Annotated in this window: 115 protein-coding genes, 2 tRNA genes and 1 pseudogene (1 of these 118 only partly in view); 74 read left to right on the forward strand and 44 right to left on the reverse strand. The window is 71.9% G+C overall.

Annotated elements, in window-relative coordinates; translation table 11 throughout:
* Window positions 1-600, forward strand: a pseudogene (locus ACFVSL_RS08180) (carboxypeptidase regulatory-like domain-containing protein); the annotation flags it as partial.
* A 48-nt stretch (window positions 601-648) separates the two neighbouring features.
* Here ACFVSL_RS08180 and ACFVSL_RS08185 read toward each other — a convergent pair.
* Complete coding sequence (locus ACFVSL_RS08185; protein ID WP_386940052.1) at window positions 649-1,077, reverse strand: DUF1761 domain-containing protein; 429 nt, start codon at window positions 1,075-1,077, stop codon at window positions 649-651.
* A gap of 109 nt (window positions 1,078-1,186) precedes the next feature.
* Here ACFVSL_RS08185 and ACFVSL_RS08190 point away from each other — a divergent pair, with 109 nt between their 5' ends.
* The 3 genes from ACFVSL_RS08190 to ACFVSL_RS08200 all read left to right on the forward strand — a co-directional run bounded on the left by ACFVSL_RS08190 (window position 1,187) and on the right by ACFVSL_RS08200 (window position 4,140).
* Complete coding sequence (locus ACFVSL_RS08190) at window positions 1,187-2,116, forward strand: DnaJ domain-containing protein (RefSeq protein WP_386940054.1); 930 nt, start codon at window positions 1,187-1,189, stop codon at window positions 2,114-2,116.
* 88 nt (window positions 2,117-2,204) lie between these two features.
* Window positions 2,205-3,503, forward strand: coding sequence for a M18 family aminopeptidase (locus ACFVSL_RS08195; RefSeq protein WP_386940056.1), 1,299 nt, complete (start codon window positions 2,205-2,207; stop codon window positions 3,501-3,503).
* 124 nt (window positions 3,504-3,627) lie between these two features.
* Window positions 3,628-4,140, forward strand: coding sequence for a rhodanese-like domain-containing protein (locus ACFVSL_RS08200; RefSeq protein ID WP_386940058.1), 513 nt, complete (start codon window positions 3,628-3,630; stop codon window positions 4,138-4,140).
* A 60-nt stretch (window positions 4,141-4,200) separates the two neighbouring features.
* On the opposite strand, the gene ACFVSL_RS08205 is transcribed toward ACFVSL_RS08200, so the two are convergent.
* From ACFVSL_RS08205 to ACFVSL_RS08215, 3 genes are all read right to left on the reverse strand, one after another.
* Complete coding sequence (locus ACFVSL_RS08205; protein WP_386940059.1) at window positions 4,201-5,091, reverse strand: sulfurtransferase; 891 nt, start codon at window positions 5,089-5,091, stop codon at window positions 4,201-4,203.
* 119 nt (window positions 5,092-5,210) lie between these two features.
* On the reverse strand, window positions 5,211-5,408 hold the full coding sequence (locus ACFVSL_RS08210; protein ID WP_386940060.1) for a hypothetical protein: 198 nt from the start codon (window positions 5,406-5,408) through the stop codon (window positions 5,211-5,213).
* Between the two features lie 63 nt (window positions 5,409-5,471).
* A complete protein-coding gene (locus tag ACFVSL_RS08215) occupies window positions 5,472-6,866 on the reverse strand; it encodes an L-serine ammonia-lyase (RefSeq protein WP_386940062.1) in 1,395 nt (464 codons plus the stop codon).
* A 135-nt stretch (window positions 6,867-7,001) separates the two neighbouring features.
* On the opposite strand from ACFVSL_RS08215, the gene ACFVSL_RS08220 reads away from it, so the two are divergent.
* Window positions 7,002-8,048 carry a GNAT family N-acetyltransferase gene (locus ACFVSL_RS08220; protein ID WP_386940064.1) on the forward strand — a complete coding sequence of 349 codons (1,047 nt, stop codon included), beginning with the start codon at window positions 7,002-7,004 and terminating at the stop codon, window positions 8,046-8,048.
* Window positions 8,049-8,055: 7 nt separating this feature from the next.
* Here the strand turns inward: ACFVSL_RS08220 and ACFVSL_RS08225 are convergent, their stop codons facing one another.
* The 3 genes from ACFVSL_RS08225 to ACFVSL_RS08235 all read right to left on the reverse strand — a co-directional run bounded on the left by ACFVSL_RS08225 (window position 8,056) and on the right by ACFVSL_RS08235 (window position 10,512).
* The gene (locus ACFVSL_RS08225) at window positions 8,056-8,487 is read right to left on the reverse strand and encodes a GNAT family N-acetyltransferase (RefSeq protein WP_386940065.1); all 432 of its coding nucleotides are present in this window, start codon (window positions 8,485-8,487) and stop codon (window positions 8,056-8,058) included.
* A gap of 124 nt (window positions 8,488-8,611) precedes the next feature.
* Entirely contained in the window at window positions 8,612-9,220 is a 609-nt protein-coding gene (locus tag ACFVSL_RS08230) for a CoA-binding protein (RefSeq protein ID WP_386940067.1), read from the reverse strand.
* Window positions 9,217-10,512, reverse strand: a complete 1,296-nt coding sequence (locus ACFVSL_RS08235) for an O-acetylhomoserine aminocarboxypropyltransferase/cysteine synthase family protein (RefSeq protein WP_386940069.1) — start codon at window positions 10,510-10,512, stop codon at window positions 9,217-9,219. Before ACFVSL_RS08235 ends, ACFVSL_RS08230 begins: the two co-directional genes overlap by 4 nt.
* A 139-nt stretch (window positions 10,513-10,651) precedes the next feature.
* Between ACFVSL_RS08235 and pnuC the strand changes: the two genes are divergently transcribed.
* From pnuC to ACFVSL_RS08270, 7 genes are all read left to right on the forward strand, one after another.
* Window positions 10,652-11,266, forward strand: a complete 615-nt coding sequence (gene pnuC / locus ACFVSL_RS08240) for a nicotinamide riboside transporter PnuC (RefSeq protein WP_386940071.1) — start codon at window positions 10,652-10,654, stop codon at window positions 11,264-11,266.
* The gene (locus tag ACFVSL_RS08245; protein ID WP_386940073.1) at window positions 11,259-12,392 is read left to right on the forward strand and encodes an AAA family ATPase; all 1,134 of its coding nucleotides are present in this window, start codon (window positions 11,259-11,261) and stop codon (window positions 12,390-12,392) included. The genes pnuC and ACFVSL_RS08245 overlap by 8 nt, the downstream gene beginning before the upstream one ends.
* The gene (locus ACFVSL_RS08250) at window positions 12,389-12,685 is read left to right on the forward strand and encodes an antibiotic biosynthesis monooxygenase family protein (RefSeq protein WP_386940075.1); all 297 of its coding nucleotides are present in this window, start codon (window positions 12,389-12,391) and stop codon (window positions 12,683-12,685) included. The genes ACFVSL_RS08245 and ACFVSL_RS08250 overlap by 4 nt, the downstream gene beginning before the upstream one ends.
* A gap of 101 nt (window positions 12,686-12,786) precedes the next feature.
* Window positions 12,787-13,116, forward strand: coding sequence for a DMT family transporter (locus tag ACFVSL_RS08255; protein WP_386940076.1), 330 nt, complete (start codon window positions 12,787-12,789; stop codon window positions 13,114-13,116).
* A 91-nt stretch (window positions 13,117-13,207) separates the two neighbouring features.
* Window positions 13,208-13,639, forward strand: coding sequence for a hypothetical protein (locus ACFVSL_RS08260; RefSeq protein ID WP_386940078.1), 432 nt, complete (start codon window positions 13,208-13,210; stop codon window positions 13,637-13,639).
* Window positions 13,633-13,860, forward strand: a complete 228-nt coding sequence (locus ACFVSL_RS08265) for a helix-turn-helix transcriptional regulator (protein ID WP_386940080.1) — start codon at window positions 13,633-13,635, stop codon at window positions 13,858-13,860. The genes ACFVSL_RS08260 and ACFVSL_RS08265 overlap by 7 nt, the downstream gene beginning before the upstream one ends.
* Complete coding sequence (locus tag ACFVSL_RS08270) at window positions 13,857-14,843, forward strand: NAD(P)-dependent alcohol dehydrogenase (RefSeq protein WP_386940081.1); 987 nt, start codon at window positions 13,857-13,859, stop codon at window positions 14,841-14,843. Before ACFVSL_RS08265 ends, ACFVSL_RS08270 begins: the two co-directional genes overlap by 4 nt.
* A 51-nt stretch (window positions 14,844-14,894) precedes the next feature.
* On the opposite strand, the gene ACFVSL_RS08275 is transcribed toward ACFVSL_RS08270, so the two are convergent.
* Together ACFVSL_RS08275 and ACFVSL_RS08280 are read right to left on the reverse strand one after the other, a co-directional pair.
* Complete coding sequence (locus ACFVSL_RS08275) at window positions 14,895-15,272, reverse strand: hypothetical protein (protein WP_386940082.1); 378 nt, start codon at window positions 15,270-15,272, stop codon at window positions 14,895-14,897.
* Between the two features lie 3 nt (window positions 15,273-15,275).
* Window positions 15,276-16,286: an NAD(P)-dependent alcohol dehydrogenase gene (locus ACFVSL_RS08280; RefSeq protein ID WP_386940084.1), complete on the reverse strand. Its 1,011-nt coding sequence runs from the start codon at window positions 16,284-16,286 to the stop codon at window positions 15,276-15,278.
* Window positions 16,287-16,376: 90 nt separating this feature from the next.
* Between ACFVSL_RS08280 and ACFVSL_RS08285 the strand changes: the two genes are divergently transcribed.
* A complete protein-coding gene (locus tag ACFVSL_RS08285; protein ID WP_386940086.1) occupies window positions 16,377-17,042 on the forward strand; it encodes a TetR/AcrR family transcriptional regulator in 666 nt (221 codons plus the stop codon).
* Window positions 17,043-17,058: 16 nt separating this feature from the next.
* Here the strand turns inward: ACFVSL_RS08285 and ACFVSL_RS08290 are convergent, their stop codons facing one another.
* Window positions 17,059-18,624: a dolichyl-phosphate-mannose--protein mannosyltransferase gene (locus tag ACFVSL_RS08290; RefSeq protein WP_386940088.1), complete on the reverse strand. Its 1,566-nt coding sequence runs from the start codon at window positions 18,622-18,624 to the stop codon at window positions 17,059-17,061.
* Window positions 18,625-18,653: 29 nt separating this feature from the next.
* Here ACFVSL_RS08290 and rsmI point away from each other — a divergent pair, with 29 nt between their 5' ends.
* From rsmI to ACFVSL_RS08325, 7 genes are all read left to right on the forward strand, one after another.
* Entirely contained in the window at window positions 18,654-19,484 is an 831-nt protein-coding gene (rsmI, locus tag ACFVSL_RS08295; protein ID WP_386940090.1) for a 16S rRNA (cytidine(1402)-2'-O)-methyltransferase, read from the forward strand.
* 123 nt (window positions 19,485-19,607) lie between these two features.
* Window positions 19,608-20,744 (forward strand): NADP-dependent oxidoreductase, encoded by a 1,137-nt coding sequence (locus tag ACFVSL_RS08300; RefSeq protein WP_386940091.1) that lies wholly within the window; start codon window positions 19,608-19,610, stop codon window positions 20,742-20,744.
* 96 nt (window positions 20,745-20,840) lie between these two features.
* Window positions 20,841-22,400, forward strand: a complete 1,560-nt coding sequence (gene metG / locus ACFVSL_RS08305) for a methionine--tRNA ligase (RefSeq protein WP_386940093.1) — start codon at window positions 20,841-20,843, stop codon at window positions 22,398-22,400.
* Window positions 22,401-22,403: 3 nt separating this feature from the next.
* Window positions 22,404-23,315: a TatD family hydrolase gene (locus tag ACFVSL_RS08310; RefSeq protein WP_386940094.1), complete on the forward strand. Its 912-nt coding sequence runs from the start codon at window positions 22,404-22,406 to the stop codon at window positions 23,313-23,315.
* Entirely contained in the window at window positions 23,312-24,196 is an 885-nt protein-coding gene (rsmA, locus tag ACFVSL_RS08315; RefSeq protein ID WP_386940096.1) for a 16S rRNA (adenine(1518)-N(6)/adenine(1519)-N(6))-dimethyltransferase RsmA, read from the forward strand. The genes ACFVSL_RS08310 and rsmA overlap by 4 nt, the downstream gene beginning before the upstream one ends.
* Before the next feature lie 193 nt (window positions 24,197-24,389).
* Window positions 24,390-24,938, forward strand: a complete 549-nt coding sequence (locus ACFVSL_RS08320; RefSeq protein WP_386940098.1) for a hypothetical protein — start codon at window positions 24,390-24,392, stop codon at window positions 24,936-24,938.
* A gap of 38 nt (window positions 24,939-24,976) precedes the next feature.
* On the forward strand, window positions 24,977-25,909 hold the full coding sequence (locus ACFVSL_RS08325; protein WP_386940100.1) for a 4-(cytidine 5'-diphospho)-2-C-methyl-D-erythritol kinase: 933 nt from the start codon (window positions 24,977-24,979) through the stop codon (window positions 25,907-25,909).
* 54 nt (window positions 25,910-25,963) lie between these two features.
* On the opposite strand, the gene ACFVSL_RS08330 is transcribed toward ACFVSL_RS08325, so the two are convergent.
* Complete coding sequence (locus ACFVSL_RS08330; RefSeq protein ID WP_386940102.1) at window positions 25,964-26,638, reverse strand: TetR/AcrR family transcriptional regulator; 675 nt, start codon at window positions 26,636-26,638, stop codon at window positions 25,964-25,966.
* A gap of 68 nt (window positions 26,639-26,706) precedes the next feature.
* Here ACFVSL_RS08330 and ACFVSL_RS08335 point away from each other — a divergent pair, with 68 nt between their 5' ends.
* From ACFVSL_RS08335 to ACFVSL_RS08355, 5 genes are all read left to right on the forward strand, one after another.
* Entirely contained in the window at window positions 26,707-27,633 is a 927-nt protein-coding gene (locus tag ACFVSL_RS08335) for an SDR family oxidoreductase (protein WP_386940104.1), read from the forward strand.
* Window positions 27,611-29,488: an ABC-F family ATP-binding cassette domain-containing protein gene (locus tag ACFVSL_RS08340; RefSeq protein WP_386940105.1), complete on the forward strand. Its 1,878-nt coding sequence runs from the start codon at window positions 27,611-27,613 to the stop codon at window positions 29,486-29,488. The genes ACFVSL_RS08335 and ACFVSL_RS08340 overlap by 23 nt, the downstream gene beginning before the upstream one ends.
* Before the next feature lie 182 nt (window positions 29,489-29,670).
* Complete coding sequence (locus ACFVSL_RS08345; protein ID WP_386940107.1) at window positions 29,671-30,573, forward strand: MetQ/NlpA family ABC transporter substrate-binding protein; 903 nt, start codon at window positions 29,671-29,673, stop codon at window positions 30,571-30,573.
* Window positions 30,574-30,675: 102 nt separating this feature from the next.
* On the forward strand, window positions 30,676-31,704 hold the full coding sequence (locus ACFVSL_RS08350) for a methionine ABC transporter ATP-binding protein (protein WP_386940109.1): 1,029 nt from the start codon (window positions 30,676-30,678) through the stop codon (window positions 31,702-31,704).
* A complete protein-coding gene (locus ACFVSL_RS08355; RefSeq protein ID WP_386940111.1) occupies window positions 31,704-32,363 on the forward strand; it encodes a methionine ABC transporter permease in 660 nt (219 codons plus the stop codon). Before ACFVSL_RS08350 ends, ACFVSL_RS08355 begins: the two co-directional genes overlap by 1 nt.
* Before the next feature lie 52 nt (window positions 32,364-32,415).
* Here ACFVSL_RS08355 and aztD read toward each other — a convergent pair whose 3' ends face one another.
* Complete coding sequence (gene aztD, locus ACFVSL_RS08360) at window positions 32,416-33,654, reverse strand: zinc metallochaperone AztD (RefSeq protein WP_386940113.1); 1,239 nt, start codon at window positions 33,652-33,654, stop codon at window positions 32,416-32,418.
* 104 nt (window positions 33,655-33,758) lie between these two features.
* On the reverse strand, window positions 33,759-34,262 hold the full coding sequence (locus ACFVSL_RS08365; RefSeq protein ID WP_386940115.1) for a MarR family winged helix-turn-helix transcriptional regulator: 504 nt from the start codon (window positions 34,260-34,262) through the stop codon (window positions 33,759-33,761).
* 73 nt (window positions 34,263-34,335) lie between these two features.
* Between ACFVSL_RS08365 and ACFVSL_RS08370 the strand changes: the two genes are divergently transcribed.
* The 5 genes from ACFVSL_RS08370 to ACFVSL_RS08390 all read left to right on the forward strand — a co-directional run bounded on the left by ACFVSL_RS08370 (window position 34,336) and on the right by ACFVSL_RS08390 (window position 39,210).
* A tRNA-Gln gene (locus tag ACFVSL_RS08370) sits at window positions 34,336-34,407 on the forward strand.
* Between the two features lie 43 nt (window positions 34,408-34,450).
* Window positions 34,451-35,890: a bifunctional UDP-N-acetylglucosamine diphosphorylase/glucosamine-1-phosphate N-acetyltransferase GlmU gene (gene glmU / locus ACFVSL_RS08375; RefSeq protein ID WP_386940117.1), complete on the forward strand. Its 1,440-nt coding sequence runs from the start codon at window positions 34,451-34,453 to the stop codon at window positions 35,888-35,890.
* A gap of 14 nt (window positions 35,891-35,904) precedes the next feature.
* Window positions 35,905-36,939 carry a ribose-phosphate diphosphokinase gene (locus ACFVSL_RS08380; protein ID WP_386940118.1) on the forward strand — a complete coding sequence of 345 codons (1,035 nt, stop codon included), beginning with the start codon at window positions 35,905-35,907 and terminating at the stop codon, window positions 36,937-36,939.
* Between the two features lie 8 nt (window positions 36,940-36,947).
* The gene (locus tag ACFVSL_RS08385) at window positions 36,948-38,648 is read left to right on the forward strand and encodes a long-chain-fatty-acid--CoA ligase (RefSeq protein WP_386940120.1); all 1,701 of its coding nucleotides are present in this window, start codon (window positions 36,948-36,950) and stop codon (window positions 38,646-38,648) included.
* A gap of 13 nt (window positions 38,649-38,661) precedes the next feature.
* On the forward strand, window positions 38,662-39,210 hold the full coding sequence (locus tag ACFVSL_RS08390) for a hypothetical protein (RefSeq protein ID WP_386940122.1): 549 nt from the start codon (window positions 38,662-38,664) through the stop codon (window positions 39,208-39,210).
* Between the two features lie 14 nt (window positions 39,211-39,224).
* Here the strand turns inward: ACFVSL_RS08390 and ACFVSL_RS08395 are convergent, their stop codons facing one another.
* Complete coding sequence (locus ACFVSL_RS08395) at window positions 39,225-39,578, reverse strand: VOC family protein (RefSeq protein WP_386940124.1); 354 nt, start codon at window positions 39,576-39,578, stop codon at window positions 39,225-39,227.
* Window positions 39,579-39,795: 217 nt separating this feature from the next.
* Between ACFVSL_RS08395 and ACFVSL_RS08400 the strand changes: the two genes are divergently transcribed.
* Window positions 39,796-40,956 carry a DUF998 domain-containing protein gene (locus ACFVSL_RS08400; protein WP_386940126.1) on the forward strand — a complete coding sequence of 387 codons (1,161 nt, stop codon included), beginning with the start codon at window positions 39,796-39,798 and terminating at the stop codon, window positions 40,954-40,956.
* 20 nt (window positions 40,957-40,976) lie between these two features.
* Here the strand turns inward: ACFVSL_RS08400 and ACFVSL_RS08405 are convergent, their stop codons facing one another.
* The 4 genes from ACFVSL_RS08405 to gndA all read right to left on the reverse strand — a co-directional run bounded on the left by ACFVSL_RS08405 (window position 40,977) and on the right by gndA (window position 43,591).
* Window positions 40,977-41,339, reverse strand: a complete 363-nt coding sequence (locus ACFVSL_RS08405) for a hypothetical protein (RefSeq protein WP_386940128.1) — start codon at window positions 41,337-41,339, stop codon at window positions 40,977-40,979.
* Complete coding sequence (locus ACFVSL_RS08410) at window positions 41,336-41,677, reverse strand: DUF202 domain-containing protein (protein ID WP_386940130.1); 342 nt, start codon at window positions 41,675-41,677, stop codon at window positions 41,336-41,338. Before ACFVSL_RS08410 ends, ACFVSL_RS08405 begins: the two co-directional genes overlap by 4 nt.
* A 3-nt stretch (window positions 41,678-41,680) precedes the next feature.
* Window positions 41,681-42,034, reverse strand: coding sequence for a YidH family protein (locus tag ACFVSL_RS08415; protein WP_157424687.1), 354 nt, complete (start codon window positions 42,032-42,034; stop codon window positions 41,681-41,683).
* A gap of 102 nt (window positions 42,035-42,136) precedes the next feature.
* The gene (gndA, locus tag ACFVSL_RS08420; protein WP_386940132.1) at window positions 42,137-43,591 is read right to left on the reverse strand and encodes an NADP-dependent phosphogluconate dehydrogenase; all 1,455 of its coding nucleotides are present in this window, start codon (window positions 43,589-43,591) and stop codon (window positions 42,137-42,139) included.
* A gap of 193 nt (window positions 43,592-43,784) precedes the next feature.
* Between gndA and ACFVSL_RS08425 the strand changes: the two genes are divergently transcribed.
* The 3 genes from ACFVSL_RS08425 to pth all read left to right on the forward strand — a co-directional run bounded on the left by ACFVSL_RS08425 (window position 43,785) and on the right by pth (window position 45,970).
* Complete coding sequence (locus ACFVSL_RS08425; protein WP_386940134.1) at window positions 43,785-44,306, forward strand: gluconokinase; 522 nt, start codon at window positions 43,785-43,787, stop codon at window positions 44,304-44,306.
* Window positions 44,307-44,538: 232 nt separating this feature from the next.
* Window positions 44,539-45,171: a 50S ribosomal protein L25/general stress protein Ctc gene (locus ACFVSL_RS08430; RefSeq protein ID WP_386940136.1), complete on the forward strand. Its 633-nt coding sequence runs from the start codon at window positions 44,539-44,541 to the stop codon at window positions 45,169-45,171.
* Between the two features lie 217 nt (window positions 45,172-45,388).
* Window positions 45,389-45,970 carry an aminoacyl-tRNA hydrolase gene (gene pth / locus ACFVSL_RS08435; RefSeq protein WP_386940138.1) on the forward strand — a complete coding sequence of 194 codons (582 nt, stop codon included), beginning with the start codon at window positions 45,389-45,391 and terminating at the stop codon, window positions 45,968-45,970.
* 22 nt (window positions 45,971-45,992) lie between these two features.
* Here pth and ACFVSL_RS08440 read toward each other — a convergent pair whose 3' ends face one another.
* On the reverse strand, window positions 45,993-46,706 hold the full coding sequence (locus ACFVSL_RS08440) for an RNase H family protein (RefSeq protein WP_386940142.1): 714 nt from the start codon (window positions 46,704-46,706) through the stop codon (window positions 45,993-45,995).
* Window positions 46,707-46,823: 117 nt separating this feature from the next.
* Here ACFVSL_RS08440 and mfd point away from each other — a divergent pair, with 117 nt between their 5' ends.
* Window positions 46,824-50,507 (forward strand): transcription-repair coupling factor, encoded by a 3,684-nt coding sequence (gene mfd, locus ACFVSL_RS08445; RefSeq protein ID WP_386940144.1) that lies wholly within the window; start codon window positions 46,824-46,826, stop codon window positions 50,505-50,507.
* A gap of 16 nt (window positions 50,508-50,523) precedes the next feature.
* Here the strand turns inward: mfd and ACFVSL_RS08450 are convergent, their stop codons facing one another.
* Together ACFVSL_RS08450 and ACFVSL_RS08455 are read right to left on the reverse strand one after the other, a co-directional pair.
* Window positions 50,524-50,850, reverse strand: a complete 327-nt coding sequence (locus ACFVSL_RS08450) for a hypothetical protein (protein ID WP_386940146.1) — start codon at window positions 50,848-50,850, stop codon at window positions 50,524-50,526.
* A 19-nt stretch (window positions 50,851-50,869) separates the two neighbouring features.
* A complete protein-coding gene (locus ACFVSL_RS08455) occupies window positions 50,870-52,069 on the reverse strand; it encodes a Na+/H+ antiporter NhaA (protein WP_386940148.1) in 1,200 nt (399 codons plus the stop codon).
* Between the two features lie 186 nt (window positions 52,070-52,255).
* Here ACFVSL_RS08455 and ACFVSL_RS08460 point away from each other — a divergent pair, with 186 nt between their 5' ends.
* Together ACFVSL_RS08460 and ACFVSL_RS08465 are read left to right on the forward strand one after the other, a co-directional pair.
* Entirely contained in the window at window positions 52,256-52,903 is a 648-nt protein-coding gene (locus tag ACFVSL_RS08460) for a LysE family transporter (protein ID WP_386940150.1), read from the forward strand.
* A gap of 49 nt (window positions 52,904-52,952) precedes the next feature.
* Complete coding sequence (locus ACFVSL_RS08465) at window positions 52,953-53,648, forward strand: MazG family protein (RefSeq protein ID WP_386940152.1); 696 nt, start codon at window positions 52,953-52,955, stop codon at window positions 53,646-53,648.
* 69 nt (window positions 53,649-53,717) lie between these two features.
* Here ACFVSL_RS08465 and ACFVSL_RS08470 read toward each other — a convergent pair whose 3' ends face one another.
* Both ACFVSL_RS08470 and ACFVSL_RS08475 read right to left on the reverse strand, forming a co-directional pair.
* Window positions 53,718-54,809 (reverse strand): ABC transporter permease, encoded by a 1,092-nt coding sequence (locus ACFVSL_RS08470; RefSeq protein ID WP_386940154.1) that lies wholly within the window; start codon window positions 54,807-54,809, stop codon window positions 53,718-53,720.
* Window positions 54,806-55,726, reverse strand: coding sequence for an ABC transporter ATP-binding protein (locus ACFVSL_RS08475; RefSeq protein WP_386940156.1), 921 nt, complete (start codon window positions 55,724-55,726; stop codon window positions 54,806-54,808). The genes ACFVSL_RS08470 and ACFVSL_RS08475 overlap by 4 nt, the downstream gene beginning before the upstream one ends.
* Before the next feature lie 51 nt (window positions 55,727-55,777).
* On the opposite strand from ACFVSL_RS08475, the gene hisS reads away from it, so the two are divergent.
* The 8 genes from hisS to ACFVSL_RS08515 all read left to right on the forward strand — a co-directional run bounded on the left by hisS (window position 55,778) and on the right by ACFVSL_RS08515 (window position 63,265).
* Window positions 55,778-57,046, forward strand: a complete 1,269-nt coding sequence (gene hisS / locus ACFVSL_RS08480; protein ID WP_386940158.1) for a histidine--tRNA ligase — start codon at window positions 55,778-55,780, stop codon at window positions 57,044-57,046.
* 113 nt (window positions 57,047-57,159) lie between these two features.
* Window positions 57,160-58,440, forward strand: a complete 1,281-nt coding sequence (gene eno, locus ACFVSL_RS08485; RefSeq protein WP_386940160.1) for a phosphopyruvate hydratase — start codon at window positions 57,160-57,162, stop codon at window positions 58,438-58,440.
* Between the two features lie 78 nt (window positions 58,441-58,518).
* Window positions 58,519-59,334, forward strand: a complete 816-nt coding sequence (locus ACFVSL_RS08490) for a septum formation initiator family protein (RefSeq protein WP_386940161.1) — start codon at window positions 58,519-58,521, stop codon at window positions 59,332-59,334.
* A complete protein-coding gene (locus ACFVSL_RS08495; RefSeq protein WP_386940162.1) occupies window positions 59,331-59,852 on the forward strand; it encodes a DUF501 domain-containing protein in 522 nt (173 codons plus the stop codon). Before ACFVSL_RS08490 ends, ACFVSL_RS08495 begins: the two co-directional genes overlap by 4 nt.
* Window positions 59,849-61,135 carry a S8 family serine peptidase gene (locus ACFVSL_RS08500; protein WP_386940163.1) on the forward strand — a complete coding sequence of 429 codons (1,287 nt, stop codon included), beginning with the start codon at window positions 59,849-59,851 and terminating at the stop codon, window positions 61,133-61,135. The genes ACFVSL_RS08495 and ACFVSL_RS08500 overlap by 4 nt, the downstream gene beginning before the upstream one ends.
* 47 nt (window positions 61,136-61,182) lie before the next feature.
* The gene (locus ACFVSL_RS08505; RefSeq protein ID WP_386940165.1) at window positions 61,183-62,589 is read left to right on the forward strand and encodes an NAD(P)/FAD-dependent oxidoreductase; all 1,407 of its coding nucleotides are present in this window, start codon (window positions 61,183-61,185) and stop codon (window positions 62,587-62,589) included.
* A 73-nt stretch (window positions 62,590-62,662) separates the two neighbouring features.
* Window positions 62,663-62,736, forward strand: a tRNA-Leu gene (locus tag ACFVSL_RS08510).
* Window positions 62,737-62,872: 136 nt separating this feature from the next.
* A complete protein-coding gene (locus ACFVSL_RS08515) occupies window positions 62,873-63,265 on the forward strand; it encodes an SHOCT domain-containing protein (protein ID WP_386940166.1) in 393 nt (130 codons plus the stop codon).
* Between the two features lie 87 nt (window positions 63,266-63,352).
* Here ACFVSL_RS08515 and ACFVSL_RS08520 read toward each other — a convergent pair whose 3' ends face one another.
* Window positions 63,353-64,279: a Ppx/GppA phosphatase family protein gene (locus ACFVSL_RS08520; protein WP_386940168.1), complete on the reverse strand. Its 927-nt coding sequence runs from the start codon at window positions 64,277-64,279 to the stop codon at window positions 63,353-63,355.
* A 109-nt stretch (window positions 64,280-64,388) separates the two neighbouring features.
* Here ACFVSL_RS08520 and ACFVSL_RS08525 point away from each other — a divergent pair, with 109 nt between their 5' ends.
* Genes ACFVSL_RS08525 through ACFVSL_RS08540 form a run of 4 tightly spaced genes read left to right on the forward strand, consistent with a single transcriptional unit; the run spans window position 64,389 to window position 68,831 of the window.
* Window positions 64,389-64,985: a TetR/AcrR family transcriptional regulator gene (locus ACFVSL_RS08525; RefSeq protein ID WP_386940170.1), complete on the forward strand. Its 597-nt coding sequence runs from the start codon at window positions 64,389-64,391 to the stop codon at window positions 64,983-64,985.
* Window positions 64,982-66,256, forward strand: coding sequence for an MFS transporter (locus ACFVSL_RS08530; RefSeq protein ID WP_386940171.1), 1,275 nt, complete (start codon window positions 64,982-64,984; stop codon window positions 66,254-66,256). The genes ACFVSL_RS08525 and ACFVSL_RS08530 overlap by 4 nt, the downstream gene beginning before the upstream one ends.
* A 5-nt stretch (window positions 66,257-66,261) precedes the next feature.
* Entirely contained in the window at window positions 66,262-67,506 is a 1,245-nt protein-coding gene (locus tag ACFVSL_RS08535; RefSeq protein ID WP_386941128.1) for an alanine racemase, read from the forward strand.
* A complete protein-coding gene (locus ACFVSL_RS08540; protein ID WP_386940173.1) occupies window positions 67,503-68,831 on the forward strand; it encodes a D-arabinono-1,4-lactone oxidase in 1,329 nt (442 codons plus the stop codon). Before ACFVSL_RS08535 ends, ACFVSL_RS08540 begins: the two co-directional genes overlap by 4 nt.
* 53 nt (window positions 68,832-68,884) lie before the next feature.
* On the opposite strand, the gene ACFVSL_RS08545 is transcribed toward ACFVSL_RS08540, so the two are convergent.
* The 4 genes from ACFVSL_RS08545 to ACFVSL_RS08560 all read right to left on the reverse strand — a co-directional run bounded on the left by ACFVSL_RS08545 (window position 68,885) and on the right by ACFVSL_RS08560 (window position 72,006).
* Window positions 68,885-69,736: a trypsin-like serine protease gene (locus tag ACFVSL_RS08545; protein WP_386940175.1), complete on the reverse strand. Its 852-nt coding sequence runs from the start codon at window positions 69,734-69,736 to the stop codon at window positions 68,885-68,887.
* 85 nt (window positions 69,737-69,821) lie between these two features.
* Window positions 69,822-70,556 carry an ABC transporter permease gene (locus tag ACFVSL_RS08550; RefSeq protein WP_386940177.1) on the reverse strand — a complete coding sequence of 245 codons (735 nt, stop codon included), beginning with the start codon at window positions 70,554-70,556 and terminating at the stop codon, window positions 69,822-69,824.
* On the reverse strand, window positions 70,553-71,344 hold the full coding sequence (locus tag ACFVSL_RS08555; protein WP_386940179.1) for an ABC transporter ATP-binding protein: 792 nt from the start codon (window positions 71,342-71,344) through the stop codon (window positions 70,553-70,555). The genes ACFVSL_RS08550 and ACFVSL_RS08555 overlap by 4 nt, the downstream gene beginning before the upstream one ends.
* Before the next feature lie 32 nt (window positions 71,345-71,376).
* The gene (locus ACFVSL_RS08560; RefSeq protein ID WP_386940181.1) at window positions 71,377-72,006 is read right to left on the reverse strand and encodes a TetR family transcriptional regulator; all 630 of its coding nucleotides are present in this window, start codon (window positions 72,004-72,006) and stop codon (window positions 71,377-71,379) included.
* 131 nt (window positions 72,007-72,137) lie between these two features.
* Here ACFVSL_RS08560 and ACFVSL_RS08565 point away from each other — a divergent pair, with 131 nt between their 5' ends.
* Window positions 72,138-72,704 (forward strand): LemA family protein, encoded by a 567-nt coding sequence (locus ACFVSL_RS08565; RefSeq protein ID WP_386940183.1) that lies wholly within the window; start codon window positions 72,138-72,140, stop codon window positions 72,702-72,704.
* 9 nt (window positions 72,705-72,713) lie between these two features.
* Entirely contained in the window at window positions 72,714-73,589 is an 876-nt protein-coding gene (locus ACFVSL_RS08570) for a M48 family metalloprotease (protein WP_386940184.1), read from the forward strand.
* 33 nt (window positions 73,590-73,622) lie between these two features.
* Here the strand turns inward: ACFVSL_RS08570 and ACFVSL_RS08575 are convergent, their stop codons facing one another.
* On the reverse strand, window positions 73,623-74,831 hold the full coding sequence (locus tag ACFVSL_RS08575) for a winged helix-turn-helix domain-containing protein (protein ID WP_386940186.1): 1,209 nt from the start codon (window positions 74,829-74,831) through the stop codon (window positions 73,623-73,625).
* A gap of 105 nt (window positions 74,832-74,936) precedes the next feature.
* On the opposite strand from ACFVSL_RS08575, the gene ACFVSL_RS08580 reads away from it, so the two are divergent.
* On the forward strand, window positions 74,937-76,172 hold the full coding sequence (locus tag ACFVSL_RS08580) for an AI-2E family transporter (protein ID WP_386940188.1): 1,236 nt from the start codon (window positions 74,937-74,939) through the stop codon (window positions 76,170-76,172).
* The gene (ilvA, locus tag ACFVSL_RS08585) at window positions 76,169-77,416 is read left to right on the forward strand and encodes a threonine ammonia-lyase (RefSeq protein ID WP_386940190.1); all 1,248 of its coding nucleotides are present in this window, start codon (window positions 76,169-76,171) and stop codon (window positions 77,414-77,416) included. Before ACFVSL_RS08580 ends, ilvA begins: the two co-directional genes overlap by 4 nt.
* Before the next feature lie 176 nt (window positions 77,417-77,592).
* Here ilvA and greA read toward each other — a convergent pair whose 3' ends face one another.
* Entirely contained in the window at window positions 77,593-78,084 is a 492-nt protein-coding gene (gene greA, locus ACFVSL_RS08590; RefSeq protein ID WP_386940191.1) for a transcription elongation factor GreA, read from the reverse strand.
* 78 nt (window positions 78,085-78,162) lie between these two features.
* Window positions 78,163-78,585, reverse strand: a complete 423-nt coding sequence (locus ACFVSL_RS08595) for a DUF4307 domain-containing protein (protein WP_386940193.1) — start codon at window positions 78,583-78,585, stop codon at window positions 78,163-78,165.
* A gap of 68 nt (window positions 78,586-78,653) precedes the next feature.
* On the opposite strand from ACFVSL_RS08595, the gene ACFVSL_RS08600 reads away from it, so the two are divergent.
* Window positions 78,654-78,977 carry a hypothetical protein gene (locus tag ACFVSL_RS08600; RefSeq protein ID WP_386940195.1) on the forward strand — a complete coding sequence of 108 codons (324 nt, stop codon included), beginning with the start codon at window positions 78,654-78,656 and terminating at the stop codon, window positions 78,975-78,977.
* A 4-nt stretch (window positions 78,978-78,981) separates the two neighbouring features.
* Here ACFVSL_RS08600 and ACFVSL_RS08605 read toward each other — a convergent pair whose 3' ends face one another.
* Window positions 78,982-79,785, reverse strand: a complete 804-nt coding sequence (locus ACFVSL_RS08605) for a hemolysin III family protein (RefSeq protein ID WP_386940197.1) — start codon at window positions 79,783-79,785, stop codon at window positions 78,982-78,984.
* 74 nt (window positions 79,786-79,859) lie between these two features.
* On the opposite strand from ACFVSL_RS08605, the gene ACFVSL_RS08610 reads away from it, so the two are divergent.
* From ACFVSL_RS08610 to ACFVSL_RS08630, 5 genes are all read left to right on the forward strand, one after another.
* Complete coding sequence (locus ACFVSL_RS08610; RefSeq protein ID WP_386940199.1) at window positions 79,860-80,645, forward strand: isoprenyl transferase; 786 nt, start codon at window positions 79,860-79,862, stop codon at window positions 80,643-80,645.
* 80 nt (window positions 80,646-80,725) lie between these two features.
* Window positions 80,726-81,844, forward strand: a complete 1,119-nt coding sequence (locus tag ACFVSL_RS08615) for an aminotransferase class V-fold PLP-dependent enzyme (RefSeq protein ID WP_386940201.1) — start codon at window positions 80,726-80,728, stop codon at window positions 81,842-81,844.
* Between the two features lie 200 nt (window positions 81,845-82,044).
* On the forward strand, window positions 82,045-83,448 hold the full coding sequence (locus ACFVSL_RS08620) for a PhoH family protein (RefSeq protein WP_386940203.1): 1,404 nt from the start codon (window positions 82,045-82,047) through the stop codon (window positions 83,446-83,448).
* A 102-nt stretch (window positions 83,449-83,550) separates the two neighbouring features.
* On the forward strand, window positions 83,551-83,952 hold the full coding sequence (locus tag ACFVSL_RS08625) for a nuclear transport factor 2 family protein (protein ID WP_386940205.1): 402 nt from the start codon (window positions 83,551-83,553) through the stop codon (window positions 83,950-83,952).
* Window positions 83,949-84,587, forward strand: coding sequence for an HAD family hydrolase (locus ACFVSL_RS08630; RefSeq protein WP_386940206.1), 639 nt, complete (start codon window positions 83,949-83,951; stop codon window positions 84,585-84,587). The genes ACFVSL_RS08625 and ACFVSL_RS08630 overlap by 4 nt, the downstream gene beginning before the upstream one ends.
* Window positions 84,588-84,670: 83 nt before the next feature.
* On the opposite strand, the gene ACFVSL_RS08635 is transcribed toward ACFVSL_RS08630, so the two are convergent.
* The 5 genes from ACFVSL_RS08635 to xseA are packed head-to-tail and all read right to left on the reverse strand — an operon-like array spanning window position 84,671 to window position 89,005.
* Window positions 84,671-86,086, reverse strand: a complete 1,416-nt coding sequence (locus tag ACFVSL_RS08635; RefSeq protein ID WP_386940208.1) for a class II fumarate hydratase — start codon at window positions 86,084-86,086, stop codon at window positions 84,671-84,673.
* A 60-nt stretch (window positions 86,087-86,146) separates the two neighbouring features.
* Window positions 86,147-86,821 (reverse strand): carbonic anhydrase, encoded by a 675-nt coding sequence (locus ACFVSL_RS08640; RefSeq protein ID WP_386940210.1) that lies wholly within the window; start codon window positions 86,819-86,821, stop codon window positions 86,147-86,149.
* Between the two features lie 24 nt (window positions 86,822-86,845).
* Complete coding sequence (locus ACFVSL_RS08645; protein ID WP_386940212.1) at window positions 86,846-87,487, reverse strand: DUF4245 domain-containing protein; 642 nt, start codon at window positions 87,485-87,487, stop codon at window positions 86,846-86,848.
* The gene (locus tag ACFVSL_RS08650; protein ID WP_386940214.1) at window positions 87,487-87,735 is read right to left on the reverse strand and encodes an exodeoxyribonuclease VII small subunit; all 249 of its coding nucleotides are present in this window, start codon (window positions 87,733-87,735) and stop codon (window positions 87,487-87,489) included. Before ACFVSL_RS08650 ends, ACFVSL_RS08645 begins: the two co-directional genes overlap by 1 nt.
* A 10-nt stretch (window positions 87,736-87,745) precedes the next feature.
* The gene (gene xseA / locus ACFVSL_RS08655) at window positions 87,746-89,005 is read right to left on the reverse strand and encodes an exodeoxyribonuclease VII large subunit (RefSeq protein ID WP_386940216.1); all 1,260 of its coding nucleotides are present in this window, start codon (window positions 89,003-89,005) and stop codon (window positions 87,746-87,748) included.
* Window positions 89,006-89,093: 88 nt separating this feature from the next.
* On the opposite strand from xseA, the gene ACFVSL_RS08660 reads away from it, so the two are divergent.
* Window positions 89,094-90,137 (forward strand): 4-hydroxy-3-methylbut-2-enyl diphosphate reductase, encoded by a 1,044-nt coding sequence (locus ACFVSL_RS08660; protein WP_386941129.1) that lies wholly within the window; start codon window positions 89,094-89,096, stop codon window positions 90,135-90,137.
* 9 nt (window positions 90,138-90,146) lie between these two features.
* Here the strand turns inward: ACFVSL_RS08660 and ACFVSL_RS08665 are convergent, their stop codons facing one another.
* A complete protein-coding gene (locus ACFVSL_RS08665; RefSeq protein ID WP_386940217.1) occupies window positions 90,147-91,298 on the reverse strand; it encodes a low temperature requirement protein A in 1,152 nt (383 codons plus the stop codon).
* A gap of 93 nt (window positions 91,299-91,391) precedes the next feature.
* Here ACFVSL_RS08665 and ACFVSL_RS08670 point away from each other — a divergent pair, with 93 nt between their 5' ends.
* From ACFVSL_RS08670 to ACFVSL_RS08680, 3 genes are read left to right on the forward strand one after another with little or no spacing between them, the layout of a single operon-like run.
* Window positions 91,392-92,081 (forward strand): TetR/AcrR family transcriptional regulator, encoded by a 690-nt coding sequence (locus ACFVSL_RS08670; RefSeq protein WP_386940219.1) that lies wholly within the window; start codon window positions 91,392-91,394, stop codon window positions 92,079-92,081.
* On the forward strand, window positions 92,075-93,811 hold the full coding sequence (locus ACFVSL_RS08675; protein WP_386940220.1) for an ABC transporter ATP-binding protein: 1,737 nt from the start codon (window positions 92,075-92,077) through the stop codon (window positions 93,809-93,811). Before ACFVSL_RS08670 ends, ACFVSL_RS08675 begins: the two co-directional genes overlap by 7 nt.
* Window positions 93,808-95,826 carry an ABC transporter ATP-binding protein gene (locus ACFVSL_RS08680; protein ID WP_386940222.1) on the forward strand — a complete coding sequence of 673 codons (2,019 nt, stop codon included), beginning with the start codon at window positions 93,808-93,810 and terminating at the stop codon, window positions 95,824-95,826. Before ACFVSL_RS08675 ends, ACFVSL_RS08680 begins: the two co-directional genes overlap by 4 nt.
* A gap of 32 nt (window positions 95,827-95,858) precedes the next feature.
* On the opposite strand, the gene ACFVSL_RS08685 is transcribed toward ACFVSL_RS08680, so the two are convergent.
* Window positions 95,859-96,524, reverse strand: a complete 666-nt coding sequence (locus ACFVSL_RS08685; protein WP_386940223.1) for a DUF6264 family protein — start codon at window positions 96,522-96,524, stop codon at window positions 95,859-95,861.
* Between the two features lie 12 nt (window positions 96,525-96,536).
* Window positions 96,537-97,571, reverse strand: coding sequence for a class II fructose-bisphosphate aldolase (fbaA, locus tag ACFVSL_RS08690; protein WP_386940224.1), 1,035 nt, complete (start codon window positions 97,569-97,571; stop codon window positions 96,537-96,539).
* Window positions 97,572-97,900: 329 nt separating this feature from the next.
* Here fbaA and ACFVSL_RS08695 point away from each other — a divergent pair, with 329 nt between their 5' ends.
* Complete coding sequence (locus tag ACFVSL_RS08695) at window positions 97,901-98,917, forward strand: fructose-bisphosphatase class II (RefSeq protein ID WP_386940226.1); 1,017 nt, start codon at window positions 97,901-97,903, stop codon at window positions 98,915-98,917.
* Window positions 98,918-99,092: 175 nt separating this feature from the next.
* Window positions 99,093-100,094, forward strand: coding sequence for a class II fructose-bisphosphatase (gene glpX, locus ACFVSL_RS08700; protein WP_386940228.1), 1,002 nt, complete (start codon window positions 99,093-99,095; stop codon window positions 100,092-100,094).
* Window positions 100,095-100,183: 89 nt separating this feature from the next.
* Here the strand turns inward: glpX and rmuC are convergent, their stop codons facing one another.
* Together rmuC and ACFVSL_RS08710 are read right to left on the reverse strand one after the other, a co-directional pair.
* Complete coding sequence (gene rmuC, locus ACFVSL_RS08705) at window positions 100,184-101,809, reverse strand: DNA recombination protein RmuC (protein ID WP_386940230.1); 1,626 nt, start codon at window positions 101,807-101,809, stop codon at window positions 100,184-100,186.
* 56 nt (window positions 101,810-101,865) lie between these two features.
* Entirely contained in the window at window positions 101,866-102,483 is a 618-nt protein-coding gene (locus ACFVSL_RS08710; protein ID WP_386940232.1) for a 3'-5' exonuclease, read from the reverse strand.
* A gap of 145 nt (window positions 102,484-102,628) precedes the next feature.
* On the opposite strand from ACFVSL_RS08710, the gene ACFVSL_RS08715 reads away from it, so the two are divergent.
* Window positions 102,629-103,414: a class I SAM-dependent methyltransferase gene (locus tag ACFVSL_RS08715; protein ID WP_386940233.1), complete on the forward strand. Its 786-nt coding sequence runs from the start codon at window positions 102,629-102,631 to the stop codon at window positions 103,412-103,414.
* Window positions 103,415-103,430: 16 nt separating this feature from the next.
* Here the strand turns inward: ACFVSL_RS08715 and ACFVSL_RS08720 are convergent, their stop codons facing one another.
* The gene (locus ACFVSL_RS08720; RefSeq protein ID WP_386940234.1) at window positions 103,431-104,105 is read right to left on the reverse strand and encodes a hypothetical protein; all 675 of its coding nucleotides are present in this window, start codon (window positions 104,103-104,105) and stop codon (window positions 103,431-103,433) included.
* 110 nt (window positions 104,106-104,215) lie between these two features.
* Here ACFVSL_RS08720 and ychF point away from each other — a divergent pair, with 110 nt between their 5' ends.
* From ychF to ACFVSL_RS08750, 6 genes are all read left to right on the forward strand, one after another.
* The gene (gene ychF, locus ACFVSL_RS08725; RefSeq protein WP_386940235.1) at window positions 104,216-105,289 is read left to right on the forward strand and encodes a redox-regulated ATPase YchF; all 1,074 of its coding nucleotides are present in this window, start codon (window positions 104,216-104,218) and stop codon (window positions 105,287-105,289) included.
* 7 nt (window positions 105,290-105,296) lie between these two features.
* Window positions 105,297-105,965, forward strand: a complete 669-nt coding sequence (locus ACFVSL_RS08730) for a helix-turn-helix domain-containing protein (protein ID WP_386940237.1) — start codon at window positions 105,297-105,299, stop codon at window positions 105,963-105,965.
* A gap of 81 nt (window positions 105,966-106,046) precedes the next feature.
* Window positions 106,047-106,577 carry a VOC family protein gene (locus tag ACFVSL_RS08735; protein WP_386940238.1) on the forward strand — a complete coding sequence of 177 codons (531 nt, stop codon included), beginning with the start codon at window positions 106,047-106,049 and terminating at the stop codon, window positions 106,575-106,577.
* A gap of 36 nt (window positions 106,578-106,613) precedes the next feature.
* A complete protein-coding gene (locus tag ACFVSL_RS08740) occupies window positions 106,614-106,946 on the forward strand; it encodes a hypothetical protein (protein ID WP_386940240.1) in 333 nt (110 codons plus the stop codon).
* 19 nt (window positions 106,947-106,965) lie between these two features.
* The gene (locus tag ACFVSL_RS08745; protein WP_386940241.1) at window positions 106,966-107,202 is read left to right on the forward strand and encodes a hypothetical protein; all 237 of its coding nucleotides are present in this window, start codon (window positions 106,966-106,968) and stop codon (window positions 107,200-107,202) included.
* Window positions 107,199-107,441 (forward strand): hypothetical protein, encoded by a 243-nt coding sequence (locus ACFVSL_RS08750; RefSeq protein ID WP_386940242.1) that lies wholly within the window; start codon window positions 107,199-107,201, stop codon window positions 107,439-107,441. Before ACFVSL_RS08745 ends, ACFVSL_RS08750 begins: the two co-directional genes overlap by 4 nt.
* Before the next feature lie 108 nt (window positions 107,442-107,549).
* Here ACFVSL_RS08750 and ACFVSL_RS08755 read toward each other — a convergent pair whose 3' ends face one another.
* Entirely contained in the window at window positions 107,550-108,113 is a 564-nt protein-coding gene (locus ACFVSL_RS08755; RefSeq protein WP_386940244.1) for an ArsR/SmtB family transcription factor, read from the reverse strand.
* 67 nt (window positions 108,114-108,180) lie between these two features.
* Between ACFVSL_RS08755 and ACFVSL_RS08760 the strand changes: the two genes are divergently transcribed.
* Window positions 108,181-108,750 (forward strand): dienelactone hydrolase family protein, encoded by a 570-nt coding sequence (locus ACFVSL_RS08760; protein WP_386940246.1) that lies wholly within the window; start codon window positions 108,181-108,183, stop codon window positions 108,748-108,750.
* A 23-nt stretch (window positions 108,751-108,773) separates the two neighbouring features.
* Window positions 108,774-109,190: the 5' portion of a GNAT family N-acetyltransferase gene (locus tag ACFVSL_RS08765; protein WP_386940247.1), read on the forward strand. The gene runs 132 nt beyond the window's last position; 417 of the gene's 549 nt are visible here — the first part of the coding sequence; its start codon is at window positions 108,774-108,776; the stop codon falls past the right edge of the window.

The raw sequence follows: 109,190 nt of genomic DNA on the forward strand, positions 1-109,190 counted from the left end.
GGCAAGGCGATCACCGTCGCGGTGAAGGGCACGCTGTCGGGCTACGCCACCGTGTCGAAGACCTCGGCGGCGACGGCGAAGGTCGCGACGACCGCGACGCCGACGATCTCGGGCACGGCGGCGGTCGGGTCGACCCTGACGGCGAAGACCGGCACGTGGACGACGGGCACCGCGTTCACCTACCAGTGGTACGCGTCGGGCACTGCGATCACGGGTGCGACGGCGTCGACCTTCACGCTCACGAGCGCGCAGGCCGGCAAGGCGATCACCGTCGCGGTGAAGGGCACGCTGTCGGGCTACGCCACCGTGTCGAAGACCTCGGCGGCGACGGCGAAGGTCGCGACGACCGCAACGCCGACGATCTCGGGCACCGTCAAGGTCGGCTCGATGCTCACGGCGAAGCCCGGCACGTGGACGACCGGAACGACGTTCACCTACCAGTGGTACGCCTCGGGCACCGCGATCACCGGGGCGACGGCGTCGACCTTCACCCCGACGACGACGCAGAAGGGCAAGACGCTCACCGTGAAGGTGACCGGCGCGCTGAGCGGGTACCCCACCATCGCCAGGACGTCGGCCGCGACGGTGCCGGTCGCCTGACCCCGCACGAGGGCCGCCGCTCGCGCGTCGGCCCTCGTCGGTACCCGGCTAGACGGTTCCGGCCGGCGGCCAGACGCCGATGATGAGCGCCATCACGATGACGGTCACGAGCTCGTGCGCGATGTTGAGGATGGTGAGGCCCGCGGGGCGGCCCTCGAAGGCGTCGTGCGTGATGAAGCGGGCGGCCGTGAACCCGGCCCAGAGCATCAGCCCCGTCATCATCGTGACGCCGAGGTAGCTGCCGCCGAGCGTCGTCCAGGCGATCTGCGCGGCGATCGCGAGCACCCAGGCCGAGATGAAGCTCACGATGAGCGTGGTGAGGATCGGGCCGACGGCTCCGCGGTCGCCCGAGTCGTCGACCTTGGCGACCCGCATCCAATAGTTGCCGAAGACCTTCGGGGTGTACCAGATCGATCCGACGAGCATCGTCGAGAGCGTCGCGACGACCACCGCCCAGTAGTTGACCTCCACGAGCATCGCGGCCTCCCGGCGCTTGTGCGGCCCGGCGGGCCGGAATGCTCCGCAGTCTAGACCCGGGGCGCAGCGCGCCGGGGTATTGTCGTGGTCGCAGATCGAAAGCGAGCCCATGCCCGACTCCCCGCTCTCCGACTCACCGTACGAGGTGCTCGGCGTCGCAGCCGACGCGGATGCCACGGAGCTCCGCGCGGCCTACCGGCGCGCGCTGCGCGTGGCCCACCCCGACACCGGCGGCGACCCGGCCCGCTTCCACGCGGTGCAGCGCGCATGGGCGCTCGTCGGGACGCCCTCGGCGCGGGCGGCGTTCGACCGCGGCTCGGGCGGCGTCGCCGCACCGACGCGGGCGACGTGGGCACCCGCGGCGCCCCGGCCGCGGCGGGACTCGCGGCCGCTCGCCCGATCGCACGGCCACCCCGGCGGCCTCTCCCGCGAGCGGTACCTCGGGCTCATCCGCGAGTGGGTCGGGCGCGGCGTGCCGCTGGCCGATCCGTACGACCCGGCACTCGTCCGCAGCGCGCCCCGGGACATCCGGCACGTGCTCGCCGATGCGCTCGCCGAGGAGTCGACCGCGCGTTCGCTGTCGACGCTCGGCATCGCGTACACGATCTGGCACGACCTCGCGACCGACGCCGCTGGGCACGGCCTCCCGCCGAAGCTCGACCACCTCGTGCTCGGCCCGACGGGCCTCTTCGCGATCCAGTCGGAGGACTGGGGCGGGCCCGTCGCGCTGAAGCGCGGCGAGCTCGTCGGCGAGGCGCTCGCCGGCGAACGGCCGATCCGGGCGCTCGCGGCGCGCGCGAAGGCCATCGGCAAGGCCGCCAAGGTCAGGCCGACGGCGCTCGTCGTCGTCGTGCCCGACCAGTACGCCGCCGAGCCGATCGAGTTCGGCGGCACGAACCGCGGGGCGATCGTCGCGCTCGTGCGCAGTTCGCGTCTCGCGAGCGCCGTGCGCGAGGGGCTGCCGGGCTCGGCGCACCTCGGCGGCACCGAGGTGATGGAGGTCCGCTCGAGGCTGCAGGCGGTCGTGCGCTTCGCGTGAGCCCGACGGGCCAGGACCCGAGTCGTGCGCCGGTGGTCCCGCGGCCCCGGGTTCGTCGTCGCGGGGGTCGGCGGTGTTGGATGGAGGCATGCCTGACGCCACTCCCGTGATCACGACCGACGCCTACATCGAGGACTTCGCCGCATTCGTGCAGGCCTCGCCCTCGTCGTACCACGCGGCCGCCGAGGTCGCGCGGCGGCTCGAGGCCGCCGGCTTCGACCGCCTCGACGAGACCGCGGCCTGGCCCGCGACGCCCGGGCGTCGGGTGGTCGTGCGCGACGGTGCGGTGATCGCGTGGGTGCAGCCCGAGGGGGCCGGCCCGGTCACGCCGTTCCGCATCCTCGGCGCGCACACCGACTCGCCGTCGTTCAAGCTCAAGCCGAACCCGTCCACCGGCGGCGACGGCGTGCTGCAGGCGGGCGTCGAGGTCTACGGCGGGCCGCTCCTCAACTCGTGGCTCGACCGCGAGCTCGAGCTCGCCGGCCGCATCGCGACCGACGACGGCGAGCTGCACCTCGTGCGCACCGGGCCGATGCTGCGCATCCCGCAGCTCGCGATCCACCTCGACCGCGAGGTCAACAAGGGACTCACCCTCGACAAGCAGCGCCACACCCAACCGGTCTGGGGCGTGGTCGGCGACGACGAGGCCGACCTCGTCGCCGAGCTGGCCCGGTTCGCCGGTGTCCCCGGCGCGACGATCGTCGGGCACGACGTGCTCGTCGCCGACACGCAGGCGCCCGCGCGGTTCGGCCGCTCGGGCGAGCTGTTCGCCTCCGGCCGCATGGACAACCTGAGCTCGGTCTTCGCCGGGCTCGTGGCGCTCCTCGCCGCTCCCGCCGACGCCGCGCACGTCAGCGTGCTCGCCGCGTTCGACCACGAGGAGCTGGGCTCGGAGTCGCGCTCGGGGGCGAGCGGCCCCATGCTCGAGGACGTGCTGGTGCGGATCGCCGCGGGCCTCGGCGCCGGCGACGACGAGCGTCGTCGTGCGTTCGCCGCGTCCTGGATCCTCTCCTCCGACGCCGGCCATGCCGTGCACCCCAACTACCCCGAGCGGCACGACCCCGCCAACCGCCCGGTCCTCGGCGGCGGCCCCCTGCTGAAGCTCAACGCGAACCAGCGCTACGCGAGCGACGCCGTCGGCTCGGCGCTGTGGTCGGGCGTCTGCCGACAGGCCGGCGTGCGAACCCAGCCCTTCGTGTCGAACAACGCGATCCCGTGCGGTTCCACGATCGGTCCGCTCGCCGCGACCCGGCTCGGCATCCGCACGGTCGACGTCGGGGTGCCCCTGCTCTCGATGCACTCGGCCCGCGAGCTCGCCCACGTCGACGACCTCGCCGCGCTCGGCGCCGCCGTGACCGCGTTCTTCGCGCCCGTCGCGTCCGCCTGATCGGTCGATCCGAGCGGGCCCGACCGAGTGCCCGTCCGACCCGCTCGGATCACTGGCCGGATCTCGCGGCGGAATGGCGCGATTTTCCTGCGCTCGGCGTCGGTCCGGCTGGCAGTCTGGGCGCATGACCGAACTCACCGCCTCCGTCACCAGCCTCTTCGACACGGTCGCCTCGCCCGAGGCGGCGATCGCGCACTTCGCCGGTCGTCTCGCGGTCGAGGCGGACGTCTCCGACGTCGCCGCCGCGCTCGACGAGGGCGGCTCCGGGTTCGTGCTCATCGACACGCGCAGCGACGAGGCGTGGGCCCAGGGCCATGTGCCCGGGGCCGTGCACCTGCCGCGACGCCGGATCGCGGAGGAGGGCACCGCACTCGTCGGACCGGGCACCGCGGTGGTCGTCTACTGCTGGGGGCCCGGATGCAACGGGGCCACGCGCGCGGCGCTCGAGTTCGCCCGGCTCGGCCACCCCGTGAAGGAGATGATCGGCGGCTTCGAGTACTGGGTGCGCGAGGGCTTCGCGTACGAGACGGCAGGGGGGTTCGAGCAGCGCGCAGCCGACCCGCTCACGAACCTCGGCGGCGCCGGACTCGGCGGAGCACCCGTCGCCGGAGCCGGGGGCATCAGCTGCGCCTGCTGAACGCCCCGGCACCGACCGGAGCACTCGGCGCCCTCGCCCGTCGCGACCGGGACTTCGCGCTCAGGCGAGGGTGACGAGCGGCGCCTCGGGGTCGGCGAGCCACTCCTCGAGCGAACCGTCGTAGACCGCGGCCGGGTGACCCGCGCGCCGCAGCGCGAACGCCGTGCCCGCGGCCGCGATGCCGGCGCCGCAGTAGACGATGATCGGGGCCGCACCCGCGCCGGTCGCCGGGGCCAGGCGCGCGGCGAGCTCGTCGCCGGTGAGCGACCTCCGGGTCTCGGGTGCCAGGACGGAGCCCACCGGGACGTTCACGCTCCCGGGGATGTGGCCGGCACGGGCGCGACGCCCGGACTCGCCGCGGAAGTCGGCGGGCGGCAGGGCGCAGACGAGCACGCCATTCGCCTCGCCGGCGACGATCCGACGCACCTCGTCGCCGTCGGCCCAGTAGCCGGCGCGCGTGACGAGGGTCGGCTCATCCGCCCTCCGCGGGGCGCGGAACCCGGTCTCGAGCTCCCGGCCCTCGGCACGCCAGGCGGCGAGGCCGCCGTCGAGCACGGCGACGTTCGCGAAGCCGGCCGAGCGCAGCAACCACCAGAACCGCGCCGCCCAGTGCCCGATCGAGGTGTCGTAGACGACGACCGCGGTGCGGTCGTCGATGCCGAGCGACCGCAGCGCTCGGGCGAGCCGCTCGGGGCTCGGGCGGGTGAAGGTGCGCGGGCCCGGCTCGGAGAACTCGTCGATGAGGTCGGCGAAGACCGCCCCCGGCACGTGGCCCTCGATGAGGTGGTCGTCGAGCCCGCTCACCCAGCGGAACCCGGCGGGCGTCTCGACCCCGAGCACGGTCGCGTCGACCACGACGAGTCGCTCGTCGTGCAGGTGTTCGGCGAGCCACTCGGGCGAGACGAGGTCGTCGGGCGGTTCGAGGGGGTTGCGGGGTACGGGCGTCGTCATGCCGTCACGGTAGCCGCGGGGTGCGACGGCGTCGACGGGCGGCGACACGAGCCGTCACGGGGCGCCGCGCCACGTCACGCCGACGGCGGCGCGGGGTGCGGTCGGGGCGGTGGGAGGGGTCAGCGCAGGGGGCCCCTGCGACTCTCCAGCCACATCGTGTGCTCGCGCAGGCCGTTGCGCACGGCGGCCTTGATGATCACGTACCCGATCCACAGCATGAGTGCGAGGACGGCGAGGTAGATCACGAGGCCGATGACGAGGCCGAGGAGGCCGGCGCCGTAGAAGAAGGACGGGTCGAGCGTCGGGTCGCTTTCCATGGGAGAACTTTGACAGAAGCGCCGCGTCGCCGGGAGAGTCCCCGTCTGGGGGACACGGGCCCGTCAGCACTCGATGACGTTGACCGCGAGACCGCCCTCGCTCGTCTCCTTGTACTTCGTCATCATGTCGATGCCCGTCTGGCGCATCGTCTCGATCACCGTGTCGAGCGAGACGAGGTGCGTGCCGTCGCCGTGCAGCGCGAGGCGCGCGGCAGAGACCGCCGTCGACGCGGCGATCGCGTTGCGCTCGATGCACGGCACCTGCACGAGGCCGGCGACCGGGTCGCAGGTGAGCCCCAGGTGGTGCTCCATCGCGATCTCGGCGGCGTTCTCGATCTGCCCCGGGGTGCCGCCGAGCACCGCGCACAGCGCGCCCGCGGCCATCGCGCACGCGGAGCCGACCTCGGCCTGGCACCCGCCCTCGGCGCCCGAGATCGAGGCGTTCTTCTTCACGAGGCTCGCGATGGCCGAGGCCGTGAGCAGGAAGCGGCGGATGCCCGCGGCATCCGCACCGGGGACGAAGCGCAGGTAGTAGTGGCCGACCGCCGGGATGATGCCGGCCGCGCCGTTCGTGGGCGCGGTGACGACGCGACCGCCCGAGGCGTTCTCCTCGTTCACGGCGAGGGCGAAGGCGTGCAGCCACTCCGTGGAGGTGTCGCGGTGGTGCAGGGCCTCGATCTCGTCGCGGTCGTAGGCCTCGAGCCGGCGACGCACCTCGGGGGCGCGGCGCTTGACCTTGAGCCCGCCGGGCAGGGTGCCCTCGGTGCCCATGCCGTGCGCGACGCACTCGGCCATCGCCGCCCAGATCGCGTCGAGGCCCTCGTCGATGCCGGCCTCGCCGTGCACCGCGACCTCGTTGTGGCGCGCGATGTCGCAGAACGAGACGCCGTGCTCCTCGCAGAGGGCGAGGAGCTCGGCCGCGGTCGAGTAGGGGAGCGGGTGGCGCAGCGCCTCGGCCTCGCTCGGGGCGTCGCCCTCGCGGCGGATGAAGCCGCCGCCCACCGAGTAGTAGGTCTCCTCGGCGATCGGGAGCGGCCCGTCGCCGAAGGCCTGCAGCGTCATCGCGTTCGGGTGGCCGGGCAGGCGCGTGCGGGGCTCGAGCGAGATGTCGCTCTGCCGCAGCCTGATCGGGTGACGGCCGAAGAGCAGCACCTCGGCGCCGTCGGGGCCCGACTCGTCGAGCCGCGCCCAGGCGCCGCGCACGTCGTCGGGGTCGCAGTCGTGGGGTTCGAGGCCGGCGAGCCCCGCGACGACCGCGTCGGGGGTGCCGTGGCCGAGCCCGGTCGCGCCGAGCGAGCCGTAGAGCGAGCATGAGACGCGGGTCACCGCACCGAGGGCGCCCTGTTCGTCGAGCGCCTCGACGAACATTCGAGCCGCCCGCATAGGGCCGACGGTGTGCGAACTCGAGGGGCCGATCCCGATCGAGAACAGATCGAGGGCAGAGACGAACGCTGTCACCCCTCAAGGCTACGCCGCTTCGCGCGCACGGATGCCTCGGCGGATCGCAGATTCGTGCGTCGCGGGCCGTTTCCGCGCACGTCGTCGGCAGCATCCGCGGCATCGGCGCCTCGCGCGCGAATAAGCTGGCTGACGATGACGAACGACTCCGCACGCCCCTCGCTCGACGGCATCACGATCCGACCGATTCGCGCAGGCGAGTCCGAGTCCGAGGCGGCCCTCATCGTCCGCTCGTTCGCTGCGGGCCCGTACGGCCACCTGCCGAAGGGCGCAGCGCGGGCCGCCTTCGAGGCCGACACCGCCGGGCGCGCCGCCGACGGGGCCGTGCTCGTGGCCGTCGACGCCGAGGGCGAGGTCGTCGGCACGGCGAGCGTGCTGCGCGCGGGCAGCCGCTATTCGAGGGTCGCACGGCCCGGCGAGGCCGAGGTCCGACTCATCTCGGTCGACCCCGGCGCGCAGGGTTCGGGTCTCGGTGCCGCACTCACGAGGGCGAGCCTGGAGGAGGCGCTCGGCTGGGGCGCGGCGGCGCTCGTGCTCGACACGGGCACCCGCAACCTCCGTGCCCAGGCGCTGTACGAACGGCTCGGCTTCGTGCGCGACGGCGAACGCGATGCCGCCGTCGGCGCCGACGTCGACTCGCTCGCCTACCGCTACCCGCTGCAGCAACGGGAGGACGTCGTCGTCCGGCTGATGCGCGCCGACGAGGCCGATGCGGTGGCCGCGCTCGTCGAGTCCGCCTACGCGGCGGACTTCGACCTCAACCCCCGCTACCGGGCCGACATCGTCGCGGTCGCCGAGCGGGCTCGCGCGCACTGGGTGTGGGTCGCCGCCGACGCCGCGACGGGGGAGCTGCTCGGGACCGCGACGACGCCGCGCTCCGGCGCCACGATGTCGCCGGTCGCGCAGGAGGGCGAGCTCGACTTCCGCTTCCTCGGCGTCGCACCGGCCGCCCGGCGCCGCGGCGTCGGCGAGACGCTCGTGCGCCACGTGCTGACGCTCGCCCGGCTCCGGGGGATCGACCGGGTGGTCCTCAACACCGGCCCCGACATGCTCGGCGCGCAGCGGCTCTACGACCGCCTCGGCTTCACCCGCCTCCACGAGCGCGAGTACCGATTCGTGCGGCCCGACGGCTCGGGGTTCCAGATGCTCGCCTACGGTCGCGACGCCCGGCTCGTCGCCTGACGGGCGCTCAGACGTTCGGGTCCGGTCCGACCCGCGCCAGCCAGTCGTCGGTGCGCTCGAGCGCGGCGAAGTCGAACTTCTCGTAGAGCCCGTGCGCATCGCCCGTGATGAGCACCACGCGCTTGAGGTGGAGCGCGTCGAGCTCGCCGAGCACGTACTCGACGAGCGAGACACCGAGCCGTTCGCCGCGGGCGGCCGGGTCGACGATCACGTCGCAGAGCCAGCCGAAGGTCACCCGGTCGGTCACGACGCGCGCGTAGGCGAGCTGCGCGCCCGTCACGCGGTCGTACACCCCGAAGTTCATCGACCCGTCGATCGCCGCGTCCTGCGTCGCACGCGAGCGCCCGAGCGCCCAGTACGCGTGCTCCGAGAGCCAGCGATGCACGACTTCGCGGTCGAGGCGTTCGGGGTCGGTCGAGAAGTCGAGCTCGCGGGCCATCGGCCCAGCGTAGCTGTGCCCGGCACCGCCGTGCTCCGGCGCGATGAGGGTGCGCCCACCGGCCGGGGCGCCGCCCCGCACCTCGTGCGGACGACGGCGGGACGGCGCGCGACCCGTGCCGAGCTCAGCGCAGGGTCTTGCGCGCCGTGATCTGCCCGGTGTCGAAGCCGAGCAGGTGAAGGCCGCCGTGGAAGCGCGCGTGCTCGACCTTGATGCAACGGTCCATGACGACGGTGAGCCCCTGCTCCTCGCCGGAGTACGCGGCCTCCTGGTTCCAGATGCCGAGCTGCACCCAGATCGTCTTCGCGCCGACGGCGACGACGTCGTCGATGACGCTCGGGATGTCGCTGCCGCGGCGGAAGACCACGACGATGTCGGGCACCTCGGGCAGGTCCTTCAGGCTCGCGTACGCGGGCTGCCCGAGGATCTCGGTCTCCATGGGGTTCACGAAGTACAGGCGGTAGTCGCTCGACTGCTGGAGGTAGGTGCCGACGAAGTAGCTCGAGCGCTGCGGCTTCGGCGAGGCGCCCACGATCGCGACCGACTTCGCCGCGTTCAGGATGCGCAGGCGGGCCTTCGCATCGGGGCCGACCCACGTGCGCTGCGAGTGCAGCAGCTTCGCGAGGGGCGAGGAGGCCGGGAGCTCGCAGGAGAGGCCGTTCGCGAAGCGGACCGTCTCGAGGGAGTCGCCAGCGGGCACCGCGGGGGCATCCGTCGTCTGCGTGTCGGTCATCGCGTGCCTCCGGTCGCGGCGGTGAGCGCCTGGTCGAGATCGTAGATGATGTCGTCGGCGTCCTCGATGCCGACCGAGAGCCGCACCACGCCGGGCGCGACGCCCGCGTCGACGAGCTGCTGCTCGGTGAGCTGCGCGTGCGTCGTCGAGGCGGGATGGATGATGAGGGTCTTCGCGTCGCCGATGTTCGCGAGGTGCGAGGCGAGGTTCACGTTCTCGATGAGGGCCTGGCCGACGGCGCGGCCGCCCTTCACCTCGAAGCTGAAGACCGAGCCCGGTCCCTTCGGCAGGTACTTCCGCGCCCGCTCGTGGTGCGGGTGGTCGGGAAGGCCCGCCCACAGCACGCGCTCGATGCGCGGGTCCTCGGCGAGCCAGGTCGCCACCGTGCGGGCGTTGTCGACGTGCGCCTGGATGCGGTACGGCAGGGTCTCGACGCCCTGGGCGAGCAGGAACGCCGAGTGCGGCGCGAGCGTCGGGCCGATGTCGCGCAGCTGCTCGGCGCGCAGCCGCGTGAGGAACGCGTACTCGCCGAAGTTGCCCGACCACTCGAGCCCGCCGTAGCTCGGCACCGGCTGCCCGAAGAGGGGGAACTTCTCGGAGTGCCAGTGGAACCGGCCCGACTCGACGACGAGTCCGCCGAGGGTCGTGCCGTGGCCGCCGAGGAACTTCGTCGCCGAGTGCGTGACGAGGTCGGCGCCCCACTCGATCGGGCGGTTGAGGTAGGGGGTCGCGAGCGTCGAGTCGACGATGAAGGGGATGCCGTGCGCGTGGGCGACGTCGGCGAGCGCCTCGAGGTCGGCGATCTCGCCCGACGGGTTCGCGATGGTCTCGACGAAGAGGGCCTTCGTGTTCTCCTGGATGGCGGCCGCGTAGTCGGCCGCGTCGGAGCTCGCCACGAAGGTCGTCTCGACGCCGAAGCGGCGGAGCGTGACATCCAGCTGGGTGATCGAACCGCCGTAGAGGTTCGCGGAGGCGACGATGTGGTCGCCGGCGCCCGCGAGCGAGGCGAAGGTGATGTACTGCGCCGAGAGGCCGGACGCGGTCGCGACTGCGCCGAGGCCGCCCTCGAGGCTCGCGACGCGCTCCTCGAAGCTCGCGACCGTCGGGTTCGCGAGGCGCGAGTAGATGTTGCCGTACTTCTGCAGCGCGAAGCGGGCGGCCGCGTCGGCGGTGTCGTCGAAGACGAACGCGCTCGTCTGGTAGATCGGCAGCGCGCGGGCGCCCGTCACCTGGTCGGGGATGTTGCCCGCGTGGATGGCGCGGGTCTTGAAGCCGTATTCGCGGTCTGCCATGCGGGCAACGGTACGCGTGCGGCGGGCCCGGATCGGTGAGGCCCGTAACGCAGGGCAACGCACGCACGCGGGCGCACGCATCGCGGATGCTTCGCCGACGGGGTGCGCGCGCCGTCCACGCGTTCTCTAGGCTCTTCTGGTGATCGAATGGCTCTCCGCCCACTGGACCGAGGTGCTCGGGTTCGCGACGGGTGCGCTCTGCGTCGTGCTCGCAGGGCTCCGCAACGTCTGGTCGTACCCGATCGGCATCGCGAACAACCTCGTGTTCATCGGGCTCTTCGCGTCGACGGGCCTCTACGCCGCCGCCGCGCTGCAGCTCGTGTTCCTCGCCTTCGGCGTCCACGGCTGGGTGCACTGGGTGCGCGGCGTCGAACGCGACCACGGCTACATCTCGCGCACGCCCGCCCGGCAATGGCCGTGGCTCGCCGCGGCGGCCGTCGCCGGCACCGCTGCGATCTGGTGGGTGCTCTCCACGTTCACCGATTCGCAGTTCGCGCTCGCCGACGCCGCGACGACGTCGGCGAGCCTCGTCGCGCAGTACCTGCTGAATCGCAAGCGCATCGAGAACTGGTTCGTGTGGATCGCGGTCGACGTCGCCTTCGCGGCACTCGCCGTCGCCGCGGGGCTCTGGATCACCGCCGTCCTCTACCTCCTCTTCATCGGCATCTGCGCGGCGAGCTGGCGTGCATGGCGCCGCGTCGAGCGGGAGGCCGGGGCCGCGGCGCCAGCGCAGCCGGAGCCCGCGCATGTCTGAGCGCGAGGTCCGCTTCGCGCACGGCCTCGTGATCGGCAAGTTCTATCCGCTGCACGCGGGGCACTCGAACCTCATCACGAGCGCGCTGCGAGCCTGCGACCGCGTCACCGTGGAGGTGCTGGGGTCGAGCGTCGAGACGATCCCGCTCGCCGCGCGTGCCGCATGGGTGCGCGAGGAGCACCCGACGGCGAGGGTGGTGTCCGCCGTCGACGACACCCCGGTCGACTTCGAGTCGGATGCCTCGTGGGAGGCGCACACGGCGCTCATCGCCTCGCTCGCGGCCGGCCCCGTCGACGCCGTCTTCACGAGCGACCCGTACGGTGCGGAGCTCGCCGGCCGCCTCGGCGCCGAGTGGGTGCAGGTCGACCCCGGCCGGGTGCTGAACCCCGTGTCGGGAACGGCGGTGCGCGCCGACCCGTGGGGCCACTGGCACGAGTTGGCTCCGGCCGCCCGCGCGCACCTCGCCGCCCGCGTCGTCGTCGTCGGAGCCGAGTCGACGGGCACGACGACGCTCGCGGCGGCGCTCGCCGAGGCGCTCGGCACCGACTGGGTGCCCGAGTACGGGCGCGAGTACTCCGAGACGCGCGAGGGCGGGCTCGCCGCCCCGTGGCGCAGCGACGAGTTCGACCTCGTCGTCGATCGCCAGCTCGCCCTCGAGCAGACGGCGCTGCGGCGCGTGCCGGTGCCGGTGCTCGTGTGCGACACGGACGTGCTCGCCACGACCGTCTGGCACGAGCGGTACGTCGGCCACGAGGCGGCGCGGCTCGTTGCCCGTGCGGCCGCGCACCGGCCTGCGCTGTACGTGCTGACGGGCGACGAGATCCCGTTCGTGCAGGACGGGATGCGCGACGGCGAGCACCTGCGGCACGACATGCACGGTCGGTTCCGCGAGGTGCTCGCCGCGACCGGGGTGCCGTGGATCGAGGTGCACGGCGAGGTCGAGGATCGCGTGGCCCGGGCGCTGCCCGCGATCCAGTCGGCGCTGCGCGACCATCTCGCGTTCGCGGCGCCGCTCGAGGGCCGCCCCGCGGCCGAGCAGCAGGCACGGGTCGCGGCGGCCCGAGCCGCCGTGGAGGCCGTGCCGGCCGGCGAGTCCCGGCCGTCGCCCGCTACGGTGGCCCGATGATCCTCGAACATGCGCTCCTGCCCGTCGTCCCCGGCCGCGAGGCCGAGTTCGAGTCGGTGTTCGCGGAGGCGAAGCAGATCATCTCCTCGATGCCGGGCTTCATCGACCTGACGCTCTCGCGCTCGATCGAGACGCCGAACGAGTACCTGCTGCTCGTGCACTGGGAGAGCGTCGAGGCGCACGAGCACGGGTTCCGCGGCTCGCCCGAGTACGAGCGGTGGCGGGCGCTGCTGCACGGCTTCTACGAGCCGTTCCCGGTCGTCGAGCACTTCGCGCTCGTGCACAGGGCTTGATCAGCCCCGCTTGCTAGCCTGTTCGCAGGTCGCGAGATGCGGCCACCGGACGAGGGCACCCAGTACCCGGACATGACGACTGGCTCAAGGAGTGAACAGTCATGGCGTGGGTCATCCTCATCGCGTCCGGTGTGCTCGAGGCCGTCTGGGCCACCGCGCTCGGCAAGTCCGAGGGCTTCACGAAGCTCTGGCCGTCGGTGATCTTCGGCGTCGCGATCGTGCTCTCGATGGGCGGGCTCGCCTGGGCGATGCGCGACATCTCGATCGGCACCGCGTACGCGGTCTGGGTCGGCATCGGCGCGGCGCTCACGGTCATCTGGTCGATGATCACGGGCGACTCGGATGTCTCGTGGGTGAAGATCGCCCTGCTCATGGGCCTCGTCGGCTGCGTCGTCGGCCTGAAGTTCGTCGACGGCGGTGCCGGCCACTAGGCGCCCATCGTGTAAAGAATGCTTGACATCATGTCTGCTGTGATTGACACTGGATGTCAAGCATTCTTGACATCGAGCGAAGGGGTCCGGCATGTCGTACGAGGAGAAGGGCACCTGGCAGTACCTGGTGATCGCCGTCGTCGGCTACGCCGTGTACCTGTCCCTGGTCGTGCCGCAGTTCGCCGGCGGTGCGACCGTCGGCGAGGTCGACTACGTGCCGGCCATGCTCTGGACGATCGGCGGGGCGATCGTCGTCGCGATCGTGCTGCGCATCGTCGTCGAGATCTTCGTACCGAGCGACAGCACCAGGGGCGACGTGCGCGACCGCGACATCGACCGGCTCGGCGACCGGGTGGGCAACTGGTTCGTGGTCGCCGGTGCGCTCGGCGCCCTCGTGCTCGCCATGCTCGAGGTCGACTGGTTCTGGATCGCGAACGTCGTCTACCTGTGCTTCGTGCTGTCGGCGATCGTGTCGAGCGTCACCAGGCTCGTCGCGTACCGGCGGGGGGTGCCCGCGTGGTGAAGCCGACGCGGGTCACGAACGAGGTGCGTGCGCTCCGATTCCGGCAGGGCGAGATGACCCAGGCCGAGCTCGCGCGCCGGCTCGGCGTGACCCGGCAGACGGTCATCGCCATCGAGCAGGGCCGCTACTCGCCCTCGCTCGAGATGGCCTTCCAGATCGCCCGGGTCTTCGGCGTGCCCCTCGACGAGGTGTTCGGCTACCCCGAGGAGGCGGAGCGATGAGGGCGGCGGTCGTCGAGCGGTACGGCGGGCCCGAGGTCGTGGCCCTCCGCGAGGTGCGCGACCCCGAGATCCGCGACGACGAGCTGCTCGTGCGGGTCGAGGCGACGACGATCGGGCCGACCGACGCGGCGGCGCGCAGCGGCCGCCCGGCCTTTGCGCGGCTCTACTTCGGGCTGATGCGCCCGCGCCACGCGGTCCTCGGCTTCGAGTTCGCGGGCGTGGTCGAGCGCGTCGGGTCCTCCGTCCGGCGGTTCGCGCCGGGCGACCGCGTGCACGGCGCCCTCGCGCCCGAGCCCGGAGCGCATGCCGAGTTCGTGCGCATCGCCGAGGGCGGGCTCGTCGCGCACGTTCCGGCCGGGTGGGATCCGGTCGATGCCGTCGCGATCGTCGACGGCTTCCTGACGGCGATCCCGTTCCTGCGCGACGGCGGCCGCGTGCGTCAGGGCGACCGCGTGCTCGTGAACGGGGCCTCGGGCGCCGTCGGCTCCGCGGCGGTGCAGTTCGCGAAGCACCTCGGTGCCGAGGTCGTCGGCGTCTGCGGGCCGGCGCACCTCGACCTCGTGCGCTCGCTCGGGGCCGACCGGGTCGTCGACTACACGCGCGAGGACGTCGCGACGACGGGGGAGCGCTACGACGTGGTGTTCGACGCCGTCGGCACGCGCTCGTTCCGCGAATGCCGCCCCGTGCTCACCGCCGACGGCATCTACCTCTCGACGGTCCCGTCGCTGCCGGTGCTCCTGCGCACCCGACGGGCGAGGTCGACCGACTCGGGGCAGCGGGCGGCGAACCTGTTCACCGGGCTCCACCCGCTCGCCGAGAAGGCGGCCGACCTCGCGCTCGTCGGCGAGCTGGCTGCCGCGGGTGCGATCAGGCCGGTCATCGACCGGGTGCTCGCGCTCGACGACGTCGTCGAGGCGCATCGCATCGTCGACGGCGGCCACAAGGGCGGCAACCTCGTCATGGCGATCTCGGCCGCGGCGTGAACCCGAGACGATCCGGTGGCCCTGCGCCCGCGGCGTCGCGCGCCCGCCGGATCACTGCTCCGCTTCGGGGTGCCAGGCGAGCGCCTGCCAGATCACGAGCACGTTGAAGCCGAACCCGAGGACGATGAGCACGTTGTCGTAGAGCCCCTTGTAGGGCAGGCCCGAGAGGTTGAAGACGACGAGCGCGGCCGACACGATCACGGTGATCCACTTGAGCGGCGTCGCGGGCACCATGAGCGAGACCGTGATCATCACGATCGGCACGAGCATGACGAGGGCGGCGACGAGCCACATCCAGCTCGAGGCCGCCTTGTCGCCGATCCTGCCGATGACGGCGTCCCCTGAGAACAGGCGCAGCACGTCGCCGAGCAGGTAGACGAGCATGAGCGACACCCAGCCGCCGGCGAGGATGATCCGGGTCGGGTCCACGCCTCAGGCTCCCGTCGTGCCGCGCTGAGGGTGGAGCACGAGGTTGCCGACCTTGCGACCGGTGTCGACCCGGGCGTGCGCCTCGGCGATCCCGTCGAGCGGCAGCGTGTCGTCGACCACGACCCTGAGGGTGCCGTCGGCGACGAGGTCGAGCAGGGTCGCGAAGTCCTCGGGGCGCTCGGGGGAGGTGCCCGTCTTCACCGGGCCCCTGGCGGTGATCATCTGGCCGAGCGTGGCGACGGCGAGCAGCAGCCGGCCGCCGTCGGCGAGCAGCGGGCGCCCGGTCGCCGGGCTCAGGGCGCCGACCGTGTCGAACACGACCTCGAAGCGCTCGTCGAGCGCGTCGAGCGGGGTCGCCGCGTAGTCGACGACGTGCTCGGCACCGAGCGCCGTGACGAGCTCGGCGTTGCGCGCACTCGTCATCGCCGTGACGCGTGCGCCGAAGTGCTTCGCGAGCTGCACCGCGTTCGTGCCGACCGCGCCCGAGGCGCCGACGACGAGCACGTGCTCGCCCGGCTGCACCGCCGCCTTGTCGCGCAGGTAGTGCAGCGCCGTCGCGCCGCCGAAGAGCACCGCCGCGGCGTCGTCGAACGACACCCCGTCGGGGATCCGGGCGAGCCGCGTCGTCGGCACCGCGACGAGCTCGGCATGGGCGCCCATCCGCGCGCCGGTCATGCCGCAGACGCGGTCGCCGACGGCGAACCCGGATGCCCCGTCGCGGGAGTCGCTCCCCGGGCCGGAGCTGCGCGAGGCATCCGGGCCGATCGCCTCGACGACGCCGGCGAACACCACCCCGAGCACGCGGGCCCGCGGCCCGCGCACGCCGAGGGCGAGCCGGCCGGGGAAGCCGAAGCCGCGGGGGAAGCGGGCGCCCCGGATGCGCGCGTCGCCCGAGTTGACGGTCGAGGCCATCACTCGGACGAGTGCCTCGCCGCGACCTGCGACCGGGTCGGGCGTCTCCTCGACGCGGGCCACCTCAGGGGGGCCGTACCGATCGACGACTGCTGCGCGCATCATGCTCCCTTACACCTGTAAGTTCCGTTGTCGCCCACGATAGCCTTACAGTCGTAAGGACGCAAGGATCGCATCGAGGACGGAGGCGGAATGGCCAGGCGCACCCCGCTCAGCCGCGAGCGCATCATCGCCGCCGCGATGCAGGTCGCCGACGAGGGCGGGCTCGCAGCGGTCAGCATGCGCAGCGTCGGCAAGGCGCTCGGCGCCGAGGCGATGTCGCTCTACCATCACGTCGCGGGCAAGGAGGAGCTGCTCGACCTGCTCGCCGACGCGGCCTTCGAGGAGATCCCCCTGCTCGAGACCGACAGCCCGTGGCGGGCGGCGATGGTCGACCGGGCCGATGCGATGCGCGCCGTGCTGACGGCGCACCCCTGGGCGCTCGGCCTCCTCGAATCGAGGACGAACCCCGGCCAGGCCGTCATGCGCCACCACGATCGCGTCCTCGGGGTGCTGCGGAACGGCGGCTTCGACCTCGCGCTCGCCGCGCACGCCTACTCGGTGCTCGACGCCTACATCTACGGGTTCGTGCTCACCGAGCTCACCCTGCCCTTCACCCCCGACGAGGGCGCCGACGCCTTCGCCGAGGGGCTCGAACTGCCCGCCGACGAGTACCCCCACCTCGCCGAGATGCTCGAGCAGATGGTCCTCGGGCACGACTACGAGTTCGGCGACGAGTTCGGCTACGGCCTCGAGCTTGTGCTCGACCAGCTCGAGCTGAGGCTCGCCGCGCAGCGCGCCGGCGCCGAAGCGCGCTGAACCGATGCGGCCGGGTTCACCCCCAGCTCGGCAGCCAGAAGTGCAGCTGGCGCAGCGTCGGGGTCATCGGCACGCCCGTCCAGAGCGGGTAGTAGAGCGCCGAGACGAGCAGGACGACACCGAGGAACACCGCGACGACCGCGAGCCCCCGCGTGCGCTTCCAGCGCTCGTCCGCGGGCCGGCCCGCGATCATGCCGAGCACGAACACGAGGGCGAGCACGAGGTACGGCTCGAACGCGATCGAGTAGAACTGGAACACCGTGCGGCCGAGGTAGCCGAGCCACGGGAGGTAGCCGGCGGCGAGCCCCACGAGGATCAGGCCCGCCTGCCACTCGCGATACCGGGCGAGCCGGTAGACGAGATAGAGGGATGCCGCGGCGGCGGCCCACCAGATGATCGGGTTGCCCACGCCGATGATCGAGGAGACGAGCCCGTCCGAGGCGTCGTCCGAGTAGTACATGTTCGTGGGCCGGATCATGAGGAGCCACGTCAGCGGGTTCGACTGCCACGGGTGCTCGCTGTGCACGCCCACGTGGTAGTCGTACGCCGAGACGTGGTAGTGCCAGAGGCTCTGCAGCGAGCTCGGGACCCACGCGAACAGGCCGGTCGCCGCGTTGCCGGCCTCCTCGGCCCAGTGGCGGTAGTAGCCGCCGTCGGTCGTGAGCCAGCCGGTCCACGAGGCGAGGTAGACGACCGCGGCCACGGGCACCAGGAGCACGAACGTCACCGGCCCCTGCTTCAGCAGCCCGCCGGTGAGCCAGAAGGGCACCCGCGCTCGCCGTCTCGCGACGACGTCGACCACGACGAGGTAGATGCCGAACGCCGCGAGGAACCACAGCCCCGACCACTTCACGGCGGCCGCCGCGCCGAAGGCCGCGCCCGCCGCGACCACCCAGGGGCGGGCCCAGAGCGCCGGCCCGTAGTGCGGATCGCGGCCCGACGCCCAGGCCTCGGCGAGCCGGGCGTCGAGCGCGCGTTCCGCATGGGCGCGGTCGAGCAGCACGAACCAGAAGCCGAGCAGGGCGAACAGCATGACCCAGTTGTCGAGCAGCGCCACGCGCGACATCACGATCGCGTTGCCGTCGACCGCGAAGAGGAGGCCCGCGGTGACCGCGAGGGCGGTCGAGGCGAACAGCCGCCGGCCGATGAGCGTGATCAGGAACACGGCGATCGTGCCGGCGAGCGCCGTCGTCGCCCGCCACCAGAACGCGTCGCCCGCGCCGAAGGCCGCCATCCCGAGGCCGATCATCCACTTGCCGAGCGGCGGGTGCACGACGTACGAGGGGTCGTCGAGGTAGAGGTTCGTGTCGCCTGCCGCGAAGTCGGTGTCGGCGCCCTCGGGCCACCGCGACTCGTAGCCGTTGTGGAGGAGGGTCCACGCGTCCTTCACGTAGTACGTCTCGTCGAAGACGATCTGCTGCGGATGCCCGAGGTTCCAGAAGCGCAGCACGGCCGCGACGAGGGTGACGAGGATCGGGCCGCCCCAGTACCAGAGCCGGCGGCGGGCCGGCGTCGACATCTGCCGCGACCACCAGTCGTCGAGCCGGGAACCCGTGGGCTCCACCGACGCGTCGACACTCATGCGCCCAACACTAGGACAGACTTGAGGGCATGATCATCCTCGCGGCGACGCCCATCGGCAATCTCGGGGACGCCTCGACGAGACTCAGGGAGGCGCTCGAGGCCGCGACGGTGATCGCCTCGGAGGACACCCGGGTGACGCAGCGGCTCATCGCCGCGCTCGGCATCGCGAACCGCCCTCGCCTCATCGCGCTGCACGAGCACAACGAGCGGCAGAAGGCCGATGAACTCGTCGAGCTCGCTCGCGAGCACGACCTGCTCGTGCTGAGCGATGCCGGCATGCCGACGGTGTCCGACCCCGGCTTCCCCCTCGTCGCCGCCGCGGCGGCCGCGGGCGTCCTCGTCACGGTGATCCCCGGGCCCTCGGCGGTGGTCACCGCGCTCGCCGTGTCGGGCCTGCCGACCGACCGCTTCGCGTTCGAGGGGTTCCTGCCGCGCAAGGCGGGCGAGCGCTCCCGCCGGCTCACCGAGCTCGCCGGCGACCGGCGGACGCTCGTATTCTTCGAGGGCCCCTCGCGGCTCGCCTCGAGCCTCGAGGCGCTCGCCGAGGCGTTCGGCGCGGAGCGGCCGGCCGCCGTGTGCCGCGAGCTCACGAAGCTCCACGAGGAGGTGCGTCGCGGCGGCCTCGGCGAGCTCGCCGAGTGGGCCGCCGGCGGCGTGCGCGGCGAGATCGTGATCGTCGTGGGCGGTGCGGGCGAGACGTCGGTCGACCCCGAGGGCGCGCTCGAGCGCGTGCTCGGGCTCGCCGCCTCGGGAACCCGCCTGAAGGACGCGGCCGCGCTCGTCGCCGCCGAGACCGGCCTCGGCAAGCGCGACCTCTACGAGGCCGCGCTCGCGCACCGCCAGCGGCCCGTCGAGTAGCCCCGACGACCGCGCGGCCGCGGGCGGAGCATCCTGCGTCAGACGGGACGGTCGGCGCAACCCCTGTCGGTCACCCCCCGAACGGGGGAGAATGGGTGCATCGCCCGACATGGGAGGTGCGAGATGGATGCCACGCACGGAACGCACGGGGGCGGCGCGCACGCCGTCCGATTCGCCGAGTACGGCGGCCCGGAGGTGCTGCGGGTCGACGAGGTGCCGGTGCCCGAGCCCGGGCCGGGCGAGGTCCTCGTCGAGGTCTTCGCCGCCGGCCTCAACCCCGCCGACAGCGCCGCGAGGCGCGGGGAGCACCCCGATCGATGGCCCGTCGAACTGCCCGCCGGCCAGGGCAGCGACCTCGCCGGCGTCGTGATCGCGACCGGACCGGGCGTCGCCCGCTTCGCTCGCGGCGACGAGGTGATGGGGTTCGTCGCGCGCGGTGCGCAGGCGAGCCATGTGGTCGTGCCCGAGCGGCAGCTGCTGCCCAAGCCCCCCGGGCTCTCCTGGGAGGTCGCCGGCTCGCTGCACTTCGCCGGCACCACGGCGTGGAACGCGGTCGAGGGGCTCGCACTGGGGCCGAGCGACACGATCGTCGTCACGGCCGCCGCCGGCGGCGTCGGATGCCTCGCCGCCCAGTTCGCGAGGATCCGCGGCGCGACGGTCATCGGCACGACCGCCGAGGAGCGGTTCGACTTCCTGCGCCAGTTCGGCGTGATCCCGACGGCGTACGGTCCGGGCCTCGCCGAGCGCGTGACCGCGATCGTCGAGGCGACCGACCACGCGCGGCCCGTGACCGCGTTCCTCGACTTCCTGGGCGGCGAGACCGCCGCCGCGCTCGCGCTCGGCGTGCCCCGCTCGCGCATCCTCACCGTGCTCGACCAGGCGGCCGTCGAGGCCAGCGACGCCGTCGCCCTCGGGACGGGCGACGTCGTCGCGCTCGGCCGGGTGGCCGCGCTCGTCTCGGCGCGACGCGTTCGCCTGCCCATCGCCGACGTCTTCCCGCTCGGCGAGGTCGCCGAGGCGTACCGGTCGCTCGACCGGCGCGACGCCCCGGGCAAGATCGTGCTCGGCTTCCGCGTGGTCGAGTACCCGGGGCAGCGGGTGCGCGAGCCCGCGATCAAGGAGCAGGACGTGACGCTCGGCGTGCCGACCCCGCACGAGCACCTCGAGGTGTCCGAGGCCGTGCCGCCCGCGATCGGCGACGGCAGCGTGCGCCGGCGGCGCCGCGAGCGCCATGCCGAGGAGGAGGCGCAGCGCGGGTAGCGGGGAGGCGGGGCATCCCATAGGAGGGAGCGGCCTCGTGGCTGAGCCCGAAGCCTCCGCAGTAATGGTGCTCGAGACGCCCATAAGATTGAGCGCATGGCCGAAGCCTCCTCGTTCTACATCACCACGCCCATTTTCTACGTCAACGACGTGCCCCACATCGGGCACGCCTACACCGAGGTCGCCGCCGACGTGCTCGCACGCTGGCACCGGCAGGCCGGTGACGACACGTGGATGCTCACGGGCACGGACGAGCACGGCCAGAAGATCCTCCGCACCGCGACGGCGAACGGCGTCACCCCGCAGGAATGGGCCGACAAGCTCGTCGCCGACGCCTGGATCCCGCTGCTCGAGACCGTCGGCATCGCCAACGACGACTTCATCCGCACGACCGACGCGCGTCACGAGGCCAACGTGCAGAAGTTCCTGCAGAAGCTCTACGACGACGGCCACATCTACACGGGCGAGTACGAGGGCTACTACTGCGTCGGCTGCGAGGAGTACAAGCAGGAGTCCGACCTCGTGCCGGGCGCCGGCGAGTACGAGGGCCAGCTCGTCTGCGCGATCCACTCGAAGCCCGTCGAGCTGCTGCACGAGAAGAACTACTTCTTCCGCACCTCGGCGTTCGCCGAGCGCCTGCTCGCGCTCTACGAGGAGCGCCCCGACTTCGTGCAGCCCGAGTCGGCGCGCAACGAGGTGCTCGGCTGGGTGCGCTCGGGCCTCACCGACCTCTCGATCTCGCGCTCGACGTTCGACTGGGGCGTCAAGGTCCCGTGGGACGAGACCCACGTCGTCTACGTCTGGTTCGACGCGCTGCTCAACTACATCACCGCCGTCGGCTACGGCCAGGACGACGAGGAGTTCGCGCGCCGCTGGCCCGCGCAGCACATCGTCGGCAAGGACATCCTCCGCTTCCACGCCGTGATCTGGCCCGCCATGCTGATGGCGGCGGGCCTCGAGGTGCCGAAGGGCGTGTTCGGCCACGGCTGGCTGCTCGTCGGCGGCGAGAAGATGTCGAAGTCGAAGCTCACCGGCATCGCGCCCGAGCAGATCACCTCGACGTTCGGCTCCGACGCGTTCCGCTACTACTTCATGCGCGCGATCGCGTTCGGCCAGGACGGCTCGTTCTCCTGGGAGGACCTGGCGGCCCGCTACCAGGCCGAGCTCGCGAACGGCTTCGGCAACCTCGCCTCGCGCGTCATCGCGATGATCACCCGCTACTGCGACGGCGTCGTGCCGACCGCGGGCGCGCTCCAGCCCGCCGACATCGAGATCGCGTCGGTCGAGCGTCGCGCGACCGAGGCCTCGTGGCAGGCCGTCGACCGCATCGCGATCCACGAGGCGATCGCCGCCGCGTGGGAGCTGGTCGACGCGCTCAACGGCTACCTCACGGCCGAGGAGCCGTGGGCCCTCGCGAAGGACCCGGCCAACCGCGAGCGGCTCGAGACGGTGCTCGCGACCGCCTACCGCGGCCTCGGCACCCTCGCCGTGCTGCTGTCGCCCGTGACGCCCGTCGCCGCGGCGAAGCTCTGGACGGCGCTCGGCGCCCCCGGCTCCGTGCAGGACGCCCGCATCGATCGCGCGAACGAGGCCGAGCTCGGCGAGCGCGTCGCGCCGCTCGAGGCGCTCTTCCCCCGCGTCGAGGTCGCGGAGTAGCAGGTGGCGTCGTCGACGAGCACCGGGCAGGGCTACCCGGCGCTGCCCGAACCGCTGCCGATCCCGGTCTACGACAACCACACGCACCTCGAGCCCTCCGACGAGGCGCCGCCCGGGCGTCCCGACACGCTGCTCGACGTGCACGAGCACCTCGAGCGGGCGGCCGCGGTCGGCGTCGCGGGCGCCGTGCAGGTCGGCACCGACGTCGCCACCAGCCGGTGGTCGGCCGAGGTCGCCGCGCGCGAGCCGCGGCTGCTCGCGGCGGTCGCGCTGCATCCCAACGAGGCGCCCGAGCTCGAGGCATCCGGCTCGCTCGACGCGGCGATCGCCGTGATCGACGAGCTCGCCGCGCAGCCGCGGGTGCGGGCCGTCGGCGAGACGGGGCTCGACTTCTTCCGCACGGGCGACGACGGGCGGCCGGCGCAGTTCCGCGCCTTCGAGGCGCACATCGACATCGCGAAGCGGCACGGCATCGCCATGCAGATCCACGACCGCGACGCGCACGACGAGGTCGTCGCGACGCTGCGCCGGGTCGGCGCTCCCGAGCGCACCGTCTTCCACTGCTTCTCGGGCGGCGCGGAGCTCGCCCGCATCGCGGCCGACGAGGGCTGGTACTGCTCGTTCGCAGGCAACGTGACGTTCAAGAACGCCGAGAACCTGCGCGAGGCCCTGCGGGTGCTGCCGCGCGAGCGCATCCTCGTCGAGACCGACGCGCCCTACCTCACGCCGGTGCCGCTGCGCGGACGCCCGAACGCGCCGTACCTCGTGCCGCACACGGTGCGGTTCATGGCCGAGACCCTGGGGGCGCCGCTCGACGAGTTCTGCGCCGGGCTCGCGTCGAACACGCTCGCCGTGTACGGCTCGTGGGAGGATGACCCCGTGCAGGGGGCGACGACGAGGGGCGACGGGGCGTGACCGCGCACCGCCACGAGGCCGAGAGCGACGGCCCCGCCGCGCAGCCGCGGCTGCTGGGTCCCGCCGAGATCCGCGACCTCGCCGAGCTGCTCGGGGTGACCCCGACGAAGAAACTCGGCCAGAACTTCGTGCACGACGGCAATACGGTGCGGCGCATCGTGCAGACCGCGGGCGTCGAGCGCGGCGAGACCGTGCTCGAGATCGGCCCGGGGCTCGGCTCGCTGACGCTCGGCCTGCTCGAGGCCGGCGCCGACGTCATCGCCGTCGAGATCGACAAGCGGCTCGCCGCCCAGCTGCCGCACACCGCCGGCATCATGCAGCCGGGCACGTCGCTGACCGTCGTCACGGAGGACGCGATGCGGGTGACGGAGCTGCCCGGCGCGCCGGTGCGGCTCGTCGCCAACCTGCCGTACAACATCTCGGTGCCGGTGCTGCTGCACCTGCTCGAGCACTTCGACTCGCTACGGTCGGGCATCGTCATGGTGCAGGCCGAGGTCGGCTACCGCCTCGCGGCCGAGCCGGGTTCGAAGGTGTACGGCGCGCCGAGCGTGAAGGCCGCCTGGTACGGGCGCTGGCGCACGGCGGGCCAGGTGTCGCGCATGGTGTTCTGGCCGGTGCCGAACGTCGACTCGGTGCTCGTCGGCTTCGAACGGTCGGAGGCGCCCGGGTCGGAGGCCGAGCGCATCGCGACCTTCGCGCTCGTCGACGCCGCGTTCCAGCAGCGCCGCAAGATGCTGCGCCAGTCGCTCTCGGGAGTGCTCGGCGGCAGCTCGGCCTCGGCCGCGGCGGTGCTCGAGGCGGCGGGCGTCGACCCGCAGGCGCGCGGCGAGCAGCTCGTGGTCGACGACTTCCTGCGCATCGCCAGGGCCGCGCAGGCGTAGCCCGCACCCGTATCCCGCACCCGGCACCCCGCCCCCCGCACCCCGCCCCCGGACCCCGAACCCCGCGCGGGGTGGCGAGTCGCAGGACGATCCGGCGCGGATGCGGCGATCCGCCGGCGTGCCGGGGGAATCCTCCTTCGACCCGCCGCGCGCACCCGGGATGCGTTCGCCCCCGCGCCGGTAGCGTGGCCCCATGGCGAGTGAGACCGTGGGATCGAACGCCGACGGGGTAGGCGACGACGCCGTCGCGGCGGCGACGGGGCAACCGCGCGAGGCGTGGTTCGCCCGCCTCGACGAGGCCGGGGCGGCGGCCGGCGGCTGGACGCACAAGGCGGTCGCGACGTGGCTCGTCGCCGAGCACGGCGTCGACCCCTGGTGGGCGCAGAACGTGACCGTCGCGTACGAGCAGGCGCGGGGCATCCGCCGGCCGGGGCAGCGGCAGGACGGCAGCTTCGAGGCGAGCGTGACCCGATCCGTCGACCTCGAGAAGACGGCGGCGCTGCGCTCGCTCGCCGCGGTCGTCGAGGCGGCGCTCGGCACGGCGCCCCTCGCGCTCAACCTCACCGCGAAGCATCCGACCGCCAGGTTCCCGCTCGACGGCGGCGAGTTCGTGCTCGCCTCCTCGAGCGACCGGCCCGGCGGGCGCGCGTCGGTCGGGCTGACCTGGGGGCGCATGCCCGACGGCGAACGCCTCGCCGAGGTGAAGGCACGCATGCGCGAGTGGCTCGCCGAGCTCGGGTGAATCGCAGGGGCGACCGAGGCGTCGGGTAGCGTGGTGGCATGACGATCGCCTGGGCCGACGAGGCAGTGCACGTTCGGGCGCCCGGCAAGATCAACCTCTTCATGCGCGTCGGCGCGGTGCAGCCCGACGGCTACCACGACGTCGCGACCGCATACCAGGCCGTGTCGCTCTACGAAGACGTGCGCGCCTGGCCCGACGACGAGTTCAGCGTGGCGTTCGGCGGCAGCGTCGACGTGTCGGGCCTGCCGACCGACGGCTCGAACCTCGCCATCAAGGCGGCGAAGCTGCTGGCGCGCACCGCCGGGGTCCCGGGCGGCGTGCGCCTCGAGATCGAGAAGCACGTGCCCATCGCGGGCGGCATGGGCGGCGGCTCGGCGGATGCCGCGGCGACCCTCGTGGCGTGCGACACGCTCTGGGGCACGGGCCTCTCGAAGGAGGAGCTGCACGCGCTCGCCGCGAAGCTCGGCGCCGACGTGCCGTTCGCGCTGAGCGGCGGCACCGCGATCGGCACCGGCCGGGGCGATCGGCTGAGCCCCGCGCTCGCGACCGGGTCGTTCCACTGGGTGCTGGCGGTGGCCGAGTTCGGGCTGTCGACGCCCGGGGTGTACCGCGAGCTCGACCGTCGCCGTGAGGAGCACCCCGAGGTCGATCCGGGCACCGACGCGCCCGTGGTCGACGCCGAGGTGCTGCAGGCGCTGCGGGCGGGCGACGCGCGGATGCTCGCCGGCGCGCTGCACAACGACCTCCAGGCGGCGGCGCTCGGGCTCGCGCCCGGCCTCGGCGGCATCCTCGAGCTCGGTGAGGCGAACGGGGCGCTCGCGGGTCTCGTCTCCGGCTCGGGCCCGACGGTCGCGTTCCTCGTCGACGACGCCGACTCGGCGATCGAGCTGCAGGTGGCGTTGTCGGCGGCCCGCCTCAACGCCCTGCACGTGCACGGCGCGGTGCACGGCGCGCGCGTGCTGCGCGGCTGAGCCTCAGCGGGCTGCGGCGGCACGACCGTCGCTCGCGTCGCCGGCGATCACCGCTCAGCTGCGGCGGAACCCCTCCCCGGCGCGTGCGAGCGCGTCCCGCATCGCGGCGCGGGCGTCGGCGCGGGCGTCGGTGCCGCCGGACGTCGTCGCGCCGCCCGTGAGCGCGTCGACGGCGCTCGCGCTGACCGCGCCGAGGCAGGCGCCGAGGTGCGCCGCGTCGATCGCGCGGACGCCGTAGCGCTCGCGGACCGCGCCGAGGATGCGGGCCTGCGTCGTGTGCAGGCGTACCGCGAGCGACGGGGGGATCCCGCCGGCCCGCCGGGCGAGCTCCGCCCTGATCGGGGCGAGCGCATCGGTGCCCGGGGTGCCGAGCGTCTCGACGAGCACGCCCACGGCCTGCTGCACGGCCGCCCACGCGTCGGCGTCGTCGGGAAGGGCCCGGACGGCGTCGGCGGCGAGGTCGAAGGCGTGCTCGAGGTGGTGGAACAGCACGTCCTCCTTCGACGCGAAGTGCAGGAAGAAGGTGCGGGGGGCGACGTCGGCACGGGCGGCGATCTCGGCGATCGTGGTCTGCGCGAACCCGTGGTCGACGAAGAGCCGGGTCGCGGCGGCGACGATCGCGTCACGGGTCGTCCGTCGCTTGCGCTCCCGCCGCCCGGGCTCGCGCGAGGCCGTCTCGTGCGCCGCGGACTGCCGTGCGGTGTCGTCGGCCGTACCTCGAGTGGTCATCCTTCGAGTGTAGAGGGACACTGCAAGTATGCATCGATGCACAACTGCATTAATGCAATACTGGCTCGATGCGATCGACAACTCATTCCGACCGGGTCTACGTCGTCACCGGCGCCGACAGCGGCATCGGCGCACGAGTGGCCCAACTGCTCGCCGAACGCGGCGCGCGGGTCGTCCGATGCGGGCTCGGCGACGACGTCGACGTGCACGCCGACCTCGCTCGGCCCGACGGGCGCGCCCGGCTCGTCGACGCGGTGCGGGCGCTCGCTCCCGACGGGGTCGACGGGCTGGCGCTCGTCGCCGGCGTCGGCGCCCCGTCGACGCTCCCGGTGCGGGTCAACTACTTCGGCACGATCGCCGTGCTCGAGGGGCTCCGGCCGCTGCTGGCGGCATCGGCCGCACCGCGCGTCGTCGCGGTGTCGTCGGCATCGTCGCTCTCGCCGGGCGACGAGGCGCTCGTCGAGACGCTGCTCCGCGGCGACGAGCCGGGTGCGATCGCGGTCGCCGAACGACTCGTCGCGGCCGGGCGGGGCGGCGTGATCTACCGTTCGACGAAGATCGCGCTCAATCGCTGGGTGCGACGGCACGCGGGCGACGACGAATGGGCCGGACGGGGCATCCTGCTGAACGCGGTCGCGCCGGGCATCGTCGCGACCGAGACGGCGATGTCGACCGTGCTCGCGAGCGAGGCGCAGGCGAAGGTGCTCGCCACGGCGCTGCCGCAGCCTCTCGGGATGCCGGGCCCCGTCGAACCCGTCGCCGAGCAGATCGCGTGGCTGCTCACGCCGTCGAGCGCGTTCACGACCGGGCAGATCCTCTTCGTCGACGGCGGCGCCGACGCCGTGCTCCGCGGCGAGCGGCCCTACGTAGACGGCGTGCGGTACCGGCCGCTCGCGGTCGCACGGATGCTGTTCTGGTCGGCCGTCGCCCGGATGAAGGGCCGGCCGCGGCGGCGACTAGGCTCGACGGGACATGGCACATCTCCTCGGCGCTGAGCGCCTGCATCTCGAGTTCCCGACGCGCACCGTCTTCGACGAGGTGACCCTCGGCATCGACGAGGGCGATCGCGTCGGCGTCGTCGGCCGCAACGGCGACGGCAAGTCGACGCTCATGAAGCTCCTCGCCGGCCGCCTCGAACCCGACGGCGGGCGGGTCACCCAGCGCCGCGGCATCCGCATCGGCATGCTCGACCAGGCCGACGTCGTCGACCCCGGCGTGACGGTCGCCGAGGCCGTCGTCGGCGGCATCGACGAGCACGTGTGGGCGGGCGACGCGAAGGTGCGCGACGTCATCGGCGGGCTGCTCGCGGACGTCCCGTGGCAGGCGCAGGTCGGCAGCCTCTCGGGCGGGCAGCGCCGGCGGGTCGGGCTCGCGGCGCTCCTCATCGGCGACTGGGACGTGCTCTTCCTCGACGAACCCACGAACCACCTCGACGTCGAGGGCATCGCGTGGCTCGCCGGGCACCTGAAGGGGCGCTGGGCGCAGGGCCAGGGCGCGCTCGTCGTCGTGACCCACGACCGGTGGTTCCTCGACGAGGTGTGCACCGCGACGTGGGAGGTGCACGACGGCATCGTCGAGCCCTTCGAGGGCGGCTACGCGGCGTACGTGCTGCAGCGCGTCGAGCGCGACCGCATGGCCGCGGCGAGCGAGGCGAAGCGCCAGAACCTCATGCGCAAGGAGCTCGCGTGGCTGCGGCGCGGCGCGCCCGCGCGCACCTCGAAGCCGAAGTTCCGCATCGAGGCGGCGAACCAGCTCATCGAGGACGAGCCTCCCGTGCGCAACGCCGTCGAGCTCTCGCAGCTCGCGGTGTCGCGGCTCGGCAAGGACGTCGTCGACCTCCTCGACGTCACCGTCGAGTACCCGTCGGCCGACCCGGCGGCGGGGTCGAAGACCGTGCTGCACGAGCTCGAGTGGCGCATCGCGCCGGGGGAGCGCACCGGCATCCTCGGGGTGAACGGCGCGGGCAAGTCGACCCTGCTGGGACTCGTCACCGGCGCCGTCGAGCCCACCTCGGGCCGGGTGAAGCGCGGCAAGACGGTGCGCATCGCGACCCTCAGCCAGGAGCTCGCCGAACTCGCCGAATGGGCGAACGAGCGCGTGTCGGCCGTCGTCGCCGAGCAGCGGGCGAGCTACACCGTCGGCGCGGGGTCGAAGGCGGTCGAGCTCACGCCCGGGCAGCTGCTCGAGCGGCTCGGATTCACGAGCGCGCAGCTCTCGACCCCGGTGAAGAACCTCTCCGGCGGCCAGAAGCGCCGGCTCCAGCTCCTGCTGATCCTGCTGCAGGAGCCGAACGTGCTCATCCTCGACGAACCGACGAACGACCTCGACACCGACATGCTCGCCGCGATCGAGGACCTCCTCGACTCGTGGCCCGGCACGCTCCTCGTCGTCTCGCACGACCGCTACCTCATCGAGCGGGTCACCGACCGCCAGCTCGCGATCATCGACGGCCACCTGCGCGACCTGCCCCGCGGCATCGAGCAGTACCTCGAGCTCCGTGCGGGGGCGGATGCCGCGAGGCAGGCCGCTGCGGCGAGCACGGGCGGCTCGTGGCAGGGCCCGTCGGCGCCGGCCTCGACCGCTGCGGCGGGGTCCGCCGCGGGCGCGGCCGCAGCGCCCGCGCTCTCGGGGGCCGAGCGCCGCAACGCCGAGAAGGAGCTCGCCTCGATCGACCGCAGGCTCGAGAAGCTGCAGGCCGAGATCGCCGTGCACCACGAGAAGCTCGCGCGCCACGACCAGTCCGACTACGTGGGGCTCGGCGCGCTCGGCGACGAGCTGCGTGCGCTCGAGGCATCCGTCGCCGATCTCGAGACCCGCTGGCTCGAAGTATCTGAGAATCTCGAAGGGTGACGTCGCAGAAGCTGTGACCGATTGTGACCACGTGGTCAACAGGGCGAAGAACCTTCGCCTAGCGTAGAGATGCGCCCGCGATCGCGGCATCGAAGCCCCCACCGAAATCAACGGTGGCGGAGCCATGCCTGCTCCACGCCCATCCGCACCCTGACCGCGGCGCCCGAAGCGAAAGGGAACCCATGTCACACCGCACCACGAAGCTCATCGCCGCACTCGCGGCAGCGCCCCTCCTGCTCGGGCTCGCGGCCTGCGCCACGCCGGCCGCCGGCGGCGAGGGCGACTCGGCGAGCGAGGTCGTGAAGATCGGCGTCGTCGGCAAGGGCGACCCGCAGTGGGCCGCGTTCGAGGAGGCGGCGGCCGACGAGGGCATCACCATCGAGATCGTCGACTTCGGCGACTACGCGCAGCCGAACCCCGCGACCACCGAGGGCGAGCTCGACCTCAACCAGTTCCAGCACATCGTCTACCTCGCCGACTACAACGTGTCGGCCGGTGAGGACCTCACCGCGATCGGCTCGACCGCGATCTACCCGCTCGGCCTCTACTCGACCAAGTACGAGTCGGCCGACGACATCGAGGACGGCGAGACCGTCGCGGTGCCGAACGACCCGTCGAACCAGGCGCGCGCGCTGCTCGTGCTGCAGTCGGCCGGCCTCATCGAGCTGAAGAGCGGCGGCACGATCTTCTCCGACCTCGCCGACGTCGACGAGAGCGCCTCGCGCGTCAAGGTCACCGCACTCGAGGCCTCGCTCACGCCGACCTCGCTGCCCGACGTGGCCGCCGCGGTCATCAACAACGACTTCGTCGCCGACGCCGGCCTCACCTTCGAGGACGCCATCGCGCAGGACGACCCGACCGACCCGAACGCGCTGCCGTACGTCAACATCTTCGCGACCCGCGCCGAAGACAAGGACAACGCGACCTACAAGAAGCTCGTCGAGATCTTCCAGACCGACCCCGAGGTGCAGGCCGGCCTCATCGAGGCCTCGGGCGGCACGGGCGTGCCGGTCGTGACGCCCGTCGCCGACCTCGCCGAGTCGCTCGCCAAGGTCGAGGCCGACACCAAGGCCGCCAAGGGCTGATCGCCCGTTCCACCCATTCCGCCGCGCGGGCGGTGGCGACCCACCCGGTCCCACCGCCCGATGCGCGTTTCCACAGGGCCACGAGTCCGGAGGAGAGGCATCATGGCGCTCGTCGCGCTGAAGAACGTCACGAAGACGTACCCGTCGCCCGAGAAGGGCGGCCCCGAGGTCGTCGCGGTCGACGGCGTCACGCTCGACATCGAGCCGGGCGACGTCTACGGCATCATCGGCTACTCGGGCGCCGGCAAGTCGACCCTCGTGCGGCTCGTCAACGCACTCGAGCCCGCGAGCTCGGGGTCGATCGAGTTCGACGGCCGTGAGCTCACCGGGCTGCCCGAGCGCGAGCTCCGCAGGATCCGGCTCGGCATCGGCATGATCTTCCAGCAGTTCAACCTCTTCACCTCCAAGACGGTGGCGGGCAACATCGCCTACCCCCTGAAGGTCGCGGGCTGGTCGAAGGCCGAGATCGCCCCGCGCGTCGCCGAGCTGCTCGAGTTCGTCGGCCTCTCGGACAAGGCGAAGTCGTACCCCGAGCAGCTCTCGGGCGGTCAGAAGCAGCGCGTCGGCATCGCGAGGGCGCTCGCGACCTCGCCGCGGCTCCTCCTCGCCGACGAGGCGACGAGCGCGCTCGACCCCGAGACGACGCAGGAGGTGCTCGAACTCCTCAAGCGCGTCAACCGCGAGTTCGGCGTCACGATCGTCGTGATCACCCACGAGATGGACGTCATCCAGTCGATCGCGACGAAGGTCGCCGTCATGGACGGCGGCCGGGTGATCGAGGACGGCGACGTCTTCGACGTCTTCTCGACCCCGCAGAACCCGTCGTCGCAGCGCTTCGTCGCAACGGTCGTGAAGGGCGTGCCCTCGCCCGCCGAGCTCGCCGTGCTGCGCGAGCGCCACGAGGGGCGCATCGTCACGATCTCGTTCCGCGACGGCGACGCCTCGCAGGCGCAGGTCTTCCTCGAGCTCGCGCAGGCCGGCCTCGACTTCGAGCTCGTCTACGGCGGCATCAACGACATCCAGGGCCGTGCGTTCGGCCACCTGACGCTCGCGATCAGGGGTGAGGACGCCGCGACCGACGCCGCGCTCGCCTCGATCGCCGCGCGCGTGGAAGTGACGGAGGCCGCCTGATGGATCGCCTGTTCGAACTGGGCTCGGAGTTCTGGGTCGCCGCGTACGAGACCTTCTACATGGTCGCCCTCACGCTGCTCGTCGGCGGTGCGATCGGCCTCGTGCTCGGCGTCGTGCTCTACAGCACCCGCCCCGGCAGCCTCCTGCCGAACCGCGTGGTGTTCAACCTGCTGAACGTCGTCATCAACTTCTTCCGCCCGATCCCGTTCATCATCTTCCTCGCCGCCGTCCAGCCGTTCGCGAGGTACGTGATCGGGGTCGGCATCGGCAACGACGCGATGATCTTCTCGCTGTCGATCGCCGCCTCCTTCGCGATCTCGCGCATCGTCGAGCAGAACCTCATCACGGTCTCGCCCGGAACGATCGAGGCCGCCCGCGCGATGGGCGCGGGACCCGTCCGCATCCTCCGCACCGTCGTCATCCCCGAGGCGCTCGGCCCGCTCATCCTCGGCTACACCTTCATCGTCGTCGCGATCGTCGACATGACGGCGATGGCCGGCTTCATCGGCGGCGGCGGCCTCGGCAACTTCGCGCTCGTCTACGGCTACCGGCAGTTCGAGCCCGCGATCACGTGGGCGGCGCTGCTCGTCATCGTGGTCTTCGTGCAGTGCCTGCAGTTCTTCGGCAACTGGCTGGCCCGCAAGGTGCTGCGGCGGTGACGCCGGTCGGGGCGGGTGCGCGTCGCGCGCCCGCCCCGAGGCATCCGTGCCGCTACTCGCCGACGGTGGCGAGCTCGCTCGGCACGTGGTCGAGCACGACGGAGGCCGTGACCTCGCCCGACTCGAGGTCGAGCGCCCGCACGCTCGAGTCGGACGGGTCCGTGACGTACGCCACGTGCCCGCGCACCTCGAGCGCGGGGCGCGGCTGCTGCCAGTCGAGCGGCTCGCTCCACTCCGCGATCACGGGGATGCGCGTCGTCACCACGCCGCTCACGGGGTCGATGACGTGGATGGCGCCGTCCGTGCCGAGCACGAGCGCCTCGCCGTGCGGGCCCCGCGCCAGCGAGCGGAAGGTGTAGCTCGTGCCGAGCTCGACGAGGCGGATCGTCGCCTGCTCGGTGTCGACGAGGCTCACCCGCGTGGGCCGCTCGAGCTCGGCGTCGGGATCGACCTTGTAGTCGCCGAGCACGATCGGCGACTCGGGGGAGCCGGCCTGGTTGCCGATGCGCCCGTAGGGGTCGGGCGCCGCGACCTTCGTGAACGCGCCGTCGTAGACGAGCGCGCCGTCCTCGCAGCCGAGCACGACCACGTCGCCCGCGGCGACCGTCTCGCCGTGCACGCCGGGGCAGTCCTCGCTGCGCGCGATCTCGGCGCGGTCGCGGTCGAGCACGATCGCGCCCGCGCGGGACTCGTCGTCGCCGAGCGTGGTCAGCATCGCGCCGTCGTCGAGGGCGACGGCCACGCCGTGGTGCGCCTCCGCGCTCGCGTAGCGGTCGACGTCGGGCTCGTCGCTGCCGAGCTCGTCGGCCTCGACGAGCTGCACCTCGCCGGTGCCGTCGGCGAAGAGCGCGGCGGTGCCGTGGTGCGTCGTGACGTGGCCGGGGTGCTCCGCCGCGAACACCACCTCGGTGAGCCGGGGCTCCTGGCCGTAGTAGTGGGCGTGGTCGCCGTGCTGCTCGGTCGTGACCCCGGTGTCGACGACGCGGAAGCCGTCGTCGGTCGAGACGACGACGTGCCGGCCGTCGCCCGCGGGGTTCACCCGGAGGAAGCCGTCGAGTGGGAGCTCGGCGGCCGTCTCGAGGGTGTCGCCCTCGAGCACGGCGAGGCCGCCGTCGTACGCGACCACGATGCGCGGCGCGGCGAGCTCGACCTCCGGAGGGCTCGACTCGGCGACGGCGGCGCCGGAGGTCGCGGCGCCGGTCGACGCGCACCCGGCGAGGGCGACGACGGCGAGGAGCGGCGCGGCGACGGCCGCGATTCGGAACGGGGTGGGACCGCTGCGTGTGATCATGGCGGTCACGCTATCGTTAATGAAAATCATTATCAACAACGGATGCAGCGGGGCGGGTCTCGCTCGCCGCCGCCGGCCTGCGGCAGTGGCCCGACGGCCGGCGGCTACGACCCGAGCGTGTCGAAGCCCAGGCTCAGCTTGCGCAGGAGTCCCGCGAGCCGCTTCTGCTCGGCCGCGGGCAGTCGCGCGAGCAGCTCGGCCTCGGCGTCGACGAGCCGGGTGATCGCCGCGTCCACGCGCGTGAGGCCCGCCGGGCTCATCTCGACGAGGATGCCGCGGCCGTCGTTCGGGTCGGTCTGGCGCGTGACGAGCCCGCGCTCGACGAGCCGGTCGATGCGATTGGTCATGGTGCCGCTCGACACGAGGGTCTGCTGCAGCAGGGCCTTGGGGGAGAGGCGGTACGGCGTGCCGGCGCGACGCAGCGCCGAGAGCACGTCGAACTCGCTCGCCTCGAGCTCGGATCGGGCGAACGCCTGCCGCCGCGCGCGGTCGAGGTGCTTCGCGAGCCGGGCGACGCGCGACAGCACCTGCAACGGGGAGAAGTCGAGGTCGGGGCGCTCGCGCTCCCAGTCGTCGACGATCCGGTCGACCTCGTCGGCATCGCTCATCCCGCCATTATCGCGCGCGGTTTGCGGCATGGCAGACTTGAGGGCGCGTGCGCCGGGAAGCCGCAGCGCGCGTTCCGCCATGGTGTAACGGCAGCACGACAGCCTTTGGAGCTGTGAGGCCCAGGTTCGAATCCTGGTGGCGGAGCTCCGACATCCATGGCCCTCCCGCCGCAATCACAGGAAGCCGCATGACCGACCAGAATCTCGCGATCATCGTCCTCGCCGCAGGCCAGGGCACCCGCATGAAGTCCTCGCTGCCGAAGATGCTCCACCCGCTCGCGGGGGCGCCGATCGTCGGCCACGTGCTCGCGACGGCGCGCGCGCTCGACGCCGCGCACGTGCTCGCCGTGGTGCGGCACGAGCGCGAGCGCGTCGCCTCGGCGATCGAGGCCGACTTCCCCGGCACCGTGCTCGTCGACCAGGACGAGATCGACGGCACCGGTCGCGCGGTCGAGCTCGCGATCGCCGCGCTCCCCGAGGGCTTCGACGGCGACGTCCTCGTCCTCAACGGCGACGTGCCGCTCCTCGACGCCGACACGCTCACCGAGTTCCTCGGCCGCCACCGCGGCACCGGCTCGGCGGCTTCCGTGCTCTCGGCCGTCTACGACGACCCGAGCGGCTACGGCCGCATCGTGCGCAGCGAGGCGGGCGCCTTCGACCGCATCGTCGAGCAGAAGGACGCCACCGCCGAGGAGCGGGCCATCGCCGAGATCAACGCCGGCATCTACGCCTTCGGCGCCGCCGCGCTCCGCGACCAGCTCGCGAACCTCACGACCGAGAACGCCCAGGGCGAGAAGTACCTGACCGACGTGATCGGCCTCCTCCGCGCGGCGGGCTCCGAGGTCGAGGCCGTGCCGGTGTCCGAGCCCTGGCTGGTGGCCGGGGTCAACGACCGCGCCCAGCTCTCCGAGGCGGCGGCCCGGCTCAACGCCCTCATCGTGCGCGGCTGGCAGCTCGCGGGCGTCACGATCGAAGACCCCACGACGACCTGGATCGACCTCGCCGTGAAGATCGAGCCCGATGTGACGATCCGCCCCGGCACCCAGCTGAAGGGGGCGACCGTCATCGCGACCGGCGCGGTCGTCGGCCCCGACACCACCCTCGTCGACTGCGAGGTCGGCGAGAACGCCGAGGTGCGGCGCACCGACGGCACGCTCGCCGTCATCGGCGCGGGCGCGACGGTCGGCCCGTTCTCGTTCCTCCGGCCCGGCACCGTGCTCGGCGCCGACGGCAAGATCGGCGCCTTCGTCGAGACGAAGAACTCGCAGATCGGCACGGGCAGCAAGGTGCCGCACCTCTCGTACGTCGGCGACACGACGATCGGCCGCGGCGTCAACCTCGGTGCGGGCACGATCACGGCGAACTACGACGACATCAACAAGCACCGCACCGAGATCGGCGACGAGGTGCACACGAGCTCGCACACGGTGCTCGTGGCGCCGGTTAGGCTAGGTGCCGGAGCGAAGACCGGCGCCGGCGCGATCGTCCGCAAGGACGTCCCCGCCGGGGCACTGGCCCTGAGCGTCGCCCCCCAGCGCAACATCGAGGGGTGGGTCGAGGCGAACCGGCCCGGGACGGAGGCGGCCCGTGTCGCCGCCGAGGCGCGTTCCGCCGAACGAGGCGAGTGAGCAGAAGGCGAACAATGGGCCGCAAGAAGAAGGTCGTTGACCTCGACCGAGAGAACAACATCGCACCGGGCCTGCAGGCGAAGACGAAGAAGCGTCTCGTCGTCGTCTCGGGTCGCAGCGATCCCGCCCTCGCAGCGCAGGTCGCCGCCGTGCTCGGCACCGAGCTCGCGCCGACCGAGCACCGCACCTTCGCGAGCGGTGAGATCTACACCCGGTTCGAGGTGTCGGTGCGTGGCTGCGACGTGTTCGTCGTGCAGTCGTTCGGTCCGCCCGTCAACGAGTGGCTCATGGAGCTGCTCATCATGCTCGACGCGCTGAAGCGCGCCTCGGCGAAGCGGGTCACCGTCGTCGCCCCGTACTTCCCGTACTCGCGTCAAGACAAGAAGGGCCGCGGCCGCGAGCCGATCTCGGCCCGTCTCGTCGCCGATCTCCTGAAGACGGCCGGCGCCGACCGCATCATGAGCGTCGACCTGCACGCCGCGCAGATCCAGGGCTTCTTCGACGGCCCGGTCGACCACCTGTTCGCGAAGCCGGTGCTGCTGCGCCACTTCGAAGAGGGCCTCTCGGCCGACGACCGTGCGAAGCTCACCGTGGTCTCGCCCGACATGGGCCGCGTGCGCGTCGCCGACATGTGGGCCGACGACCTCGGCGCCCCGCTCGCGATCATCCACAAGCGCCGCGACCCGAAGGTGGCGAACCAGGTCACCGTGCACGAGATCGTCGGCAACGTCGACGGACGCGTGTGCCTCCTCGTCGACGACATGATCGACACCGGCGGCACGATCGTGAAGGCCGCGCAGGCCCTGAAGGCGAACGGCGCCGAGAAGGTCATCGTGGCCGCCACGCACCCGATCTTCAGCGACCCCGCGACCGAGCGCCTCCAGGACCCGGCGATCGACCAGGTCGTCGTGACCGACACGGTGCCGCTGCCCGACGAGAAGCGCTGGGACGGCCTCACGATCCTGCCGATCGCGCCGCTGCTCGGCAGGGCGATCCGCGAGGTCTTCGAGGACGGCTCGGTCACGAGCATGTTCAACGGCGAGGCCTAGGCGGCGCGATGGCGATCACGACGCCCCGACCCTGGCTCGCGAGCTACGCGGCCGGTGTCCCCGACGACATCGACGAGCCCGAGGGCTCGCTCTACGACCTCATCCGCAGCTCGGTCGAGCAGTACCCCGAGAACGTCGCGCTCGAGTTCTTCGAGCGCACGATGAGCTATCGCGAGCTCGGCGACGAGATCGAGCGGGTCGCCGAGGGGCTGCGGCTGCTCGGCGTGCAGAAGGGCGACCCCGTCGCGCTCGTGCTCCCGAACTGCCCGCAGCACATCGTCGCGTTCTACGCGGTGCTGCGGCTCGGCGCGATCGTCGTCGAGCACAACCCGCTCTACACGCCGCGCGAGCTTCGGCACCAGTTCGAGGACCACGGCGCTCGCGTCGTGATCGCCTGGGACAAGGTCGTGGAGACCATCCAGGCGTTCCCCTCCGACGTGCAGGTCGCGCACCTCGTCTCGGTCGACGTGACGCGGGCGATGCCGTTCCTCACCCGGGCGCTCCTCCGCCTGCCGATCTCGAAGGCGCGCGAGTCGCGCGCGGCGCTCACGACGAAGGTGCGCGGCACCGTGCGCTGGGAGGAGCTCACCTCCTCGGCGGCGATCGACCCGCACATCATCGCGCCGACGGTCGGCGACGTGGCGCTCATCCAGTACACGAGCGGCACCACCGGCAGCCCGAAGGGCGCGACGCTGACCCACGCGAACCTGCTCGTCAACGCGGCGCAGTCGCGGGCCTGGGTGCCCGACGTGCCGCGGGGCACCGCGGTCGTGTACGCGGTGCTGCCCATGTTCCACGCCTACGGGCTGACGCTCTGCCTCACCTTCGCGATGAGCATGGGCGCGCGCCTCGTGCTCTTCCCGAAGTTCGACCCCGAGCTCGTGCTGAAGGTCGTGAAGAAGCACCCCGCGACCTTCCTGCCTGCGGTGCCGCCCATCTACGACCGGCTGACGAAGGCCGCCGCCGCCGAGGGCGTCTCGCTCCAGGGCATCCAGATCGCCATCTCGGGGGCGATGCCGCTGTCGGCCGAGGTCGTCGAGCCGTGGGAGGCCGCGACGGGCGGCTACCTCGTCGAGGGTTACGGGCTCAGCGAGTGCTCGCCCGTGCTCATGGCGAACCCCGTCGCACCGAACCGCAAGGCCGGCACCGTCGGGCTGCCGCTGCCGTCGACCGAGTGCCGTGTCGTCGACCCCGAGCAGCCGTCGAACGACGTCGCGCCGGGCACCGAGGGCGAGCTCGTCGTGCGCGGACCGCAGGTGTTCTCGGGCTACTGGCAGAAGCCCGAGGAGACCGAGGCGGTCTTCGTGGCCGACCCCGAGGGCGGAGCACCGTGGTTCCGCACGGGCGACATCGTCTCGATCGACGACGAGGGCTTCGTGCGCATCGTCGACCGCATCAAGGAGCTCATCATCACGGGCGGCTTCAACGTCGCACCGAGCGAGGTGGAGGAGGCGCTCCGCTCCCACCCCGACGTGGAGGACGCCGCGGTCGTCGGCCTCCCCGACGAGCACTCGGGCGAAGAGGTCGTCGCGGTGGTCGTGCTCGCCGAGGGGGCGCAGTTCGACGAGAAGTCGATCCGCGACTTCGTGCGCGACGGGCTGACGCCGTACAAGGTGCCCAAGCGCATCCTGCCGGCCGACGACCTGCCCCGATCGCTCATCGGCAAGGTGCTGCGCCGCGAGGTGCGCAACGGCCTGCTGAACGGCTGAGCGAGGCGGCGTCGTGTCGTTCCTCTCCGACGAGAGCGCGAGGGCGCTCGCCGAGCTCGTCGCGCTGGACGCGCTCGCGGGCGGCTTCGGCTCCGACACGGTCGTGTCCGACGACGAGACGGATGCCTCGCCGCTCGAGCGGCTCGGCGCCATCCGTGCGCTCGTCGTCGCCCTCGAGGCCGACCCGGCGGTGCTCGCCGCCGTGCGCGACGCCGTCGCCGCGGGCATCGGCTGGGACGAGATCGCCGAGGCCGCGGGCCTCAGCGCCTCGGCGGCCAAGTACCGCTGGGCCGGCGACGACGAGACGATCGCGGCGCGCCAGGAGGCGAGCCGCAAGCGCAAGCGCGAGCGGCCCTCGAGCGTCCCGACCGAGCTGCCCGGGCTCTCGGTCGCCGAGGCCGCGGCGCTGTTCGGGGTCACGGCGCAGGCGATCTACCAGCGGGTGAACCGGGGGCTCCTGCGCGCCGAGACCGTGGAGCTCCCCGACGGGCGCAAGTACAAGCGGGTGTTCCCCGACGAGCCCTCGCGCCCCGACGAGCCCGAGCCTCCCGGCGGGAACTGACCGACGCGCGCGCCTCAGCCGATCGGCTCGAGGAACTCGAGCCGATTGCCGTGGCAGTCCTCGCTGTAGAAGCGCCGCATCCCGGGGAAGTTGTCGTCGAACTGCGCGGGATAGCCGGCCTCGCGCAGTCGGTCCGCCCACGCGTCGAGGTCCGCCACCTGGATTCCCGGGTGCGCCTTCGTGGCCGGACGGAACTCCTGTTCGACCCCGAGGTGGAGCTCGATTCCGTGGCCGCGGAACCAGCAGCCGCCTCGCGCCGCGAGCGCGGGCGGCTTCTCGAGCTCCGCCAGTCCGAGCACGCCGACGTAGAACGCGCGCAGCGCATCCTCACGGTCGGGCGGAGCGGCGAGTTGGACGTGATGCAGCATGCCGGACCTCCGAAGTATCTCGACATCAAGATACTTTGCGGTTGCCTCGCCGTCCAGTCCCGGCGTCGTCGAAGCCGGTCGGCGACGCCCCGATCGCGGGTGTTGGCCGAGCGGCCCGCGTGGTGCTAGGTTGCGGCTCAAGGGCCGATCGGCCCGATGGATGTCGGGGCACGGACGCCTGGATCGCACCGACCACGACGCGGACACGGGGAGTGCCATGTCGACGTCGATCACGAAGCTGCTTCGCCATCCCGCCGCGAACGCGCAGTCGCTCGAATCGGCGGCGCTGCTCATCGGTGCCCTGGTGTTCGTGGTCACCGCGCCGCTGTCGTGGCTGATCTACCGAGGGCAGGACCTGCCGATCTCGGGCGAGGGCTCGCTCGGGCAGATGATCGGCATCACCTCGGCCGTCGTCGCGCTCGTCGTCTTCGTGGTCGGGCGTCGGGTCGTCGCGACGCGCAGCGCCGCTGAGTCGAGGCTCGCGACGGACACCGCCCGCTACGGGCGCCTGCGCTGGTTCGACATCGCCGCGCTCGCGATCGCGCACGCGGTCATCGCCCTGCTCGGCTGGATCGGGCTCGCGACCGTGCTCAGCCTGAGCTTCGTCGACGCGGTCGTCTTCGCGGTGCCGGCCGCGGCGCTGACGGCGGTGGCGACCGCGATCACGGCGTACGCCGTGTTCCTCTCCTCGGTGCACCTCAGCCCGATGGTGCTCTCGCTCGTGCTCGCGGTGTTCCTCGTGGTCGGCGCGCTCGCGAGCATGCTGAGCGCCTCCGACCCGCACTGGTGGATGAAGAACCTGAGCTCGCTCGGCATGACCGACGACATCTCGGCGCTCGCGTTCAACCTGACGCTCATCATCGCCGGCGTCCTCGTGACGACCATCGCCCACTACGCCGTGTCGAGCGTGCCGTCGCCGACGCCCGAGGCGGCCAGGGGCCGGAGGACGGTCGCGGTGTTCCTGGCCGTGATCGGCGTGCTGCTCGCATGCGTCGGCGTCTTCCCGGTCGACGAGTTCCTGACCGCGCACAACATCTCCGCCACCGGCATGGCGATCGTCTTCACCGTGCTCGTGCTGTCGCTCCACCGGTTCATCCCCACGACGCCGCGGGTGTTCCTGCTGCTCGGCTACGTCTATCTCGGCGTGATCGTCGTGATGGCCGTCTTCTTCATCTCGGGGTACTACAACCTCACCGCCGTCGAGCTGGTCGTCGCCGTGCTCGTGTTCAGCTGGGTGATCGTGTTCCTCCGCAACCCGGGCGACCCCGAGCAGCCGCGGGCCGCGATCGTCGACGAGCGGGAGCACGACCTCGGCGAGGGGCCGGTCGACCGGGCGGTCGACGGCGCACCCGACGCGGGGAGCCCGCTGCGGAGCTGAGGGGGCCGCCGCCCTCCCGGCTAGGCCGGGACCTCGTCGGGATCGACCGGGCGCGGTGCACTCGGCAGGAGACCGAGGTTCGCGAGCTCCGTCGCGACGCCGCCGGCCGACACCGCGGAGCACATCCATCCGGGGCCGCCGTCGGCGAAGAGGTCGAACGCCACGTGCGAGCCGACCGCGTCGGCGTCGTAGCGCTCGACGTACACCGCGCAGGCGCGCGCCGCCGCCGACTGCGCCTGGCCGGCGACCGAGAGCACGAGCGGCAGGACGAGCGCGGCCAGCGCGACGAGCACGGTGATGCGGAGCACGCGTCGGCGACGCTCGCCGTAGACCGGGCGGTCGTCGTCGTGCCGCTCGTCGTGCTCGGGGCGCTCGTCGGTCATGCGATCGCCCCCTCGACGAAGATCGAGGCGATGCCGCCCGCGCTCGCGAGCAGCGTCGCGACGGCGACCCCGGCCAGCGCGCCGCGGGGCGGCGTGATCACGAGGCGCTCGCCCGAGAGCTGGCGTCGGCGGACCGTCGCGAGGGCCACCGCCGCGCCGGACGCGGCGAACAGCAGGGCGCCGACGGCCACGAGCCACGGCTCGCCCGCCACGAGCCCCGAACGGAGCGAGAGCAGGGCGTTCACCGCGAGGGCGAAGGCGGTGCGGCTCCACGAGAGCGCGGTGCGTTCGGGCTGCAGGCCCGGATCACCGGTGGCGGGGATGCTGTGGGCGGTCATGGCTCAGGCCACGAGCAGCAGCACGGCGAGCACGGCGCTCGTGATGAGGCAGACCGCGGCGAGCAGGGGCAGCACCCAGCTGTACGGCAGCGGGCGGCCGTGCCGGATGGCGATCTCGTTCGCCCGCCAGCGCGTGTACGAGAGCACGCTCAGCACCGCAGCGACGACGCCCAGGCCGACCGAGAGCACCGTGACGACCAGGCGCGGGTCGAGCTCGACGGCGAACTGGTGCAGCAGCACGCCGCCGGCGAGCAGTGCGAGCGCCGTCCGGATCCACGCGAGGAAGGTGCGCTCGTTGGCGAGGGTGAAACGGTAGTCGGGCTCCTCGCCCTCGTGACGCCACTTCGGCTCGGCCATGCGCACCTCCGCCATCGAGCCTAACGGGCGCGGGCCCGGTGCGGCGCTCGGCCGCACCGGGCCCGGCGCGCGTGGGTCACCGGTCGCAGCCGGTGCGGGGGATCAGTGCGACGAGGGCGTCGTCTCGATCTCGGTGCGGTCGCCCGACCAGAGGGTGTGGAACACGCCCTCCTTGTCGACCCGCTTGTAGGTGTGCGCGCCGAAGAAGTCGCGCTGGCCCTGCACGAGGGCGGCGGGCAGGCGCGGTGCGCGCAGGCCGTCGTAGTACGCGAGCGAGGAGCTGAACGCCGGGGTCGGGATGCCCGACTGCGCCGCCGCGACGACGACGCGACGCCAGGCCGCCTGGGCACCGGTGACGGCGTCGCGGAAGTACGGCGCGACGACGAGCGCCACGAGCTCGGGGTCCTCGGCGTAGGCGTCGGCGATGCGGTTGAGGAAGCGGGCGCGGATGATGCATCCGGCTCGCCAGATCTTCGCGATGTCGCCCTTCTTGACGTCCCAGCCGAACTGCTCGGCGCCCGCGATGATCTCGTCGAAGCCCTGCGAGTACGCGATGATCTTCGAGGCGTAGAGCGCCTGGCGGACGTCCTCGATGAAGGCGTCGGCGTCGGCGACGGCGAACTCGCCGTCGGGGCCGGGCAGCGTCGCGGATGCCTCGCGCTGGGCGCGCTTCGACGAGAGGCTGCGGGCGAACACGGCCTCGGCGATGCCCGAGACCGGGACGCCGAGGTCGAGCGCGTTCTGCACCGTCCACGCGCCGGTGCCCTTGGCGCCGGCCTCGTCGAGGATGACGTCGACGAGCGGGAGCCCGGTCGAGGCATCCACCTGGCGGAGCACCTCGGCGGTGATCTCGATGAGGTAGCTCTCGAGCTCGCCGGTGTTCCACTCGGCGAAGATCTCGGCGATCTCGGCGGGGCTCTTGCCGGTGCCCTGGCGGATGAGGTCGTAGGCCTCGGCGATGAGCTGCATGTCGGCGTACTCGATGCCGTTGTGCACCATCTTGACGAAGTGGCCGGCGCCGTCGGTGCCGACGTGGGTGACGCAGGGCTCGCCCTCGGCGACCGCCGCGATCGAGGCGAGGATCGGGCCGAGGGTCTCGTACGACTCGGCCGAGCCGCCGGGCATGATCGAGGGGCCGTTCAGCGCGCCCTCCTCGCCGCCCGAGATGCCGGTGCCGACGAAGTGGATGCCGGTGGGGGAGATCTCGGCCTCGCGGCGGATCGTGTCGTGGAAGTTCGCGTTGCCGCCGTCGACGATGATGTCGCCCGGCTCGAAGCGGCTCGAGAGCTCGGAGATGACGGCGTCGGTGCCGCGGCCCGCCTGAACCATGATGATCGCGGTGCGGGGCTTCTGGAGCGAGGCGACGAAGTCGTCGTACGACTCGCTCGCGACGAAGCCCGCCTCGGGGTGCTCCTCGACGAGGGTGCGCGTGCGCTCGGGGGAGCGGTTGAACACGGCGACGGTGTTGCCCTCGCGGCTCGCCAGGTTGCGGGCGAGGTTCGAGCCCATGACCGCGAGGCCGACGACGCCGATGTTTGCTGAAGGGGTGACAGGCACGTAGCTCTCCTCGAAGAAAGGGTGGGGTCGATCCCAGCGTACTGTGAGCGCGCCTCACAGTTGCACGGTGTTGCGGTGAGCGGGCGCCGGCCGGTCGACGGGCGAGGCGCATGCGGTAGTTTCGCAATCGCGACACCCGCCCGCCGCGCCGTCTCCGTCCGCGTCGGCCCGCAAGCGAACCGAGGAGCATGCCATGTCCGACGTCCTGCGCCTGCCGCTCGTCGTGATGGGCGTCTCGGGCTCGGGCAAGTCGACCGTCGGCGCCGCGCTCGCCGCGGCGTTCGGGGTGCCCTTCGTCGACGGCGACGACCTGCACCCGCCCGAGAACAAGCGCAAGATGGCCGAGGGCCGGCCGCTCGACGACGAGGACCGGGCGCCCTGGCTCGACCGCATCTGCTCGCGCATCGCCGCCGAGCTCGCCGAGGGCGTCGCGATCGTGGTCGCCTGCTCGGCGCTGCGTCGCCGGTACCGCGAGCAGCTCGCGGCGCACGCCCCCGGCATCGTGTTCGTGCACCTCGCCGGCGATGCCGGGCTCATCGCCGAGCGCCAGCGCGACCGCCGGCACGAGTTCATGCCGGCGAGCCTGCTCGCCTCGCAGCTCGAGGCGCTCGAGCCGCTCGGCGACGACGAGCGCGGCATCGTGCTCGACGTCGACCGGGCCCCGGCCGAGCTCGTCGAGGACGTGCGCGAGGCGCTCGGCCGCTTCGGCGCCTGAGCGTCCCGAACCGGTCGGAACGGCGCCGCGGAGGAGTTCGGGTAGACTGGGCGATTGGACTTCGGCGAGGGACGCCCGTCCGCCCGTGAGAGCGGTCGGCGAGGCATCCGTGATCGACGCGGTAGGAGCAGGCTCCACGGCTTTTCCTCACGCTCTGCGCAGGCCACTGCGCGCGTTCGAGTCGAAACGACAGACACACGATCTGGGCCGTGCGCCCGCAAGGAGAATCATCATGGACGACGACAACAAGGTCATCGCAGAGGCCCGCGAGAGCTTCGGCAAGGGCGCGGCCCGCAAGATCCGTGCCGCGGGCAAGATCCCCGCGGTGGTCTACGGCCACGGCACCGAGCCGCAGCACGTCACCCTCCCGGCCCACCAGGTCGGCCTGCTCATCCGCAAGGCGAACGCCGTGCTCGACCTGCAGATCGGCGGCAAGAGCCAGCTCGCGCTCGTCAAGGACGTCCAGAAGGACCCGGTGCACCAGATCATCGAGCACCTCGACCTCATCGTCGTGAAGAAGGGCGAGAAGGTCCAGGTCGAGGTCCCCGTGCACCTCGAGGGCGAGCCCGTCGCCGGCACCATCGCCGACCTCGACTCGCACACCCTGTCGCTCGAGGTCGAGGCGACCCACATCCCCGAGAACGTGGTCGTCTCGGTCGAGGGCCTCGAAGAGGGCACCCAGATCCACGCGAAGGACGTCGAGCTGCCCAAGGGCGCCACGCTCGTCACCGACGGCGACGCGCTCGTCGTGAACGTGCACACCCCGCAGAAGGTCGACCTGGGCGAGGAGCCCGCCGAGGCCGCCGAGGGCGAGGCCGCCGAGGGCGAAGCCGCCGAGGAGGCCCCGGCCGAGTCGGCCGAGTAGGCACACCGCTTCGCAGGGGCCTGCGGCGCCGCATCCGGGTACGCTCGGAGCGGGCCGCGGGCCCTCGTGCTGTCACCGGCAGCCCGACCGGCACACGGGCCGGCACACGGGCCGGCTCGCCCGAGCCGCCCCGGCCCCGAACCTCGAACCTCGAACCTCGCGAACGGAGACGATCATCGGACTCCTCGACCGCCTGCGCCCCCGGAAGGAACCCATCGTGGCCGCGAACACCTGGCTCGTCGTCGGCCTCGGCAACCCCGGGGCGCAGTACGCGGGCAACCGCCACAACGTCGGCCAGATGGTCGCCGACGAGCTCGCCTCCCGCCTCGGCGCGGCGTTCAAGAGCCACAAGACGCCCTCGCGCGTCGCCGAGGGCTTCCTCCGCCCCGGCGGCCCGAAGCTCGTCATCGCGAAGCCGAACTCGTACATGAACACCTCGGGCGGCCCGGTCTCGGCGCTCGTGAAGTTCTACGGCATCGAGCCCGAGCGGCTCATCGTCGTGCACGACGAGCTCGACCTGCCGTTCGACACCGTCAAGCTCAAGCAGGGCGGCGGGCACGGCGGGCACAACGGCCTGCGCGACATCTCGAAGGCGCTCGGCCCCGACTACGTGCGCGTGCGCGTCGGCGTCGGCCGCCCGCCCGGCCGGCAGGACCCGGCCGACTTCGTGCTCAAGGACTTCTCGGGCGCCGAGCGCCAGACCCTCGGCATCCTGCTCGGCGACGCCGCCGACGCGGTCGAGGCGATCGCCTCGGACGGCCTGCTCGCGGCGCAGCAGCGGTTCCACTCGCCCGCCTGACCGGGCGGCGGCGCGGGCGCGCTCAGATCAGCCCGCGCAGGAACTCCTCGGGCGAGACGCCCGCGGCGCGGGCGCGCTGCACCAGCCGCTCGTGCTCCTCGGTCGAGAGCTCGACGGTGAGGGTCTGCCACGCATCGGGCGCCTCGTCGAGGTCGAAGAGCGTGGCGGGCACCTCGTCGGCGTCGCGCCCGACGCCGCCGAGCTCGTCATCGTCGTCTCTCGCGGATGTCTCGGCGATCACTCGTTCGCCGGGCTCGTCGGCCTCGGCGACCGCCCCATCGGCCCAGCCCGGACCGCTGGGCACGGGCAGGCCGCTGCGGAAGGCCTCGGCCGCGGCGCGGGCGCGCTGATCGGCGGCCTCGTTCATCGGGTGGCCGACGTGCCCCTTCACCCACTCGAAGCGAACGCGGCGGCCGACCAGTTCGGCGTCGATCTCCTTCAGGATCTCGACGTTCATCACCGGCTTGCCGTCGGCCTTGCGCCACCCCTTGCGCTTCCACCCGGGCATCCACTTCGTGACCGAGTTGATGACGTACTGGCTGTCGCACTGCACGAGCAGCTCGTCGTCGAGGTGGGCGGTGGCACGGAACAGTTCGAGCACGGCGGTGAGCTCGCCGACGTTGTTGGTGCTGTGCTTCCACCCGCCGGCCGCCCAGCGGTCGTCGTCGACGTACCAGGCCCACCCGGCCGGGCCGGGGTTGCCGAGGGCCGAGCCGTCTGCGGCGGCGATGATCATGCGGGGTCCTTCCGTCGAGCCGCGCCAATCGTATCCGTCGCCGCCGACGCGGGCTCGCCGTCGGGGCCGCGAACCCGGCCCGGCTGCGGTGTCGGAGGGCGCGCGTAGACTCGTCGAGTGAGTCTGCAGGGTCTGAACACGGCGCTTTCGCGCGCCTCCACGATCGACGGCGCCCTCTCCGAGGCCCTGCGGAACGCCGACTTCTCGGCTCCAGCGGGGCTCGACGCGCCGCTGCTCGCCGGGCTCCTCGCCCGCCGGGTCGAGGCGGGGCTGCCGCCCGTGCTCCTCGTCATCACCGCGACGAGCCGCGAGGGCGAGGCCACGCGGGCGTCGCTCGCGCCCCACCTCCCGGCCGACGCCGAGCTCCTCGAGTTCCCCGCATGGGAGACGCTGCCGCACGAGCGCCTCTCGCCGAGCGCCGAGACCGTCGGCCGCCGGCTCCATGCCCTGCGCCGCATGCACGAGTGGTCGGCGTCGGCGGCGAGGCATCCGCTCGTGGTGGTCGCCTCGGTGCGGGCCGCGCTGCAGCCGCTCGCCGACAACCTCGCCGACCGCGCGCCCGTCGAGCTCGTCCAGGGCGGCCGCGGGCACGAGCTCTCCAAGCTCGCCGTCGAGCTCGTCGACCTCGCGTATGCCCGCGTCGACATGGTCGCCCGCCGCGGCGAGTTCGCGGTACGCGGCGGCATCCTCGACGTCTTCCCGCCGACCGCCGACCACCCGGTGCGCGTCGAGTTCTTCGGCGACGAGGTCGAGGAGCTCCGCGCGTTCTCGGTCGCCGACCAGCGCTCGCTCCCCGAACCCGTCGAACGCGTCGTGCTCTCGCCGAGCCGTGAGCTGCTGCTCACCGCGCCCGTGCGGCAGCGGGCCGCCGAGATGGTGCACGAGTTCCCGAGCCTCTCGGCGATGCTCGAGAAGATCGCCGAGGGCATCCCGGTCGAGGGCATGGAGTCGCTCGCGCCGGCGCTCCTCGAGCGGCTCGTGCCGATCACGCACTACCTGCCCGAGGGTGCGGCGATCGCGGTGCTCGAGCCCGAGCGGGTCGCCGGCCGTGCGGTCAGCCTCGGCGAGACGAACCGCGAGTTCCTGTCGGCCGCGTGGATGGCCGCGACCCACGGCGCCGAGGCGCCGATCGACCTCGCCGCGGGCGACTTCCTCACGGTGCGGGCGCTGCGCGACGCCGCGATCTACAGCGCGCCGGGCGAGCCCGACCCGCGCCGCGTGTGGTGGAACTTCTCGAGCTTCGACCTCGGCGACGCCGCCGAGGCGGTCGCGGCCGCCGGGGGCGACGCCGCCGAGCAGGCCGCCCAGGCCGCGCAGGCCACCCGCCGCGTCGCGGCGAACGCGATGCCGAGCTTCCAGGGCAACGTCGAGGGCGCGGTCGAGCACGTCGGCCGGCGCCTCCGCGACGGCTGGTCGCTCGTCGTCGTCTCGGCCGGGCAGGGCCTCGTCGAGCGTGCCCGCGACGTGCTCGCCGAGGCCGGGCTCGCCGCCCGCATCGTCGACGAGACGCCGAGCGAGTTCGAGGCCGGCGTCGCGTACCTCGTGCACGCCGACGCCGCGCGCGGCTTCGAGGTGCCCGAGGCGAAGCTGGGCCTCATCGCCGAGGCCGAGTTCTACGGCCGTGCCGCCGGCTACGACGCGAGGCAGGGCAAGAAGCTCGCCTCGCGGCGCCGCAACGTCGTCGACCCGCTCCAGCTCAAGGCGGGCGACTTCGTCGTGCACCAGACGCACGGCATCGGCCGGTTCGTCGAGATGGTGCAGCGCGAGGTGGCGACCGGCACCCGCCCCAAGGGGCCGAGCCGCACCGCCGGCATCCAGCAGCAGCCGACCTCGGTGCGCGAGTACCTCGTGCTCGAGTACGCGCCCTCGAAGCGCGGCCAGGCCGGCGACCGCCTGTTCGTGCCGACCGACCAGCTCGACCTGCTCTCGCGGTACGTCGGCGGCGAGGCGCCGTCGCTCTCGAAGATGGGCGGCAGCGACTGGTCGCAGGCGAAGAGCAAGGCCCGCAAGGCCGTGCGCGACATCGCCGTCGAGCTGGTCAAGCTCTACTCGGCGCGCATGGCGGCGAAGGGGCACGCCTTCGGCCCCGACACCCCGTGGCAGCACGAGCTCGAAGAGGCCTTCCCGTTCGCCGAGACGCACGACCAGCTGCAGACGATCGACGAGGTGAAGGCCGACATGGAGCGGCCCATCCCGATGGACCGGCTCCTCGCCGGCGACGTCGGCTTCGGCAAGACCGAGGTCGCGGTGCGCGCCGCGTTCAAGGCCATCCAGGACGGCAAGCAGGCCGCGATGCTCGTGCCGACGACGCTCCTCGCGAAGCAGCACCTCGAGACGTTCAGCGAGCGCTTCGCCGGGTTCCCCGTTCGGGTGCGGCCGCTCAGCCGGTTCCAGACCGACAAGGAGGTGCGCGAGACGGTCGCGGGCCTCGCCGACGGCACCGTCGACATGGTCATCGGCACCCACCGCATCCTCACCGAGAAGGTGCAGTTCAAAGACCTCGGCCTCATGATCATCGACGAGGAGCAGCGCTTCGGCGTCGAGCACAAGGACGCGCTCAAGAAGCTGAAGACCAACGTCGACATCCTCGCGATGAGCGCGACGCCGATCCCGCGCACCCTCGAGATGGCCGTCACCGGCATCCGCGAGATGTCGACGCTCGCGACCCCGCCCGAGGACCGCCACCCCATCCTCACCTTCGTGGGGCCGTACTCCGAGCAGCAGGTGGGCGCGGCGATCCGCCGCGAGATGCTCCGCGAGGGGCAGGTCTTCTTCGTGCACAACCGCGTCTCGTCGATCAACCGGGTCGCCGCCCAGCTGGCCGAGCTCGTGCCCGAGGCGCGCATCGCGGTCGCACACGGGCAGCTCAACGAGCATGTGCTCGAGCAGATCGTGAACGACTTCTGGGAGCGCAAGTTCGACGTGCTCGTCTCGACGACGATCATCGAGACCGGCCTCGACATCTCGAACGCGAACACGATCATCATCGACAAGGCCGACAAGTACGGCCTCAGCCAGCTGCACCAGCTGCGCGGCCGGGTCGGGCGCGGCCGCGAGCGCGCGTACGCGTACTTCCTCTACGACCCGGCGAAGCCGCTCTCCGAGACGGCGCACGACCGGCTCTCGACGATCGCCGCGAACAACGAGCTCGGCGGCGGCATGCAGATCGCGCTCAAAGACCTCGAGATCCGCGGGGCGGGCAACCTGCTCGGCGCCGAGCAGGCCGGGCACATCGCGGGCGTCGGCTTCGACCTGTACCTCCGCATGATCGGCGAGGCGGTGTCGGCGTTCCGCGGCGACGTCGCCGAGGGGCAGACCGAGCTGCGCCTCGAGCTGCCCGTCGACGCGCACATCCCCGAGGAGTACGTCGACAGCGAGCGGCTGCGCCTCGAGGCCTACCAGAAGCTCTCGGCCGCGAGCGGCCCGGCGGCGAAGGAGGGGCAGATCGACGCGGTGCTCGACGAGCTCGTCGACCGCTACGGCGCGCCGCCCGAGCAGGTCTCGCACCTCGTCGCCATCTCGCGGCTGCGCCGCCAGGCCCAGCTCGCGGGCCTCAGCGACCTGCTGGCGACCGGGTCGAAGCTGCGCATCGCGCCGGCGAAGATCCCCGACTCGCGCCGCGTGCGCCTCGAGCGCATGTACCAGGGGGCCAAGCACTTCGCGCAGAACGACGTGATCCTGGTGCCGTTCCCGATGCCGGGCGGCGAGATGCTGCCCGACGCCGAGCTCATCGAGTGGGTGTCGCGGCTCGTGACGAACATCTTCGAGCCGAGCGACGGGACGGCGGCGCCCGCGGTGTGAGCGGGCGGGCGCCGGCCTAGGCCTTCAGGTGCCCCCACTCGGCGAGGAACTCCTCGACGCTCATCCGGTCGAGGTCGGCGCGGATCTGCCGGAGCAGCTCGTCGGCCTCCATGAGCGATCCGGCCCCGGTCCGGATGACCGGAGCCCCGGTTCCGGTGCGCACGACCACCAGGTCGGCGACCGACGGCCCGCCGAGGCTCAGGGCCTCGCCGGTGACGAGCAGCACCGTGTGCACGGCCTTGCGGACGCCGCGCAGCCGGCGCGGTCGCAGCTCGGCACTCAGGTGCAGGCTCGCCGGCTCCGCGGCGCGCGCCTCGTCGGGCCCGCGGTCATCGTCGCTCATCGAACTCCTCCGTCGTCGGTCATCGCGAGAACGCCCCGCCCTGCCCGGCGTGCGCCCCGCGCTTCCGGTACTGCGCCGAGCGCACGCCGACCGCGACGCCCGAGGCGACGATCGCGACGCCCGAGCCGAGCAGGACGGCGAGCGTGCCCTCGTCGGCGACCGCGGGCATCCCGGCGAACGCGAGCTCGTTCATGAGCAGCGACACCGTGAACCCGATGCCGCCGAGCGTGCCGACGACGAGCAGGTCGCCGAGCGTCAGGGGAGTGCCCGATCGGCGCCGGGCGACGAGGCCGCCGATGCCGCCGGCGATGACGATGCCGACGATCTTGCCGACCGGCAGCCCGACGAGGATGCCCCAGAACGCGGGATCGAGCTCGCTGGGGCTCACCTGCGGCACGGCCACCATCGCCGCCGAGAACGCGAACAGCGGAAGGATGACGCCGTTCGACCACGGCTCGAGCGCGTGCACGGCCCGGCCGCCGGGGCGGCGCGCCATGACGAGGCCGAGCGCCACGCCGGCGATCGTGGCGTGCACGCCCGACCGGTACACGAAGTACCACGCGAGCACCCCGAGCACGACGAGCAGCAGCACGATGGGCCACTGCGGGCGGCGGGAGAGGATCCACGCCGAGCGCGGCTTCATGACCCGGCTGACCGCGCCGAACAGGGCGATCGCGATGCCGGCGAAGCCGATCGAGGCGAGGTCGGCGTCGCTCGTGAAGAAGAACGCGATGATGAGGATGGCGATGAGGTCGTCGAGCACCGCGAGGGCGAGGAGGAACACGCGCACGCGCGTCGGGATCCACGTGCCGAACACGGCGAGCACGCCCAGGGCGAAGGCGATGTCGGTCGCGGTGGGGATGGGCCAGCCGTCGACCGTCGGAGTGCCCGCGGTGAACCCGAAGTAGATCAGGGCGGGCACGACGACGCCGCCGACCGCGGCGATCGCGGGCAGCAGCGCCTTGGAGAGGCTGTTGAGCTCGCCGATGACGAGTTCGCGCTTGAGCTCCACGGCGACGATGAAGAAGAAGATCGCGAGGAGCCCGTCGCTGATCCAGTGGCCGACCGAGAGGTCGAGCCCGATCCACGACAGCTCGAGATGCGCGTTCTTCGACTCGATCAGCGCGGGGCCGAGCGCGGTGTTCGCGAGCAGCAGGCCGAGCGCGGCGGCGGCGAGGAGGATCGCTGCGGCCCATCGCTCGGAGCGGAGGAAGTTCATGGGACTCCTGTTCGGACGTCGCGTGCGCGTGCCGGCCGGGGCCGTGAGGCGACGCGGGAAGGGCGGTGACGACGGGCTCCCGCCGGCCGACCAGACTTCCCGGCACTCCGGGATCGAGTCTATCGGGCGGTGCGCGTGAGCGACCGGGCGACACGAGCGCCCTTCGGCCGCGCCTACGCTGGTCCGGTGACCCTCTCGCTCTGGGCGACGCTCCTCGCCGCGTGCTTCGTGATCAGCTTCACCCCGGGTGCGGGCGCGATCAACACGATGGGCAACTCGCTGAGCCAGGGTTTCCGCCGATCGATCTGGGGCATCCTCGGGCAGCAGGCCGCGCTCGTCGTGCACATCCTCATCGTGGCCGCGGGCGTCGGCGTCCTCGTCGCGAATTCTCCCGTCGCCTTCGAGGTGATCCGCTACGCCGGCGCCGCCTACCTCGTCTACCTCGGCATCCGCCAGCTGCTCGCGAAGCCGCAGGCGGCCGACGACGAGGGCGACGCGGATGCCCCGCCGCCGGTGCACCCCGTCGTCGCCGAGTCGCGCTGGTCGATGTTCCGCAGGGGCCTCTGGGTGAACCTCCTGAACCCGAAGGCGATCGTCTTCTTCCTCGCGTTCCTGCCGCAGTTCATCCGGCCCGACCAGCCGTTGCTGCCGCAGTACCTCGTCGTCGGCGCGACCGTCATCGTCGTCGACGTCATCGTGATGTGGGGCTTCTTCGCGCTCGCGGCGCACGGGATGCGCCGCTTCACCCGCTCGGTGCGCGGCCAGCGCATCGTGAACACGGCGTTCGGCGTGCTCTTCATCGGCGTCGGCCTCCTGCTCGCGCTCGTGCACTGAGCGCCCCCGGATCCACGCGCGCACGGCGACCGCCGCCTAGGCTGCCGGTATGAGCGCACCCCACCCCGGACTCGACGAGCTCGTCGCCACCGTCGCCCTGCTGCGCGCCCCCGGCGGGTGCCCCTGGGACGCCGACCAGACGCACGAGTCGCTCGTGCAGTACCTCGTCGAGGAGTGCTGGGAGCTCATCGACGCGATCGAGGCGGGCGACCGCGCCGAGATGCTCGAGGAGCTCGGCGACGTGCTCTACCAGGTGCTGTTCCACGCCGACATCGCCGCGCACACGGGCGACGAGCGCTTCGACATCGACGACGTCGCCCGGCACATGACGGCCAAGATGGTGTCGCGGCACCCCCACGTCTTCGGCGACCGCGAGGCCGAGACCGCCGACGACGTGGTCGCCTTCTGGGAGGACCTGAAGGCCGACGAGAAGCCGCACCGCACGAGCGTGCTCGACGGCGTGCCGCGCGGCATGCCGGCGCTCGCGCTCGCCCGCAAGGTGCTCGCCAAGGCCGAGAAGGCCGGCGTCGCCGCGCAGGATGCCCCGTGGCCCGCGCCTGCGGAGGGCTCCGTCGTCGCACCCGCCACGGAGGAGGAGCTCGGCCGGCAGCTGTTCGGGCTCGTGGCCGCCGCCCGTGAGCAGGGACTCGACGCCGAGCGCGCACTCCGCGCCGCCGTGCGCGAGTTCGAGGCCGAGGTGCGCCGCGCCGAGCAGCCACCTGCTTCTGCAGGAAATCTGCACTGACCTGCCCTGACGGGCTGGGATGCAGCCCATTCTCCTGCACAAGCAGCAGCAGAGCACCAGATCAGCAGATCAGGCGATGCGGCTGCCCTTCGCGAGCCGCCGGGCCGGCACCTCGGTGCGGCGCCACGCCCACGCGAGCGCGCCCGCACCGAGCAGCACGTGGATCGAGAGGCCCACGAACCAGGAGGGCACCGAGCGCTCGTACGCCTCCTGCGGCGTCTCGTAGTCGGCCTCGCCGCCGTACCCGTAGGGGCCGTACCTCTCCCAGTCGGCGCACTCGTCGTAGCTCGTCTCGAGGTCGGGCGCGTGCTGCGCCTGCCGCACGCCCACCGCGATCCACCCGAAGAGATCGCGCGGCGTGCCGGACTCGTCGAAGGCGCCGGGCGAGGCGTCCGCGACGACGACGTAGGGGTTCGCCGCCAGGAAGCCCCACACGTAGTCCCACCGCGGAACCGGGTACTCGCTGACGACGGGGGGCAGGCACGGCACCTCGGCGCCCTCGGGGAGGCGCCCGTTCTCATCGAGCTGGGCGTAGTCGACCGAGATGTACGTGTGGCGGACGGTGGACTGCATCGCCGCGGCGCCGAGTGCGAAGGCGATGAGCGTGCCGACCGAGAGCGCCGCGACGACGAGGTAGGTCACCACGACCGAGAACAGCGGCCGGGTGATCACTCCGGAGAGCCCCACGCCGATCGCGGCGATCACGCCGACCTCGATCGCGAGCACGAGCAGGGACACCGCGATCGTCGACGCCGAGACCTGGCCGAGCACGACGCCGAACACGAGGAACGGCACCGAGGCGGCGAGGAAGGCGAGCGCGGTGATCCACGCCGCGAGCCACTTGCCGATGACGAGCTGCGCGGTGGTCACGAGCGTGACCTGGGTCGTCGCGAGCGTGCCGGCCTCGCGTTCGCCGTTGATCGCGTTGCCCGAGAGCGCGGGGGAGACGAGGGTGCCGAGCAGCAGCACGAAGAACACCACGGTCGAGAAGACGGGGCCGCCGCCCGAGTCCCACGCGTTCGTCGCGACGACCACGAGCACCGTGACGATCGTCACGAGCAGCACGAAGACCCCGAGCAGCACGTACCACGCGACGCCGCGCACCCGCTGCTTGAGGTCGAGGGCGACGATGAGCCCCAGGCCCTGGAAGAACCCGATCATGCGTCGTCCTCCGTCCGGTTGAGGTCGTGGAAGACGTGTTCGAGGTCGCCCACGGCCGGGGCGAACGACGAGACCGGCACGCCCGTGCCGATGAGGTGGGCGAGCAGCTGCGCCGCGTCCTGCTCGCTCGCGAGCGGGACGACGGCGCCGAACCGGTCGACGACCGCCGCCTCGCCGAATCCCGCCGCACCGAGGGCGGCGACGAGCCGGTCCGCATCGAGCGACCTGATCCGCCAGTGCCGCGCGGTCCGGCCGGCGCGCGCCACCTCCTCGGGGGCGGCGGTCGCCCCGGCGGCGAGGTAGACCGCGGAGTCGGCCATCTCCTCGAGCTCGGCGAGCACGTGGCTCGAGACGAGGATCGTCTTGCCCTCGCCCGCGAGCCTGCGGACGAGCTCGCGGAGCCCGGCCCGCGCCGCGGGGTCGAGGCCCGAGGCCGGCTCGTCGAGCAGCAGCACCTCGGGGTCGTGCACGAGCGCGCGGGCGAGGCTCAGCCGCTGCTTCTGACCTCGCGAGAGCACCCGCGTCGCCTGCTCGGCGAGCGGGACGAGGTCGACGAGCTCGATCAGCTGCTGCGCACGGGCGGATGCCTCCGCGACCCCCATCCCGTACATGCGGGCGCTCGTCGTGAGCGCTGCGCGCACCGAGAGCGTGGGCCACGAGCCGAGCACGTCGGGCATCCACCCCATGCGCCGGCGCACCTGGTGCGGCTCGGTGACGGGGTCGAAGCCCGCGATGCGGATCGTGCCGGCGTCGGGCACCAGCAGGGTCGCGAGCATCAGGAGCAGCGTCGTCTTGCCCGCGCCGTTCGGGCCGATGAGCCCTGCGACGCTGCCGGGGGCGACCTCGAAGCTCGCATCACGTACCGCGTGCACCTCCCCGAACGATCGGGCGACGCCCTCGACCGTGATGCCCGCCATCGTGCCTCCTCGCGCGCGGAGTCGGCCCGCACAACTGGAAGAATGGCACGCATGGCCGCTTCCGTCACTCCTCCGCGCGGCATGCGCGACTTCCTCCCCGCCGAGAAGGCCCGCCGCGAGCACGCCCTCGGCGTGATCCGCGGGGTCTACGCGGCCCACGGCTTCGACGAGATCGAGACGCCCGTGATGGAGGACTCGAGCCGGCTGCACGCCGGGCTCGGCGGCGACAACGAGAAGCTCGCCTTCGCCGTCATGAAGCGCGGCCTCACCGCCGACGACCTCGCGCGCGCCGCGGCATCCGGCGATGCCCTCGCCCTCGCCGACCTGGGGCTGCGCTACGACCTCACGGTGCCGCTCGCGCGCTTCTACGCGACGCACCGCGCGGCGCTGCCGCCCGTGTTCCGCGCCATCCAGATCGCGCCCGTCTGGCGCGCCGAGCGCCCCCAGAAGGGCCGCTACCGCCAGTTCGTGCAGTGCGACATCGACATCATCGGCGAGGCGGGGCCGCTCGCCGAGCTCGAGCTGCTGACCGCGACCGTCGCGACGCTCGACGCGCTCGGGCTCGCCGGCACGACGATCCGCATCAACGACCGCCGGGTCCTGCAGGGCATCCTCGCGTCGTGGGGCGTGCCCGAGGAGTTGCGCGAGCGCGCGCTCATCACCGTCGACAAGCTCGACAAGATCGGCGTGGCCGGCGTCGCCGCCGAGCTCGCGGAGACGGGCGCCGTCGCGGCCGACGTCGACGTGGCGTCCGCGCTCGAGGGGCTCACGAGCGCCGACTGGCACCTCGCCGACGGCGTCGTGCCGCCGCCCGCGTGGCTCGACGGGGCGGCCTACGCCGACCTCCTCGCGCTGCGCGCGGCCCTGCCCGACGCCGCGATCGAGTTCGACCCGACGCTCGTGCGCGGCATGGGCTACTACACGGGCACGATCTTCGAGATCGCGCACCCCGAGTTCGGCTACTCGCTCGGCGGCGGCGGGCGCTACGACGGCATGATCGGTCGATTCCTCGGCCAGGAGGTTCCGGCCTGCGGATTCTCGATCGGCTTCGAGCGCATCGTCGACCTGCTCGAGATCGCGGACGACGCGCGCCCGCGCGCGGTCGTCCTGGTCTACGACGCGGATGTCGTGCAGGCGCGCCTGCTCGCGCTGAAGGCCGAGCTCGTGGCATCCGGCACCCGAGTGCGCCTCGAACGCCGCACCAAGAACATGCGCGCCCTGCTCGACCGGGTGACCGCCGACGGATTCGACGCGTTCGCGACGGTGGGCGCGGCGACGTCCGACGTCGCCGACCTCGAGTTCCGCGACCTCGGCGCGTAGCGCGCGACCGCGGGAGGTCACGCGCAAGCGCGAGACATCCTCGACCTCTAGACTCGGGAGCGGATCACGACGGAGTCTTCCATCAGTCACCCCCATCACACGAGGAGTCCACTGTGGCATTCATCGAAGCTGTAGGCGCGCGCGAGATTCTCGATTCGCGCGGCAACCCGACGGTCGAGGTCGAGGTGCTGCTCGACGACGGCACCCTCGCTCGCGCCGCCGTGCCCTCGGGCGCCTCCACCGGTGCCTTCGAGGCCTACGAACTGCGCGACGGCGACGCCGACCGCTACCTCGGCAAGGGCGTGCAGAAGGCCGTCGACGCCGTGCTCGACGAGCTCGGCCCGGCCATCGAAGACCTCGACGCGAGCGACCAGCGCCTCGTCGACGCCGCCCTCATCGAGGCCGACGGCACCGACAACAAGAGCGCGCTCGGCGCGAACGCCATCCTCGGCGTCTCGCTCGCCGTCGCGAAGGCGGCCGCCGACTCGGCCGACCTGCCGCTCTTCCGCTACCTCGGCGGCCCGAACGCGCACGTGCTGCCCGTGCCGATGATGAACATCATCAACGGCGGCGCGCACGCCGACACCGGCGTCGACATCCAGGAGTTCATGGTGCTGCCGATCGGCGCGCCGACGTACTCCGAGGGCCTCCGCTGGGGCGTCGAGACGTACCACGCGCTGAAGAGCCTGCTGAAGTCGAAGGGCCTCTCGACGGGCCTCGGCGACGAGGGCGGCTTCGCCCCCGACTTCGCCTCGAACCGCGACGCCCTCGACTTCATCTCCGAGGCCGTGCAGAAGGCCGGCTTCACGCTCGGCACCGACATCGCGCTCGGCCTCGACGTCGCCGCGACCGAGTTCTTCGAGAACGGCGTCTACCGCTTCGAGGGCCAGGACCGCACCGCGGCCGAGATGAGCGCGTACTACGCCGAGCTCGCCGCCGCGTACCCGCTGATCTCGATCGAAGACCCGCTCGCCGAGGACGACTGGGAGGGCTGGGCCGCCCTCACCGCCGAGCTGGGCGGCAAGCTGCAGCTCGTCGGCGACGACCTGTTCGTCACGAACCCGAAGCGCCTCGCCGACGGCATCGCCAAGCACGCGGGCAACTCGATCCTCGTGAAGGTCAACCAGATCGGCACGCTCACCGAGACCCTCGACGCGGTGTCGCTCGCGCAGCGCTCGGGCTACACCGCAGTGCTCTCGCACCGTTCGGGCGAGACCGAGGACACGACGATCGCCGACCTCGCGGTGGCGACCAACTGCGGTCAGATCAAGACGGGCGCGCCCGCCCGCTCGGAGCGCGTCGCCAAGTACAATCAGCTTCTGAGGATCGAAGAAGAGCTCGGTGAGGCCGCGGTGTACGCCGGTCGCACGGCGTTCCCGCGCTTCACGGCGTGACAGCGTAGCTGATCAGCGACGGGGGCGGCCGGGTGGCCGCCCCCGTCGTCGTCCACCGGGCCGGCCGGAGGAGGGGCGATGAACGACGACTCACCCCGCAACCCCCGGAGGCCGGCGAACCCCGCCGGGGCGCGCACGCCGCGCTCCCGTGCGCAGCAGGGCCGGCGCGGGGATGCCTCGGCGCCCAACCCGTCCGCCGAGCGCGGTGCCGCGGGCTCCGCAGCGGGCGCGAAGCCCGCGAAGGCGAAGTCCACGAGCGCGAACGCGAAGTCGCCGAGCACGAAGTCGTCGGGCACCACGGCGTCGAACCCGAAGCAGCCGGGCGCGAAGCCCGCCGCCACTCGCGCCCCGAAGCGCGGGCGAGCCGGTTCGGCGACGCCGCGGTCGGGGGCGCCCGCCGTGGGCGGCTCGACGGAGGCCGTGCGCGCGGGGTGGCTCAGTGGCATCCGTTTCTCAGGTTTCTCGCTCATCATGCTGGGAGTGCTCGTGCTCGCGGTCGTGGTGCTCGCGCCGACGATCGCGGCCTTCGCGCAGCAGCGCGCGCAGCTCGCCGAGCTGCGCGCCGCGGTCGCCGCGCAGGAGTCCGAGGTGCAGCGCCTGCGCGACGAGCGCGAGCGCTGGAACGACGAGACGTTCATCGTCACGCAGGCGCGCGAACGTCTGTACTACGTGATGCCGGGCGAGGTCAGCTACCTCGTCATCGACGACCGCAGCGAGGCCGCGAAGGCGCAGGACGCCGCCGCGGTCTCGGCCGAAGTGACCGAATCGAAGGGCGATTGGATGCGCACCCTGCTCGACTCCGTGATGACCGCGGGGCTGGCCCCCGAGGCGGGCGACCCGGCGGCGCCGGCGAACGACGCCCCGGCGACCCCCGATGCGGAGGGCGCACGATGACCCGGCCCCCGTTCGAGACCGTGACCGAGCGCGACCTCGCGATCGTGTCGGCCCAGCTCGGCCGCCCGGCGCGCAACGTCGTCGGCATCGCGGCGCGGTGCGTCTGCGGCGCGCCCACGGTCGTCGCGACCTCGCCCCGCCTCGCCGACGGCACCCCGTTCCCGACGTTCTACTACCTCTCGCACCCGGGGGCGACGGCCGCGATGTCGTTCCTCGAGGCGGCGCAGCTCATGGTCGAGTGCACCGAGCTGCTCGCGAGCGACGACGAGGTCCGTGCCGCGTACGAGCAGGCGCACCGCGAGTACCTCGCCGATCGCGCCCTCTTCGGCGACGTGCCCGAGGTCGACGGCATCTCGGCCGGCGGCATGCCGACGCGGGTGAAGTGCCTGCACGCGCTCGCCGCGCAGTCGCTCGCGGCCGGGCCCGGGCTGAACCCCATCGGCGACCTCGCCCTCGAGCGATCGAGCTGGTCGCCGAACGTCTGCCGCTGCCCCGACTACGGAGTCGACACCGAATGACCCGTCGCCCGAGCCGGCTGCTCACGACGGCCGCGAAGTCCGCGACCGCCGCCGTCGCGGCCGCCGTGGTGCTGCTCGCGGGCGCCGCGCCGGCGCACGCCGACACGGTGCGCGACTACGAGTACTGGCTCGGCGACTACGGCTTCACGACGGCCTGGAACACCACCAAGGGCGAGGGCGTCACCGTCGCGATCATCGACACCGGTGTGAACGGCAACGTCGCGGAGCTCCGCGGCGCCGTCGTCGGCGGCACGGATGTCTCGGGCCTCGGCACGCCCGACGGGCAGACGCCCGTCGGCGACCCCGACGAGAGCGGCCACGGCACGATGGTCGCGTCGCTCCTCGCCGGGCGCGGCACGGGCGAGGGCGCCGGCGTGATCGGCGTCGCGCCCGAGGCGGAGCTGCTGACGGTGTCGGTCGCGTTCGGCCAGGACACCGGCGCCGAGAAGTCGAACGACGAGCAGATCGCCGAGGGCGTGAAGTGGGCCGTCGACAACGGCGCCGACGTCATCAACATGTCGCTCACCCGCAACACGCGCGACTGGCCCGAGAGCTGGGACGACGCGTTCCTGTACGCCTTCGAGCACGATGTCGTCGTCGTGGCCGCGGCGGGCAACCGCGGCAGCGGCACGACCGAGGTCGGCGCACCTGCGACGATCCCGGGCGTGCTCGCGGTCGCGGGCGTCGACAAGGAGAAGAACGCGAGCCTCGACGCGAGCTCGCAGGGCATCACGCTCGGCGTCGCCGCCCCGAGCGAAGACCTGGTGGGCGTCAGGCCCGACGGCCGCGTCGTCATCTGGGACGGCACGAGCGGGGCCACCCCGCTCGTCTCGGGCCTCGTGGCGCTCGTGCGGGCCGAGTACCCCGAGCTCGACGCCGCGAACGTCATCAACCGGGTCATCCAGACCGCCGACCCGAACGGGCACGAGGTGCCGAGCCCCCTGTACGGCTACGGGCTGATCGACCCGGTGCCCGCGCTCGAGGCCGACGTCGAGTCGGTCGACGCGAATCCGCTCGGCAGCCTCGAGGAGTGGATCACGCTCCACCGGCGCGCCTCGTCGACGGCGCAGCCGACGGACTCGCCCGAGTCCGAGATCGTGCCGATCGCCGACCCGCCGCCGCCGGCCGACGAGGGCACGGCGACGCTGCTCCCGACACCGTGGACACTGGCCTACATCACGGTGCCGCTCTCGCTCGTCGCAGGATTTGGTACGCTAGCAGCGCTGTTGGGCATCGGCGCCACTCGGCATACCAGGCGGACTGTCCGCACTCGCGAGCAGTGATCGCACGCATCAGGCCGCATCACCAGATACTGAGGAGTCCATTCACCGTGCCCAAGATTCTCATCGTCGGCGGTGGCTATGCGGGGTTCTACACGGCGTGGAAGCTCGAGAAGTGGCTGCGCGCCGGCGAGGCCGAGGTGACGGTCGTCGACCCGCTGCCCTACATGACCTACCAGCCGTTCCTGCCCGAGGTCGCGGCGGGTTCGATCGAGGCCCGCCACGCGGTCACCTCGCAGCGTCGCCACCTGAAGAAGACCAACGTCGTCACGGCGAAGGTCACGAAGATCGACCACGCCTCCAAGACCGCGACGATCACCCCCGCGCTCGGCGAGCCGTGGGAGTTCGAGTACGACGTCGTCGTCGTGACCGGCGGCGCCGTGTCGCGCACCTTCCCGATCCCCGGCATCGCCGACAACGCGATCGGCCTGAAGACGATCGAAGAGGCCGTCGCGATCCGCGACCGCCTCGTCTCGAACTTCGACCGTGCGGCCACGCTGCCCGCGGGCCCCGAGCGCGAGCGACTGCTCACCGTCACCGTCGTCGGCGGCGGCTTCGCCGGCATCGAGGTCTTCGCCGAGCTGCGCTCCTTCGCGAGCTCGCTGCTCGAGTACTACCCGCAGCTGACCTTCGACGAGACCCACTTCCACCTCATCGAGGCGATGGGCCGCATCATGCCCGAGGTCTCGCTCGAGACGAGCCACTGGGTCATCAAGCACCTCGCGCAGCGCGGTGCCGAGATCCACCTCGACACGCAGCTCACGAGCGCGCAGGACGGCAAGATCGAACTGTCGACGGGCGAGAGCTTCGAGTCCGACCTCATCGTCTGGACCGCCGGCGTCATGGCGAACCCGGCGATCGTGCGCACGAGCGACCTCCCCGTCGAGGAGCGAGGCCGCATCAAGACCCGCGCCGACCTCCGCGTCGGCGACGACGACGAGATCGTGGCCGACGCCTGGGCGGCCGGCGACATCTCGGCCGTGCCCGACCTCTCGGGCGGCGGCGTCGGCGGCTACTGCGTGCCGAACGCCCAGCACGCGGTGCGTCAGGGCAAGCTGCTCGCGAAGAACATCGTCGCGGTGCTCCGCGGCGAGGAGCCGAAGCAGTACTTCCACAAGAACCTCGGTGCGGTCGCCGGCCTCGGCATCGGCTCGGGCGTGTTCCAGTCGGGCAAGCTCGCGATCAAGGGCCTGCTGGCCTGGTTCGCGCACCGCGGCTACCACGGCCTCGCGATGCCCAGCTGGGAGCGCAAGTTCCGCGTGTTCTGGGGCTGGTGGAACAACTTCTGGCTCGGCCGCGACATCGTCGCGCTCGAGGCGGTGCAGAACCCGCGCGCCCAGTTCGAGCTCTTCGCGGCCCGTCCGAAGCCGCCGGCAGCCGAGGCGCCCGCGCCGGCCGCCGACGCCGCGCCGAAGGCGGCCAAGCCCGCCAAGAAGGAGCCCGTCGCCGCCAAGTAGCGTACGGCCCCTCGCTAAGCTGAGACGCGGCGTCGCCCTTCGGGGCGACGCCGCGTTCGGCGTCTCCGGGCGCGCTCCCGTAGCCCAATCGGCAGAGGCAGGCGGCTTAAACCCGCTTCAGTCTGGGTTCGAGTCCCAGCGGGAGCACACGGGCACCGACAGTACCGGCCGCAGCCGCTCACCGATATACCCCGAATAAGGTGATGCGCGCGGTCCCGGCCGGGGTCTAGTGTCGAGGCACTCCGGCGCGACGGTCACGCCGAGGCTCGAAAGGGGCACCACAGTGAACAACAGCTTCTGGGACTTCCTCGTCTGGCTCTTCTGGTTCTACATCCTGATCGCGTGCATCTGGATCTTCATCACCGTCATCATCGACATCTTCCGCGATCACACGCTGAACGGCTGGGCGAAGGCGCTGTGGGTGATCTTCCTCGTGTTCCTGCCGTTCCTCGCGGCGTTCATCTACCTGATCGCGCGCGGCAACTCGATGGCCGAGCGCCGACTGCAGGAGACGCGGCAGATGCAGGCCCAGAGCGACGAGTACATCCGCAGCGTCGCCGGCTCCGGCGGTGCATCGTCGGCGAGCGAGATCGAGACGGCGAAGCGCCTGCTCGACTCGGGCGCGATCAACGCCGCCGAGTACGAGCAGCTGAAGGCGAAGGCGATCGCCGGCTGACCCGACGGCCGCAGGACCAGCGGCGGTCGCGCATGGGGGTGCGCGGCCGCCGCTCCGCGCGTGCGGGATGCCGCGGGACGGCGCCGCTCAGTCCATGAGGTCGAGCCGGCGGAGGATGAGCCCTTCGCGGAGGGCCCACGGCGAGACCTCGAGCTCCTTGACATCGAAGGCGCGCATCGCCTCGGAGAGCACTACCGCGCCCGCCACGATCTGGAACGTGCGATCGGCGGTGATGCCCGGAAGCGCGGGGCGGGCGTCGGCCGGGATCTTCGCGAGCCGCGGCGTCCAGTCGTCGAGGCCGCGCCGCGTGAGGACGTAGCGGTCGTTCGAGCCGACGCCGTCGGCGACATGGCCGGCGAGCCGCGCGAGCGAGCGGATCGTCTTGGACGAGCCCACGACGTGGTCGGGGGAGGGCAGCTCGCGGAACGCGCCGACCTCGCCGGCGAGCAGTTCGCGGGCGTGCGCGCGGAGCCGGGCGACCTGCGCCTCCGAGGGCGGGTCGTCGGGCAGGAACTCGACGGTCGACCGTCCGGCGCCGAGCGGGACCGAGCGCGCGACGTCGGGGATCTCGTCGACGCCCTGGGTGAGCTCGAGCGAGCCGCCGCCGATGTCGAAGAGCAGGAGGTTGTCGGCCGACCACCCGTACCAGCGGCGTACCGCCAGGAAGGTGAGGTTCGCCTCGTCCTCGCCGGGCAGCACCTGCAGCTCGACGCCGGTCTCGCGCGCGACCCGGGCGAGCACCTCCTCGCCGTTCGCGGCCTCGCGGATCGCCGAGGTCGCGAACGGGAGGAACTCGTCGATGTCGGCCTCGCGCGCGGCGGCCGCGGCGGAGCCGACGGCCTCGATGATGGCGGCGATGCCCTCGTCGCTGATGGCGCCGTCTCGGTCGAGGTAGCGCATGAGGCGCAGCACGGACTTGTGCGAGGTCATCGGAATGGGGCGGGCGCCGCGGTGCGCGTCGACCACCAGGAGGTGCACCGTATTGGAACCGACATCGAGAACACCGAGACGCATGTTGCGAGCGTAGTCGCTGCCGAACATGCATGCCGTAGCGTTTTCGTGCATACTGATCCGACTGGGACGATCGTCCCACTTCGTCGGCATCGCAGTCGAGAGGAGCAACGTGGCCCGAATCCCCGCCCCCGAGCGACGAGCTGCGCTCGTCGCCGCTGCGCTCATCGTCGTCTCCCGCAAGGGGCTCGCCCAGGCGACCACCCGTGCGATCGTCGCCGAGGCGGGCATGAGCCTCGCGAGCTTCCATTACGCCTTCGAGTCGCGCGACGAGCTCATCGACGAGCTCATCTCGACGGTGGTCGCCCGCGAGCAGCAGGCGGTGACGCCCGAGGAGGTCGAGGGGCTCAGCCTGTTCGAGCTCGTCGAGGCGGGCATCCTCCGCTACTTCGAGCACCTGAAGGCCGATCCCGAGCACGAGCAGGCGATGCTCGAGCTCACCCAGTACGCGCTGCGCTCGCCCGAACGGCAGCCGCTCGCGGCCGCCCAGTACGAGAAGTACATCGCGCTCGCGGCGCAGTCGCTCGAGCTCGGTGCCGAGCTCGCCGGCGCGCGCTGGACCGTCCCCGTCGAGCGCGTCGCGCGCGTGCTCGTCGCCTTCACCGACGGACTCACCCTCACCTGGCTCGTCGACCGCGACGACGACGCCGCCCGGGCGGTCGCGCACGCGGCCGCCGACGCACTCACGAGAATGGCCGACACCCGATGACGCGTGCCGACGCCCTCGGCGTCCCCACCACCCCCGCGGCATTCGCCGAACCCACGCGCCGAATCGGCGCAGGATGGATCGCGTCCTTCGCGACCGTCTGGTTCGGCATCTGGATGGCGCAGCTCACTCCCGTCCAGCTGCTCCTGCCGGCGCAGATCGACGCCGAGCTCCGGCCCGAGCACTGGGTCGACTCCGTCGTCGCGTTCGGCACGATCTCGGGCATCGCCGCGATCGCGACGATCATCGCGTATCCGCTGACCGGCGCGCTGTCCGACCGCACGAGCTCCCGGTTCGGCCGTCGCCGGCCGTGGATCCTGATCGGCGGGCTCGTCTTCGCCGCCTCGCTCGTGGCGCTCGGATTCCAGACCGAGATGTGGGCGATCGGCACCGCGTGGGTCGTGGCATCCGTGGGCTTCTGCATCATGACCGCCGCGCTCACCGCGACGATCTCCGACCAGGTCCCCGTGAACCAGCGCGGGTTCGTCTCGGGCTGGATGTCGGCGCCGCAGGCGGTCGGCATCATCGTCGGGCTCATCCTCGTGACCGAGCTGGTGACCGACGCCTCGCTCGGGTACCTCCTGCTCGCGGTGCTCCTGCTCGTGCTCGCGGTGCCGTTCCTCACCCGGCACGACGAGCCGCTCGCGCCGGCGCTGCGCACCCCGATGACGCTCCGCACCATCATCTCGGGATTCTGGATCAGCCCGAGGAAGCACCCCGACTTCGGCTGGACCCTGCTCAGCCGCGTGCTCGTGTCGACGGGAAACGCGCTCGGCACGAGCCTCCTGCTCTACTTCCTCATGTTCCAGCTCAACGACGAGAACGCCGAAGCCGATCTGATCGTGCTCACGCTCATCTACATGGTGTTCGTGATCCTCGCCTCGCTCCTCGGCGGCAAGCTCTCCGACAGGCTCGGGCGGCGCAAGCAGTTCGTCTTCGTGGCGTCGGCGCTGCAGGCCGTCGCGGCGCTGCTGCTCGGCCTGTTCCCCGACCTGACCGTCGCGATGATCGGCGCCGGCCTCCTCGGCCTCGGCTACGGCTGCTTCCTCTCGGTCGACCAGGCGCTCGCCACCCAGGTGCTGCCCGACGCGACGAGCCGCGGCAAGGACCTCGGCATCATGAACATCGCCTCGGCCGTGCCGCAGGCCGTCGCGCCGATGATCGGCGCCGCCGCGGTCGTCGTCTCCGGCTCGTTCATGCTCGTGTTCCTGCTCGGCGCGGCGCTCTCGACCGCGGGAGCCTTCGCGGTCGCCCGGGTGCGGAGCGTGAGGTGATGACGATGCTCGACCTCCGGATGACCGGAAGCCCCACGACCGACGCCTCGAGCTGGCTGGAACCGGCCGAATACTGGCCGCGCCTCACGGGGGCGACCGCCCACCTCGACGCGCCCGTCGGCGCGCTCCACCTCGGGGCGCTGCGGCACAATGCGCTCGACATGCTGCGCCGCGCCAACGGCACCCCGATCCGCGTCGCGTCGAAGTCAGTGCGGGTGCGCAGCGTCATCGAGTCGCTGCTCGAGATGCCGGGCTACCGGGGCGTGCTCGCGTACACCCTGGCCGAGGCGCTCTGGCTCGCCGACACGGTCGACGACATCGTCGTCGGCTACCCGACGGCCGAACGCGCGAGCCTCGCCCGCCTCGCCACCGACCCCGACTTCGCCGCGCGCGTGACCCTCATGGTCGACTCGCCCGCGCAGCTCGACGTCGTCGACTCGGTGCTGCCGCCCGGCCGCCGCGAGACGATCCGGGTCTGCCTCGAGCTCGACGCGTCCTGGGACGCCCCGGTGCTCGGTCATCTCGGCGTGCGGCGCTCGCCCGTGCACGCCCCCGCCGACGCGGGGGCGCTCGCCGCGTACATCGTCCGCCGGCCCGGCTTCGAGCTCGTCGGCATGATGTCGTACGAGGCGCAGATCGCGGGGGTCGTCAACCGGCCGGCCGGCCGGCCCGTCGACGGGGCGGTCAACCGCTGGATGCAGTCGCGCTCGATGCCCGAGCTCCTCGAGCGCCGCGCCCGCGCGGTCGCGGCGGTGCGCGAGCACGCCGACCTCGAGTTCGTGAACGGCGGCGGCACCGGATCGCTCGAGCGCACCTCCGCCGACCCGTCGGTCACCGAGATCGCCGCCGGGTCGGGCTTGTTCGGCGGGCACCTCTTCGACGGCTACGAGCACTTCACTCCCGCCCCCGCGGCGGCGTTCGCGCTCGACGTCGTCCGCCGCCCGAGTGCCGCGCACGCGACGATCCTCGGCGGCGGCTGGGTCGCGTCGGGTCCGCCGGCGCCCGACCGGCTGCCGCGCATCGTCTGGCCCGAGGGGCTCGTCATGGAGCCGCGCGAGATGGCCGGCGAGGTGCAGACGCCCGTCTCGGGTCGCGCAGCGCGCCGGCTCGCCGTAGGTGACCGGGTCTGGTTCCGCCACACCAAGTCCGGCGAGCTCGCCGAGCACCTGAACGAGCTCGCCGTCGTCGACGGAGACGAGACCGTGGAGATGATCCCGACGTATCGGGGAGAAGGGATGGCGTTCCTGTGACCGCGACCGGAGCAACATGGCGCAACTGGGGCCGGACCGAGCAGGTGCGGCCGCTGCGGGTCGAGCGCCCCTCCTCGCCCGAGGCCGTGCAGCGCGCCGTGCAGTCGGCGGCGGCGAGTGGCCTGCGCATCAAGCCCGTCGGATCGGGCCACAGCTTCACGGGCATCGCCGTGGCGCCGGGCGTGCAGCTCGACCTCACCGAGCTCTCGGGCGTCATCGACGCCGACGTGGCGACGGGCCGGGTCACCCTGGCGGCGGGCACGCGCCTGCACCAGCTGCCCGCGCTCCTCGCGCCCTACGGGCTCGCGCTGCCCAACATGGGCGACATCGACCGGCAGACGATCTCGGGCGCGACCTCGACCGGCACGCACGGCACCGGGCTCGGCTTCGGCGGCCTCGCCACCCAGATCGTCGCGGCGAAGCTCGTGACCGGCACGGGCGAGCTCATCACCGTCAGCGAGACCGAGCGTCCCGAGCTCCTGCCCGCGGTGCGCCTCGGGCTCGGTGCGCTCGGCGTGCTCGTCGAGCTCACCCTGCAGCTCGTGCCGCGCTACGTGCTGCACGCGGTCGAGCGCCAGGCGCCGTTCGCGCTCGTGCTCGACGAGTGGATGGACCGGGTCCGCGAGCACGACCACTTCGAGTTCTACTGGTTCCCGCACACCGACACCGCGATGACGAAGACCAACACGCGGCTTCCGGGCGATGCGCCGCGCGCCCCGCTCGGCCGGGTCTCGCGCTGGATCGACGACGAGCTCGTCGCGAACGGGCTCTACCGGGCGGCGTGCTACTCGCTCCGGGCCGCGCCCGACGTGATCCCGCGGCTCTCGTGGCTCGTGGAGCGCCTCACCGGGAACCGCGACTTCACCGACTTCTCGCCGTCGGTCTTCGTCACGAACCGCACCGTGCGCTTCCGCGAGATGGAGTACGCGATCCCGCTCGCGGCCGTGCCCGAGGCCGTGCGCGAGGTGCGCGCGCTCATCGAGCGCAAGGACTGGAAGATCACGTTCCCGATCGAGGTGCGCGCCGCCGCGGCCGACGAGAACTGGCTCTCCACGGCCTACGGACGCGAGTCGGGCTACATCGCGGTGCACCGCTACTACCGCGAGGACCAGCGCGAGTACTTCGCCGCGGTCGAGGAGATCATGCGCGCCCACGGCGGCCGCCCCCACTGGGGCAAGATGCACACGCAGACCGCCGAGACGCTGCGCGAGTCGTACCCGCGCTTCGACGACTTCCTCGCGGTGCGCGACGAGCTCGACCCCGAGCGGCGCTTCCAGAACCCCTACCTCGAGCGCGTGCTCGACGGGGTCCACGCGCGCGTCTGAGCAGACGAGCGGCGGATGCCCGTGGCATCCGCCGCTCGCCGGCCCTCATGCGGTCAGAGGCCGAACTCGGCCAGCCACTCGTCGACGACGGGGATCTCGACGCGCTGGTAGCCGCCGAGGTAGCGGCAGTTCGAGGTGTAGCCGTAGCTCGTCACGGCCACCAGCTCGCCGTCGAGGAAGACCGGGCCGCCCGAGTCGCCGAAGCACGTGCCGCCCGTGCCCCACGGGTCCTTCTCGTTGCCGTTGGTCTGCAGGATCTGCGGGGTGAGCTTCTGCCCGGGCATGTCGACGTAGCGCCGCAGGATCGGATAGCTCTCGGGTTCGGGCTTCTTGTTGTCGCCCTCCTGGCGCACCTCGGTGCCGTAGCCGACCGCGGTGAACAGCGTCTTCGAGAGCGCGCGCTGCGGGATCTCGTCGAGCGTGCCGGTCGCCGCGATCTCGGGGTAGCCGTCGCCGTGCGAGGCGAGCGGTTCGTCGAGCACGATGACGCCGACGTCGTTCCAGTTGCGGGTGTCGGTGAAGTCGGAGTACTCGGGGTGCGTGTACGCGGTGCCCGAGACGTAGCCCGCCGCGGCGAGCTCGGCGGCGGTGTAGCCCGCGGCCGGGTCGGCGGCGACCGGCAGGAACGACGGCGGGGCGTCGTCGAGGAACGTGTCGAAGGTGACGAGCGTCTTGCCCAGCGTGCCGAGCGTGCAGTGCGCCGCGGTGATGACGACGGTCGGCGAGACCAGCGTCGCGCTGCACCGGTAGCGCCCCGTGCTGTCGTAGAACGCGATCAGGCCCACGTCGGGGTGGAGCTCGCCGTCGGGCGAGCCGCCCGTCGAGGCCTGGGCCGGAGCGGCGCCCAGCACGAGGCCGCAGACGGTGGCGGCGACGGCGAGGGCTGCGAGAAGTGGCTTGCGCATCGATCTCTCTTTCGGTCGGGTGAACGGTGCGACGATCATGGCCCGGCCCGGGTGCGCCTGTCGAGAGGAACGCGCGAAAGCTGCGTCAGGGGGTGCGCCGGCGCAGGGTGATCGAGCCGAGCACGATCGATCCGACGATCCATGCGCCGATCACGAGCAGTTTCGTCGCGATCCACTCGGGCGACTCGCTGTCGGCGGCGACGGCCTGCAGGGCGTCGATGGCGAAGCTGAGCGGCAGCCACTCGCTGATGGCCTCGAGCGCCGCCGGCAGCTGCTCGCGGGGGATGAAGATGCCGCCGAGCAGGATCTGCGGGAACACGAGCAGCGGCATGAACTGCACCACCTGGAACTCGGTGCGGGCGAACGCGCTCGCGAGGAGGCCCAGCGCGGTGCCGAGCAGCGCGTCGGCGACCGCCACGGCGAAGAGCAGCCAGATCGATCCCTCGATCTCGAGGCCGCACACCCAGACGGCGAACGAGACGGCGATCGCCGTCTGCGCGACGGCGAGCACGCCGAACGCGAGCCCGTAGCCGAGGATGAAGTCGCCCTTGCCGAGCGGCATCGAGAGGAGTCGCTCGAGCGTGCCGCTGCGCCGCTCGCGCAGCGTCGAGATGCTCGTCACGAGGAACATCACGATGAACGGGAAGAGCGCGATCATCGCCGGACCGATGTCGGTGAACACGTCGGTGTCGACGAAGATCCACGCGACGAGGCCGATCAGGAGGCTCGGCACGACGAGCAGCAGTGCGATCGTGCGGTGGTCGTGCCTGATCTGGCCGAGCACGCGGCCCGCGGTCGCGAAGGTGCGGGTGAGGGTCATCGGGATGCCTCCTCGTCGGCGTCGCGCGGTCGCAGGTCGGGTTCGCCGCGCTCGATGAGCCGGAGGAACGCCGTCTCGATGTCGTCGGTGCCGGTCACCTCGAGCACCCCCTGCACGGTGTCGTCGGCGAGCAGCGCACCGTCGCGCATGAGCAGCAGCCGGTCGCAGCGCTTGGCCTCGTCCATCACGTGGCTCGAGACGAGGAGGGTCGTGCCGTCGGCGGCCAGCGCACGGAACATGTCCCAGAGCTCGACGCGCAGCACCGGGTCGAGACCGACCGTCGGCTCGTCGAGCACGAGCAGCTCGGGGGAGCCGAGCAGTGCGGCCGCGAGCGAGACCCTGCTGCGCTGGCCGCCCGAGAGCGTGCCCACCAGCCGATGCTCGACCGTGCCGAGATCGGTGCGCGCGATCACCCGCGCCACGTCGGAGGCCGGTGCGCCGAGGACGCGCCGGAAGTACGCGAGGTTCTGCCGGACGGTCAGGTCGTCGTAGACGCTCGCCTGCTGCGTGACGTAGCCGACGCGGTGGCGGAGCTCGGGCGAGCCGGCGGGGCGGCCGAGCACCTCGATCGTGCCCGACTTTACGACCTGCACGCCGACGATCGACCGCATGAGGGTCGTCTTGCCGCTGCCGCTCGGGCCGAGCAGGCCCACGATCATGCCGCTCGGGACGGCGAGCGAGAGGCCGTCGAGGACGGCGGTGCCGCCGCGGTGCACCGAGAGGTCCTGCGCGATGATCGCCGCCGGTGCGGACGGCCCGTGCTGCGGGGCATCCGAGCTATTCATCATGTGCCGAATACTTCGCCTCGGGAGACCCGATGTCAAGACCCGGGCGGACGTCCGGTGAGGTGCCACTGCACCGCCGGGCCGACGCGCGCGACCAGCTCCTCGACCGGGAGCGAGGCGATCGGCTCGAACTCGAGCACGTAGCGCACCATGATGACGCCCACCAGCTGCGACGCCGCGAGCTCGGCGCGCAGCTCGGCCTCGGCAGGGTCGCCGACGTCGTCGAGCCGCTCGGCGATGCGGTGCATGATCTCCCGGCGCAGGAACTCGCGCAGCATGCGCGCGACCGGGCCCTGGCCGATCGCCGAACGCAGGGCGGCCACGGCGGCCGGTCGCACGGCCGGCGAGTCCCAGGCGGTGAGGACGGCGCGCACGAGCCGCTCGCCGAGCCCGTCGAGCGGGCCGTCGAGCGCGGTGCGCACCAGGCGGTCGGGCCGGAGCGGCACCTCGACGACCTCCGCGACGAGCCGCTGCTTGTCGTCGAAGTAGTGGTGCACGAGCGCGGGGTCGACGCCGGCGCGGCGCGCGATCGCCCGCATCGAGGCGGCCTCGTAGCCGCGCTCGCCGAACTCGGCCGTCGCCGCGGCGAGGATCCGCGCCCGCAGGTCGCCGGGCGTCCCGCCGCGCGGGCGACCGGGGCCCCGCGGGCTGGAACGCTCCGTCACAGTCTGAGCCTAACCCCGGAGCCTCCACCGGGGTTCCTCCGAGTCTCATGGGAACGGACGCCGCCTCCGAGCGTGCTCGGTAGGATTGCAGAGCCCCGAGATCACAGCCGAACGCACTAGGAGTCCGCGCCATGGAATGGCTCATTCCCGTCCTCATCGTCGTCGCACTCGTGCTCATCATCGGCATCTACCTCTGGGCCACCTACAACTCGCTCGTCACGCTCAACGTGCGCGTCGACGAAGCGTGGAGCGACATCACCGTGCAGCTCAAGCGCCGGGCCGACCTGATCCCGAACCTCATCGAGGCGGTCAAGGGCTACGCCGCCCACGAGAAGAGCGTCTTCGAGTCGGTGACGCAGGCGCGCGCCGAGACCCTGCAGGCGCAGGGGCCCGCTGAGGCCGGCGCCGCCGAGAACCACATGCAGCAGGCGCTGAAGTCGATCTTCGCCGTGGCCGAGGCGTACCCCCAGCTCCAGGCGAGCCAGAACTTCCTGCAGCTGCAGTCGGAGCTCGTCGACACCGAGGACAAGATCCAGGCGTCGCGCCGCTTCTACAACGGCGGTGTGCGCGAGCTCAACACGAAGATCAAGGTGTTCCCGAACACGCTGTTCGTGCGCGGCCTCGGCTTCCACGAGCGCGACTTCTTCGAGGTCACCGAGCCGGCGGCGATCGCCGAGCCGCCGCGCGTGCAGTTCTAAGGGCCGGCGTTGTACCGCGCGATCGCGAAGAACAAACGCAACACCGTCTTCATCATCCTGTTCTTCCTCGCCGTCATCGGCGGGCTCGGCTGGCTGGCCGCCTACATCTACCAAGACCTGACGATCGTCGTCGTGACGCTCGTCGTGGCCACCGGGTACGCGCTCATCCAGTACTTCACGGCCGACCGGCAGGCGCTCTCGATGTCGGGCGCGGTCGAGATCACCTCGAAGGCCGAGCACCCGCGGCTCTGGCGCACCGTCGAGAACCTCTCGATCGCCACCGGCACGCCGATGCCGCGCGTCTACATCGTCTCCGACCCGGCGCCGAACGCCTTCGCGACCGGTCGCGACCCGCAGCACGCCGTCGTCGCCGCGACGACGGGCCTCCTCGAGATCATGGACGACGCCGAGCTCGAGGGCGTCATGGCGCATGAGCTCGGTCACGTCCGCAACTACGACATCCGCCTGTCGATGATCGTGTTCGGCCTCGTGGTCGCGGTCGGGTTCATCTCCGACATGCTCGTGCGCATGGCCTTCTTCGGCGGTCGCAACAACAACTCGAACCCCGTCGTCATGATCTTCGGGCTCGTCGCGATGCTCATCGCGCCCCTCGTCGCGAGCCTCGTGCAGCTCGCGGTCTCGCGTCAGCGCGAGTACCTCGCCGATGCCACGGGCGCGATGACGACCCGTCACCCCGACGCGCTCGCCCGCGCGCTCGCGAAGCTCGAGGCGTACGGTCGCCCGATGCAGCGGCAGAACTCGTCGATGGCCCACCTCTGGATCGCCGACCCGCTGAAGCCCGGGGTCATGGACCGCCTCTTCGCGACGCACCCCCCGATCGCCGACCGCATCGAGCGTCTCGAGAAGATGGGCGGCAGCTTCTAGGCAGCCCCGCGCCTGCCGGGGGCCGCGAACCCGCTAGGCCGCCGCGAGCTCGCTCGCGAGCGCGGGGGAGAGGTCGCCCCGGCCGACGACGACCACCTCGTCGAGCCCCTGCCACGCCGCCGCGCGCTCGAGCACCGGCACGAGCCGGGCCGCGGTCTCGGCGGGCGCACCCGGCTCGACCCACGCCGACTGCACCCGCAGCGTGCGCGCCTTGCGGTCGCTCTTGAGGTCGACCCGGCCGACGACCCGGTCGTCGACGAGCACCGGCAGCGAGTAGTAGCCGAACTTGCGGTCGGGCTCGGGGGTGTAGATCTCGATGCGGTAGTGGAAGTCGAAGAGACGCTCGGTGCGCGGCCGGAACCACACGACGGGGTCGAACGGCGACAGCAGCGCGACCTGCTCGATGCGACGGGGGCGGTGGGCGTCGCGGTGGAGCCAGGCCGGCGTCGCGCGAGCGCCCGTCTGCCAGCCGGGCACCTCGACCGGCAGCAGCTCGCCGGCGTCGACGAGCTCGGCGACGGCCCGCCGCACCGGTGCCCGCTTCATGCGCCAGTAGTCGGCGAGATCGGCCTCGGTCGCGATGCCCTGCGCGGCGGCGGCGCGGGCGACGAGCTCGCGCACGGCGTCGGCCTCGGCCGGGGCCGAGCCGAGGAGCTCGGACGGCAGCGCCTGCTCGGGCAGCGCGTAGACCCGCTCGAAGCGCACCCGGTCGACGCAGATCACGTCGCCCGTGCGGAACATCATCTCGAGCGTGCGCTTCACGTCGGACCAGCCCCACCACGGGCCGCGCCGCTCGTTCGCGTCGTGCTCGATCTCGCTCGCCCGCATCGGGCCGTTCGCGGCGAGCTCGGCGCGCAGCCACACCGCGAGATCGCGCTGCTCGGCGACCCAGCCGCCCCAGTCGCTGCCCGACCGCCGGTACTCGTCGCGGCGGAACTCGAACAGCGGCCAGAGCTCGCGGGGGATGTAGGCGGCCTGGTGCGCCCAGTACTCGACCATGCGGCCCCTCGGCCCCGAGGTGATGCGGTCGAGCAGCCCCCGGTCGTAGTGGCCGACGCGACTGAACGCCGGCAGGTAGTGGCTGCGCTCGAACACGTTGACCGAGTCGATCTGGAGGAGCCCCAGCCGGTCGACCACCCCGTTCAGGGCGCGGGTGCCGGCGGCCTCGGGCCGCGGGCGGGCGAAGCCCTGCGCAGCGAGGGCGATGCGGCGGGCGAGAGCGGGACTGACGACGTCGACCATGGTGCATCCGACGCTACCGCCGACGACCGACACGGCGCCCGACGTTCACGGTCCGGTCGCGCACGACATGCCGAACCGTGCATACGCGGTGCCTAGACTGGACGAATGGCGGACTCGACGGGTGGGGCGGGGCAGCGCGGCCGATGGTCGCGACGATTGGCCGGACGAGCGGCCGAGGGCTCGCACAAGGCGGTCGAGCCCGTGCGCGATCCCGTCGAGTCGATCCCGTTCGGCATGCGGCTCGCGGGGGCCTGGTCGTGGCGTCTCCTGCTCGTCGGCGGCGTGCTCGCGGTCGTCGTCTTCCTCATCATCCAGCTCCGCCTGATCGTCATCCCGATCCTCGTCGCGGTGCTCCTGAGCGCGCTGCTCGTGCCGTTCTCCGGGTTCCTCCAGCGGCACCGCTGGCCGAAGTGGGCCGCCGTCGCGGCGGCCATGCTCTCGGCCCTCGCCGTCGTCGGCGGGCTCCTCACGCTCGGCATCTGGCAGATCGCCCGCGGCGCCGACGAGCTCGCCGCCCAGTCGCTCGTCGCGTGGGACCAGTTCCGCGAATGGCTGCTCGAGGGCCCGCTCCACATCACCGAGGCGCAGCTCAACGACCTCGTCGAGCGCGCGGTGACGGCGGTGCAGCAGGACATGGGCATCATCTGGAGCGGTGCGCTCTCGGTCGGCTCGAGCCTCGGGCACTTCCTCGCCGGCATGCTGCTCGCCCTCTTCGCGACCCTGTTCATGCTCATCGACGGCCGCGGCATCTGGAACTGGATCGTCGGCATCTTCCCCCGTCGCGCTCGTGCCGCCGTCGATGGCGCAGGCGGAGCCGGCTGGACGACGCTGCAGAACTTCGTCAAGGTGCAGATCCTCGTCGCGACGATCGACGCGGTCGGCATCGGCCTCGGAGCGTTCTTCCTCGGCCTGCCGCTGGCGGTGCCGATCGCGATCCTCGTCTTCCTCGGCTCCTTCATCCCGATCGTCGGCGCCGTGGCGACCGGAGCGCTCGCGGTGTTCGTCGCGCTCGTCTACAACGGCTTCTGGCCCGCCGTGATCATGCTCGCCATCGTGCTGCTCGTGCAGCAGGTCGAGGGGCACGTGCTGCAGCCGCTCATCATGGGCACCGCGGTCAAGGTGCACCCGCTCGGCGTCGTGCTCGCGGTGGCCACGGGGTCGCTGCTCGCCGGCATCCCCGGTGCGCTCTTCGCCGTGCCGGTGGCCGCGGTCGTGAACGTGATGATCCTCTACGTCTCGGGCGGCGCGTGGAAGGACGACGCGCCACCGTCCACCGCCGACGTGCGTTCGCCGCTCTGGCGCACCGTGCCGCAGCGACCCGGTTTCCAGCGAGGAGAATGAACGAGTTGAGCACCACCGTCGCGGGGCCGACCCTCGCCGAGTTCGAAGCCGCTCGCGAGGTCGTCGCGCGCGTCGCACGCCAGACGCCGATGGAGTCCTCGCGACACCTGGAGCGGCTGTTCGGCGCCCCGGTGCGCCTCAAGTGCGAGAACCTGCAGCGCACCGGCTCGTACAAGCTGCGGGGGGCCTACAACCGCCTCTCCTCCCTCTCCGAGGAGGAGCGGGCGCGCGGCGTCGTCGCCGCCTCCGCCGGCAATCACGCGCAGGGCGTCGCGTACGCTGCGCGCGAGCTCGGCATCCGCGCGACGATCTTCATGCCCGTCGGCGTCGCCCTGCCGAAGCTCGAGGCGACGCGCGCCTACGGCGCCGACGTCGTGCTCGCGGGCGCGTCGATCGGCGAGACGCTCGACGCGGCCGCCGCCTTCGCCGACGAGACGGGCGCGGTCATCATCCCGCCGTTCGACCACCACGACGTCGTCGCGGGCCAGGGCACGCTCGGCCTCGAGATCCTCGAGCAGGCGCCCGACGCGACGACGATCGTGGTGCCGATCGGCGGCGGCGGTCTCGCCGCCGGCATCGCGAGCGCCGTGAAGCAGCGGGCCGCCGCCGAGGGACGCAGCATCCGCGTGATCGGCGTGCAGGCCTCGAACGCGGCCCCGTACGTCGCCTCGCTGGCCGCGGGTTCGCCGCAGCAGGTGCCCGTCGTGCCGACGATCGCCGACGGCATCGCGGTCTACCGCCCCGGCGCGCTGAACTTCGAGATCATCCGCGACACGATCGACGAGATCGTCACCGTCGGCGAGGACGACATCGCCCGTGCGCTGCTCGTGCTGCTCGAGCGGGCGAAGCTCGTCGTCGAGCCGGCCGGTGCGGTCGCGGTCGCCGCGATCATGACGGGCGCCGTGCCCAACGACGGGCCGGCGGTCGCCGTGCTCTCGGGCGGCAACATCGACCCCCTGCTCGTGCAGCGCGTCATCGCGCACGGCCTCGCCGCCTCGGGCCGCTACCTCACCGTGCGGATCGGCCTGCCCGATCGCCCGGGCCAGCTCGTGCGCGTCGCCGAGCTCGTCGCGGGCACCCACGCGAACGTCGTCGAGGTGATGCACACCCGGCACGGCCGGGGCATGCAGATCTCCGAGGTCGAGATCGACATCTCGGTCGAGACCCGCGGCCCCGCGCACCGCACCGAGGTGGTCGAGGCGCTCCGTCGCGCCGGCTACTCGCCGGTCGTCCTCGACGACTGAGCGACGGCATCGTTTCAGGAGAAGGCGCCCTGCTCAGGTCGATTCCGCGCGAATCGTCCTGACGGGCGTACCTCTTCCTGAATCACGAGGTCGCGTCTTCGAGTCACGGGGTCGCAGAATGCGAAAGAGCGGATGCCACGTGGCATCCGCTCTTCGCGTTCGTCGACGGGGCGCGCCTACTCGCCGCCCCAGGTGTCGACGGCGGTGATTTCGACGGCGATCTCGCGGCCGTTCGGCGCGGTGTAGCTGGTCTTCGCGCCGACGGCGAGTCCGAGGATCGCGGCACCGAGCGGCGACTGCTCGCTCCACACGTCGAGCTCGGAGTCGCCGGCGATCTCGCGGCTGCCGATGAGGAAGGTCTCCTCGTCGCCGGCGATCACGGCGGTGATGACGGTGCCCGACTCGACGATGCCCTTCGACGCGGGCGCCTCGCCGACCTCGGCGGTCTTCAGCAGCTCCTTGAGCTGGCGGATGCGGGCCTCGATCTTGCCCTGCTCGTCCTTCGCGGCGTGGTAGCCGCCGTTCTCCTTGAGGTCGCCCTCCTCGCGCGCCGCTTCGATGCGCTTCGCGATCTCCTCGCGACCGGTGGTCGAGAGCTGCTCGAGTTCCGCCGCGAGGCGGTCGTAGGCCTCCTGGGTGAGCCAGGTGACGGTGGCGTCCTGCGCCATGATGCACACTCCTGTGTAGGGGAAGTCACGCCGGATAGACGTGTCGCCCCGAACCACGTTCAGGGCGAATGCCCCATGTTAGGTGAGCCAGCAGCGGTAAATCAAACCCGTGTTCGCCTCCTGGGCGGTTCTCACGGTCTCGGTGAGGCTGCGGATGTGCTGGTCGGAGGCGGGAACCTCGATGACCTTCCATCCGACGACGGTGAAGTCCTCGTTGAGGGCCTGCACGATGCACGCGGTCTCGTTGCCCGGCGGCACCGAGAGGTTCCAGCTCACCTCGACGGCGCGCGCCTCGTTCATGAGGCGGTGGCCCGTGTCGGTGACCTCGAGCTGCGGCTTCTGGCCGTCGAGGCCGGCCCAGACGACCCACGCGATGAGCACCACCGCGAAGGCGATCGCGCCGCCGATCAGGAGGAACCGGTCGCGAGAGCGGTGGCGGCGGGTGCGTCCGTATCGGTCGTCGAGCTCGGCGCTCGCGGGCGCGTCGGTCTGGGTGGGCACCCGGGCTCCTTCAGAGGTGGATCGACTAGGCTGCATCAAGCCTAACGCCGCCCCCTGAAGGGAATCCGATGCTCGTCGACTCCGTCCGTTCTGCGCTCCTTCCGGCGAGCACTCTCGCCGCCGAGCAGGACGAGTTCGACCCGAACACCGTCACCCCCGGGGTCTGGGGCTTCGTCGTGACGTTCCTCATCATGGTCGTGGTGCTCCTGCTCATCCTCGACATGGTGCGCCGCATCCGCCGCACGAACTACCGGGCGCAGGTGCGTGCCGAGCTCGAGGCCGCGGCCGAGGCGGCCGCCGTCGAGGAGGCCGGGTTCGGCGGCGCCGACGCGCAGCCGGTCGACGCCGCGGACGACGAGCCCCGCGACGACGACGCCCCGAACCGGGGCTGAGCCCTCAGCCGGCGTGGTACGCCGGCGCCATCGCGATCAGCAGCGTCGCCGTCCAGTGGCACATGAACGCCAGCACGGTGCAGGTGTGGAAGATCTCGTGGAACCCGAAGACGCCCGGCCACGGGTTCGGCTTCTTGAAGCCGTACACGATCGCGCCGATCGTGTAGAGCACGCCGCCGACGCAGACGAGCACCATCATCGCCACGTTGGCGTTCACGAGATCGACGATGTACATCATCGCCGCCCAGCCGAGCAGCAGGTAGATGGGCACGTAGAGCCAGCGCGGCGCCGTGATCCAGAACACGCGGAACCCGATGCCGAGCAGCGCCCCGCCCCAGACGACCGACAGCAGCACCCAGCCCTTCTCGGGCGGCAGCGCGAGGATCGCCAGCGGCGTGTACGTGCCGGCGATGAGCAGGAAGATGTTCGCGTGGTCGATGCGCTTCAGCACGACCTTGGTCTTCGGCTTCCAGTTGAAGCGGTGGTAGAGCGCCGAGTTGCCGAAGAGCAGCATCGAGGTGAGCATGAACACGGCCGACGCCCACTTCGCGGGCGCCCCCTGCGCGAGGGCGATGAGCACGATGCCCGCCGCGATCGTGACGGGGAACGTGCCCGCGTGGATCCAGCCGCGCCACGTCGGCTTCACCTCGTCGGCGTGACTGAGCGAGTCGTCGAGCAGTGGGATGTTCGGCAGGTCGGGGCCGTGCTCGTCGCGGGCGACCGTGTCGTCGGCCGGGTCGTCGGGCGCGACCGGAAGGGTCAGCCCCTCGACGAGGTCGGCGGGTTCGCGGTGGCGCTCGGGGGTCATGGACACAGCGTAGGGCCTCGCCGATCACGGTCCGCTGTGAGTTCGGGGCACCGGTGAAGGGGTAGCGTAGTGCCGTGCAGACGAGCGATCAGCCCCTCGGTCGCGGGATCCTCTACCGGCTCTACCAGAACCGGCTCCGACGCGGACTCGACCCCGCGGCCCTCCCGCGCCATGTCGCGATGATCATCGACGGCAACCGACGCTGGGCGAAGCAGCTCGGCTTCGAGACCGCCGCGCACGGGCATCGCGCCGGCGCCGCCAAGATGCGCGAGTTCCTCGAGTGGTGCGACGACGCCGGCATCTCGACGGTCACCCTCTACCTGCTCTCGAGCGACAACCTCGGCAACCGCCCGCGCGACGAGCTCGCCGACCTCATCGAGATCATCGCCGAGCTCGCCGAGGAGCTCAGCCACTACCGCGACTGGCGGGTGCAGCACGTCGGCTCCGACGCGGGGCTGCCCGAGCCGCTCGTCGCGGCGCTCGACGCGGCCGAGCACCGCACCGCCGACAAGCACGGCCTCCACGTCAACCTCGCGGTCGGCTACGGCGGGCGCAAGGAGATCACCGACGCGATGCGCTCGATCGTCGCGGCCCACCACGCCGAGGGGCGCAGCCTCGAAGACCTGGCCGAGCGGCTCACGCCCGACCTCATCGGCGAGCACCTCTACACGGGCGGCCAGCCCGACCCCGACCTCGTGATCCGCACCTCGGGCGAGCAGCGCCTCAGCGACTTCATGCTGTGGCAGTCGGCGCACAGCGAGTTCTACTTCGTCGAGGCGCTCGGGCCCGACCTCCGCAAGGTCGACTTCCTCCGCGCCCTCCGCGACTACTCCAAGCGGCACCGTCGATTCGGCGGGTGACCGGCGATCCGTCGCCCGGCCGGGCTGCGAGGCATCCCCTCGTTCTGCAAGGATGTTCGACGGAGAAGGGGGCACATCAGGTGACCATCGAAGATTTCAACGCCGGATTCACGGAAGAGCCCGGATACCTCGACTACGGCCGGGTGGGGCCGCTGTCGACCGCGGCCGCCGAGGAGGTGCTCGCGTTCACGCAGGTGCTGCAGCGCGCCCGCCACGGCAGCATGGACGCCTTCTCCGAGCAGGACGCGCGGGTGCGCGCCGCCGCCGCCGCGGTCACCGGCTTCGCCCCCGAGCAGATCGCCTTCGAGCCGAACACCACGACCGGCATCCTGCACGCGATGTTCGGGCTCACCGGGGGAGTGCTGCTCTCGGCCGACGAGTTCCCGAGCCTGCCGATCGGCGCCGTGCGCGCGCAGGAGGCGCTGCACACCGTGCAGCCCGTGTGGCTCGAGACCGACCACGGCAAGGTCACGCCGGGGCAGATCCGCGAGCAGCTCGAGCAGAACGTCGCCGCCGTCGCGGTGAGCCTCGTCGACTCGCGCACCGGCTACCTGTGCGACATCGAGGGCATCCGGCAGGTCATCGGCGACCGGCTCCTGATCGTCGACGCGATCCAGGGCTTCGGCGTGGTGGATGCCCCGTGGCAGGCCGCCGACGTCGTCGTCACCGGCGGCCAGAAGTGGTGCCGCGCCGGCTGGGGCACGGGCCTGCTCGCACTCTCCGACCGGGCGCTCGAGCGCCTGACCCCGGTGTTCTCGGGCTTCAGCGCGACCGAGGAGCCCGAGCCATGGGGGCACGTGCCGCCGCCCGCGCCCGATGCCCGCGCCTACCGCGTCTCCAACCCCGACCCGCTCGCCCAGGCGCGGCTCGCGGCCGCCCTCGAGGAGATCGCCGAGACGGGCGTGCCCGCGATCAACTCCGCGATGGCCGAGCGCGTCAGCCGGGCGATCGAGCTCGCCGACGAGTACGCGATCGCCGTCGTCTCGTCGCGCGACGAGCAGGAGCGGGCCGGCATCGTCGTGCTCGAGCCGCCGGCCGAGCAGGTGACCCTGCTCACGGCGTCGCTGCACAACCACGGCGTCACCGCGACGACGCGACTTGGGCAGGTGCGGCTGTCGATCCACTCCGCGACCTCCGACGAGACCTTCGAGATGCTCCGCGCCGCCTTCGTCTCGTACTCCACCGCGGCGAGCTACTAGCCGCGGACGCTGCCCCGGGCTTGCGGTCTCGGCCGTCCCGACGGCCTGCGAATGTGAACGGGCGATGAAGTTTCGCGTGTCGCTTCCAGAGTTCGCGCGCGTCGGACGTAGGTTCGGCTCAACGGGCAGATCGCCCGTTCGAGTCGGCCTCGAAACCGACTACGGGAGGGATCGCCGGCCGTCGCGTGAACCGGGCAGGAATGCCCGGGGCGGGAGCGGTTGTGGCGTCATCGGTTACTCCTGAATCGGTCGGTCGTTCCGGAGCGCGCGCCAGTGCGCGTGCCGCGGAGGGCGTGCGCGACGGCGTCGCCCAGGCCGAGCGCACGTACGTCCTCGACACCTCGGTGCTGTTGAGCGATCCGCGCGCGCTCTTCAACTTCGCCGAGCACGCGGTGGTGCTGCCCGTGGTGGTCATCACGGAGCTCGAGGCGAAGCGCAACGACCCCGAGATCGGCTATTTCGCGCGGCAGTCGCTGCGGATCCTCGACGAGCTGCGCGTCGCGCACGAACGGCTCGACTTCCCGATCCCGGTCGGCGACGGCGGATCCCTGCGGGTCGAGCTCAACCACTCGAGCCCCAAGGTGCTGCCGAGCGGGCTCCAGCTCGGCGACAACGACTCCCGCATCCTCGCGTGCGCCGCCAACCTGCAGCAGGACGGCATCCCGGTCACCGTCGTCTCGAAGGACCTGCCGCTGCGCGTCAAGGCCGCGTCGATCGGCCTCGACGCGCAGGAGTACCGGCACGAGCTCGCGCTCGACTCGGGCTGGACGGGCATGGCCGAGCTCACCCTCGGGTCGAACGACATGGCCTCGCTCTACGAGCACGAGGCGATGACGACGAAGGAGGTCGACGGCATGCCCGTCAACACGGGCCTCGTCATCCACTCCGACCGTGGATCGGCGCTCGGCCGGGTCGTCGGCGAACGCGAGGTGAAGCTCGTGCGGGGCGATCGCGACGTGTTCGGCGTGCACGGCCGTTCGGCCGAGCAGCGGCTCGCGATCGACCTGCTGCTCGACCCCGAGATCGGCATCCTCTCGCTCGGCGGCCGCGCGGGCACCGGCAAGTCGGCGCTCGCGCTCTGCGCCGGCCTCGAGATGGTGCTCGAGCGCCAGCAGCACAAGAAGATCATGGTGTTCCGGCCGCTCTACGCGGTCGGCGGGCAGGAGCTCGGCTACCTGCCCGGCGACCAGGGCGAGAAGATGAACCCGTGGGGCCAGGCGGTCTTCGACACGCTCGGCTCCGTCGTCTCCGACAACGTGCTCGACGAGGTGGTCGATCGCGGGCTGCTCGAGGTGCTGCCGCTCACCCACATCCGCGGGCGCTCGCTGCACGACGCCTTCGTGATCGTCGACGAGGCGCAGTCGCTGGAACGCAACGTGCTGCTCACCGTGCTCAGCCGCATCGGCCAGAACTCGCGGGTGGTGCTCACGCACGACGTGGCCCAGCGCGACAACCTCAGGGTCGGCCGGCACGACGGCATCGCGTCGGTCATCGAGACGCTGAAGGGGCATCCGCTCTTCGCCCACATCACGCTCACCCGAAGCGAGCGCTCGGCGATCGCCGCGCTCGTCGCCGAGGTGCTCGACGGGGCCGAGCTGACCTAGGAGACAGCCGGCCGGGGAGATCGGTCCGACGGGGGAACCGGACCGATCCACCCGGCCGGTGTGCTCCGTCCGGGTGTCGGGGGTGCCTGCGACGATGTCGGGATGCCCCGAGAAGCCGACCCCGCGACCGTGATCGAACTCCTCTGGGCGAGGATGCAGGCCCGCGACTGGCCCGGCGTGCGGGCGCTGCTCGCCGACGAGCTCGTTGTCGACTGGTACGCCTCGCTCGAGCGCATCGTCGGCCCCGAGAACTTCGTCGCCGTCAACGCCGAGTATCCCGAGGGGTGGTCGATCCACGTCCTGTCGATCGTCGCCGAGGGCGATCGCGTGGTCTCCGAGGTCGAGGTGCCGCACGAGGGCGTCGGCGTCTTCCGCGCCGCCTCCTTCTGGACGGTGCACGACGGGCTCGTCGTCGAGGGCCGCGAGTACTGGACGACCCGGGGCGGCGATCCGGCGCCCGAGTGGCGGCGCCCGTGGGTCGAGGCGATCGCCGACGCCCGATGAGCGGGCGGGTGGTGCTGTTCGACGTCGACGGCACCTTGCTCGATGCGCTCGACGGGCAGCGCAGGCTGTGGGGGAGCTGGGCCGAGCGGCGAGGCCTCGACCCCGATCGGGTCTACGAGGTCGCCCTGCGCACCCGGCCGCTCGAGACGGCGGCCGAGTTCCTCCCCGCGGCGGAGGTCGCGGCGAGCATCGCCGAGTTCGACGCGCTCGAAGACGCCGAGGCCGAGCACGGCGAGCTCCGGGGCATCCCGGGTGCCCGCGAGCTCCTCACCGCGCTGCCGCGAGGGCGCTGGGCCGTCGTCACCTCGAACGCGGAGCGCAGGGTCGTGCGACGCTTCGCACGGCTCGGACTGCCCGTGCCGTCGGTCGTCGTCGACAACGCCGCGAGCGAGCGCGGCAAGCCCGCACCCGATCCGTTCCTCATGGCTGCGCAGCGGCTCGCCGCCCACCCGATCGACTGCCTCGTCGTCGAGGACTCGGCGTCGGGCGTCACCGCCGGCCTCGCCGCGGGCATGACGGTCTGGAGCGTGAACCGCCCCCGTCCGGTCGAAGGCGCGCACCGCCACTTCGCGACGCTCGCCGACGCGGCCCCGTCGATCCTCCGGTTCGTCGACGGCGGCCCCGGCGTCCGCTGAAGGCGGGGGCGTCGGCGACGGGCTGAGACGGCGGATGCCCCGTGCCACGAGTCGTGGCACGGGGCATCCCGAGGTTCGCTGCGCTACTTCGCCTGCGGCGGACGCGTCATCGACAGGAGGTCGAGGGCGCTGTCGAGCTGCTCCTCGGTGAGGTCGCCGCGCTCGACGTAGCCGAGGTCGATCACGGCCTCGCGCACCGTGATGCCCTTGGCGACCGAGTGCTTCGCGATCTTCGCCGCCGCCTCGTAGCCGATGAGCTTGTTCAGCGGGGTCACGATCGAGGGCGACATGCCGGCGAGGGCCGTGGCGCGCTCGACGTTGGCCTCGAGTCCGTCGATCGTCTTGTCGGCGAGCACGCGCACCGAGTTCGCGAGCAGGCGGATCGACTCGAGCAGCGCGGTGCCCATGACGGGGATCTGCACGTTGAGCTCGAAGGCGCCGGAGGCGCCGCCCCACGCGATGGTCGCGTCGTTGCCGATGACCCGCGCGCACACCATGAGCACGGCCTCGGGCACGACGGGGTTGACCTTGCCGGGCATGATCGAGGAGCCGGGCTGGAGGTCGGGGATGTGGAGTTCGCCGAGGCCGGTGTTCGGGCCCGAGCCCATCCAGCGGAGGTCGTTGGCGATCTTCGTGAGGCTCACGGCGATCGTGCGCAGCGCGCCCGACGCGTCGACGAGGCCGTCGCGGTTCGCCTGCGCCTCGAAGTGGTCGGCCGCCTCGGTGACGGGCAGCTCGGTCTCGCGCTGCAGCAGCTCGATGACGAGCTGCGGGAAGCCGGCGGGGGTGTTGATGCCGGTGCCGACGGCCGTGCCGCCGAGCGGGACCTCGGCGACGCGGGGGAGCGCCGTGCGCACGCGCTCGATGCCGAGGCGGACCTGGCGCGCGTAGCCGCCGAACTCCTGGCCGAGGGTGACGGGCGTCGCGTCCATCAGGTGGGTGCGGCCGGCCTTGACGACGCCCGCCCACAGCTCGGCCTTCGCCTCGAGGGCGACGGCGAGGTGGTCGAGCGCGGGGATCAGGTCGTCGATGAGCGCGGCCGTCACGGCGATGTGCACCGAGGTCGGGAACACGTCGTTCGACGACTGCGAGGCGTTGACGTGGTCGTTCGGGTGCACCGGGCTGCCGAGCTTGGTGGTCGCGAGCGTCGCGAGCACCTCGTTCATGTTCATGTTCGAGCTCGTGCCCGAGCCGGTCTGGTACACGTCGACCGGGAAGTGCTCGGTGAAGCCGTGCGCGCCCGAGATGACCTCGTCGGCTGCGGCCTCGATCGCCTTGGCGATGCCCGCGTCGAGCACGCCGAGCTGCGCGTTCGCCTGCGCGGCGGCCTTCTTGATGCGCGCGAGCGCCTGGATCTGCTGCGGCTCGAGGCCCGACCCCGAGATGGGGAAGTTCTCGACGGCGCGCTGCGTCTGCGCGCGGTAGAGGGCACGGGCGGGAACCCGCACCTCGCCCATCGTGTCGTGCTCGATCCGGTAGTCGGCGGCGTTGTCCACCACGGTGTGTTCCCTTTCGGTTTGCGATGCCGGCCGCGCCGGCGGGAGACGCGCTGCGCGGCGTCAGATGCGACCGAGGACGATGTCGGTCTCGACGCGACCCTCGAACAGGCGATAGTTCGCGCCGACGATAGCCAGCGTACCCGCTGCGATCGCGTCGCTGATCATCTCGGAGCTCTCGACGAGCTCGGTCACGGTGTTGCGCAGATGCTCGCGACCGACGTAGCCGGCGTCGACGTGCGACGGGTCGATCGCGCCGTCGGCTGCGGCGCCGTTGCCGGCGACCTTGCGCACGGCGGGCACGATCTTCTCGACCAGGCCGGCGATGAACGAGGGCAGCGGTGCGGCGTCGCTCGCCTGCGAGTCGATGGCGGCGCGCACGGCCCCGCACTCGTCGTGGGCGAGCACGACGACGACCGGCACGTGCAGGATGCCGACGGCGTACTCGAGCGATCCGATGGCCGAGGGCGAGACGACCTGGCCGGCGTTGCGCACGACGAACGCGTCGCCGAGGCCGACGTCGAAGATGATCTCGGCGGCGAGTCGCGAGTCGCTGCAGCCGAACACGGCCACCATCGGCCGCTGCGCGTGCGCGAGCGAGGTGCGCCGGTCGATGTCCTGACGGGGGTGCTCGGGGGTGCCGGCCACGAAGCGCTCGTTGCCGCGCCGGAGTTCGCGCCACGTGGCCGCCGGGGTGTCGGGCCGTTCGGCGATGGGTGCGTTCGGCTGCTCGGTCACGTGGCTCCTCGTCGTCGGTGCGGGTCAGTCCTGAGCGTCGACCGTCGGGGCGATGGCCGTCGCGAGTGCGGTGAACTCGTCGGGGGTGGCCGTGCCGAGCAGCACGAAGGTGCTGCCGCCCGACTCGGTGGTGAGCGCGTAACGCGCGTTGCCGACGTCGTCTCCGGTCTTGCGGTTGTCGTAGATCGTCCACTCGACGCCGTCGATCGTCGTCGTGCCCGTCGCGAGCGTGCGCGAGAGCAGCTCGGAGACCCACGTCGGGTTCGCGTCGAAGCCCTGGTAGACGCCGAGGTACTCGTCGCTCGGGGTCAGGTAGCCCGCGTACCAGGCGGTGACCCCGTCGGTCTGGCTCGTGCGGAGCTCGGCGGCGTTGGCTCGCCAGCCCTCGGGCAGCTCGGGCACCGCCAGCGGGTCGTCGCTCGCGATCTGCGCCTGCTCGGCGATGGCTGCGACGTCGACGTCGCGCTCGAGGGGGGTGTCGCTGCGGGGCACCAGGAGGACGATGACGACGACGAGCGCGAGGCTCGCGCCGAGCGCGAGCAGGAGGTTCTTCGTCGTCTGGCGCTGACGGTGCTTGAGGGAGTTCTCGGCCTTGCGGGCCGCGGTCTCTTCGGGCGTCTCGGGGCGGCCGAGCTCGGCGACGACCCGGGGTGCGCGCTCGGCCATCAGACCTCGCCGCCGTCGCGCCCGGCGGCGGAGGCCGCGCCGCTCGCGCGTGCCGCGTCGAGACGTGCCTTCGCGCCGATGAGCCACTCCTCGCAGCGCGCCGCGAGGGCCTCGCCGCGCTCCCACAGGGCGAGCGACTGCTCGAGCGTGGCCGAACCCTGCTCGAGTTCGCCGACGACGCGGACGAGCTCGTCGCGGGCCTGCTCGTAGCTCAGCTCGGCGACGTCGAGTTCGGTGGTGGAGGGCATGGCCCTCATTCTATTCGGCGTCGCCTGAGTCTCCGACCGGAGCGGACTCGCCCTCCGATCGGGCGGCGAGGCGTCCCTCTGCGAGGGTCAGCGTGAGGCTCGCGCCCGCCGGCGCACCCTGGGGGCCGCGGAGGACGTGCCCGTCGGGCCCCTGCACGATCGCGTAGCCGCGGTCGAGGGTCGACTGCGGCGAGAGCGCGCGCAAGTGGCCGCGCAGCTCGCCGATGCGGTGCGTCTGCCGTTCGATCTGCCGTTCGACGAGCTCGGCGCCGCGGGCGACCCAGCGGGTGAGGTCCTCCGCGCGGCGATCGACGATCCAGGCGGTGTCGGCGAGCGCCGGGCGGGTGCGGAGGTGGCCGATCCGGTCGATCTCGTGCGCGACGAGCGTGCGCAGCCGGAGCGCGATGCGGGCGCGCGCCTGCTCGACCCGCAGCAGCTCCTCTCCCACGTCGGGCACGACGCGCTTCGCCGCGTCGGTCGGCGTCGAGGCGCGGAGATCGGCGACCTCGTCGAGCAGGGGACGGTCGGCTTCGTGGCCGATCGCCGAGACGATGGGGGTGGATGCCGCGGCCGCGGCCCGCACGACGCGCTCGTCGCTGAAGCCGAGCAGGTTCTGGAAGTCGCCGCCTCCGCGGGCGACGATGATGACCTCGACCTCGGGGTCGGCGTCGAGGCGCTCGATCGCGGCGACGACCTCGCCCGGGGTGCGGTCGCCCTGCACGGCGGCGTGCACGACCCGGAACTCCACGGCGGGCCAGCGGAGACGGGCGTTGCGCAGCACGTCCTTCTCGGCGTCGCTGTCCTTTCCGGTGATGAGGCCGACGACGCCCGGGAGGAACGGCAACCGACGCTTGCGGGAGACGTCGAAGAGCCCTTCGGCCGCGAGCTGCGCGCGCAGGCGCTCGAGGCGCTCGAGCAGGTCGCCGAGGCCGACGTGCTTCAGCTCGAACACCTGCATCGAGAGCGACCCGCCCTTGACCCACCAGTTCGGCTTCACGAGCGCGACCACCCGGTCGCCCTGCGTGAACTCGCCGCCGAGTCGCGACCTCACCGACGACCAGATCTGGAACGACACGGTCGCGTCGGCGTCGAGGTCCTTCAGCTTGCCGTAGACGTTGCCGCCCGAGACGCCCCACTGGGTGATCTCGCCCTCGACCCACACGGTGCCGAGCCGGTCGAGGTACTCCTTCAGCTTCGTCGAGAGCCGGGCGACGGGCCAGGGCGCCTCGCGGGTGGCGGGTGCATCGCGCGGTGCCGGTGCGTCCGTCACGCTGGCCTCCCGACCGCCCGCCCAGGTTGCGCCGCGTAGGATTGGCATCGTGACGAGCTTGACTGATGCCCCGCGGATCGACCTCGGCATGCCCAGAATCCCGAGCGTGCGAGGCCGGCTCAAGAATAACCCGGTCGACGGCGCGAAGCGGGTGCTGCTGGCTGCCCCCCGCGGCTACTGCGCCGGCGTCGACCGCGCGGTGATCGCCGTCGAGAAGGCGCTCGAGCACTACGGGGCGCCGGTGTACGTGCGCAAGCAGATCGTGCACAACATCCACGTCGTGACCGAGCTCGAGAAGCAGGGCGCGATCTTCGTCGACGAGGTCGACGAGGTGCCCGAGGGCGCCCACATCGTGTTCAGCGCGCACGGCGTCTCGCCGGCGGTCGTGAACGCGGCATCCGACCGCGGGCTGCACGCGATCGACGCGACGTGCCCGCTCGTCACCAAGGTGCACCGCGAGGCCGTGCGCTTCGCGCGCGACGACTTCGAGATCCTCCTCATCGGCCACGAGGGCCACGAGGAGGTCGAGGGAACCGCGGGCGAGGCGCCCGACCACGTCACCCTCGTCAACAGCCCCGACGACGTGCCGAACATCGAGGTGCGCGACCCCGACAAGGTCGTCTGGCTCTCGCAGACGACGCTCTCGGTCGACGAGACGATGGAGACGGTCCGCCGGCTGCGCGAGCGCTTCCCGAACCTGCAGGATCCGCCGAGCGACGACATCTGCTACGCCACCCAGAACCGCCAGGTCGCGATCAAGAAGGTCGCCCAGGAGGCCGAGCTCGTGATCGTCGTGGGGTCGGCGAACTCCTCGAACAGCGTGCGCCTCGTCGAGGTCGCGCTCGAGAACGGCGCGAAGGCCGCGTACCGGGTCGACTACTCGAGCGAGATCCGCCAGGAGTGGCTCGACGGCGTCGCCTCGGTCGGCGTGACGAGCGGCGCCTCGGTGCCCGAGGGTCTCGTGAAGGAGGTGCTGCTCGAGCTCGCCGATGCCGGGTACGCCGAGGTCGCCGAGGTGAAGACGGCCGAGGAGGACCTCATGTTCTCGCTGCCGAAGGAGCTCCGCAAGGACCTCCAGGGCAACCGCGATGCGCGGGCGCTCGGCGGTCGCAACCGCGCCGGCGACGCCTGACGCCGGCGATCAGGCGGCGGTCGTCGCGACCGTCGAGCGTCGGCCGGCCGTCGTCTCCGTGATGAGCGCCGCGACGACGATCGCGATGATCGCCGTGAGCTGCGCAGCGCCCGACAGCGTCGTGCCGAGCGGCACCGTCGCGAGGGCGACCGCGGCGGCGGCGAGCCGCCACGCGACCGGCCCCAGTGAGAGCGTGCGCCGGTAGGCCGCGTCGGCGACCAGGTAGAGGGCGGTTCCGCCCGCGACGAGCCAGGCGCCGGATGCCTCGACCGGGGCGAACGCATCTCCGAGCACCTCGTGCAGGCCCGCGGCGAGGAGCACGAGGCCGAAGATCATCGCCAGGTGCTCGAGGTAGTACGCGACGAGGGCGAGGCGCGTGCGCTGCTCGCGCGGCGCCGCGGCGATCGCCCGTTCGGCGCGTCCGCCGTCGCCCGGGAAGTAGCACCACGACAGCGAGGCGACGAGGCCGACCGCGAGCACGGCGCCGACGATGAGCGCGGGCCCGATCTCGTGGCCGGTCGCGCCGACGCCGACCGAGACGATCGACTCGCCGAAGGCGATGATCATGAGGAGGCCGTGCCGTTCGACGAAGTGCGTCGCTCCGGGATCGAAGCCCCCGCGTGCGCTCAGCGCGGCGGAGAAGAAGAACGCGACGAACGGCAGGGTGAAGAACACCCAGTCGATCGGCCCCTCGACGAAGCCCGAGCAGACGAGCAGCACGCCCACGAGCACGTTCGACGGCCCGACGATGAGCATGCGGCGCGCGGCGGCGCGGCCCCCGCGGTGGATGAAGAGAGCGGCGTGGATCACCGCGACGACGATGTAGCTCGCGCCGAACAGCACGCCGGTCGCGCCGAACGCCTCGGGGATCGCGAGCGACACGACGAGGAACGCCGCCATCGCCGCGATGAGCGCGATGCGCACGAACGCGGTGTCGGGCGCGGCCTGGTTGGTGAGCCAGGCGAAGGCGTCGTACATCCACCAGACGAGGCCGAGCACGAGCGCGGCCTGCGCGATGCCCGTCGCGTCGGGATGGTGCACGACGATCTGCGCGACGCGGCTGATCGTGAAGACGAAGACGAGGTCGAAGAGCAGTTCGACCGTCGAGACCCGCGCGGCGATGCGGGCGATGCGGTCGGTGGGGAGGTCGCGGCTCGGCACGATCGCCACCGTAACGCAGTGCGCGGAGCGAGGGTGCTCGCCCTCGGCGAACAGCTGATGAGTGAGCGCTCACTCAGTGCTACGCTCGCGCTCATGTCCACTGCGACGACCACTTCGGCCCCGAGGCCGCCGACGCCGCCGACCCGCCAGGGCCGCGCGAAGCCGATGTCCGTCGACGACCGCCGCGCGGCGATCGCCCGCGCGACCGTCCCGCTCCTGTCGAGCTACGGCCGCGACGTCACCACCCGGCAGATCGCCGAGGCGGCCGGCGTCGCCGAGGGCACGCTCTTCCGCGTCTTCGACGGCAAGGAGGCGATCATCGACGCCGCCGTCGAGGTCTTCCTCGACCCCGAGCCGTTCCGCGAGGCCCTGCGCCGCATCGACCCGGGCCTGCCGCTCGACCTCAAGATGCGGCTCGTCATCGACCGGTTCCAAGACCGCTTCAGCGGCATCTTCGGCGTCTTCGCCGCCCTCGGCGCGCGCCCGCGCCCGCCGCACTCGATCGACCCCGGCGTCATCGTGGGCATCTTCGAGCAGCTGCTCGCCCCCGAGCTCGAGCGACTGCGCGTGCCGCCTGCCGACGTGTTCGCGTTCGTGCGCATCATCGCGTTCTCGTCGGCCATGCCCCAGTTCGCGCAGACCACCGGCCTCGACTCCGACCGGCTCGCCGATCTCATCGTGCACGGCATCGTCGGCCGCCGCGGCGCCGGCGCCGAGGCATCCGCCGTCGATGCCGCGCCACCCGCCAGCGACACCGCCTCGAGGGGAACCGAACCATGCTGACGAAACTCCTCCGCCGATTCCTGCGGCCGTACTGGCCGCTGCTCGTGGCCGTCGTGGCCTTCCAGCTCGTGCAGTCGATCGCCTCGCTCTACCTGCCGAGCCTCAACGCCGACATCATCGACGACGGCGTCGCGACGGGCGACACGGGGTTCATCATCTCGACCGGCGGCGTCATGCTCGGCATCACGCTGCTGCAGGTCGCCGCCGCGATCGCCGCCGTGTACTTCGGCGCGAAGACGGCGATGGGCCTCGGCCGCGACCTCCGCCGTGCGGTGTTCCGCCGGGTCGCCGACTTCTCGGAGCAGGAGGTGTCGCGCTTCGGCGCGGCGAGCCTCATCACCCGCTCGACCAACGACGTGCAGCAGGTGCAGATGCTCGTGCTGATGTCGTGCACGATCCTCGTCTCGGCGCCGATCCTCGCCATCGGCGGCGTCATCATGGCGCTGCGCGAAGACCTCGAGCTGTCGTGGATCATGGTCGTCGCGGTGCCCGTGCTGCTCGTCTCGGTCGGGCTCATCATCAGTCGCATGGTGCCGCTGTTCCAGTCGATGCAGGGCAAGATCGACAGCGTCAACCGCGTGCTGCGCGAGCAGCTCACGGGCATCAGGGTCATCCGCGCCTTCGTGCGCGAGGGCGTCGAGAGCGAGCGCTTCGACACCGCGAACGACGAGCTCACCGACACCGCGCTGCGAGCGGGGCGGCTCTTCGCGCTCGTGTTCCCGATCGTCATGCTCATCCTCAACCTGTCGAGCATCGCCGTGCTCTGGTTCGGCGCCTTCCGCGTCGAGGACGGCTCGATGCAGGTCGGGTCGCTCACGGCATTCCTCAGCTACCTCATCCAGATCCTCATGGCGGTGATGATGGCCACGATGATCGCCTTCCTGCTGCCCCGCGCCGTCGTCTCGGGCGGGCGCATCGGCGAGGTGCTCGACACCGAGTCGACGGTGCACGACCCCGCCGACCCGGTCGCCGCACTCGCCGAGCCCGGCACCGTGGAGTTCCGGGGCGTCAGCTTCGCCTACCCCGGCGCCGAGGAGCCGGTGCTGCACGAGCTCGACTTCACGGCCCGCCCGGGCGAGGTCACCGCGATCATCGGCTCGACCGGCGCCGGCAAGACCACGATCGTGAACCTCGCCGCCCGCCTCTTCGACGCGACGAGTGGCACCGTGCTCGTCGGCGGCGTCGACGTGCGCGAGCTCGACCCCGAGGTGCTCAACGCCCAGTTCGGGCTCGTGCCGCAGAAGCCCTACCTCTTCGCCGGCACCGTCGCCTCGACGTTGAGATACGGCGATCCGGATGCCACGGACGACGAGCTGTGGGCGGCGCTCGAGGTCGCACAGGGTCGCGACTTCGTCGCGGCCATGCCCGGCGGGCTCGACGCGCCGATCGCGCAGGGCGGCACGAACGTCTCGGGCGGGCAGCGGCAGCGGCTCTCGATCGCGCGGGCGCTCGTGAAACGACCGCCGATCTACCTCTTCGACGACTCGTTCTCGGCGCTCGACACGGCGACCGACCAGCGCCTGCGCGCCGCCCTCGACCGCACGATGAGCGACGCGACGATGATCGTCGTCGCCCAGCGGGTCGCCACGATCACGGGGGCCGACCAGATCCTCGTCGTCGAGGACGGCCGCATCACCGCCCGCGGCACGCACGCCGAACTGCTCGAGCGCTCGCAGGCCTACGCCGAGATCGTCGAGAGCCAGCTGAGCGCCGAGGAGGCCGCCGCATGAGCGAGACGCAGAACACTGAGGCATCCGAGCGCCCGGCCGTGCGCCCGCCGGTGCGCCGCGGCCCGATGGGCGGCGGACCGATGGGCGGAATGGGCATGCCCGCCGAGAAGTCGATGAACTTCAGCCCGAACGCGAAGCGGCTCATCGGCCGGCTGAAGCCCGAACGGGCCGCGGTGGTCTTCGTGATCCTGCTCGGCATCGTGAGCGTCGTGCTCAGCGTGCTCGGGCCCAAGATCCTCGGCCAGGCGACGAACCTCATCTTCGAGGGCTTCATCTCGGCCCAGATGCCGGCGGGCGCGACGAAGGAGCAGGTCGTCGAGCAACTGCGCGCCTCGGGCGACACGCAGCAGGCCGACATGGTCTCGTCGATGAGCCTGACGCCGGGCCAGGGCATCGACTTCGGCGCCGTCGCGACGGTGCTGCTCTGGGTGCTCGTGCTGTACGTGTTCTCGGCGCTGTTCGGCTGGGCCCAGGCGTACGTGCTGAACGGGGTCACCCAGCGCACCGTCTACCGCCTGCGGCGCGAAGTCGAGGAGAAGATCCACCGGCTGCCGCTCTCGTACTTCGACAAGATGCAGCGCGGCGAGCTGCTCTCGCGGGTGACGAACGACATCGACAACATCTCGCAGACGCTGCAGCAGACGATGAGCCAGCTGCTCACCTCGCTGCTCACGGTCGTCGGCGTCATGGTCATGATGTTCGTCATCTCGCCGGTGCTCGCGCTCATCGCACTCGTCACGATCCCGTTGACGCTGCTGATCACGACGGTCATCGCGAAGCGTTCGCAGAAGCAGTTCGTCGCGCAGTGGACGCACACCGGCACGCTCAACGCCCGGATCGAGGAGGCCTACTCGGGCCACGCCCTCGTGCGCGTGTTCGGTCGCCGCCGCGAGGTCGAGCAAGGCTTCGACGACAAGAACGAGGAGCTGTACACGGCCAGCTTCGGCGCCCAGTTCGTGAGCGGCATCATCATGCCCGCGATGATGTTCGTGGGCAACCTCGTCTACGTGGCGATCGCGGTCGTCGGCGGGCTCATGGTCGCCGGTGGGTCGATCTCGCTCGGCGACGTGCAGGCGTTCATCCAGTACTCCCGCCAGTTCACGCAGCCGCTGAGCCAGCTCGGCTCCATGGCGAACCTGCTGCAGTCCGGCGTCGCGAGCGCGGAGCGCGTGTTCGAGCTGCTCGACGCCGACGAGGAGGTGCCCGACCCCGTCGAGCCCGAGGCGCCCGAGCAGGGCGCGGGCGAGGCATCCGGTCGCCTGGTCTTCGACGACGTGTCGTTCGCCTACGACCCCGCGAAGCCGCTCATCGAGCACCTCTCGCTCACCGCCGAGCCCGGCCAGTCGATCGCGATCGTCGGCCCGACGGGCGCGGGCAAGACGACGCTCGTGAACCTCATCATGCGCTTCTACGAGCTCGACGGCGGCCGCATCACGCTCGACGGCGTCGACCTCACGCACATGACGCGCGACGAGCTGCGCGGTCGCATGGGCATGGTGCTGCAGGACACCTGGCTGTTCTCGGGCACGATCCGCGAGAACATCGCCTACGGCAGGCCCGACGCCACGGAGGACGAGATCATCGAGGCGGCGCGTGCCACCTACGTCGACCGCTTCGTGCGGAGCCTCCCCGACGGGTACGACACCGTGCTCGACGACGAGGCCTCCAACCTCTCGGCCGGCGAGCGCCAGCTCGTGACGATCGCGCGGGCGTTCCTCGCGCGGCCGTCGGTGCTGATCCTCGACGAGGCGACGAGCTCGGTCGACACTCGCACCGAGCTGCTGCTGCAGCACGCGATGAACGCGCTGCGGGCCGACCGCACCTCGTTCGTGATCGCGCACCGGCTCTCGACGATCCGCGACGCCGACCTCATCCTCGTGATGGAGGCCGGGCGCATCGTCGAGCAGGGCACGCACGCCGGGCTCCTCGCCGCGGGCGGCGCGTACGCGCGGCTCTACCAGGCGCAGTTCGCGGCGCCGGTCGAGGGCGAGGAGGAGCCGGCCGTCGCGTCCTGAGGGGACGCGGCGGGCCGGCGCGCGTCAGCGCGTCAGGGGGTCGTCGTCGGCGGCGTCAGCAGGAACTCGACGAGAGCCGGGTCGCTGAACGCCACGACGTACGTCACGACCATCACGACGAGGAACGCCGCGACGCCGGCGAGCAGCGGGATCCACCACGAGCTCGCGCCGGCGCGCATCCGGGCGCGCGACCACATCAGTGCGCCGACCCAGAGCGCGAACTGCGCGATCACGCCGACGGCGATCGCCACGGGAACCGCCGGCCCGGGGGTGAACTCCTCGGGCGGCGTGGTGCCGAACATCGATGCCGAGAGCGTCAGCGACTCGAGGATGTTCGACGGCATCGCGATGATCGAGAGCGTGTTGTACACGGCGCCCATCGCCCCGAAGACGAGGAGCGCGACCGTCCAGGCGCGATCGGTCGGGCGCGCGACGGCGCCCGGCTGCGGATACGCGGGCGCGGGGGCGCCGAGCGGGGCGCTCGGGGCGGAACCGGCCCCGGCCGGGGCGGCCTCGGCCGCAGGCGTCGAGCCGCCCGAGTACGGATCGGCGGGCGGCTGCCACGTCCACCCCTCGGGGGCGTACTCGCCGTATCTCGGACGAGGCCGCTCGTCGGCGGGCGGCGCGGCGGGCGGCTGCGATGCCGCCGCACCCGTCGCGCCGTCGTCGGGCGTCTGAGCGGCCTCGTCGCGAGTCATCCGGTACTGCCCTTACTTCGAGGTGATCGACTGGCCGGCCGAACCCAGCTGACGGGTCGACTCGCCGACGCGCACCGCCATCGCCGACTCGGCGACCTTGCCCCAGGCGCGCGGGTCGTACTGCTTCTTGTTGCCGACCGAGCCGTCGATCTTCAGCACGCCCTCGTAGTTCGACAGCATGTAGCCCGCGACCGAGCGCGTGTACGCGTACTGCGTGTCGGTGTCGATGTTCATCTTCACGACGCCGTTCGCGACCGCCTCGGCGATCTCGGCGTCGGTCGAGCCCGAGCCGCCGTGGAACACGAGGTCGAGCGGCTTCTCGCCGGTGCCGTACTTGGCCTGCAGGCCGTCCTGGATCTCCTTCAGGAGGGCCGGGCGCAGCTTCACGTTGCCGGGTGCGTAGACGCCGTGCACGTTGCCGAAGGTGAGGGCGGCCATGTAGCGGCCCTGCTCGCCGAGACCGAGCGCCTCGACCGTCGAGATCGCGTCGTCGAGGGTCGTGTAGAGCGCCTCGTTCGATCCCTCGTGCTTGACGCCGTCCTCTTCGCCGCCGACGACGCCGATCTCGACCTCGAGGATCGCGTTGATCGCCTTCATGCGGGGCAGGATCTCCTTCGCGATGTCGAGGTTCTCGTCGAGCGGCACGGCCGAGCCGTCCCACATGTGCGACTGGAAGATCGGGTTGCGGCCCGCCTTCACCTCGGCCTCGGAGGCCTCGATGAGCGGGAAGACGAAGTCGGCGAGGGCCGGCTTCGGGCAGTGGTCGGTGTGCAGGGCCACGGTGATCGGGTACGACTTCGCGACCTCGTGGGCGAAGCGCGCGAACGCGAGGGCACCGGTCGAACGGGCCTTGACGGTGTGGCCCGCGAAGTAGTCGGCGCCGCCCGTGGTCACCTGGATGATGCCGTCGGAACCCGCCTCGGTGAGGCCCTGGAGCACCGCGTTGAGGGTCTGCGAGCTCGAGACGTTGAAGGCGGGGAACGCGAAGCCCTTGGCCTTCGCGGTGTCCAGCATCTCGGCGTACTGCTCGGGGGTGGCGATGGGCATGGTGCTCCTTCGGTGACGACAGTGTGGGTTCGGCACGAGTCTATCGACTTGTCGAGCACCGCTCAGGTGTCGTGACGCGCCCGCGGCGACCTGCCCATTCCTCTCCTGCCAATTTCCTCTTCCCCTTGCCTGTTGCCTGTTGCCTGTTGCCTGTTTCCCCTTGCCCCGCCTCTTCCCCCTTCTCACTCCCGCCTCATCCCCTCGAGATGACAGAAATGGTCGCTCCCGCCCGTGCAGAGCGACCACTTGTGTCATCTCGGATGTCGCGGGGTGTGTTGGGTGGGGTGGGTGTGGACGGGCGACACCGCGGTGAGCGGCAGGATGGGGGCATGACCGGAGCCATCGAACCCGCCGTCCTCGCTTCGATGCTGCGCCCTGCGGTGATCGCCGCAGCGGCCGCGTGCGTGCCGCTCATCGGCGGCGATGACGGCGATGCGCTCGACGGGTCCGCGGTCGCCGCAATGCGGGCCTCGCTCGCCGATCTCGCGGTCGACGGCCGCGTCGTCGTCGGCGAGGGGGAGAAGGACGAGGCGCCGATGCTGCACCTCGGCGAACGCTTCGGGCGCTCCGCCGCGGGCGACCCGGCGATCGACCTCGCCGTGGATCCCGTCGACGGCACCCGGCTCGCCGCAGCCGGTCGGCCCGGTGCGATGGCCGTGATCGCGGCCGCGCCGCGCGGGGCGTTCTTCGACCTCGGGCCCGCGCACTACCTCGAGAAGCTCGTCACCTGGGTTCCCGGGTTGGGGGTCGAAGGCGCCGACGACCGGGTGGCGGGGCGGCCGTTGCTCGAGCTCGTCCCCTCGCTGGTCGCAGCGGCAGCGGTCGCCCGCGGCGTCGCGCCGGGCGACATCCGCATCGCCGTGCAGGATCGCCCGCGCAATCGCCCCTACGTCGACGCGGTGCGCGCGGCGGGCGCCCGGGCCGAGCTGTTCGAGCACGGCGACATCGAGCGCAGCCTGCAGGCGCTGCCGGGCACCGTCGGCGACCCCCGACCAGGCCGACCGCGACTCGACGCCGTGATCGGCATCGGCGGCGCACCCGAGGGCGTGATCGTCGCCGCCGCGGTGCGGGCCCTCGGCGGGTCGATGCTCGGGCGCTTCGCCCCGCAGTCGCGCGCCGAGCACGACCGGGTGCTCGCACACCTCGACGGGCGGCGTGCGATCGACGCGGTCGCCGATCTCGACGAGCTCTGCGCGGCGCCGGCCGCGATCGTGCTCGCCGCGGTCACCGACTGCGAGATCGGCCTGCTGCTGCCGGGCGTTCAGCGGATACCCGCCGGTGTGCGGACGCACTGGTGGTCGGCGCCGGGCGGCGGGCACGGCTGGGCCGATCGTCTCGACGGGTGAGCGCAGGCGTCGATCCGCCCGAGTCCCCGCATTAAGAATGCACATTCTTTCACCGAGGATCGGGTGAAAACCCGGCCGCGCTCGCCGGGTCGTGCCTAGGCTGGAAGCGGACGATCGTCCCTCTCACGCCGGCCTCCGATCGAGGCCGATCGCACGAACTCCGGAGGACCACTCGATGGTGAGCACCGATACCGCCAGCCTCTTCCTGCACCCCGACCGCAACATCGCACTCGAACTGGTGCGCGCGACCGAGGCCGCGGCGATCCGCTCGTACCCGTGGATCGGGCGCGGCGACAAGCTGGGCGCCGACGGTGCGGCGGTCGATGCGATGCGCGCGTTCCTCGGCACCGTGAACTTCGACGGCGTCGTCGTCATCGGCGAGGGCGAGAAGGACGAGGCGCCGATGCTCTTCAACGGCGAGCGCGTCGGCAACGGCCGCGGGCCCGCCTGCGACATCGCCGTCGACCCGATCGACGGCACTTCGCTCACCGCGGCGGGCCGGCAGAACGCGCTCTCGGTCATCGCGGTCTCCGACCGGGGCAGCATGCTCGACGCCTCGAGCGTCTTCTACATGGACAAGATCGTGACGGATGCCTCGGGCATCGGCGTCGTCGACATCCGCAAGCCGATCGGCGAGAACCTCCGCGCGCTCGCCGCGGCGAAGGGCAAGGAGGTCGGCGAGCTCCGCGTCGCCGTGCTCAACCGGCCTCGCCACGAGCAGCTCATCGCCGACATCCGGGCCGCCGGCGCCGGCACCCGCCTCATCAGCGACGGCGACGTCGCGGGCGGCATCAACGCGGCCCGCTACGAGTCGCGCATCGACATGTGCGTCGGCATCGGCGGCAGCCCCGAGGGCATCACGACGGCGTGCGCGATCAAGGCGCTCGGCGGCTTCATGCAGGGACGTCTCGCCCCGAAGGACGACGCCGAGCGCGCCCGCGGCGAGGCCGCCGGCCTCGACTGCGACAAGGTCTACGAGCTCGACGACCTGGTTCGCGGCGACAACACCTTCTTCGTCGCGACGGGCGTGACCGACGGCGAACTCGTCGACGGCGTGCGCAAGAAGGGCCCGATCATCCGCACCGAGTCGATTGTGCTGCGCGGAAAGTCGGGCACGTCGCGGCGCATCGTCGCCGACCACCTCATCGAGAAGTGGCTGCCCGACGCCGACATCTGAGCATCGAGACGCCGAGCGGGCGTCGGACCGACGGAGGTCGGTCCCACGCCCGCTCGGCGTCTGCGCCGACGAGACGGCGCGACGGCGCGTCAGAGGCTGTTGCGGATCTCGTCGTCGATGTCGGCGAGGACGTCGGCGGGTGCGTCGTCGAGCCCGTCTGCGCCGGCCTCGAGCTCGACGGCGTCGATGCTCTCGAGGACGACCTCGATCGCGCCGGGCTCATCGGCGACGGCGGCCTCGAGGGTCTCGACGCCGCGCAGCTTGCGTTCGATCGCCCGCGTGCGCTGCCCGGCCGCCGCGACCGTGTTCTGCGCGGTCTGCAGCTGCTTGCCCAGCTTGTCCCAGACGAGGGCGTACTTGTTGAACTCGGCCTTGGCCGCCCCGAGCACCTGCCACACCTCGGAACTGCGCTTCTCGATGGCGAGGGTGCGGAAGCCCATCTGCAGGCTGTTGAGGAGCGATGCGAGCGTGGCCGGGCCCGTCACGTTCACACGGAAGTCGTTCTGCAGCTTGCTCATGAGCCCCGGGCGACGCACGACCTCGGCGAAGAGGCCCTCGGTCGGCAGGTACATGATCGCGAAGTCGGTGCTCAGCGGCGGCTCGATGTACTTCTCGGCGATGGTCTTCGCCTGGGCGAGCACCGCGCGCTCGAGCGCCTTCGCCGCCGACTCGATCTCGGCCTTCTCGCCGCCCTCTTGCGCCTCGAGCAGGCGCTCGTAGTCTTCTTGGGGGAACTTGGAGTCGATCGGCAGGTAGACCGGTCGATCGCCGTCGGTCTGGCCGGGCAGCTTGACCGCGAACTCGACGTTCTCGCGCGAGTTGGGCTTGATGACGACGTTCTGCTCGTACTGCTCGGGCGTGAGCAGGTCTTCGAGCTGACGCGAGAGCTGCACCTCGCCCCACGTGCCGCGGCTCTTGACGTTCGTGAGCACGCGCTTGAGGCCGCCGACGTCGGTCGCGAGCGTCTTCATCTCGCCGAGGCCGACCTGCACCTGCTCGAGTCGCTCGCTGACCAGCTTGAACGACTCGCCGAGTCGCTTCTCGAGCGTGCCCTGGAGCTTCTCGTCGACCGTCTCGCGCATCTGGTCGAGCTTCGCCTCGTTGCCGGTGCGGAGCTTGTCGAGCTCGTCGCGCATCGACTGCTGCAGCTCGACGTGCTTCGCCGCATTGGCATCGGTCAGCGCCTGCACGCGCTCGGCGTTCACCGCGAGCGCGTCGGTCAGCGCCTTCTGCAGCTTCTCGACGGTGGTGCGCACCTGCTCGAGCTTGTCGTCGTTCGCCGCGCGCAGCGCGTCGAAACGGGTCTCGACCGCGCCCTTGAGCTCGTTCTGCGCGGCCAGCGAGGACTTCGAGGAGGTGTGGAACTTCTCGCTCAGCTCGATGAGCGAGCGATCGACGGTCGTGCGGAGCTCGTCGGACGACGCCTTGCGCGACTCGCGCTCGCGCCCCGACTCCTCGGCCTGGGCGACGGCGGTCGACTGCAGCCGCTGGTCGAGCTGCATCTGCAGCGCGTTGAGCTGCTGGCTCAGCTCGCTGCGCTGCATCGCGAGGTCTTGGCGGAGGTCGCTGCCGCCTGCGCGGACCTCGTCGCGGATCGTCGAGGACAGCTGCGGGTCGCCGGCGACCGCGCCGCGCCGCTGGGCGAGGAGCCGGACGCCGAGCGCGCCGAGCAGGGCGCCCACGATGAGGCCGATGACGAGCAGCAGGATCTCCATGCCATCGAGTGTCGCAGGCGCCGCCGACATCGGGCGGCCGCCGTGCGGCGGGGCGCCTACTGCAGGGCCATCGGGCCGTTCGTCGCGCGATCGGCGGCGGCGGCGACGGGGCCGATCGAGCCGAGCTTCACCCTCGTGATGTGCGCGAGCCGTTCGACGTCGTCGGCGCCGTGGCGATCGGCGGCGTGCACGATGATCGCGGCGCACGCCTCGGCGTCGGCGAGCGCGTCGTGGTGCGAGAATCCCTCGAAGCCGGCCGCCATCGCGGCGACGGGCAGCCGGTACGAGTCGAGGTGGTAGGTGCGCCGCGCCACCTGCAGGCTGCAGAGCGAGCGGTAGTCGGGCACGTCGAGGCCCCACGCCGCCGAGGTCTTGGCGATGACGCCGAGGTCGAACGTCGCGTTGTGCGCCACGAGCACGTCGTCGCCCGCGAACTCGCGGAGCGCCGGCAGATGGGTGCGCCAGTCGGGCGCCCCGTCGACCATCTCGCGCGTGATGCCGTGGATCCGCACGTTCCACTCCGAGAACTCGTCGTGCGGGAAGGGCGGCCGGATGTACCAGTGCACCCGGTCGACGACCTGCCCGTCGCGTACTTTCACGAGCCCCACCGAACAGGCGGAGGCGCCGGAGGAGTTGGCGGTTTCGAAGTCGATCGCGGTGAAGTCCACTGGCACGAGGACATCGTGCCACGCCCCGCCGACGCGGGCGGGCGGCGGGCCGGGCGGGTCACGAGTCCGACCCGGCCGACGGTTCCGGTTGACGGATGCCACGGCACGGCGTGGAATGGACGAGCGACCCGCGCGACGAGAGGACGAGCCCATGAGCGAGGCTTCCGAACGAGGTCCGGGCGAGCTGGTCGTCGATCCCGGAGCCCCCGAGACGCGTCGTTCCGCGAGATCGTTCGGCGCCGCGGCATCCGTCTACCATCAGGCACGCCCCGGCTACCCGGCGGACGCCGTCGAATGGCTCGTCGGCGACGCGAAGCGCGTCCTCGACCTCGGCGCGGGAACCGGCAAGCTGACCGAGGCGCTCGTCGGACTCGACCGCGAGGTGATCGCGGTCGACCCGGTGGAGGAGATGCTCGAGGAGCTCGAGATCGCGGTGCCCGGCGTGCCGCGCATCCTCGGCACCGCCGAGGACATCCCCATCGAGGATGCCTCGGTCGACGCGGTCGTCGCGGGGCAGGCGTGGCACTGGTTCATCCCCGAGCGGGCGATCCCCGAGATCGCGCGCGTGCTGCGCCCAGGGGGAGTGCTCGGGCTCGTCTGGAATTCGCGCGACACGAGCGCCGACTGGCTTCGCGAGGCCGGCGAGATCATGCACGAGCGCCACGACGCGAGCGCGACCTTCGAGTCGTACGTGCAGGTGGGGCGGCCGTTCGGGGCGGTCGAGGAGCACACCGTCGCCTGGGCGAAGCGGATGACGCGAGCCGGGTTCCTCGACCTCGTGCGCTCGCGGAGCTACTTCATCACCGCGAGCGAGTCGGAGCAGGCGTCGACGCTCGTCGCCCTCGAGACCCTGCTCCTCACGCACCCCGATGTCGCGGGCGCAGAGGAGCTCGAGGTGCCGTACCTCACCCGCTGCTTCCGCACCCGGCTCGGCTGAGCCCGGCTGCATCCGCTCAGAACGGGTAGTACGAGAGCATCGGCGCCTTGAGCATGATGATGGTCGTGTCGCCGTCGTCGGCCTGCAGTCCCACCATGTCCGTGGTCTCCCCGCCCGGCGTGGGCGGCACGAGCGACGGGTCGACGGGGTCGACCCGGTAGTCGGATCCGTCATGCACGAGCGGGGTCACCAGGACGACCTCGGACACGGGTGAGCCGACGGTCGGCCCGCTCGCGCTCCGCACCGCGATGCCCTCGATCTCGGGCGCGGCGACCTCGACGAGCGACGGGAGGAAGTAGTCGGCCCTGGGCTTCTCGAGACCGACGGCGTCGCCGAGCGTGAAGTCGCCCCAGGTGTACAGGTCGAAATCGGCGTAGTGCCCGCCCGAGCCGTCGCGCAGCGACATCACGGGGTCGGCGCCGAAGGCCTCGGTGAGGGCTGCGACCGCCGGCGCGACCTCGTCGGGCCAGAGATGAGTGAAGGTCGTGGCTCCGTCGGCGTCGACGAGGCTGAAGCCGCTGCCGTCGACGACGATCTCGGCCGTCTCGGGCTCGGCGGGCTCGGGCGTCGAGCTCGACTCGACCGGTGACTCGGCCGGTGACGGCGTCGTCGCCGGGGCGGGCGCGGTCGCCGCGCATCCGGCCAGCGCGGCGGCGGCGAGGGCGATGAGCGTCAGGCGAAGCATCCTCATGCGCTCAGCATGGCGGAGCCGGACGCGACGACGGGTGACGCTCCGATAACGAATCGGCGGCGTTCCGCGCCGACCTCGCTCCCGGCCGCTCCCCGGTAGACTGTGCCCCCGTGGCTCTCACTATCGGTATCGTCGGTCTGCCCAACGTCGGCAAGTCCACCCTCTTCAACGCCCTGACCAAGAACCAGGTGCTCGCGGCGAACTACCCGTTCGCGACGATCGAGCCCAACGTCGGCGTGGTGAACCTGCCCGACCCGCGACTCGCGACGCTCGCCTCGATCTTCGGTTCCGAGCGCATCCTGCCGGCCGCCGTGTCGTTCGTCGACATCGCCGGCATCGTCCGCGGCGCCTCCGAGGGCGAGGGGCTCGGCAACAAGTTCCTCGCGAACATCCGCGAGGCCGACGCGATCGCGCAGGTCGTGCGCGGCTTCGAAGACGGCGACGTCGTGCACGTCGACGGCAAGGTCGACCCGAAGTCCGACATGGAGACGATCAACACCGAGCTGATCCTCGCCGACCTCGAGACCCTCGAGCGCGCCATCCCGCGCTACGAGAAGGAGATCAAGGGCAAGAAGCTCGACCCGTCGGTGCTCGCCGCAGCCAAGGAAGCGCAGGAGGTGCTGCAGAAGGGCACGCCCCTCTCCGCGGCATCCGTCGACCTCGCGCCCGTCAAGGAACTCGGCCTGCTGACCGCGAAGCCCTTCATCTACGTCTTCAACGTCGACGAGTCGGTGCTCACCGACGACGCGAAGAAGGCCGAGCTCGCCGCGCTCGTCGCCCCCGCCGAGGCCGTGTTCCTCGACGCGAAGATCGAGTCGGAGCTCATCGACCTCGACCCCGAGGAGGCCGCTGAGCTGCTCGCCTCGACGGGTCAGGACGAGTCGGGCCTCGACCAGCTCGCACGCATCGGCTTCAACACCCTGGGTCTGCAGACCTACCTCACCGCCGGCCCCAAGGAGTCGCGCGCGTGGACGATCCACAAGGGCGACAAGGCCCCGCAGGCGGCCGGGGTGATCCACACCGACTTCGAGCGCGGCTTCATCAAGGCCGAGGTCATCTCGTTCGCCGACCTCGTCGAGACCGGCTCGGTCGCCGAGGCCCGTGCGAAGGGCAAGGCCCGCATGGAGGGCAAGGACTACGTCATGCAGGACGGCGACGTGGTGGAGTTCCGCTTCAACGTGTGACCCTCGGATGGAGCGCATCTACGAGGAGCACCATCCCGACTCGCCCGTGCTGGAATGCGTGTGGCAGGCGCATGCGACGCGAGACGAGCGCTACCTCGTGCCGGCGGTCGAGTACTGGGACCTGTGGTTCGCCCGCGAGCCCGATGGGGAGTTGCTCGCCGGACTGGCGGGTCCGACCCTGGGGCACCGCTGGATCCGCTCGACGATCGGAGAGCACAGCTGGGGCATCCAGCTGAAGGCTCACGCCATCCTGCCCGGAGTGAGCAAGCAGCTTCTGCTCGGCGGCGAGCAGCGGCTCGTCGTCGAAGCCGGGCACGTCACGCTTGCGCAGCAGGAGGTGCCGTTCCCGGAGTTCGAGGATCTCGAGGCCTTCGCCGATCGTCTTCTGGAACTCGACGTGCTGCGGAGCGACGACGACGTCCGGCGGATGCTCTCCGGCGATGACGCGGGTTACTCGGAACGGCACCGGCAGCGCCGGGTCCGCGCCGCGACCGGGCTCACGCGCAAGCAGATCGAGCAGCTTTCGCGAGCACGCGAAGCGTTCGCTCTGCTGCTGCAGGGCGTGCCGCCGGTCGAATGCGCTGCACGCTGCGGTTTCGCGGACCAGGCCCATCTGACACGTTCGCTGCGGGCCTTCCACGGCCAGACCCCGGCCACGGTGCTGTCGGGCCGATGATGGCGGGAATGTTCAATACGGCGACCTTCGCTCAGTGATGGACTGTGGGCATCGCATCCACCACGAGGACAGGAGCACACGATGTCTGTACCCGCCGCCCCCGAGGGCTATGCCACGGTCAACCCCTTCATCATCACGAGCGACGCCGATGAGCTCGCTCGGTTCGTCGTCGAGGTGTTCGACGGCGAGGAACGCGCGGAGGCCCGCACCGTCGACGACGACGGCCTCCTTCTGCAGGCTGAGGTTCGCGTCGGCACGACGACCATCATGTTCGCCGAGCGCAAGCCCGACTGGCCCTTCACGCCGAGCCTCCTGCAGGTGTACGTCGATGACCTCGACGCGGTGCTCGAGCGTGCCCTCGCCCGCGACGCACGGCTCATCACGAAGCCGACCGACTTCTTCGGGACCCAGTTCGCCAGGGTCCAGGATGCGAGCGCGAACCTCTGGTGGATCTGGCAGCACGGCGAGCAGGCTTGGGAGGAGACGTCCGGCGAGAGCGACTGGACCGTCGAGGAGCACGGCGAAGGGTGGGGTGAGGTCTCGCCCGAGCTCGCCTACATCCACGACACGCTGCTCGACGCGATGACCGCCCTGCGTGACCCGAAGGGCTGAGAGCGGCATCGTGCCGTCGCCGTCGAGGCCTGCGACGTGCTCCGGACCGGGGTGCCGCTGTCGGCGTCGAAGGTCGAGGCCGTCGACGGGCTCGACGAGTGGGAGGTCCGACACGAGGTCCGCAAGCACGCGCGGGCCCTGCGGTACCTCGCCGAAGCGCTCGGTGACGAGCAGGCTGCGGCCGTCGGCGCGGCACTGCAGGACGCCATCGGCGACCAACGAGATCACCTGCTGCTCGCTCGGTGGCTCGACGACGACGCCGAGGCCGAATCCGACGAATCGATCCGCGGAGTCCGAGATATCGCGCGACGGCGAGCGGAGGAAATGTCGCGAGTTCCGGCTCAGCGCGGCCCACTCGGACGGTCGTGATGCCGTAGCATTCCGAGACGTGACCGAAGGCCAGATCGCCGCTCTCGTATGGGGTCTGTTCGCCATCCCGTTCGGCGCGATGTTCATTGTGAAGCGGGAGGCCATCTCTGCGGCAGCGCGGAAGCAGCGTGAGCAGCAGGGGATCAAGCTCACCGAACGCACGCAGTCGCCGCTGCTGATGGCGTTCGGCGGAGCGGTCCTCGTCTGCGCAGGCGTCGGCATGGTCATCGGCTCGCTCACGGGAGCGATTCGGTGAGTCGACTCGATTCCGCGATCGGCTGGGTCACGACCGGCCGCGGCCGACGTGTTCAGGCGTGGTGGAACATCATCATTTGCGCGTGCATCTTCCTCGGCGCTGCGAGCGTCGGCATCGCGAAGGATCCCATGTTCCTCGTTGTCGCGATCGGCGCGGCGGCGATGGAGGTGCAGTTCATCCGGCAGCTTGTCCGCGTCGGGCGCACACCCGAGCTCGACTCTGATTTCGAGGCTGAGTAGCGGGCGGCTCCGCCGTCAGGTGATATGACTGCGTCGTGCAGGACGAGGACCGGTGTGTTCTTCGGCACGGTCGCGGTCGACGGTGTGAACTCCAGTGGCAGCGAGCGCTCAGTCGGACGCCGGCAGCGCCGGGTAGTCGGTGGGGTAGACCCCGATCGCGAACCCGTACACCGTCTCGCCCGAGCGCGGCAGCCGGTCGAACTCCTCCACGAGCTCGGCCATGCGCCGCCAGAACTCCGAGGCCTGATCCTCCGAGATGCGTGCGTGGCGGATGAAGCCCCAGAGCTTTCCCTCGTCGAAGGCCGCCGCAGACTCGCGGGCGGCGACCACGAAGTCGTTGAAGTCGCCGGACGCCTCGCCGACGGCGGATGACGGCTCCGTCGCGATGGTGAACATGCGCGCGGTGCGACCGTAGAAGCGCTCCTCGATCGCGCGCACCTTCCGCGTGCGCACGACCTGCAGCAGGCCGTTGCGGGCGAGCACATCGACGTGGTGCGCGACCGTGCTCTTCGGGCGGTCGAGGGCGCTCGCCAGCTCGGTGACGGTCGCGGCCCGCTCGTGGAGGAGCTGGAGGATCGTCGTGCGGAGCGGGTGGCCGATCGCCCGAACCTGGGCGGGCTCGGTCAGCGCCATCCGATCGGCGAGCTCGTAGCCGGGAGGGTTGTCCGCCATGACCGAACAGACTAGCATTCTCGAATGATCCAGAATATTCGATCAATCGGAGAAGGGCGCCGCTGACATGGCCGAAGTGCTGCTGTACCACCACATCCAGGGACTCACCGAGGGCGTGCGGGCCTTCGCCGACGAGCTCCGGCAGGACGGCCACACCGTGCACACGCCCGATCTGTTCGACGGCCGCACATTCGACAGCATCGAGGAGGGGTTCGCGTTCGCGAAGGAGGCGGGGTTCGACGCGATCCGTGAGCGCGGCGCGGCCGCCGCCGACGAGCTCGGCCCTGAACTCGTCTACGCCGGGTTCTCCTTCGGCGTGACGATCGCCCAGCGCCTCACGCAGACCCGGCCGGGTGCCCGAGGGGCGCTGCTCATGTACTCCTGCCTTCCGGTCGACGAGTTCGGGGGAGCCTGGCCCGAGGGCGTGCCGGTGCAGATCCACGGCAAGGAGGGCGACGAGTTCTTCGACGAGGACCTGCCGGCCGCGCGCGCGCTCGTCGCCTCCACGAGCGAGGCCGAGCTGTTCGTCTACCCCGGCGACCAGCACCTCTTCGCCGACTCCTCGCTCGGCGCGTACGACCCCGAGGCCGCTGCGCTGCTCACCGAGCGAGTGCGGAGGTTCCTCACCGAGGCCTGACCCGGTTGTGCGACGATGACGAGGTGACCCTCCCGACACCCACACTCGAAACCGAACGACTGCGCCTGCGGCCCTTCGCCGACGCCGACGGCGACGCGCTCTACGCACTGAACAGCGACGCCGAGGTGCTGCGCTACTGGGACTCGCCGCCGTGGACCGACCGGGCGTCGATCGAACGCTTCATGACCGGATGCCGGCGCATGGCGGAGGAGGGCAGCGGTGCGCGCGTCGCGATCGAACGGATCAGCGACGGTTCGTTCGTCGGTTGGGCCACCTTCAACAGCTGGAACCCCGACTTCAGGAGCGCGTCGCTCGGCTACTGCTTCACACAGTCGGCGTGGGGTCACGGCTATGCGACCGAGTCATCCCGTGCACTGCTCGGGTGGGCCTTCGACGCGCTCGACCTCAACCGGGTGCAGTCCGAGACCGACACCCGCAAC

Source organism: Agromyces sp. NPDC058064 (genome assembly GCF_042885275.1).
Taxonomy (GTDB): Bacteria; Actinomycetota; Actinomycetes; order Actinomycetales; family Microbacteriaceae; genus Agromyces.

Bases quoted from the DNA above. Each gene is read 5' to 3' on its own strand.
- ACFVSL_RS08250 (WP_386940075.1), top strand. From the start codon at position 12,389: ATGATCCTCGAACATGCGCTCCTGCCCGTCGTCCCCGGCCGCGAGGCC.
- ACFVSL_RS08430 (WP_386940136.1), top strand. From the start codon at position 44,539: ATGGACGACGACAACAAGGTCATCGCAGAGGCCCGCGAGAGCTTCGGC.
- ACFVSL_RS08660 (WP_386941129.1), top strand. From the start codon at position 89,094: ATGCCCAGAATCCCGAGCGTGCGAGGCCGGCTCAAGAATAACCCGGTC.
- ACFVSL_RS08400 (WP_386940126.1), top strand. From the start codon at position 39,796: ATGTCGACGTCGATCACGAAGCTGCTTCGCCATCCCGCCGCGAACGCG.
- ACFVSL_RS08735 (WP_386940238.1), top strand. From the start codon at position 106,047: ATGTCTGTACCCGCCGCCCCCGAGGGCTATGCCACGGTCAACCCCTTC.
- ACFVSL_RS08600 (WP_386940195.1), top strand. From the start codon at position 78,654: ATGCTCGTCGACTCCGTCCGTTCTGCGCTCCTTCCGGCGAGCACTCTC.
- ACFVSL_RS08675 (WP_386940220.1), top strand. From the start codon at position 92,075: ATGCTGACGAAACTCCTCCGCCGATTCCTGCGGCCGTACTGGCCGCTG.
- ACFVSL_RS08185 (WP_386940052.1), bottom strand. From the start codon at position 1,077: ATGCTCGTGGAGGTCAACTACTGGGCGGTGGTCGTCGCGACGCTCTCG.
- aztD (WP_386940113.1), bottom strand. From the start codon at position 33,654: ATGATCACACGCAGCGGTCCCACCCCGTTCCGAATCGCGGCCGTCGCC.
- ACFVSL_RS08350 (WP_386940109.1), top strand. From the start codon at position 30,676: ATGGCGCTCGTCGCGCTGAAGAACGTCACGAAGACGTACCCGTCGCCC.
- ACFVSL_RS08565 (WP_386940183.1), top strand. From the start codon at position 72,138: ATGGAATGGCTCATTCCCGTCCTCATCGTCGTCGCACTCGTGCTCATC.
- ACFVSL_RS08620 (WP_386940203.1), top strand. From the start codon at position 82,045: ATGCCCGGGGCGGGAGCGGTTGTGGCGTCATCGGTTACTCCTGAATCG.
- ACFVSL_RS08755 (WP_386940244.1), bottom strand. From the start codon at position 108,113: ATGGCGGACAACCCTCCCGGCTACGAGCTCGCCGATCGGATGGCGCTG.
- ACFVSL_RS08200 (WP_386940058.1), top strand. From the start codon at position 3,628: ATGACCGAACTCACCGCCTCCGTCACCAGCCTCTTCGACACGGTCGCC.
- ACFVSL_RS08555 (WP_386940179.1), bottom strand. From the start codon at position 71,344: ATGATGAATAGCTCGGATGCCCCGCAGCACGGGCCGTCCGCACCGGCG.
- ACFVSL_RS08455 (WP_386940148.1), bottom strand. From the start codon at position 52,069: ATGAACTTCCTCCGCTCCGAGCGATGGGCCGCAGCGATCCTCCTCGCC.
- ACFVSL_RS08330 (WP_386940102.1), bottom strand. From the start codon at position 26,638: ATGACCACTCGAGGTACGGCCGACGACACCGCACGGCAGTCCGCGGCG.
- ACFVSL_RS08225 (WP_386940065.1), bottom strand. From the start codon at position 8,487: ATGGCCCGCGAGCTCGACTTCTCGACCGACCCCGAACGCCTCGACCGC.
- ACFVSL_RS08685 (WP_386940223.1), bottom strand. From the start codon at position 96,524: ATGACTCGCGACGAGGCCGCTCAGACGCCCGACGACGGCGCGACGGGT.
- ACFVSL_RS08730 (WP_386940237.1), top strand. From the start codon at position 105,297: ATGGAGCGCATCTACGAGGAGCACCATCCCGACTCGCCCGTGCTGGAA.
- ACFVSL_RS08580 (WP_386940188.1), top strand. From the start codon at position 74,937: ATGGCGGACTCGACGGGTGGGGCGGGGCAGCGCGGCCGATGGTCGCGA.
- ACFVSL_RS08190 (WP_386940054.1), top strand. From the start codon at position 1,187: ATGCCCGACTCCCCGCTCTCCGACTCACCGTACGAGGTGCTCGGCGTC.
- ACFVSL_RS08490 (WP_386940161.1), top strand. From the start codon at position 58,519: ATGAACGACGACTCACCCCGCAACCCCCGGAGGCCGGCGAACCCCGCC.
- ACFVSL_RS08210 (WP_386940060.1), bottom strand. From the start codon at position 5,408: ATGGAAAGCGACCCGACGCTCGACCCGTCCTTCTTCTACGGCGCCGGC.
- ACFVSL_RS08630 (WP_386940206.1), top strand. From the start codon at position 83,949: ATGAGCGGGCGGGTGGTGCTGTTCGACGTCGACGGCACCTTGCTCGAT.
- ACFVSL_RS08650 (WP_386940214.1), bottom strand. From the start codon at position 87,735: ATGCCCTCCACCACCGAACTCGACGTCGCCGAGCTGAGCTACGAGCAG.
- ACFVSL_RS08625 (WP_386940205.1), top strand. From the start codon at position 83,551: ATGCCCCGAGAAGCCGACCCCGCGACCGTGATCGAACTCCTCTGGGCG.
- rsmI (WP_386940090.1), top strand. From the start codon at position 18,654: ATGATCATCCTCGCGGCGACGCCCATCGGCAATCTCGGGGACGCCTCG.
- ACFVSL_RS08255 (WP_386940076.1), top strand. From the start codon at position 12,787: ATGGCGTGGGTCATCCTCATCGCGTCCGGTGTGCTCGAGGCCGTCTGG.
- ACFVSL_RS08345 (WP_386940107.1), top strand. From the start codon at position 29,671: ATGTCACACCGCACCACGAAGCTCATCGCCGCACTCGCGGCAGCGCCC.
- ACFVSL_RS08695 (WP_386940226.1), top strand. From the start codon at position 97,901: ATGACCGGAGCCATCGAACCCGCCGTCCTCGCTTCGATGCTGCGCCCT.
- fbaA (WP_386940224.1), bottom strand. From the start codon at position 97,571: ATGCCCATCGCCACCCCCGAGCAGTACGCCGAGATGCTGGACACCGCG.
- ACFVSL_RS08550 (WP_386940177.1), bottom strand. From the start codon at position 70,556: ATGACCCTCACCCGCACCTTCGCGACCGCGGGCCGCGTGCTCGGCCAG.
- glmU (WP_386940117.1), top strand. From the start codon at position 34,451: ATGACCGACCAGAATCTCGCGATCATCGTCCTCGCCGCAGGCCAGGGC.
- ACFVSL_RS08575 (WP_386940186.1), bottom strand. From the start codon at position 74,831: ATGGTCGACGTCGTCAGTCCCGCTCTCGCCCGCCGCATCGCCCTCGCT.
- greA (WP_386940191.1), bottom strand. From the start codon at position 78,084: ATGGCGCAGGACGCCACCGTCACCTGGCTCACCCAGGAGGCCTACGAC.
- glpX (WP_386940228.1), top strand. From the start codon at position 99,093: ATGGTGAGCACCGATACCGCCAGCCTCTTCCTGCACCCCGACCGCAAC.
- ACFVSL_RS08325 (WP_386940100.1), top strand. From the start codon at position 24,977: ATGACGATCGCCTGGGCCGACGAGGCAGTGCACGTTCGGGCGCCCGGC.
- ACFVSL_RS08340 (WP_386940105.1), top strand. From the start codon at position 27,611: ATGGCACATCTCCTCGGCGCTGAGCGCCTGCATCTCGAGTTCCCGACG.
- ilvA (WP_386940190.1), top strand. From the start codon at position 76,169: ATGAACGAGTTGAGCACCACCGTCGCGGGGCCGACCCTCGCCGAGTTC.
- ACFVSL_RS08720 (WP_386940234.1), bottom strand. From the start codon at position 104,105: ATGAGGATGCTTCGCCTGACGCTCATCGCCCTCGCCGCCGCCGCGCTG.
- hisS (WP_386940158.1), top strand. From the start codon at position 55,778: ATGGCCGCTTCCGTCACTCCTCCGCGCGGCATGCGCGACTTCCTCCCC.
- metG (WP_386940093.1), top strand. From the start codon at position 20,841: ATGGCCGAAGCCTCCTCGTTCTACATCACCACGCCCATTTTCTACGTC.
- ACFVSL_RS08220 (WP_386940064.1), top strand. From the start codon at position 7,002: ATGACGAACGACTCCGCACGCCCCTCGCTCGACGGCATCACGATCCGA.
- rmuC (WP_386940230.1), bottom strand. From the start codon at position 101,809: ATGGAGATCCTGCTGCTCGTCATCGGCCTCATCGTGGGCGCCCTGCTC.
- ACFVSL_RS08530 (WP_386940171.1), top strand. From the start codon at position 64,982: ATGACGCGTGCCGACGCCCTCGGCGTCCCCACCACCCCCGCGGCATTC.
- ACFVSL_RS08380 (WP_386940118.1), top strand. From the start codon at position 35,905: ATGGGCCGCAAGAAGAAGGTCGTTGACCTCGACCGAGAGAACAACATC.
- ACFVSL_RS08680 (WP_386940222.1), top strand. From the start codon at position 93,808: ATGAGCGAGACGCAGAACACTGAGGCATCCGAGCGCCCGGCCGTGCGC.
- ACFVSL_RS08270 (WP_386940081.1), top strand. From the start codon at position 13,857: ATGAGGGCGGCGGTCGTCGAGCGGTACGGCGGGCCCGAGGTCGTGGCC.
- ACFVSL_RS08395 (WP_386940124.1), bottom strand. From the start codon at position 39,578: ATGCTGCATCACGTCCAACTCGCCGCTCCGCCCGACCGTGAGGATGCG.
- ACFVSL_RS08470 (WP_386940154.1), bottom strand. From the start codon at position 54,809: ATGATCGGGTTCTTCCAGGGCCTGGGGCTCATCGTCGCCCTCGACCTC.
- ACFVSL_RS08260 (WP_386940078.1), top strand. From the start codon at position 13,208: ATGTCGTACGAGGAGAAGGGCACCTGGCAGTACCTGGTGATCGCCGTC.
- ACFVSL_RS08405 (WP_386940128.1), bottom strand. From the start codon at position 41,339: ATGACCGACGAGCGCCCCGAGCACGACGAGCGGCACGACGACGACCGC.
- ACFVSL_RS08545 (WP_386940175.1), bottom strand. From the start codon at position 69,736: ATGCGCAAGCCACTTCTCGCAGCCCTCGCCGTCGCCGCCACCGTCTGC.
- ACFVSL_RS08205 (WP_386940059.1), bottom strand. From the start codon at position 5,091: ATGACGACGCCCGTACCCCGCAACCCCCTCGAACCGCCCGACGACCTC.
- ACFVSL_RS08290 (WP_386940088.1), bottom strand. From the start codon at position 18,624: ATGAGTGTCGACGCGTCGGTGGAGCCCACGGGTTCCCGGCTCGACGAC.
- ACFVSL_RS08355 (WP_386940111.1), top strand. From the start codon at position 31,704: ATGGATCGCCTGTTCGAACTGGGCTCGGAGTTCTGGGTCGCCGCGTAC.
- ACFVSL_RS08450 (WP_386940146.1), bottom strand. From the start codon at position 50,850: ATGAGCGACGATGACCGCGGGCCCGACGAGGCGCGCGCCGCGGAGCCG.
- ACFVSL_RS08465 (WP_386940152.1), top strand. From the start codon at position 52,953: ATGAGCGCACCCCACCCCGGACTCGACGAGCTCGTCGCCACCGTCGCC.
- ACFVSL_RS08335 (WP_386940104.1), top strand. From the start codon at position 26,707: ATGCGATCGACAACTCATTCCGACCGGGTCTACGTCGTCACCGGCGCC.
- ACFVSL_RS08425 (WP_386940134.1), top strand. From the start codon at position 43,785: ATGTCCGACGTCCTGCGCCTGCCGCTCGTCGTGATGGGCGTCTCGGGC.
- ACFVSL_RS08520 (WP_386940168.1), bottom strand. From the start codon at position 64,279: ATGCGTCTCGGTGTTCTCGATGTCGGTTCCAATACGGTGCACCTCCTG.
- ACFVSL_RS08235 (WP_386940069.1), bottom strand. From the start codon at position 10,512: ATGGCAGACCGCGAATACGGCTTCAAGACCCGCGCCATCCACGCGGGC.
- ACFVSL_RS08195 (WP_386940056.1), top strand. From the start codon at position 2,205: ATGCCTGACGCCACTCCCGTGATCACGACCGACGCCTACATCGAGGAC.
- ACFVSL_RS08285 (WP_386940086.1), top strand. From the start codon at position 16,377: ATGGCCAGGCGCACCCCGCTCAGCCGCGAGCGCATCATCGCCGCCGCG.
- ACFVSL_RS08410 (WP_386940130.1), bottom strand. From the start codon at position 41,677: ATGACCGCCCACAGCATCCCCGCCACCGGTGATCCGGGCCTGCAGCCC.
- ACFVSL_RS08605 (WP_386940197.1), bottom strand. From the start codon at position 79,785: ATGACCCCCGAGCGCCACCGCGAACCCGCCGACCTCGTCGAGGGGCTG.
- ACFVSL_RS08535 (WP_386941128.1), top strand. From the start codon at position 66,262: ATGCTCGACCTCCGGATGACCGGAAGCCCCACGACCGACGCCTCGAGC.
- ACFVSL_RS08500 (WP_386940163.1), top strand. From the start codon at position 59,849: ATGACCCGTCGCCCGAGCCGGCTGCTCACGACGGCCGCGAAGTCCGCG.
- ACFVSL_RS08495 (WP_386940162.1), top strand. From the start codon at position 59,331: ATGACCCGGCCCCCGTTCGAGACCGTGACCGAGCGCGACCTCGCGATC.
- ACFVSL_RS08715 (WP_386940233.1), top strand. From the start codon at position 102,629: ATGAGCGAGGCTTCCGAACGAGGTCCGGGCGAGCTGGTCGTCGATCCC.
- ACFVSL_RS08385 (WP_386940120.1), top strand. From the start codon at position 36,948: ATGGCGATCACGACGCCCCGACCCTGGCTCGCGAGCTACGCGGCCGGT.
- ACFVSL_RS08670 (WP_386940219.1), top strand. From the start codon at position 91,392: ATGTCCACTGCGACGACCACTTCGGCCCCGAGGCCGCCGACGCCGCCG.
- ACFVSL_RS08245 (WP_386940073.1), top strand. From the start codon at position 11,259: ATGTCTGAGCGCGAGGTCCGCTTCGCGCACGGCCTCGTGATCGGCAAG.
- ACFVSL_RS08475 (WP_386940156.1), bottom strand. From the start codon at position 55,726: ATGGCGGGCATCACGGTCGAGGGCGTCGCCCGATCGTTCGGGGAGGTG.
- ACFVSL_RS08415 (WP_157424687.1), bottom strand. From the start codon at position 42,034: ATGGCCGAGCCGAAGTGGCGTCACGAGGGCGAGGAGCCCGACTACCGT.
- ACFVSL_RS08280 (WP_386940084.1), bottom strand. From the start codon at position 16,286: ATGCGCGCAGCAGTCGTCGATCGGTACGGCCCCCCTGAGGTGGCCCGC.
- ACFVSL_RS08440 (WP_386940142.1), bottom strand. From the start codon at position 46,706: ATGATCATCGCCGCCGCAGACGGCTCGGCCCTCGGCAACCCCGGCCCG.
- ACFVSL_RS08320 (WP_386940098.1), top strand. From the start codon at position 24,390: ATGGCGAGTGAGACCGTGGGATCGAACGCCGACGGGGTAGGCGACGAC.
- ACFVSL_RS08760 (WP_386940246.1), top strand. From the start codon at position 108,181: ATGGCCGAAGTGCTGCTGTACCACCACATCCAGGGACTCACCGAGGGC.
- ACFVSL_RS08365 (WP_386940115.1), bottom strand. From the start codon at position 34,262: ATGAGCGATGCCGACGAGGTCGACCGGATCGTCGACGACTGGGAGCGC.
- ACFVSL_RS08300 (WP_386940091.1), top strand. From the start codon at position 19,608: ATGGATGCCACGCACGGAACGCACGGGGGCGGCGCGCACGCCGTCCGA.
- ACFVSL_RS08645 (WP_386940212.1), bottom strand. From the start codon at position 87,487: ATGGCCGAGCGCGCACCCCGGGTCGTCGCCGAGCTCGGCCGCCCCGAG.
- ACFVSL_RS08230 (WP_386940067.1), bottom strand. From the start codon at position 9,220: ATGACCGACACGCAGACGACGGATGCCCCCGCGGTGCCCGCTGGCGAC.